This is a genomic window from Microbulbifer hydrolyticus (assembly GCF_009931115.1).
Lineage (GTDB): Bacteria > Pseudomonadota > Gammaproteobacteria > Pseudomonadales > Cellvibrionaceae > Microbulbifer > Microbulbifer hydrolyticus.
Genome location: NZ_CP047491.1, coordinates 1,549,792 through 1,665,134 on the forward strand (window position 1 = coordinate 1,549,792; position 115,343 = coordinate 1,665,134).

79 protein-coding genes (1 of these 79 running past the window's edge) are annotated in these 115,343 nt (G+C 58.0%); 44 read left to right on the forward strand and 35 right to left on the reverse strand.

From position 1 onward, the window contains the following. The first annotated feature begins 222 nt into the window (after positions 1–222). A complete protein-coding gene (locus GTQ55_RS06635) occupies positions 223–1,212 on the forward strand; it encodes a hypothetical protein (protein ID WP_161858024.1) in 990 nt (329 codons plus the stop codon). A 72-nt stretch (positions 1,213–1,284) separates the two neighbouring features. On the opposite strand, the gene GTQ55_RS06640 is transcribed toward GTQ55_RS06635, so the two are convergent. Next, the gene (locus GTQ55_RS06640) at positions 1,285–3,162 is read right to left on the reverse strand and encodes a DUF885 domain-containing protein (RefSeq protein WP_161858025.1); all 1,878 of its coding nucleotides are present in this window, start codon (positions 3,160–3,162) and stop codon (positions 1,285–1,287) included. A 204-nt stretch (positions 3,163–3,366) separates the two neighbouring features. On the opposite strand from GTQ55_RS06640, the gene GTQ55_RS06645 reads away from it, so the two are divergent. Both GTQ55_RS06645 and GTQ55_RS06650 read left to right on the forward strand, forming a co-directional pair. Then, a complete protein-coding gene (locus GTQ55_RS06645; protein ID WP_161858026.1) occupies positions 3,367–3,711 on the forward strand; it encodes a 4a-hydroxytetrahydrobiopterin dehydratase in 345 nt (114 codons plus the stop codon). 158 nt (positions 3,712–3,869) lie between these two features. Beyond that, positions 3,870–4,100, forward strand: a complete 231-nt coding sequence (locus tag GTQ55_RS06650; RefSeq protein ID WP_161858027.1) for a DUF1272 domain-containing protein — start codon at positions 3,870–3,872, stop codon at positions 4,098–4,100. A 45-nt stretch (positions 4,101–4,145) separates the two neighbouring features. Here the strand turns inward: GTQ55_RS06650 and GTQ55_RS06655 are convergent, their stop codons facing one another. After that, the gene (locus tag GTQ55_RS06655) at positions 4,146–4,904 is read right to left on the reverse strand and encodes a TlyA family RNA methyltransferase (RefSeq protein ID WP_161858028.1); all 759 of its coding nucleotides are present in this window, start codon (positions 4,902–4,904) and stop codon (positions 4,146–4,148) included. Between the two features lie 140 nt (positions 4,905–5,044). Between GTQ55_RS06655 and nhaA the strand changes: the two genes are divergently transcribed. The 3 genes from nhaA to GTQ55_RS06670 all read left to right on the forward strand — a co-directional run bounded on the left by nhaA (position 5,045) and on the right by GTQ55_RS06670 (position 8,862). Then, entirely contained in the window at positions 5,045–6,538 is a 1,494-nt protein-coding gene (gene nhaA, locus GTQ55_RS06660; protein WP_161858029.1) for a Na+/H+ antiporter NhaA, read from the forward strand. A gap of 92 nt (positions 6,539–6,630) precedes the next feature. Further along, a complete protein-coding gene (locus GTQ55_RS06665) occupies positions 6,631–7,674 on the forward strand; it encodes an alpha/beta hydrolase (protein WP_161858030.1) in 1,044 nt (347 codons plus the stop codon). A gap of 132 nt (positions 7,675–7,806) precedes the next feature. After that, a complete protein-coding gene (locus GTQ55_RS06670; protein ID WP_161858031.1) occupies positions 7,807–8,862 on the forward strand; it encodes a peptidase M42 in 1,056 nt (351 codons plus the stop codon). Here GTQ55_RS06670 and GTQ55_RS06675 read toward each other — a convergent pair. Next, positions 8,859–9,305, reverse strand: coding sequence for a hypothetical protein (locus tag GTQ55_RS06675; RefSeq protein WP_161858032.1), 447 nt, complete (start codon positions 9,303–9,305; stop codon positions 8,859–8,861). The genes GTQ55_RS06670 and GTQ55_RS06675 overlap by 4 nt on opposite strands. Positions 9,306–9,544: 239 nt before the next feature. Between GTQ55_RS06675 and GTQ55_RS06680 the strand changes: the two genes are divergently transcribed. Together GTQ55_RS06680 and GTQ55_RS06685 are read left to right on the forward strand one after the other, a co-directional pair. Beyond that, positions 9,545–11,908, forward strand: coding sequence for a M1 family metallopeptidase (locus GTQ55_RS06680; protein WP_161858033.1), 2,364 nt, complete (start codon positions 9,545–9,547; stop codon positions 11,906–11,908). 226 nt (positions 11,909–12,134) lie between these two features. Then, on the forward strand, positions 12,135–12,626 hold the full coding sequence (locus tag GTQ55_RS06685; protein ID WP_161860048.1) for a DUF6702 family protein: 492 nt from the start codon (positions 12,135–12,137) through the stop codon (positions 12,624–12,626). Here the strand turns inward: GTQ55_RS06685 and dld are convergent. The 4 genes from dld to mltF form a co-directional block, all read right to left on the reverse strand. After that, entirely contained in the window at positions 12,623–14,356 is a 1,734-nt protein-coding gene (gene dld, locus GTQ55_RS06690; protein ID WP_161858034.1) for a D-lactate dehydrogenase, read from the reverse strand. The genes GTQ55_RS06685 and dld overlap by 4 nt on opposite strands. Before the next feature lie 4 nt (positions 14,357–14,360). Then, positions 14,361–14,642, reverse strand: coding sequence for a PepSY domain-containing protein (locus tag GTQ55_RS06695; protein WP_161858035.1), 282 nt, complete (start codon positions 14,640–14,642; stop codon positions 14,361–14,363). A gap of 36 nt (positions 14,643–14,678) precedes the next feature. After that, complete coding sequence (locus GTQ55_RS06700) at positions 14,679–15,158, reverse strand: hypothetical protein (protein ID WP_161858036.1); 480 nt, start codon at positions 15,156–15,158, stop codon at positions 14,679–14,681. Positions 15,159–15,375: 217 nt separating this feature from the next. Beyond that, the gene (mltF, locus tag GTQ55_RS06705; protein WP_161858037.1) at positions 15,376–16,854 is read right to left on the reverse strand and encodes a membrane-bound lytic murein transglycosylase MltF; all 1,479 of its coding nucleotides are present in this window, start codon (positions 16,852–16,854) and stop codon (positions 15,376–15,378) included. A gap of 559 nt (positions 16,855–17,413) precedes the next feature. On the opposite strand from mltF, the gene purL reads away from it, so the two are divergent. The 5 genes from purL (at position 17,414) to GTQ55_RS06730 (ending at position 24,367) form a co-directional block, all read left to right on the forward strand. Continuing rightward, a complete protein-coding gene (gene purL / locus GTQ55_RS06710) occupies positions 17,414–21,292 on the forward strand; it encodes a phosphoribosylformylglycinamidine synthase (RefSeq protein WP_161858038.1) in 3,879 nt (1,292 codons plus the stop codon). 176 nt (positions 21,293–21,468) lie between these two features. Continuing rightward, on the forward strand, positions 21,469–22,458 hold the full coding sequence (locus GTQ55_RS06715; RefSeq protein ID WP_237567862.1) for an amidoligase family protein: 990 nt from the start codon (positions 21,469–21,471) through the stop codon (positions 22,456–22,458). Beyond that, the gene (locus GTQ55_RS06720) at positions 22,431–23,099 is read left to right on the forward strand and encodes a gamma-glutamyl-gamma-aminobutyrate hydrolase family protein (protein ID WP_161858039.1); all 669 of its coding nucleotides are present in this window, start codon (positions 22,431–22,433) and stop codon (positions 23,097–23,099) included. Before GTQ55_RS06715 ends, GTQ55_RS06720 begins: the two co-directional genes overlap by 28 nt. After that, positions 23,096–23,527, forward strand: a complete 432-nt coding sequence (locus GTQ55_RS06725; protein ID WP_161858040.1) for a YqaA family protein — start codon at positions 23,096–23,098, stop codon at positions 23,525–23,527. Before GTQ55_RS06720 ends, GTQ55_RS06725 begins: the two co-directional genes overlap by 4 nt. A gap of 516 nt (positions 23,528–24,043) precedes the next feature. Then, positions 24,044–24,367: a TfoX/Sxy family protein gene (locus GTQ55_RS06730; protein WP_161858041.1), complete on the forward strand. Its 324-nt coding sequence runs from the start codon at positions 24,044–24,046 to the stop codon at positions 24,365–24,367. A gap of 67 nt (positions 24,368–24,434) precedes the next feature. Here GTQ55_RS06730 and GTQ55_RS06735 read toward each other — a convergent pair whose 3' ends face one another. Beyond that, on the reverse strand, positions 24,435–25,568 hold the full coding sequence (locus GTQ55_RS06735; protein ID WP_161858042.1) for a cation diffusion facilitator family transporter: 1,134 nt from the start codon (positions 25,566–25,568) through the stop codon (positions 24,435–24,437). A 241-nt stretch (positions 25,569–25,809) separates the two neighbouring features. On the opposite strand from GTQ55_RS06735, the gene GTQ55_RS06740 reads away from it, so the two are divergent. Next, on the forward strand, positions 25,810–27,345 hold the full coding sequence (locus tag GTQ55_RS06740; protein ID WP_161858043.1) for an arylsulfatase: 1,536 nt from the start codon (positions 25,810–25,812) through the stop codon (positions 27,343–27,345). 40 nt (positions 27,346–27,385) lie between these two features. Then, on the forward strand, positions 27,386–29,401 hold the full coding sequence (locus tag GTQ55_RS06745; protein WP_161858044.1) for a DUF3604 domain-containing protein: 2,016 nt from the start codon (positions 27,386–27,388) through the stop codon (positions 29,399–29,401). Between the two features lie 72 nt (positions 29,402–29,473). Here the strand turns inward: GTQ55_RS06745 and GTQ55_RS06750 are convergent, their stop codons facing one another. From GTQ55_RS06750 to GTQ55_RS06785, 8 genes are all read right to left on the reverse strand, one after another. Further along, positions 29,474–31,042, reverse strand: a complete 1,569-nt coding sequence (locus GTQ55_RS06750; protein ID WP_161858045.1) for an arylsulfatase — start codon at positions 31,040–31,042, stop codon at positions 29,474–29,476. Between the two features lie 69 nt (positions 31,043–31,111). Further along, positions 31,112–32,077, reverse strand: a complete 966-nt coding sequence (locus tag GTQ55_RS06755) for an HAD family hydrolase (protein WP_161858046.1) — start codon at positions 32,075–32,077, stop codon at positions 31,112–31,114. 171 nt (positions 32,078–32,248) lie between these two features. Further along, positions 32,249–33,571 (reverse strand): BatD family protein, encoded by a 1,323-nt coding sequence (locus tag GTQ55_RS06760; protein WP_161858047.1) that lies wholly within the window; start codon positions 33,569–33,571, stop codon positions 32,249–32,251. Continuing rightward, positions 33,568–35,256 carry a VWA domain-containing protein gene (locus GTQ55_RS06765; protein ID WP_161858048.1) on the reverse strand — a complete coding sequence of 563 codons (1,689 nt, stop codon included), beginning with the start codon at positions 35,254–35,256 and terminating at the stop codon, positions 33,568–33,570. Before GTQ55_RS06765 ends, GTQ55_RS06760 begins: the two co-directional genes overlap by 4 nt. Then, positions 35,253–36,251, reverse strand: a complete 999-nt coding sequence (locus GTQ55_RS06770) for a vWA domain-containing protein (RefSeq protein WP_237567863.1) — start codon at positions 36,249–36,251, stop codon at positions 35,253–35,255. Before GTQ55_RS06770 ends, GTQ55_RS06765 begins: the two co-directional genes overlap by 4 nt. Continuing rightward, positions 36,248–36,787 (reverse strand): DUF4381 domain-containing protein, encoded by a 540-nt coding sequence (locus GTQ55_RS06775; RefSeq protein ID WP_161858049.1) that lies wholly within the window; start codon positions 36,785–36,787, stop codon positions 36,248–36,250. Before GTQ55_RS06775 ends, GTQ55_RS06770 begins: the two co-directional genes overlap by 4 nt. Further along, entirely contained in the window at positions 36,774–37,796 is a 1,023-nt protein-coding gene (locus GTQ55_RS06780) for a DUF58 domain-containing protein (protein WP_161858050.1), read from the reverse strand. The genes GTQ55_RS06775 and GTQ55_RS06780 overlap by 14 nt, the downstream gene beginning before the upstream one ends. A 23-nt stretch (positions 37,797–37,819) precedes the next feature. Continuing rightward, positions 37,820–38,827, reverse strand: a complete 1,008-nt coding sequence (locus GTQ55_RS06785) for an AAA family ATPase (protein ID WP_161858051.1) — start codon at positions 38,825–38,827, stop codon at positions 37,820–37,822. 109 nt (positions 38,828–38,936) lie between these two features. Between GTQ55_RS06785 and GTQ55_RS06790 the strand changes: the two genes are divergently transcribed. Continuing rightward, a complete protein-coding gene (locus GTQ55_RS06790) occupies positions 38,937–41,270 on the forward strand; it encodes a tetratricopeptide repeat protein (RefSeq protein WP_161858052.1) in 2,334 nt (777 codons plus the stop codon). Positions 41,271–41,395: 125 nt separating this feature from the next. Here GTQ55_RS06790 and GTQ55_RS06795 read toward each other — a convergent pair whose 3' ends face one another. Next, entirely contained in the window at positions 41,396–42,403 is a 1,008-nt protein-coding gene (locus GTQ55_RS06795) for an AraC family transcriptional regulator (protein WP_161858053.1), read from the reverse strand. Between the two features lie 604 nt (positions 42,404–43,007). Here GTQ55_RS06795 and GTQ55_RS06800 point away from each other — a divergent pair. From GTQ55_RS06800 to GTQ55_RS06820, 5 genes are all read left to right on the forward strand, one after another. Then, entirely contained in the window at positions 43,008–43,517 is a 510-nt protein-coding gene (locus GTQ55_RS06800; RefSeq protein ID WP_161858054.1) for a 2,4'-dihydroxyacetophenone dioxygenase family protein, read from the forward strand. 113 nt (positions 43,518–43,630) lie between these two features. Further along, on the forward strand, positions 43,631–44,692 hold the full coding sequence (locus GTQ55_RS06805) for a zinc-binding dehydrogenase (RefSeq protein ID WP_161858055.1): 1,062 nt from the start codon (positions 43,631–43,633) through the stop codon (positions 44,690–44,692). A gap of 251 nt (positions 44,693–44,943) precedes the next feature. Then, on the forward strand, positions 44,944–46,545 hold the full coding sequence (locus tag GTQ55_RS06810; protein ID WP_237567864.1) for an AMP-binding protein: 1,602 nt from the start codon (positions 44,944–44,946) through the stop codon (positions 46,543–46,545). 167 nt (positions 46,546–46,712) lie between these two features. Next, positions 46,713–48,212 carry a flavin-containing monooxygenase gene (locus tag GTQ55_RS06815; RefSeq protein ID WP_161858056.1) on the forward strand — a complete coding sequence of 500 codons (1,500 nt, stop codon included), beginning with the start codon at positions 46,713–46,715 and terminating at the stop codon, positions 48,210–48,212. A gap of 66 nt (positions 48,213–48,278) precedes the next feature. Beyond that, complete coding sequence (locus GTQ55_RS06820) at positions 48,279–49,784, forward strand: phospholipase D family protein (protein WP_161858057.1); 1,506 nt, start codon at positions 48,279–48,281, stop codon at positions 49,782–49,784. A 128-nt stretch (positions 49,785–49,912) separates the two neighbouring features. Here GTQ55_RS06820 and GTQ55_RS06825 read toward each other — a convergent pair whose 3' ends face one another. The 9 genes from GTQ55_RS06825 to GTQ55_RS06865 form a co-directional block, all read right to left on the reverse strand. Continuing rightward, complete coding sequence (locus GTQ55_RS06825; RefSeq protein ID WP_161858058.1) at positions 49,913–50,701, reverse strand: transporter; 789 nt, start codon at positions 50,699–50,701, stop codon at positions 49,913–49,915. A gap of 220 nt (positions 50,702–50,921) precedes the next feature. Beyond that, positions 50,922–51,812 carry a DegV family protein gene (locus tag GTQ55_RS06830; RefSeq protein ID WP_161858059.1) on the reverse strand — a complete coding sequence of 297 codons (891 nt, stop codon included), beginning with the start codon at positions 51,810–51,812 and terminating at the stop codon, positions 50,922–50,924. Positions 51,813–52,046: 234 nt separating this feature from the next. Next, positions 52,047–52,955, reverse strand: coding sequence for a DUF4380 domain-containing protein (locus GTQ55_RS06835; RefSeq protein ID WP_161858060.1), 909 nt, complete (start codon positions 52,953–52,955; stop codon positions 52,047–52,049). A 2-nt stretch (positions 52,956–52,957) separates the two neighbouring features. After that, positions 52,958–55,600: a glycoside hydrolase family 3 protein gene (locus tag GTQ55_RS06840; RefSeq protein WP_161858061.1), complete on the reverse strand. Its 2,643-nt coding sequence runs from the start codon at positions 55,598–55,600 to the stop codon at positions 52,958–52,960. A gap of 324 nt (positions 55,601–55,924) precedes the next feature. Next, entirely contained in the window at positions 55,925–57,382 is a 1,458-nt protein-coding gene (locus GTQ55_RS06845) for a sugar porter family MFS transporter (RefSeq protein WP_161858062.1), read from the reverse strand. Positions 57,383–57,598: 216 nt separating this feature from the next. Beyond that, positions 57,599–60,142 carry a cellulase family glycosylhydrolase gene (locus GTQ55_RS06850; RefSeq protein ID WP_161858063.1) on the reverse strand — a complete coding sequence of 848 codons (2,544 nt, stop codon included), beginning with the start codon at positions 60,140–60,142 and terminating at the stop codon, positions 57,599–57,601. A 94-nt stretch (positions 60,143–60,236) separates the two neighbouring features. Further along, a complete protein-coding gene (locus tag GTQ55_RS06855; RefSeq protein WP_237567865.1) occupies positions 60,237–62,552 on the reverse strand; it encodes a glycoside hydrolase family 3 N-terminal domain-containing protein in 2,316 nt (771 codons plus the stop codon). A gap of 150 nt (positions 62,553–62,702) precedes the next feature. Beyond that, positions 62,703–65,420: a TonB-dependent receptor gene (locus GTQ55_RS06860; RefSeq protein WP_161858064.1), complete on the reverse strand. Its 2,718-nt coding sequence runs from the start codon at positions 65,418–65,420 to the stop codon at positions 62,703–62,705. A gap of 275 nt (positions 65,421–65,695) precedes the next feature. Beyond that, positions 65,696–67,837, reverse strand: a complete 2,142-nt coding sequence (locus GTQ55_RS06865; protein ID WP_161858065.1) for a carbohydrate-binding protein — start codon at positions 67,835–67,837, stop codon at positions 65,696–65,698. A 195-nt stretch (positions 67,838–68,032) separates the two neighbouring features. Between GTQ55_RS06865 and GTQ55_RS06870 the strand changes: the two genes are divergently transcribed. Beyond that, entirely contained in the window at positions 68,033–69,205 is a 1,173-nt protein-coding gene (locus GTQ55_RS06870) for a helix-turn-helix domain-containing protein (RefSeq protein WP_161858066.1), read from the forward strand. A 14-nt stretch (positions 69,206–69,219) separates the two neighbouring features. On the opposite strand, the gene GTQ55_RS06875 is transcribed toward GTQ55_RS06870, so the two are convergent. Then, on the reverse strand, positions 69,220–70,755 hold the full coding sequence (locus GTQ55_RS06875) for an endo-1,4-beta-xylanase (protein WP_161860053.1): 1,536 nt from the start codon (positions 70,753–70,755) through the stop codon (positions 69,220–69,222). Positions 70,756–71,142: 387 nt separating this feature from the next. Here GTQ55_RS06875 and tilS point away from each other — a divergent pair, with 387 nt between their 5' ends. The 12 genes from tilS (at position 71,143) to rpoS (ending at position 83,341) form a co-directional block, all read left to right on the forward strand. Beyond that, a complete protein-coding gene (tilS, locus tag GTQ55_RS06880) occupies positions 71,143–72,441 on the forward strand; it encodes a tRNA lysidine(34) synthetase TilS (protein WP_161858067.1) in 1,299 nt (432 codons plus the stop codon). 125 nt (positions 72,442–72,566) lie between these two features. After that, positions 72,567–74,195 (forward strand): CTP synthase, encoded by a 1,629-nt coding sequence (locus GTQ55_RS06885; RefSeq protein WP_161858068.1) that lies wholly within the window; start codon positions 72,567–72,569, stop codon positions 74,193–74,195. Between the two features lie 108 nt (positions 74,196–74,303). After that, entirely contained in the window at positions 74,304–75,149 is an 846-nt protein-coding gene (kdsA, locus tag GTQ55_RS06890) for a 3-deoxy-8-phosphooctulonate synthase (RefSeq protein ID WP_161858069.1), read from the forward strand. A 125-nt stretch (positions 75,150–75,274) separates the two neighbouring features. Continuing rightward, positions 75,275–76,561: a phosphopyruvate hydratase gene (gene eno, locus GTQ55_RS06895; protein ID WP_161858070.1), complete on the forward strand. Its 1,287-nt coding sequence runs from the start codon at positions 75,275–75,277 to the stop codon at positions 76,559–76,561. A 96-nt stretch (positions 76,562–76,657) separates the two neighbouring features. Then, positions 76,658–76,972: a septum formation initiator family protein gene (locus GTQ55_RS06900; RefSeq protein WP_161858071.1), complete on the forward strand. Its 315-nt coding sequence runs from the start codon at positions 76,658–76,660 to the stop codon at positions 76,970–76,972. Beyond that, entirely contained in the window at positions 76,969–77,718 is a 750-nt protein-coding gene (ispD, locus tag GTQ55_RS06905; protein WP_161858072.1) for a 2-C-methyl-D-erythritol 4-phosphate cytidylyltransferase, read from the forward strand. The genes GTQ55_RS06900 and ispD overlap by 4 nt, the downstream gene beginning before the upstream one ends. Beyond that, positions 77,715–78,218 (forward strand): 2-C-methyl-D-erythritol 2,4-cyclodiphosphate synthase, encoded by a 504-nt coding sequence (gene ispF, locus GTQ55_RS06910; RefSeq protein ID WP_161858073.1) that lies wholly within the window; start codon positions 77,715–77,717, stop codon positions 78,216–78,218. The genes ispD and ispF overlap by 4 nt, the downstream gene beginning before the upstream one ends. After that, positions 78,215–79,207 carry a tRNA pseudouridine(13) synthase TruD gene (truD, locus tag GTQ55_RS06915; RefSeq protein WP_237567866.1) on the forward strand — a complete coding sequence of 331 codons (993 nt, stop codon included), beginning with the start codon at positions 78,215–78,217 and terminating at the stop codon, positions 79,205–79,207. The genes ispF and truD overlap by 4 nt, the downstream gene beginning before the upstream one ends. A gap of 174 nt (positions 79,208–79,381) precedes the next feature. Then, positions 79,382–80,023 carry a protein-L-isoaspartate(D-aspartate) O-methyltransferase gene (locus GTQ55_RS06920; RefSeq protein ID WP_161860055.1) on the forward strand — a complete coding sequence of 214 codons (642 nt, stop codon included), beginning with the start codon at positions 79,382–79,384 and terminating at the stop codon, positions 80,021–80,023. Continuing rightward, entirely contained in the window at positions 80,023–80,973 is a 951-nt protein-coding gene (locus tag GTQ55_RS06925; protein WP_161858074.1) for a DUF368 domain-containing protein, read from the forward strand. The genes GTQ55_RS06920 and GTQ55_RS06925 overlap by 1 nt, the downstream gene beginning before the upstream one ends. Positions 80,974–81,182: 209 nt before the next feature. Beyond that, the gene (locus tag GTQ55_RS06930) at positions 81,183–82,016 is read left to right on the forward strand and encodes a peptidoglycan DD-metalloendopeptidase family protein (protein WP_183946568.1); all 834 of its coding nucleotides are present in this window, start codon (positions 81,183–81,185) and stop codon (positions 82,014–82,016) included. A 242-nt stretch (positions 82,017–82,258) separates the two neighbouring features. Then, the gene (gene rpoS / locus GTQ55_RS06935) at positions 82,259–83,341 is read left to right on the forward strand and encodes an RNA polymerase sigma factor RpoS (protein ID WP_161858075.1); all 1,083 of its coding nucleotides are present in this window, start codon (positions 82,259–82,261) and stop codon (positions 83,339–83,341) included. Positions 83,342–83,457: 116 nt separating this feature from the next. On the opposite strand, the gene GTQ55_RS06940 is transcribed toward rpoS, so the two are convergent. The 3 genes from GTQ55_RS06940 to GTQ55_RS06950 all read right to left on the reverse strand — a co-directional run bounded on the left by GTQ55_RS06940 (position 83,458) and on the right by GTQ55_RS06950 (position 87,508). Beyond that, on the reverse strand, positions 83,458–83,796 hold the full coding sequence (locus GTQ55_RS06940) for a YdbL family probable chaperone protein (RefSeq protein ID WP_161858076.1): 339 nt from the start codon (positions 83,794–83,796) through the stop codon (positions 83,458–83,460). A gap of 97 nt (positions 83,797–83,893) precedes the next feature. Then, positions 83,894–84,106 carry a YnbE family lipoprotein gene (locus GTQ55_RS06945; RefSeq protein ID WP_161858077.1) on the reverse strand — a complete coding sequence of 71 codons (213 nt, stop codon included), beginning with the start codon at positions 84,104–84,106 and terminating at the stop codon, positions 83,894–83,896. Between the two features lie 174 nt (positions 84,107–84,280). After that, positions 84,281–87,508 carry an intermembrane phospholipid transport protein YdbH family protein gene (locus GTQ55_RS06950; protein WP_161858078.1) on the reverse strand — a complete coding sequence of 1,076 codons (3,228 nt, stop codon included), beginning with the start codon at positions 87,506–87,508 and terminating at the stop codon, positions 84,281–84,283. 89 nt (positions 87,509–87,597) lie between these two features. Here GTQ55_RS06950 and ggt point away from each other — a divergent pair, with 89 nt between their 5' ends. Both ggt and pepN read left to right on the forward strand, forming a co-directional pair. Further along, entirely contained in the window at positions 87,598–89,337 is a 1,740-nt protein-coding gene (gene ggt, locus GTQ55_RS06955) for a gamma-glutamyltransferase (protein WP_237567913.1), read from the forward strand. Between the two features lie 102 nt (positions 89,338–89,439). Next, entirely contained in the window at positions 89,440–92,082 is a 2,643-nt protein-coding gene (pepN, locus tag GTQ55_RS06960; protein WP_161860058.1) for an aminopeptidase N, read from the forward strand. Between the two features lie 41 nt (positions 92,083–92,123). On the opposite strand, the gene GTQ55_RS06965 is transcribed toward pepN, so the two are convergent. Together GTQ55_RS06965 and GTQ55_RS18105 are read right to left on the reverse strand one after the other, a co-directional pair. Continuing rightward, positions 92,124–92,720, reverse strand: a complete 597-nt coding sequence (locus tag GTQ55_RS06965; RefSeq protein WP_161858079.1) for a histidine phosphatase family protein — start codon at positions 92,718–92,720, stop codon at positions 92,124–92,126. Between the two features lie 169 nt (positions 92,721–92,889). Continuing rightward, positions 92,890–92,982 (reverse strand): carboxylesterase family protein, encoded by a 93-nt coding sequence (locus GTQ55_RS18105; protein ID WP_161858080.1) that lies wholly within the window; start codon positions 92,980–92,982, stop codon positions 92,890–92,892. A gap of 407 nt (positions 92,983–93,389) precedes the next feature. Here GTQ55_RS18105 and GTQ55_RS06975 point away from each other — a divergent pair, with 407 nt between their 5' ends. The 8 genes from GTQ55_RS06975 (at position 93,390) to GTQ55_RS07010 (ending at position 107,093) form a co-directional block, all read left to right on the forward strand. Further along, on the forward strand, positions 93,390–94,799 hold the full coding sequence (locus GTQ55_RS06975) for an MDR family MFS transporter (protein WP_237567867.1): 1,410 nt from the start codon (positions 93,390–93,392) through the stop codon (positions 94,797–94,799). 366 nt (positions 94,800–95,165) lie between these two features. Next, positions 95,166–98,096, forward strand: a complete 2,931-nt coding sequence (locus GTQ55_RS06980; RefSeq protein ID WP_161858082.1) for a BapA/Bap/LapF family prefix-like domain-containing protein — start codon at positions 95,166–95,168, stop codon at positions 98,094–98,096. Between the two features lie 179 nt (positions 98,097–98,275). Next, complete coding sequence (locus GTQ55_RS06985; RefSeq protein ID WP_161858083.1) at positions 98,276–99,718, forward strand: TolC family outer membrane protein; 1,443 nt, start codon at positions 98,276–98,278, stop codon at positions 99,716–99,718. A 61-nt stretch (positions 99,719–99,779) separates the two neighbouring features. Next, positions 99,780–101,963 (forward strand): type I secretion system permease/ATPase, encoded by a 2,184-nt coding sequence (locus GTQ55_RS06990; RefSeq protein WP_161858084.1) that lies wholly within the window; start codon positions 99,780–99,782, stop codon positions 101,961–101,963. Further along, positions 101,963–103,243 carry a beta-barrel domain-containing protein gene (locus GTQ55_RS06995; RefSeq protein ID WP_161858085.1) on the forward strand — a complete coding sequence of 427 codons (1,281 nt, stop codon included), beginning with the start codon at positions 101,963–101,965 and terminating at the stop codon, positions 103,241–103,243. Before GTQ55_RS06990 ends, GTQ55_RS06995 begins: the two co-directional genes overlap by 1 nt. Before the next feature lie 72 nt (positions 103,244–103,315). After that, complete coding sequence (locus tag GTQ55_RS07000; protein ID WP_161858086.1) at positions 103,316–104,266, forward strand: transglutaminase-like domain-containing protein; 951 nt, start codon at positions 103,316–103,318, stop codon at positions 104,264–104,266. A gap of 2 nt (positions 104,267–104,268) precedes the next feature. After that, complete coding sequence (locus GTQ55_RS07005) at positions 104,269–106,239, forward strand: acylphosphatase (RefSeq protein WP_161858087.1); 1,971 nt, start codon at positions 104,269–104,271, stop codon at positions 106,237–106,239. 77 nt (positions 106,240–106,316) lie between these two features. After that, positions 106,317–107,093: a TIGR02466 family protein gene (locus GTQ55_RS07010; RefSeq protein WP_161858088.1), complete on the forward strand. Its 777-nt coding sequence runs from the start codon at positions 106,317–106,319 to the stop codon at positions 107,091–107,093. A 114-nt stretch (positions 107,094–107,207) separates the two neighbouring features. Here GTQ55_RS07010 and GTQ55_RS07015 read toward each other — a convergent pair whose 3' ends face one another. From GTQ55_RS07015 to GTQ55_RS07025, 3 genes are all read right to left on the reverse strand, one after another. Then, entirely contained in the window at positions 107,208–112,043 is a 4,836-nt protein-coding gene (locus GTQ55_RS07015) for a CapA family protein (RefSeq protein WP_161858089.1), read from the reverse strand. Positions 112,044–112,302: 259 nt separating this feature from the next. Further along, positions 112,303–114,333: an NADPH-dependent 2,4-dienoyl-CoA reductase gene (locus GTQ55_RS07020; protein WP_161858090.1), complete on the reverse strand. Its 2,031-nt coding sequence runs from the start codon at positions 114,331–114,333 to the stop codon at positions 112,303–112,305. Between the two features lie 149 nt (positions 114,334–114,482). Next, on the reverse strand, positions 114,483–115,343 hold the 3' portion of the coding sequence (locus GTQ55_RS07025) for a LysR family transcriptional regulator (protein WP_161858091.1). It continues 36 nt past the right edge of the window; the window shows 861 of its 897 coding nt (coding positions 37–897); its start codon lies off the right edge, out of view — the gene reads right to left on this strand; its stop codon occupies positions 114,483–114,485.

The following is a 115,343-nucleotide window of genomic DNA, read 5'->3' on the forward strand; positions in this document are numbered from 1 at the left end:
GTTCAGACAATTTGATATTGCTGTCGCACTGGGTCTGCGTGGTTGCGGCCTTTTTGTTCGCTGAACGCTCTTCTGATCCAGTTTCTCCGATAGCTGTCTGACATTGTCCGCATTTGCGGGCTCGCTTTGATATTTTTTTACGCAGGCCCGCTGGGCAATGCGCGACCGCGTGTTGCCCGAATTTATCGGCTTGCTTGAAAGCGGGTAAAACCCGTAGTAATTATGAAAACGTTTGAACTGGATATGATACTGGAATGCCTCGGTGGTCAACGCCGTACGTTCCACTACTTTAAAGATAAATACTGCCTGGATCTTATTGGCAACGAACTTCAGGAGCTTCCAGGGCAGGCCATGTCACTGCGTGATTTACGTCAGGGACGCTGGGAGAAGTTTCTGCACAAGCCGCTATTGAAATCAATTTTGGCCGACTGTGGCGATGGTATGTTGCGCAGTGAGCAACTCAAGGCTGCGTGGATTCCGGAGCAGTATGCTTTCAATTTGACTCTTGGTACCTGGTACCGGGAATACCGCTGCTGTCAGCAGACGGCGCGCCCGGGTGGCAGTCTCGTACTTCAACTCAATTTTGATCAGCGCCACAATCGAGCTTACGAAAAACTGCTGAATTTTTCGGCTTTGAGCAAGTATGCGCGTTCAAATTTCGATGCCAAAGCGAGTGTGCGTGGTTTCAGCGGGCACCCGGTCAATTTCGTCCGGGGGTGCACCATGTCCTGGGTGCGAATGGATATGGACCTTGATCGTGGAGAGTGTCTGATCGAGGAGGTGCAGAACGATTGGTTGCGTAACAGCGAGTGGCTGGCAACGCACTTCGAGAAATGCCTTGCAAAAAACAAGGTGAAAGCAATCGAGAGGATCAGCCCGCAGTTCAAGGGGCATTACCGGGAGTTTATCGACTATGTGCGGAATGTGCTGAAGCCCTACCGGACACTTTGGGCCGAAGCCTCGTTAGCGGCAGCGATTGATTTTGTGCGTGCCGAAATTGGTAGCGTGGACATCTTTTACCACACCGCCGACACCGGCGCGCGACTCAAGGGGATTAAGGACGACCTGCCTCCCAAATCGCTGTATACGCGTTTGCCAGAGCGGTTCGGCTTCCAGCTGACGGATGAGGCACCGTCCTTTTTGCAGAGTGACAAGTTCACTCGTCGCTGCATGAAGGCGATAAAAGAGCCGGTAAGGTTTTACCGGCTGTGACAATAACAGAGTGCGGGCCATGTTGCCGATTAACCGGCAACGTGGCCACGGCCAGAATAAATCTTAGTAATCTTATTGGCCATTGCTGCTGTTGTTTATTTCCGCCAGCATCAACTCCCGGATTACTGGTACAGGTGAGTTTCCGTAGCTCAGGAACTTTTCGTGAAATTGCTTCAGGTCGAACTGGTCGCCAAGTTTCTCCTTTATTTCTTCACGCAGCGCCATGATGTCCATATAGCCGGCAAAATAGCTGGTCAGCTGTACCTGGCTCAGGGTGGCCCGGCGCCATTTGCCCATGGCTTCGGTCTTTTGCTGAAAGGCCTGTTTCATCATCAGGTCCATGGCCTGCTCTTCACTGATGCCTTTTACCTGGATGGAGTAGTCGAGGATTGTGTTGACGACAGTACGCAGGTTCCATTTGTAATACATCATCCACAGTTCCGGGGAAAAGTCTCCGTAGCCGGCCTCAAGCATCATGCGCTCGGTATAGACGGCCCAGCCCTCAATCATAGCTCCGTTACCGAGAATGTTTTTGATCAGGCTGGGCGACTTGTTGGCATAGATCAGCTGGGTGTAGTGGCCGGGGATGGCCTCATGGATATTCAGGATCTGCATCAGGTAGGTGTTGTACTCGCGCAGAAAGCTTTCGGCGCGGTCGTCGGGTAACTCCTCTACCGGCATTACGTTGTAATAGGTATTGGCGTCCTTGTCGTAGGGGCCGGGCGCATTGATCGAGGCTACCGAAAAACCACGCATATAGGGAGGTGTGGTGCGCACCACCAGAGGTTTTTCCGGGTCCAGCGTCAGCAGATTTTTGTCGTTGACGAACTCCACCAGTTCCGGAATCTGCTCTTCGACCGAGGCCTTGAAGTCTTCCTTGGTGGCGTGATGTTCAGAGAGCTTTTCCAGTACCTGGGATATCTTTTCGAGAATATCCTCGGGCGGCTTTTGTCCCTCGAAATATTTGGGCCACAGCTTGTCGGCGAGTTCATCCATCTTCAGGTGCAGGCGGTCCTTTTCCCGAAGGGCGCGCTCGTAAAGCTCCTTGCCTGTCATGCTGATCTGGATATCGTACCGGAATTTTTCTTCATATAGCTTTTCACCAATCCGGAAGTCGTGAAAGCTGTCGGCTTTCTCCATGGATGCGTGGAGTGTCTGCAAGTGCGCAACGTATTCGTTAATGGCGGTGCGAGTGGCCGCAAGGCGGGTGTTGAATAGTTCTTTTTCTTTGTCTGTGAGACCGCTCGCGGCTAGTGTCTCCTCCAGATCTTCTCCGAAGACCGATAATGCTCCCTCATTCTGTTGTATACCAAGCATAAGCTGCGGCGATGCGGGGTTTTGCAGGGACTGTTCTGCTGCGGAGTAGTACGAGGGTACCATTTGCATTCGGTTGCTGAACGTTCTCAGCCGGTCATCCAGCGGTGCATAGTCGGTGTTCAGAATCAGCGCGAAGCCGTGCGAGACGTTGTAATTGGCGGGGTCCCACTCATGGGGCTTGAATACCGTCAATTTCCAGATGGTCTCGTCGAGAAAGTTGTTGATCAGCGCCAGGTCAGTACGCGTGTTATCACTCAGTGCTTCGGGCCTGAAGCGCGAGAACTGATTGCGGTAGTCCCGGGCGAAGCTGAGGACTTTCTGACGGTAATTCTGATCGGGTGCCTGCAGCTGCTCGGCCACCTGGTAGTAGCCGTTGCTGATGGCCCAGGAGGGGAACAGACGCCACATACGCTCCACCATCTGGTTGCTGAGTTGCTGGAATTCCCGTTCTGTCCTTGAGCCCTTGTTGTCAGCGGCTTCCCGGTTGCTGGCTGCTTCGCCTGATGACGGGGTGCTGGCGTCGCCGCTTTCGGCAGCGTGTTTGCCGGTGGTGGTTGGCGCTGGCTGCGTATTTTTTTCCCCACACCCGGACAGGGCGCAGGCCGACAACAGGGCTATCATCAGGTGTCTCATAGTGGTTCTCGAACTTTTGACGGAATCTGCTCAAAAACTAGCACAGTCGACTTATAGTTATCCCTTGTTGCGGCATTTATTTTGTGTGATCCAGGTCGCCTTGTTTCACATTCGGGCGGGGGCTACAGTGGCAAAACCTGAATTTGTGGCCGAGTGCCGCGATTCGAACCGGTCAAATTTGTATTGTTATAAAAGGAGTCTGGTATGACAGAACTGGCAGCACAGGCGTGCGAGGCCTGCAGGGCTGATGCACCGCTGGTCTCGGATGAGGAACTGGCGGAATTGCTAAGGGAAATCCCGGATTGGACCCCGATTGCTCGGGATGGCGTGATGCAGCTTGAGCGGGTATTCAAGTTCCGCAATTTCAAGCAGGCCCTGGCGTTTACCAACCGGGTTGGCGAAATCGCTGAAGAAGTGGGCCATCACCCGGCGCTGCTCACAGAGTGGGGCAAGGTCACTGTAACCTGGTGGAGCCACGAGGCCGGCGGCCTGCACAAGAACGATTTCATTATGGCTGCACGTACGGACAAGCAGCTGGACGCGGAATAAGCGCCCAGTGCTTGTGGGCATGGCATTGCCCTGATCCCGGTGCAGCTTGAGTGGCTCCGGTGGTGCATTCCGCCGGGGGCACCAGTGGCCAGGTGTCTGTTTACGGCGTTCGCCGTATTGGCCGCTAGATGCACAACGAATGAGTAAGAAGGATCACAATGCTGAAGATGAAAGTCACCTGCGAGCGCTGCAGTGCAAAGCTCGGCCTTTCCGATCAGGCCTTTATCTGTTCCTATGAATGTACTTTCTGTGCCCAGTGCACGGAAGAGCTGAAGCAGGAGTGTCCGAACTGCCAGGGCAACCTGGTTGTTCGCCCTCTCCGCCGTACGTCTCCCACCGAAGTAGCGAAATCCGGCTTTAAAGCCAAGCTGGAAACCATTCTTCCCTGATGCCAGTGTATTCGGCTATCGCGGCATTGCAGTTGGAGATGCTGCTCAGGCGCGTTTCTGTGCCCACAGTAAAAATTCCCTGTTGCCATCGCCGCCAGTGATTGGGCTTTCCATATAGCCTTGGATCGCAAGATCCAATTCCCCGCACAGCGCGTAAATCTTTTCCTGTACACCCTGGTATAGAGAGGGGTCGCGCACCAGACCGCGTTTCCCGATGCCGCTCGGGCCCACTTCAAACTGGGGTTTGACCAGGCTGAGCAGGTGACCCCCGGACTTCATGAGCGGGGGTAGCTGCGGGAGTATGAGGGTCTGGGATATGAAAGATACGTCCATTACCACGGCATCGAAGCCCTGATCGCCAAAAGGGGCTATCTGGTCGGCGGTTAGGTGGCGGGCGTTGAGTCCCTCAAACAGGTGCATGCGCGGATTTTCTCGCAGCGGCTTGGCCAGCTGATCGTGGCCCACATCCACGCCCACCACCAGTTCGGCACCCCGCTGCAACAGGCAGTCGCTGAAGCCGCCTGTGGAGCAGCCGACGTCCAGTGCATGCCAGCCAGCTGGGTTGAGACCCGTGCGGTCGAGGATGCCGGCCAGCTTCAGTCCTGCACGGGACACATACTGGTCTTCGGGCAGGGCTTCAACACGGACCCGGGTATCCTCACTGAGTGTCTGGCTGGCCTTGGTGGCGGGGCGCCAGTCATGGCCGTCTGAAAGCTGTACACGTCCGGCATCAATCAGTTTGCGCGCATGGGTGCGCGAACTGGCAAGTTGCTGCTGAACCAGTAACAGGTCGAGACGGATCATGGATGGTACTCACTATATTATGGGGAGCATCGGGTTGGTGGTGGATTCGGCTGCCATGCTAACCTGTGCCCCGCGAACAGAGAAGTCTCTGGCAAAACCGCACTTTCATTTCGGAACGGAATAACAGGAGTTGGCGTTAGATGGCAAACAATGTGTTGAGCAAGTTCAGGGTGCGTAAGGGCAAGGTATTCGAGGCACCGCTGGAGAACGCACTCGGCCGTCTTGTCACGCCATTTGAAGAGTTTATCCACCGTCAGAGTAGCAGTGGTCTGTTACTGATGGCATGTGCGGTTATTGCACTGATTATCGCGAACTCGCCCTGGCAAGAGTGGTACAAGCACCTCCTGCATCTACCGGTCAGTTACAACTTTGGTGACTGGTCGCTGTCCATGAGCTTTCACCACTGGATCAACGATGGCCTGATGTCCATCTTCTTCCTGTTGGTGGGACTCGAATTGAAACGGGAGTTTCTGGTTGGCGAGCTTTCTGAATTGAAGCACGCGGTGTTGCCGGTGATGGCGGCCATTGGCGGGATGGTGGTGCCGGCGCTGATTTTTTACCTGTTGAATGGTGACACCCCCTCTGAGCGTGGCTGGGGGATTCCCATGGCGACGGATATTGCCTTTGCGGTGGGGTGCATCGCTCTTCTCGGCAACCGGGTGCCACGAGCGGTTGTGACCTTTCTGGTTGCACTGGCGATCGTGGATGACCTGGGTGCGATTCTGGTGATTGCGGTCTGGTATACCGAGAGCGTGAATACCACGGCGCTGATGGCCGCGTGTGCGTTGGTGGCAATGCTGTGGCTGCTCAAGTTTGCCGGCGTGCGCCGCTCACCAGCCTATATCTTCGTAGGCATTTTACTCTGGTATGCGCTGTATATCACTGGCGTGCATGCAACCCTGGCCGGCGTGATTACCGCGATGGCAATCCCTGCAAAACCCAAGTATGACCCGGTGGCTTTCAGTACTTTCGTGAAGGATATTATCCGCAGCTTTGACCGCTGCTTTCGCCCTGGCGACAAAATCATCGCCAACGATGCGCTGCGCGCGCGGGTAACCGCCCTGGATAATGGTATCCACCTGGTGCAGTCACCTCTGCAGCGTATGGAAACCCGCCTGCACATCCCGGTGGCGTTTATTGTGGTGCCGATTTTCGCCCTCGCAAACGCGGGTATCCCCGTCGACAGTTTTACCAGCTACGACGCGGTCTTCAACCCGCTCACCATGGGTGTGATCTGCGGCCTGGTGTTTGGCAAGCTGATCGGCATCGTGGGGGCCACATGGATCGGTTGGAAACTGGGGTGGGGTGAACTGCCCAAGTCCTCTACTTTCCGCCACATTATTGGCGTCGCCTTGCTGGGTGGGATCGGTTTTACCATGTCGATCTTTATTGCCGAACTGGCGTTTGCCGGTGAGAACGAGATGCTGGTTCAGGCCAAGGCGGGTGTGCTTCTGGCATCGGTGATCGCCGGTGTGGCAGGCTTTATCGTATTGCGCGGTGCGCCAATCGAGGAATCCACCCAGAGTGATCAGGCCTCCTATCAGGACTCATCGACGACGGGTGTGAAGGCGGGGGCGAGCGAAGGCGGCTCAGCCCAGCAGCTCGGCCAGGGAACGGATGAGCATCGAAAATAACATCGGTGGCGGGAGTGTCGGGGTCTATGGCGTATCCCGGCCAGGACCAGGCAAGAAAGCAATAACGAGAGCGATAGCGGGGAGGCGTAAACATGTCGAAACCCATCTATAGCCACCGGGTAGAAGCGGTACTGCGCTGGAAGCAGGTGCTGCCCCGGCTGGCGCTTCCGGTTATTTCACTGATGCTGGTGTTGCTGTTATTGCCTTCTGCGGTGCGCTCGTCGGCGCCGGGCTACCCGGTCGATGACTCCTTCAATGTCGATGCCGCGTTTGCAAAGGCGCGCAAGGCGTATGCAGACATCACCATTGCCCATGTGGCGCCGGCCGCGGGAACCGTGGTGGAGAGGGGGCTCGTGTATCGACAGGTTGGCGAGCGCCGCCTGCACCTGGACCTTTTCCGCCCGCAGTCCTCGGCGCCGGATATCCGGCGTCCGGTGGTATTGCTGGTGCACGGTGGCGGTTGGCGCTCGGGTAATCGTACTCTGCAGGAGCCCATGGCCACCTTTCTCGCCAACCGGGGCTTCGTGACGGCTACGGTGGAGTACCGGCTCTCGCTGGAAGCCCGTTATCCGGCGGGTGTACAGGACGTCAAAGCGGCGCTTGGGTGGCTGCGTGATCGCGCCGCTGAATTCGGCATAGATCCGCAGCGTATTGCCATTCTTGGGGCCTCTTCCGGTGCGCAGCTGGCGACCCTGGTTGGTGTTACACCGGGCCTGGAAGTGTTTGCGACGTCGGCCTCCGCGGGCAAGGATTCTATCCAGGCCATTGTGAATCTGGATGGCGTGGTGAGTTTCACCACACCCATGGCCCTGAAGCACGAGAATGCGCCGCATAAAAATCCATCTGCCGCAGGGGCCTGGTTTGGCGGGCGCTATCAGGATGTGCCGGAGCTCTGGCACCAGGCTTCGCCACTGGAATATGTGGGAGCGGATTCGCCGCCGACTTTGTTTATCAACAGCAGCCAGCCCCGTTTCCACGCCGGGCGCGATGCCTATATCGCGCGTCTCACCGCCGCCGGTATTGCCAGTGACGTGATGACCCACGACGACTCGCCACACCCGTACTGGCTGTTTGAACCCTGGTTTACCCCGTCCGCGAAAAAGGTGGCGGATTTTCTGCAGCAGAATATGAAATAGCGTTCGCGTACCGCTGCGGCGACTGGATATACTCGCGCAAATATTCAGGCTAAACCCGGTGGCGGTAAGGCTGAGGCGGCCATCGCCTCCGAGGTTTTTTTGGTTCCTCTCTTTGTGCGGAGTCCCAGGCTAATGCAGCAGGCCGAACAGTTTTTCGATCTTCTCAAACTACTGGTACGCAGCCCGAGCGTGGTGGGTGCGGAGCATTCATTCTTTCGCGTGTTGCAGCGGGAGCTGGAAGAGCGCGGGGCCCATGTAACCTGGTATGAAGGATTGCTGGTAGCTCAGGGGCCGCGCCCGCACAGCGCCAAGTTTTCTGCCCACATCGACCGCCACGGACTGATCTGCACTGGCCCCAACGAATTCCAGTACGCCGCCTTCGTCTCCGGCCGCCGCTCGGACCTGCTGGGCAACTCCGTATCTGAAAAGCTGATGACGAAAATCGTCGACCGTTTCCAGGGCGTCGCCGTCACCGCCTATGAACCCTGGTCCGGCTCCTATTTCGGTTCCGGTGAGATCCGTAGGGCCTATGTTTGCGGCTACCGCAACAACCTCATCTTTGAAGTGGCCGGGCTCGAGCATGTAGTGGCGGGAACACCGGTGGCGTTTACCGATCGCCTGAAGGTCAGCGACGGCATCCTGAGTGCACAGCTCGACAATGTGTTGACGGCGGCACATCTGGTGCACCTTTATAGCCTCGGCTTTCAGGGCACCGCTTTTTTTACCGCGCAGGAGGAGTCCGGCAGCAGCTGGCGTTATCTGCTGGAGTGGTTCCGCCGTTTTAATGGCGGTACTGAGAGGTTGATCGTGGTGGATACCAGCCCTTATCCCGACAGGGCGAGCGCCGATGCGCAGCAGGTGGTGTTGCGGCGGCGGGACGTCAACGCTGAATTCCATCCTGGCACTACCGAACGTCTTGCTGCCCTGTGTGAATCGCAGGGAATCACCTATGGCTACAAGGACGCGTACATCGAAGCACTGAACCGGAAGGCGGCCGCGGAAGGACAGGAGCCCCAGTCCCTCGGCAGTACCGAGTTGGGACGGATCGTTTCTGCGTCTTCCGGGTTTGTACAGGGCACGACCCTGCAGATTCCCACCACCGGCTACCACACCATGGAGGAGTCCGCCTCACTGAGCGCGAACAGTGCCTTCAGCGACCTGTTGTGGGCCCTCGCCAACGAGAGTTAGAACTCGTCAGCAATCTGATAGTGGTTGCACCGGTTGTTACAGTAGGGCCGGTCTGAACGCAACGCGCCGGTTTCCGGGTTCACCGTAAGCTGGCGTTTTTTCTGGCCGTGATAGGCCACCACGCTCCAGTAGCCGTTGCGGAACTGCATCTGTGAAAAGGAGTGGAAGCCCAGACGCTGCAACCGCAAGCGTACCGCACCGGCGCTCAGCGCAACTTCATCGGGCGTACTGCCATCCAGGTCGGGGCCATAGAGCTCTGGCGGGATGGCGCTTTGTGGCGGTCCCGAGAATTGAAAGTCATTGGCGCCAAACGGGCCCGGTTGCTGGGCGTATGTTGCAGTTGCCAGCAGTAGCAGGGTTAGTGCGAGGGCGCCCGCGGTTGCTGACTGTCTGGTCTTGCCCGACTGGGTGCCTGGTCGTTCGATGCGGGCGGCAAACAGCATGGTATTCCCCAAATTGCCTTTATCGGGGGATTTATAGGGTGGGAAAGCGCTGTCTCCAAGATGAATCAGGGTGTCCCGGTTGCTCTGCCGGCTGGCGCTCTATCCGGTGGGGCAAGGGAATGTGATGCGGTGAGTGGAGTGCAGAGTGCGGTGGTTTCGGCACCACGGCACTGCCTGCCGTGCATTGGCTGCTAAAATGGCGCGCTATTTATCATTATAAGTGAGAAATGGCGCCAATCATGACTTTGCATTCTCTTTTCCGTCGCCTCGGCGCGGTACTGCTCGGGTTCGCCGGCAGCACCGGGGCCTTCGCCGCCGATCCCCTCAATGTCACCGGAGACAAGTTCCGCCAGCTCGAGGAGCTCCTGCCGACCCCGAATACCTACCGCGCGGCCTCCGGCGCACCGGGTCATGCCTACTGGCAGCAGCAGGCCGACTACGACATCAAGGTGTCCCTGGACGACGACAAGCAGCGTATCAGCGCCTCTGAAACGATCACCTATACGAATAACTCCCCGGATACGCTGCGTTACCTGTGGCTGCAGCTGGACCAGAACCGCTTCAAGCCGGACTCCTCCGGCAACCTGGCGGCGCCGGTGGATGTCCAATCCATCGCACCTGACACCATCCCGTTCGGCAGCTTTCGCCGTGAGGTCGTATCCGCGGAGTTTGAGGGGGGCTACCAGATCACCAAGGTCGCGGATGCCAAAGGGCACGACCTGCGCCATACAATTGTCGATACCGGTATGCGTATCGACCTGCCACAGCCACTCAAATCTGGCGACAGTGTCAGCTTCCGGGTGGACTGGGAATACAACATCATCGAGCAGAAGGCCCTCGGTGGCCGCTCTGGCTACGAGTACTTCGAGCGCGACGGCAACTACCTGTACGAGATTGCCCAGTGGTTCCCGCGTATGGCCGCCTATAACGATGTGAGTGGCTGGCAGAACAAGCAGTTCCTCGGTCGTGGTGAGTTCGCGCTGGAGTTCGGCGACTACCGTGTGGCCATTGAGGTACCGGCGGATCATATCGTTGCCTCTACCGGCGTCCTGCAGAACCCCGACGATGTTCTGACCCGTGAGCAGCGCGCGCGCCTGAGGCAGGCCCGCACCGCGAAGAAGCCGGTAATGATCGTTACCAAGGACGAGGCCCTGGAAAACGAGAAAGACCGTGCACGTGGCCGCAAGACCTGGGTGTTTGAAGCGGAAAACGTACGCGACTTCGCGTGGGCATCGTCGCGCAAGTTCCTGTGGGACGCACAGGGCTACAAGAAAGGCGGCACCGACACCATGGCGATGTCTTTCTATCCGGAAGAGGGCACGCCTCTGTGGGACAAGTATTCCACCGAGGCCATCATCCACACCATGGATGTCTACAACCGTTACAGCTTCGATTACCCGTACCCCACATCCATTTCCGTGAATGGCCCGGTGGGGGGTATGGAATACCCGATGATCACTTTCAACGGCCCGCGTCCGGAGATCGACGAAGAGGATCGTGAAAAGCGCACCTATTCCCGTCGCACCAAGTACGGCCTGATTTCCGTGATCATTCATGAGGTGGGCCATAACTACTACCCGATGATCGTGAACTCCGATGAGCGCCAGTGGACCTGGATGGACGAGGGCCTGAACACCTACGTTCAGTTCCTGGCCGAGCAGGAGTGGGAAGAGAAATACCCCTCCCGACGCGGGGATGCACGCAAGATTGTGGAGTACATGAAGAGTGAGAATCAGGTTCCGATCATGACCAATTCGGAGTCTATTCTGCAGTTTGGTAACAACGCGTATGGCAAGCCGGCGACTGCACTGAATATTCTGCGTGAGTCGATCATGGGCCGCGAGCTGTTCGACTTTGCCTTCCGTGAATATGCCCAGCGCTGGAAGTTCAAGCGCCCGATGCCGGCGGATTTCTTCCGCACCATGGAAGATGCGTCCGGTATGGATCTGGACTGGTTCTGGCGCGGCTGGTTCTACACGACCGACCACGTGGATATCAGCCTGGACCAGGTAAAGCACTACACGGTGGGCACCAAGAACCCGGATGTCGAAGGCCCGTGGAAGCGTGAAAAGTTTGAGCAGGAGCCGGAGACGGTTACCAAGCAGAAAAACCGCGCGCAGCGTATGACCCGCATCGTGGACGGCAAGCCGGAGCTGGCCGACTTCTACAATGAGCATGATGAGTTCGATGTGTCCAACGAGGACCGAAACAGCTACCGGGGTATGCTGGAAGGTCTGGACGATTGGGAGAAGGACCTGCTGAACGTGGAGAGCAATGTCTACGTACTGGATTTCAGCAATATCGGTGGCCTGGTAATGCCGCTGTTCCTGAAGCTGGATTATGAAGATGGTTCCAGTGAGGAGTTGCGTATTCCGGCGGAGATCTGGACACGCAATGCCAAAAATACTTCAAAGATGCTGGTGCGTGGCAAGGACAAGATCCTGAAGTCTGTGGCCCTGGACCCGCACTGGGAAACCGCGGACACCAACGTGGAAAACAACTACTACCCGCGTCGTATCATCAAGTCCCGTCTGGAACTGTTCAAGGAGGAGGAGTCCCGGAACCTGATGAAAGACTGGGAAGTGGAGCTTAAGGAAGACTGAACGTTCTTTCGCACTTTTGGCACCTTACACTGAAGGGACTTCAGTGGCGGTGCCGATACCGGGTACAGACTTGTGAGACACGCCGTGAACCCATCCCTGGGGGTTCTGCAAAAACATCCTGTTTTTGAAGGTCTCACAAGTCTGTACCCGGTATCGTCACCTTCCCATAGGGCGGCAGCAGCCAATGAATTGTCTGGCTTTTCTGAATTTATCTGAGGTTTCCGCGATGCACTCGGCACGTATATACAGTTTCCTGCTTTTGGTGTTGCTGGCACTGTTAGGCTCTCAGGCCCACGCGCACCGCTATCATTTTGGCCTCACTGAACTCTCGGTGAATGAGCGTACCCAGTCCCTGGAGATCGCCCATCGGTTCTTTGTGGCAGATGTGGAGCGCGCGCTATCGCTGAGCGCTGGCGAGGAAATGCAGGATGCCCGAAAGCAGATGGAAGCCTACGTCAACCAGCACTTCCAGATGCGTTCGGAATCCGGTGCGCTGGTGAAGCCCAGGTGGGTGGGGATGGAGTCCGACGTGCACGATGTATGGATCTATCAGGAGGTTCCGCTGACGGCGGTGCAGGGGAAATCCTTCAAGGTGCGACAGACCATGCTGATGGAAGTGGAGCGGGATCAGGTGAATACCCTGAACCTCACGCGCGATGGCGATACGCAGAGTTATACCCTCAAGCCGGGCTCCAGTGTGGTGGAGATCGAACTTTAGCCGCAGCTACAGTGCCGCTGATGCCTGTCCGTCTTGCCAATACCCGGGTTGAAGGTGTTGGTGGGGTCGAGGGATTGGTAGAACTGTTTTAGTGGTTCGTCGGCCTGGTACAGGTGGCCGACATTGTGTTCGGCGGGGTAGCGCGCACCGCGCTGGTCCAGTGTTTTAAGCAGCGCTGCTTTCACCTTTTTCGGGTCTGCGTTTTTTTTCAGGATGTAGTCCTGATGGAAAACGTTGCACATAAAGTGGCCGTAATACAGCCGGCGCTCAAGCTGGCTTTCCATAGCATCGGGCAGCTGTTCCTGCCAGTCACCGTCATTGCGGCGCAGCGCAATATCCAGCGGCAGTAGCTCGCCCACTTCCTCACTGTGCACATTCTGGTAGCGCATGGCTGCGCCCGCGGCAACGAAGCGATGCAGCATGGCTTTTGCGGCTTCGGTCGGTGTGCAGGCGAAAAAATCCCCGGTGTTTTCGTCACGTTCGAAAAATGCGTTGAGCCATGTTTGCGCCGGCGCGATATTCGCGTCCGCGACCTTGACGATCAGGTGGTGCTCGAACTGTTTCCGGTAGTCCCGCATGCGCTGAGGCAGGTGCTCCGGCAGCAGGTGGCTGAGTTTCTGTAGCAGGCGGTCTGTGAGAAAACGCGGCAAAAACCGGCGTTTTTCCAGCCACGCATCCACGCGGCCCTTTATCGCAAAGAAACGCGGCATATTGCCGGTACCAAGCTTTTCGATGATATAGAAGCTGTCTTTGCCATATTCCGCGGCCATGTCGAACATGTCCCGGTGCAGGTATTCGCCGAGAATGGGGAGCTCCGGCAATTCGGTCAGCAGGCCGCGGCGCAGTCGTGCAAAAACGGTGGGGTCGTTGCTGCCGATATAGAACGTCTGGGTGCGCTCGGGGATTGGGAAGGTATCCAGGCGCACGGCAAATACCGCAACCTTTCCGGCACAGCCACTGGCCTCGAAAAGGCGGCGCGCGTCGGCGTTGAAACGTGCTGGTGTATCTGCGTCCACGTCCCGAATACGCTGGCTATATTCACGGTCCGAGGCCATGCGTGGTCTCGGCTCCTGCTCGGAATAGGGCAGGTCGTCAACGCGGGCGAAGGTCCCCTGTTCCAGGTTGGTGAGGATTTCTTCCGGCGTCTCTCCCAGGTCGATGCCCAGGTGGTTGACCAGTCTTAATTGACCGGAGGCATCTACCTGGGCAAAGAGTGCCAGCTCGGTGTATGCCGGGCCGCGCTGGCAAAGAGCGCCCCCAGAGTTATTGGCGATGCCGCCGATGATGGAGGCGCCGATGCAGGATGATCCGATCTCCGAGTGCGGCGATCGCTTGAGGGGGGTGAGCAGTCGTTCCAGATTGTGCAGGGTGGCTCCGGGCAGGGCGACGATCTGCCTGCCGTCGTCGAGCAGGTGGATGCCGCGCATCTGCAAGGTGTTGATGATTACCACAGGTCGGTCGTAATCCGAGCCGCTGGGGGTGGAGCCTTCGGTCAGTCCGGTGTTGGCGGCTTGCAGGATGATGATCGCACCGGCATCCACGCAGCAGTTGAGCACTCGCCAGAACGCAACGAGCTGGTGGGGGAATACCACCGCAAGCGCCGGACCATCACCGGAGCGGAAGCCCTTGCGATAGTGCTCATTGCGTTCCGGATCGGTGATGACCCGGCCGGGCCCGAGCAGTTGCTGCAGGTTGTGCAGCAGCTGCGATGCTGTGGCGGTCTTCTGCATGGATTCAATCCATGTCCTGTTTCACATCAATGATTTCACCGGTATTTGGGTCTACTTCGAGCTCCCATTTCTTCCCCTCTTTATACGCCTCCACTTCCCAGCGGCCGTTGCCCAGGGATACGTCGATAACCGGTACATAGCCCTGTTGCTCCAGCTTGGTGACGATGGCTGAAAGCGCCATCGCACCGGGTGGTGGCTTTTCATCTTTCGCGCTGGCTTGTGCAGCGGCGACCGCGGCAATACCTCCCAGGGTTACGGCAAGGAGTGAATTTTTTACATTCTTCATGTGGCGCTCCTGATCGTTACATGCGGCCAACCAGTTTCAGTCATTGTTGCCGAGACGCTGTTGCATCATAAAACACCATTCGTCACTGCCGCCGTCAGGCCCGTGGGCGCCATCACCGCCGGTCAGCTTGTCGGCGGCCATAAACCACTCCGGGCTACCAACCGATGGCATGCCGTCCGGATACTGTTCGGCGATGGCTTCACTGTACTTACTCATCAGCTGTTCATTGACCCACTCAAACCACTTGGCGTTGCAGATCAGCTGGCCTTCACTGTTGGGGCTCTCCGCGCTGTCATTGCCGGTTGCGGCGGAGTCATCGCTGCCAGAGCCTCCAGCGTCATCGCTATTTGGATCGCTGCTATCTGGTTCTGTGACGATCACTTCTTCGATTACTTCGGTTTCTGTTTGCGGTGTCTGGTCGGTCGGCTGGTCCGGGTCGTGGGTCTCGGATTTGCGACTGCAGCCGGTAATGGCAATGGAGGCCAACAAGCTGGCAAGCAACAGGTGACGAAACATACAGGCTCCTCGTGGCGATCGTAGTTGGCGCCGAATTGATTTGGCTTCAGGAAATAAGCATAGGAGGAATTCTGCGACTTGCACGTCTGGCGATGGTACTGCAGTGTGGGGAATCAATTCCGACGGATGTTTGGGAACTGGAAAGGAATACAAAAACAGGCGGCCTTGGCCGCCTGTTTTTGTTTGAAGCTTCTTGCCGTAAAGGCGCTAGGGAAAATCAGAGTGCGGGAGCGGATGCTGCAGCTTCTACAACCGGTGCATCGGCCAGCGCTTCACCATCGTCGTTGGCCGCGGCTGCTGCCAGGCGCTGCTCCTCAATGCGGCTGGTCCAGGTCAGCAGGGCCTGGTAGTGGCGGATATTCTGCACGTAGGTGACCGGCTCCCAGCCGCGCGCATAGCCATGCTTCAGGTGCTTGTAGTACTGGCGCTTGGCCAGCAGCGGCAGGTGCTCGCGCACATCAGACCAGCGATCCGGATTGCCACCCATCTGCTGGGTCAGCACACGCGCGTCCTCCAGGTGGCCATAACCGATGTTGTAGGCGGCCAGGGCCATCCAGGTGCGATCGGGTTCGCGGATACGCTCGGGGATCTTGTTTCGTGCCTGCACAAAGTAGCGGGCGCCGCCGTCGATGCTCTGGATCGGGTCGAGGCGGTTGACTCCCAGTTCGCGGGCAGTGGCACGAGTCAGCATCATCAGGCCGCGCACACCCGTGGGGGATTTGGCGCGGGGGTTCCAGTGGGACTCCTGATAACTGAGGGCCGCCAGCAGCTCCCAGTCGAGCTCGTATTTTTGCGCAGCGCTCTGCAGCTCGTCGCGCCACTTGGGCAGGCGGTCGCGGGTGAGCTGGGCGAACGTCTGTGCTCCGCCCACGTTCATTTTGCTTACGTGGCCGAAGTGCAGCTCCCGCAGCTCTGCAACCAGGCCGCCGGTATTTGCCCGCAGCATGAAGTTCCGTGCGGCGCGGTAGAGGGTGTCATCGTCGGCCCGGGGGAAGGCCCAGGATACCGGCTGGAACTGGGTCAGGTTGAACGCGATGTGGGTGTTGGGGTAGAGCCCGCGGTGCACGGCGTAGGCGTTGGAGTCCACCACGGCGTAGTGGTACTTGCCCTCATTGACGAGGTCCACCAGTTCCATGGCGTCCACATCCGATATCTCTTCCCAGGAAAGGCCTTCATAGCGGGAAGATAGCTTGCGTAGCTGTTCTGCGTGAGCGCTGCCGGCGATCACAGCAATATTCTTGCCTGCGAGGTCGGCGACACTGCGTGGGCGGGACTCGCCCAGACGGTAAATGAGTTGCTGGCGAATCTCAAAGTAAGAAGGGGCGAAGCGCACCTGTTCACGACGCTCCGGAGTGACGGTAAGGCCGGCCGCAGCGAGATGGGCACCGGATTCCGGGTCTTCCAGCTCGTTGAACAGGTGGCTCAGGTCGTGCACATCGCGGATTTCGAGTTTTACACCCAGTTCCCGGGCAAACGCCCGCAGCATGCCGTACTCAAAGCCGGTGTAATTGCCGTTGGCATCTTCGTAATAGGTGGTGGGCCCATTCTGGGACAGCACCACCAGCTTGCCGGAGGCTTTCACCTGCTCCAGCAGGCTCGGCGCCTTACTGGCCACCAGCAGCGAAGCACAGCAGGCCAGCGCCGCCCCCTTCAGCAGGCGGCGGCTGTATCGCAACAGTCGGCTTTTCATGATCATAGGTTGTTCCCTCGAATCCGTTCTCTGCTTTATTTTCAGCGCTCCCCGGTGAGGAAGTTCGGCGGGATAGCCCGCGCTGGAGCGCCATTTCCTGCGGGCGGCGGCTCCGTTGCCACCCGCGCGCAAAGCCTGCTGTCTATTATTTGGGCAGGCTTGGGTCAAAAGCGCGGCAATTTTACCCCAAATCCTGGTGCGCTGACCAATCGGCGTGAATTGGTGTGTTTCACTTTGTGACCGATCGGGTTGTTTTGACCCATCAAGTGTAGTACTTGGCGACGCCCGGGGAGCCATGTACGCCAGCCTGAACTACGGCTTGGGTAGATATTGGCGCCAAATGTTGTGCGTCATCGTCGATATGTTCCTTTCGCGCCCTCGAGGCCGGTTTTCCCGCGTAAGCTCATCTTTACTGCTTAAGATAGTTTCGGACAGTGTTGGAGCGGCGGTGCTTCGGGTACAATGCGCGCGCTCCGATTCCCGGTGTACCTGCGCGGCTCCTTCTTTTGACCCTGAAACTTCCGCCCGCAGGCGCTCAAATCCAGACAAGAGGCCAAATCCCGCGATGCTAGTTCTGCGTGGTGCTCCCGCACTGTCGAAATTTCGCCATCAAAAACTCCTCACCCAACTTCGCGCGTTGCAGCCCGCTATTGCTGACGTTTACGCCGAGTTTGTGCACTTTGCCGACAGCGAATCCCTGGGCAAAAAGGACCAGGCGCTGCTGGAGCGTCTGCTGCAGTACGGCCCCACCGAGGAAAAGCATCAGCCGGAAGGCGAGTTGCTGCTGGTGGTTCCGCGCCCGGGTACGATTTCGCCCTGGTCCTCCAAAGCGACGGATATTGCCCACAATGCGGGGCTGACCCAGATCCACCGCCTCGAGCGGGGTGTTGCCTACTACATTACCGGGGTCAAATTAACCGAAGCTGAACGGGGGGATCTTGTCGCCCTGTTGCACGACCGCATGGTTGAGAGCGTGTACTCCGAGATGGAGCAGGCCGAGCAACTGTTCCTGGTGGAAGACGCACGGCCGATGAACCGTGTGGATGTGCTCGACGGCGGCCGCGAGGCACTGGCGAGAGCCAATGTCAGCCTGGGCCTGGCGCTGGCGGACGACGAGATTGACTACCTGCTGACCAGTTTCGAAGAGCTGGAGCGGAACCCCACCGACGTGGAGCTGATGATGTTCGCGCAGGCGAACTCCGAGCACTGCCGCCACAAGATTTTCAATGCCAGCTGGACCATCGACGGCGAAGAGATGCCGCATTCCCTGTTCGGCATGATCAAGAACACCTACCGCCTGGGCGGTGAAAATGTCCTCTCGGCCTATGCGGACAACGCCGCTGTAGTGGTCGGGCACGAGGCCGGCCGCTTCTACCCGGACCCAGAGACCAAAGAATACGGCTTCAGCCAGGAAGCCATCCACCTGCTGATGAAGGTGGAAACCCACAATCACCCGACCGCCATCGCGCCGTTCTCCGGTGCCGGTACCGGTGCTGGCGGTGAGATTCGCGACGAGGGCGCGGTCGGCCGCGGCTCCAAGCCCAAAGTGGGCCTGACCGGCTTTACCGTGTCCAACCTGCAGATCCCGGGTGCCCTGCAGCCCTGGGAAGTGAACTACGGCAAGCCCGAGCGCATCGTCACTGCGCTCGACATCATGATTGAAGGTCCCATCGGTGGTGCCGCGTTCAACAACGAGTTCGGCCGCCCCAACATCTGCGGCTATTTCCGTACGTTTGAAGAAGACTTCAACGGCGAGCGTCGCGGCTACCACAAGCCGATCATGCTGGCGGGCGGCTACGGCAACATCCGTGAAGATCACGTCGACAAGCCGGAGTTCAAGCCCGGTGCCAAGCTGATCGTCCTCGGTGGCCCGGCCATGCTGATTGGCCTCGGCGGCGGTGCGGCTTCCAGTATGGCCAGTGGCTCCAGCTCCGAAGACCTGGACTTCGCCTCGGTGCAGCGCCAGAACCCGGAAATCGAGCGCCGTTGCCAGGAAGTTATCGACCAGTGCTGGCAGCTGGGTGCCCACAACCCGATCGCCTTTATCCACGATGTGGGCGCTGGCGGCCTGTCCAACGCCTTCCCTGAGCTGGTGAAAGACGGCGGCACCGGTGGCAACTTCGAGTTGCGCAACGTGCCTTCCGACGAGCCAGGTATGAGCCCGCTGGAAATCTGGTGTAACGAATCCCAGGAACGTTACGTTATGGCGGTAATGCCGGACGACCTGGAGCGTTTTGAAAAGATCTGCGAGCGCGAGCGCGCCCCCTACGCGGTGGTGGGCGAAGCCACCAGCGAGAAGCACCTGACCCTGAACGACAAGCAGTTCGACGCCAAGCCGGTAGACCTGCCCATGTCCGTGCTGTTCGGCAAGCCGCCGAAAATGCACCGTGAGGCGACCAAAGTCGAAGTCGAAACTACCGCCTTTGATACCAGCGGCATCGACCTGAATGAAGCCGCCGAGCGCGTATTGCGCCTGCCCACTGTGGCCAGCAAGAGCTTCCTGATCACCATCGGCGACCGCACCGTAACCGGCCAGGTGAGCCGCGATCAGATGGTCGGCCCGTGGCAGGTACCGGTAGCGGACTGCGCCGTGACCACCGTGGCCTACGACAGCACCAAGGGCGAAGCCATGTCCATGGGCGAGCGCACCCCGGTGGCGTTGCTGGACGCGCCGGCGTCCGGCCGTCTGGCGGTGGGCGAAGCGATCACCAACATCGCCGCGGCCCCCATCAAGCAGCTGTCGGATATCAAGCTCTCTGCCAACTGGATGTGTGCCGCTGGCCACCCGGGTGAGGAAGAGAAGCTGTACCGCACCGTGGAAGCGGTGGGTATGGAATTGTGCCCGGAATTGAACATCACCATCCCGGTGGGCAAGGACTCCATGTCCATGCGTACCGCCTGGAATGATGGCGGCATCGACAAAGCGGTGACGGCACCGCTGTCCCTGGTGATTTCTGCGTTCAGCCCGGTCACCGATGTACGCAAGGTGGTAACGCCGCAGCTGCGTAAAATGAGAAAGGGCGAGAGCGAGCTGATTCTGGTGGATCTCGGCGCAGGCAAAAACCGCCTCGGCGGCTCCTGCCTGGCACAGGTCTACAACCAGTTGGGTGACAAGCCTGCCGACCTGGACGACGCCAAGCGCCTCAAGGGGTTCTTTGAGGTGATGCAGGAACTGCTGGAAGAAGAGAAAGTCATCGCTTACCACGACCGGGCCGACGGTGGCCTGTTCGCCACCCTGGCGGAAATGTGCTTTGCCGGTCGCGTGGGGGTAGACGTAGAAATCTACGACCTCGGCGATGACACGATTGCCTCGCTGTTCAGCGAAGAACTGGGTGCGGTGCTGCAGGTGCCGGCTGCCGATGCGGACATGCTGGCAATGCGCTTCGCCTCCGTGGGCGTTCCCGCGCACCGAATCGGCGAGCTGAACGAAAACGAAACCCTGCGTATTACCCGTGAAGATCAAGAGATCTTCAAGCGCAGCCGCGCCGAGCTGCAGCAAATATGGTCCGAGACCAGCTACCGCATTCAGTCTCTGCGCGATAACGCCGATTGTGCCAAGCAGGAATTTGATGCCATCGCCAAGAGCGCCAAGGAAGATCCGGGTCTGTCGGTCAAATTGTCTTACGATATCAACGAAGACATCTCAGCCCCTTTCATCAAGAAAGGCGTGCGTCCGAAGGTTGCCATCCTGCGAGAGCAGGGCGTCAACAGCCAGGTGGAAATGGCGCACTCGTTCCACCGCGCGGGCTTCAATGCGGTTGACGTGCACATGAGCGATATTCTTTCCGGCCGCGTAAAACTGGACCAGTTCCAGGGCCTGGTGGGCTGTGGCGGCTTCTCCTACGGTGACGTACTCGGCGCCGGTGAGGGCTGGGCCAAGACCATCCTGTTCAATGACCGTGCCCGCGACCAGTTCGAAGGCTTCTTCAACCGCAAGGACACCTTTGGCCTTGGCGTGTGTAACGGTTGCCAGATGTTCTCGGTGATCAAGGAGCTGATCCCCGGCGCCGACCACTGGCCGCGCTTTGTGCGCAACCTGTCCGAGCAGTACGAGGCGCGCTTTGCGCTGGTGGGGGTGGAAGACTCCCCGTCGGTACTGTTCAAGGGCATGGCCGGTTCCTATATGCCGGTGGCAGTGGCCCACGGTGAAGGCCGCGTTGAATTCGCGGACCAGAAGGCGCTGGAAGCCTGTGAAAAATCCGGCACCATCGCCATGCGCTACCTGAACAATAACCAGCAGATCACCGAGACCTATCCGGCCAACCCCAATGGCTCGGTCAACGGTATCACCTCGCTGTGTTCCGAAGACGGCCGCGTGACCATCATGATGCCGCACCCGGAGCGCGTCGCCCGCGCGGTCAGCAACAGCTGGCACCCGGACGACTGGAAAGAGGACTCCGGCTGGATGCGCCTGTTCCGCAACGCACGGGTGTTTGTCGACTGATTGACTCGCCCCGACTGCCATAAAAAAGCCCCGCTTCGCCGGGGCTTTTTTGTGCATGCCGTGTTGCAGGAACCACCTGGTAGCCGGCGTGTGGCTGGGCTCCCTCTGCGACATCCCCCGCCTGCGCATGTTAGGGTGGTATTAAGTGCTAATCGCAATACTTCGCGGGAGGAGAAATGATGGATACTCGGGAGCCCGCTTTCAAAATGCCTCCGGTGCGGGAAACCGCTCGCGGCAGCCTGCGGCGGGTGGGGTTCGAGCTGGAGTTTTCCGGCCTGACCTTGCAGGCTGCCGCCGAAGCGGTAGCTGCGGCCCTCGGTGGCGAGTTGGAGCAGGACTCGGCCGCGGAAATGTCTCTGAATCACGAGCACGGCCGCTTCAATATTGAAATCGACTGGGATTTTCTGAAACGCCGCGCTGCCGAGACCGGGGCTAAAGAGGGCGGTGATGGGTGGCTGGACCTGTTGAGCCAGGTGGCCGTCCTGGTGGTGCCGGTTGAAGTGGTTTGCCCACCCCTGCCGCTGGATCAGCTGGCAACGCTACAGCCGCTGGTGCCGGCGCTGCGCGACGCCGGTGCCCGCGGCACCGAGGAGTCGCTGATCGCGGCCTACGGTGTACATATCAATGCTGAGATTCCCCGTCTGGATGCAACAACCCTGATCGCCTATCTGCGTGCTTTTGCCCTGCTGCAATGGTGGCTGGTAGATGCGCACAAGGTCGATATTGCCCGGCGTGCCAGCCCCTATATCGATCTTTATCCGGAGGCTTATGTGCGATTGCTGTGTGAGCACACGCACCCTTCCATGGATGATATTTTTACTGATTACCTACAGCACAATGCCAGTCGCAATCGCGCGCTCGATCTGTTGCCGTTGCTGGCGGAAATCGATGAGCAGCGGGTGCGCCGCACCATCGACGATCCGCGTATCAAGCCGCGTCCGGCATTTCATTATCGTTTGCCCAACTGCCAGATTGAAAAGAGTGACTGGTCTCTGGCCAGTGGCTGGAATACCTGGTGTGTCGTTGAGGCTCTGGCGGCGCAACCCGAGCTGCAGGCAGCGCTGGGCGAGGAATTTTTGTCGCGTAGCCAGCCGCTGCTGGGTGTCAATCGAAGTAAATGGATTGAATTTGTTGAACAATGGCTAAACGACCACGCATTGGTGTAACGGGTACCGCGCGGCGCTGGTCGCCGGGGTGGTGGTGCACTGCTGCCGCGTTGTGGCTTGCGGGCGCCATACCGGAGCGAATCAGCGTACTACACGAGCCCTCCGGCAAGCCTCTTCACGGCATGGTCATCGGTGGCGGCGATGACATTGGTCCCGAGCACTACGGCGGCGATCTGCATGAAAAAGTGAAGTCCGATCCCGAGCGTGACCGTCTGGAGATTCACTGGATCAACTATGCCCTGGAACAGGAGCTGCCACTGCTGGGGATCTGTCGCGGTGCACAACTGATCAACGTTGTGCTTGGCGGGAACCTGCATGGGGATATCCGCGCCCTGCGCCGGCAAACGTACAACCGTCCTGGTCTGTTACCTACCAAGCAGGTTTTTCTGCAGCCGGATTCCGCCGTGGCGCGGCTTACCCGGCGGCGCAAATTACGGGTTAACAGTCTCCATCATCAGGCGATCAACAACCTGGGAAGGGGCCTGCGGGTAGTGGGGCGTGACCTGGATGACTTTACCCAGGCTGTGGAAAGCGATCGCGGACGTCCCATCATCGGCGTGCAGTGGCATCCCGAGTACCTTTTCTATTTGCCTGCACAATTCGCCCTGTTTCGCTGGTTGAGAAACCAGGGGGCGAAGTGATCAGTTATCTGGTGCTGTTCGCATCTGCTTTTCTCGCCGCGACCATTCTGCCGTTTTATTCCGAGGTGGTGCTGTTTGCGCTGCTGCGCGATGGGGGGGATCCATGGCTGCTGGTTGCCGTCGCCACGCTAGGCAATACCCTGGGAGCGGTGGTGAACTGGTTGCTGGGGCGTTATCTGCTGCACTTTCAGGACCGGCGCTGGTTCTATTTTTCCCACAAGCAGATTGCCAGGGCACAGGAGTGGTTTCAGCGCTATGGCTTCTGGTGCCTGTTGCTGGCGTGGATGCCGGTAGGTGGCGATGCGTTGACCCTGATCGCTGGCATTATGCGGGTCCGCTTGTGGCTGTTCATTTTGCTGGTGGGGATTGGCAAGGGCTTGCGCTACATCTCCGTGGTTTTCCTGCAGCAGTCCTCTGTGTTTGGCTAACCCAGAGCACGTTGCCATGAGCCCGGATGATGTGATTCCGATGATGCAGAAGGGCGACGAGGGGTTCCGCAGCGGCAAGATGCAGTAACACGACTACCTCGCGCAAAAGCGCGCCAGCGCCAAGGGCCAGTTTCCAGCAGCGGCAATTCTGAATTATATCGATGCGCGAGGAGCTCTCGAGGGATGAAAACGCCGCTGTTCCGGGCGTTTTTTTATTTCTTTGCTACACTTAAAACAATAACCGCAATAACGTTTCACGTATGGCAGCCATACCGCAACCTCTGGCTGAGTACATCAGCCCGCTTCCCACCAGCCCCGTGAGCGACTACTACCGCTCCGTCGAATTATTTTCGGGGATTTTTCACCAGAGCCCCGTCGCGGAAATCAGCCCCAGTGGTATACCGCCCACCTGAACGTCGATGGTGGCCGGGCGGCGCCTGCCCGTCAGCGGCACGGCGGCAAGCGTGATCGTGAATTGCGTATCGAGTTCAGGGAACCTCAGAGAAGGAGTGCATCATGACGTATAACGAAGAACTGGTCGATAAGGTCCGCGACTTGCTGCCCAAGGAAGACGGGCTCAGTGAGAAGCAGATGTTCGGGGGCCTGGCATTTATGCTCAATGGAAATATGGCCTGTGGCGTAGTCGGCGAAGAGCTGATGGTGCGGGTGGGGCCGGACAACTATCAGGCCGCACTGGGTGAGCGCTATACACGCCCGATGGATTATACCGGGCGGCCGCTTAAGGGCATGGTCTATGTCGAAGAAGATGCGATTGCGGAAGACCTCGATGGTTGGGTCTCCCGTGGTGTGGAATTTGCCGGCTCTTTGCCGCCCAAATGAAACGTTAACAACAAAGATCACACGCAAAGCGGGCTGCTGCCCGCTATGGCATATTGCTTCCCTGTCATCACCTCTCTTTCGGTAGATCGCCGGTTTGGATCGCTTTGGGATCGTCCAGCTGTGAAGGATCGGCGATCCCCTCCACTTCAATGGTCAGGTGGAATACCTGCGGGCAGCGCCGTTTAAGCTCTGCTTCCAGCGAGTCGATCAGTTGCTCCGTCGCCTCCAGTGTCGCTTGGATCGTGGCACGGGTTTCCGCATAGTCCACCACTGCATCGGTGCGCCGGTGTTCCGGTACCCGCGCGAGCAGTTCCTGCGCGTGAGAGGCAATGCGCTCTCGCATATACAGCATCAGCACTTCCTCACGTACTTCGACCTCTGCCACCACCACCGTATGTGTATCGTCCACGATCACGGAGCGCAGGTCGTGATAGCGTTCAATCTCGCGGCGTTGCTTGAGAATATCCTGAAATATGCGCTCGGCATCGTGATCGCGGATACTGGTGAGGTAACGCATATTGATCTTGCCAAGGAAAATCGCCGTCAGGCCCAGCATCAAGGCAATCAACACGGAGAACCCGATATCCCAGATGGGATTGCCGGTAGTTTGAGTCAGGCCGATACCGGTGGCCGCGAGAATTACACCGGTGACGGCGATGCTATCTTCCAGCAAAACTGCGATCAGCGTCGGATCATCCGCCGATGCCAGATATTTGAAGGGATTCCGTTTTCCCTCCGCGCGCATACGGGATAAGAATTCTTTCCCCGCCACCATGAGCACATAGCCTTCCAGTACGAATGCAATCACCAGCACCACGGCTGAGATCCATACCGGCGCGATTTCAAAGCCGAGAATAGAAATGGCGTCGGGCCGCTCAAAGTGTTCGAGTTTGTGCCAGGCGTGCCAGGCGTGGGCCAGGCCGAGCCCGCAGCCAATGGAAAACAGGCCAATCGCACTCCACAGGTTCCACAGATACTTTTTTTGCCCGTGGCCAAAGGCGTACTGCCGGTCCGCAGGCTGCTCACCGCGTTTCAGGCCGATCAACAGAAAAATCTGATTGAGCGTATCCATCAGACTGTGAACCGCCTCATTCATCATTGCCGCGGAGTGGGTAACCAGCGCGGCGCCGGCCTTCAATACCGTGATGATGCCATTGACGCAGATCGCGTACAGCACGGCTTTCTTCGAGCCCTGAGCCATAAGTCCCTCATATGCCGGAAGGTGAAGTAGATCCTTAGCGAATCATCCTCGCGCCAGTCCGGAAGCTGACGCAGGGGAACACTAGATTATACGAAACGGTTTGGTTTACAACGCGCGGCAAATGATTGCAGTGCCAGCACAGTAGAGCAGAGCAGCGCAAGAAACGGCCGTGTCTATACTTGCTGCGACTATCTATCGATACACCTGTTTGCCGCAGGCATAGGAACCACCAGAGGCTTGAATGATGAAGATACAACGCGGACTATTCATGGCATTGGTTTTGTCACTGTTTGCGGTCGCGTCCCAGGCGGCGGAAAAACCCAATATTCTGATCATCTGGGGAGATGATGTCGGCATGTGGAATATCAGCGCCTATCACCGCGGCATGATGGGCGGATCCACGCCGAATATTGATCGTATCGCGGACGAGGGCATGATCTTTATGGATCACTACGGCCAGGCCTCTTGTACCGCAGGGCGCGCGGCCTTTATCACCGGCCAGTACCCGATGCGTATCGGCCTCAGCACCGTCGGATTACCCGGTGCCAAGCAGGGGCTGCAGGAAGAGGTACCGACGCTCGCGGAAATGCTCAAGGCGCAGGGCTACACCACCGGTCAGTTCGGAAAAAACCACCTCGGCGACCGCGATGAACACCTGCCGACGAATCATGGTTTTGACGAATTTTTTGGCATCCTTTACCACCTGAACGCCGGTGAGTACCCGGAGCAGTACGACTATCCAAAGGACCCGGAGGTACAGAAAAGGCTGGGATTGAAAATGCGCGGGGTTATCCATTCGAAAGCCCTCGCCGGCGGCAAACAGGAAATCAAAGACCTGGGGGCCTGGGGGCAGGAGCGCCAGCGCAACCTCGATCAGGAAGTGCTGGAGCAGTCCATGCGTTTCATCAGGGATGCCGTCAAGGCCGGCAAGCCGTTCTTTGTGTGGCACAACACCACCCGTATGCATTACCGGACCAACCTGAACAAGGAGTATGAAGGTAAAAGTGGTTATGGCGTTTACGCCGACGGGATGATGGAAATGGATGATGATGTGGGTGAGTTACTGGACCTGATCGAGGAGCTAGGCGTCGCCGACAACACCCTTGTCATGTTCTCTACCGATAACGGTGCCGCCTCCAACTCCTGGCCAGATGGTGGCAACCAGCCGTTCCACGGTGAAAAGGGTGCTGGTGGCTGGGAAGGTGGGTTCCGCGTACCCATGCTGGTCAAATGGAAAGGACATATCCCGGCGGGAGTTTCCACAGGTGAATTCATGACCATGGAAGACTGGGTGCCGACCATCATGTCGATCCTGGGAGAAAAGGATCTCAAAGAGAATCTGCTCTCAGGTACGAAAATCGGTGGCAGAAAGTATAAGGCGCACCTGGACGGCTACGACCAGACCGACCTGCTACTCAATAACGGCAAGTCCAAGCGTAAAGAATTCTACTACTTCACCGAAACCACTTTCCACGGCATGCGCTACGGTGACTGGAAATTACTGTTCATCGACCAGGAAGAATGGTTCCGGGGAACCCAGGAACCATTGTCAACTCCCTACATCATCAACCTGAAACTGGATCCATTTGAACGGTTTATTCATGCCCGCGGCTACGACGAATGGGCGGAAAACCGCAGCTGGATCCTGGGGCTGGCGGGCCCCAAGATCGCCGAGTTCGTGAGAAGCTTCGAGAAGTTTCCGCCAACGCAGAAGAGCATGTCGGTACAGGTTGGGGATGTCAGCAAAACGATTAACTCGCAGGCGGTGAGCCGATAATTACCGAATAGATCTTGTGCGGTTTAACAGGGAAGGCATCATGAATAAGTATGGGATTGCGCTATCGATTCTCGCCGCCGCCATTGCGCTGTCGGCGTGCAGCGGTGAGCGGGAAAATAGCGCCGCACAAGAGGCCGATATCACAAAGAGTGAGATGGCGGCGGAAGGTAAACCGCAGGTCGATGGCTCTGTGCAGACGGACACCGGCAACGCGGCGCATAACGAGCAGATCATCGGTGAGGAGTTCGGACGGGATACACAAATTGCTGCCAGCGATTCTGGCGCGAGTGCAATGAGTTACCCCACGGAAGCCTACTTTGGTGATACCCATGTTCACACCGGCTGGTCCGCCGATGCCGGTATGGACGGTGCCATCCTCACGCCGGAGGATGCGTATCGCTTTGCCCTGGGTGAGGAGGTGAAATCCAACTCGGGGCTCAACGCAAAATTGAGCCGTCCCTACGACTGGTTCATGATCACCGATCACTCCGATGGTATGGGCGTGATTAACGAGCTGGTCGCCGGCAATCCCGAGATGATGGCGGATGAGACGCTCAAACGCTGGAATGAGGCGCTCACCTCTGGTGACGAAAAGAAGGCGGCCGCGGCCAAGAGTGAACTGATTGTCATGCAGTCCCAGGGCAAGCTGCCCAAGGAAGTGATGGATCCCAAGTGGATGAAATCCGCGTGGGAAAAGACCGTGGATGCGGCGGAGAAATTCTACAAGCCCGGTGAGTTCTCCACCTTTATCGCTTACGAGTGGACGGTAAACGCGGACGGCGGTGACAACCTGCACCGCAATGTGATATTCCGTGATGACGCCAGTAAGACCCGCAGTCTGCTGCCCCTGACCACCTTCGAGACCCAGGACCCGGAAAAACTCTGGGCCTGGATGAAAGCCTACGAAGACAAGACCGGCGGGCGGGTACTGGCAATCCCCCACAATGGCAATATGTCCAACGGTCGCATGTTTGAGGAAAAGCGCTTCGACGGTTCGCCGATGACTAAGGAGTGGGCCGAAATGCGCGCGCGCTACGAGCCGCTGTACGAGGTAACCCAGATCAAGGGCCAGAGCGAATCCCACCCCAGCCTGTCACCGGAAGACGAATTCGCTAACTGGGACCTGTGGGACCGCGGCAACCTGATCCTGAAACCCAAGCCGCCAGGCTCTTTCCCTTACGAATACTGGCGCCCGGCGCTCAAGGCCGGTTTGCGCCTCGAAGCCGAGCTGGGCACCAATCCCTTCCAGTACGGCGCCAACGCCGGCACAGATACTCATACCGGCCTGTCCACCGCAGACGATGACAATTTCTTCGGCAAGTTCAAAACCCTTGAACCCAGCAACAAAACCCGCTGGGATTTCCCCCTGCTGACCGGACCCACCGACAATTATATGGGCTGGGAGCAGGCCGCTTCCGGTGTGACCGGCGTGTGGGCAGCGGAGAACACGCGTGAGGCCATCTGGGACGCGATGATGCGCAAGGAAACCTTTGCCACCACCGGCCCGCGTATGACGGTGCGCTTCTTCGGTGGCTTTGATTTCGAACAATCCGATGCTCAAGGAGACCTGGCCGCTGCGGGATATGCGAAAGGTGTTCCTATGGGCGGAAAGCTCAAGGGCGACAAGGGCGGCAAGCGAATCAAGTTTCTGGTCGCGGCGATGAAAGATCCGGAGGGTGCGAACCTGGATCGGGTGCAGATCATCAAGGGCTGGGTAGATGGCAATGGTGATACCCACGAAAAGGTCTACAACGTCAAATGGTCCGGCAATCGCAAGATGGATGGCCAGGGGCACATCCAGCATGTGGGCGATACCGTGAATCTCAAAAATGCCACCTACAACGAAGACATTGGCGACGCACAGCTGTATGGATATTTTGAGGACAAGGAATTTAACCCCGCGCACAAGGCGGTGTACTACGTGCGGGTGCTGCAGATTCCCACCCCGCGCTGGACCCTGTACGACAAGGTCCGTAACAAGATCCAAATGGACAAGAAGGTGCCGCTGGTACATCAGGAGCGCGCCTTCTCCAGCCCGATCTGGTACACCCCTTAGTACGTCATCTGGCATAACGAAAAGGGCCCGCAGCTTGCTGCGGGCCCTTTTTTCTTGCTCACTTATTGCCAATCAGTTGCTACCGCCGGCACCAGCTTTTAGCTGCTCCTCAATTTTCTTGAGGTTAAAAGAGCCGGGGGTCTGGCTGGGTGGATATTCCTCCATCGATTTGAGGAACTTGGCTGCCATCCCCTGCATGGGTACCAGCACGAATGCGCGGTCCAGGAACCAGTCATTGTACGTATTGGCATTGTGCTGGGCGCGCTCGAACGGGTCGCGGCGCAAGTTGAACAGCAGCGGCACTCGCAGTTCAGTAAACGGCTCGCGCCAGACTTCGAATGCCTTGCCGCGGTTTTCCAGGAATACGGCCTTCCAGGCATCGTAGCGCATGGCCACAATCTGGCCATCATCGTTCACATAGATGAACTCACGACGGGCTGATTCGTCTGTCTTGCCGGTGAAGTAGTCCAGCTGATTGTGTCCGTCGATATGGTTTTTGTAGCTGCGACCATTCAGGCGGACGCCTTTCAGCAGTTTTTCGGTGATATCCGGAGCACCGGCAACGGCGGCGAGGGTTGGCAGCCAGTCCTCGTGAGCGACGATGCCGTTCAGGGTTTTGCCCGCGGGGAATTTGCCAGGCCAGCGCACAAAGGCGGGTACCCGGTAGGCGCCTTCCCAGTTCGAGTTTTTCTCACTGCGGAAGATGGTGGTACCTGCGTCCGGCCAGGTATTGAAGTGTGGCCCGTTATCGGTGGAGTAGAACACGATGGTGTTGTCTGCGATCTTCAATTGATCCAGCAGATCCAGCAGCTTGCCCACGTGCTGGTCGTGTTCCACCATACCGTCCTGGTATTCATTGCCAGTAGGGCCAGAGAGACCTTTGTGCTCCTCCTTCACATGGGTGCGGAAGTGCATGCGCGTGGCATTCCACCAGACAAAGAAGGGTTTTCCGGCATCGACCTGCTGCTTGATGAAGTCCATGGCCGCGGCCAGTGTTTCCTCATCAATCGTTTCCATGCGCTTCTTGGTGAGCGGACCAGTATCTTCAATTTTGCCATCCGCGGTTGCCTTGATAACCCCGCGCGGACCGTATTTTTTACGGAATTCCGGATTTTTCGGGTAATCCCGGTTTTCCGGCTCTTCCTCGGCATTCAGGTGGTACAGGTTGCCGAAGAACACATCGAAGCCGTGATTGGTCGGCAGGTGTTCATCGCGGTCCCCCTGGTGGTTTTTACCAAACTGACCAGTGGCGTAGCCCTGACTTTTCATCACGGTAGCGATGGTCACGTCGCTTTCCTGCCAGCCCTCTTTGGCACCCGGCAGGCCGACCTTGGTCATGCCGGTGCGGACCGGCACACTGCCGCTGATAAAGGCGGCGCGCCCGGCGGTGCACGATTGCTGACCGTAGTAATCCGTAAAAGAAAGTCCTTCTTTGGCAATGCGGTCAATGTTGGGGGTCATATAGCCCATCATGCCCTTGCTGTTAGCGCTGATATTCCACACACCGATGTCGTCACCCCAGATCACCAGGATATTGGGTTTCTCCTGGGCCTGGGCGGCGGTGTTGCAAACGGCGAGCAGTGCCGCCGCGGTAAGCGAAATCGGCACTTTGAGCAGGCGCCGCAAGCTGAGTTGTTTCATGGTTTCCTCCGGGCTGTGGGTAGGTTTGTTTAACGGATGTATCAAGGGAGGGGGGACTGATGGTGTTTGCTACTGCTTGTCGAAAGGAAAGACGACTTTCCAGTCTTTTTGCATATCGATTACGGTCCAGCCTTTTTCTTTCGCGTCATCAAGGCCCTTGTTGAGCTGGCCAATGTGGGATTTGCGGTCGTAGGCCCACTCGCGCTTGGCATCGGTGTGATGCAGGATCAGGCCGAAGCGAGGACCATCGCCAGAGGTGGCCCACTCCAGCATTTGATAATCGCCATCGGAATTACCTGCCACAAAGATCGGGCGCTGGCCGATATACTGGTGAATACCCACCGGTTTGCCTTCCTTGTCGTCGATCAGGTTGATTTCCGGCAGCTTGATGATCGCGGGTTTGCCGTTGTGGACTTCGTATTTTGCCTTGAGGCTGGAGCCCACCACCTGATCCGGGGGAATACCGTAGGTCTCTTCGGCGAAAACTCGCATAAAGTCCACGCCGCCGCCGGAGACAATAAACGTCTTGAAGCCATTTGCGCGCAGGTAATCCATTAGCTCCAGCATGGGCTTGTAGACCATTTCATTGAAAGGCTTGTCGGTTTTCGGGTGGCGCGCGGTCTTGAGCCAGCTTGCCACATTCGCCTGGAATTCCTCCGCCGTCATATTGGCGTGGGTGGCGGCGATGATTTTCATCAACCCTTGCTTTCCGCTGGCAATGACGCTCTTCATGTCGCCTTTAATCACGGAGGCGAACGGCTCCTGGGATTTCCACTCCGGATGATCCGGAGCCATCTTTTTTACCTGGTCGATTGCATAGAGCAATTGGAAATATACGGGCTGTTCCGCCCACAGGGTGCCGTCATTGTCGAAGGTGGCGATACGTTCACCTTCCGCCACAAAGTCCGGAGAACCTTCGCGAGTGACGGATTCCACAAAGGTGGTAATCGCCTTTTTGGTGTCGCCATCGTTCCAGGAGGGGAGCGGGTCCGCCAGGGCGGTTGCCGGTATGGCCAGCACAACGAGCGCTGCCATTAAGGCCCGGCGGAGAGGATTCAGAATGCGCATATGACTTCCCAAGGTACTGCAGTGAAGTGTTTGCGTGATTTGTTGCTTCTTAAACTTTAGTTCGTGTTTTTCTACCGGACGGCAGAAGCACGATAATTTTTTTTCATAATATGGGCGGGGATAACTGAACTGGTCAGTTCAGCGTGCATCGCGCGGATTGAGCGGTGGCAGGGCGTTGCGGCCGCGGTGCACGCGGTTTTGGGTGGCGAATGCGTCGACCGCCTGTTCAAGCTGTTGCCACAGTGGGTCGGCAGACACAGAGGCGGCGGTGTCACCGTACTGAGCGCGCCCCAGGGCCAGTAAGGCTTTCGATATATCCGAGCCCCGGTAGTCGGGACGGGTTTCCAGTTCGATGGAGATGGCAAGGGCGGTCGGGTAGTCACGATCTTTCGCTGCGCGCTTGAGTTGCCGCAACACATCGGCGCCGCCGGCGCGCCGTCGGGCTTCGCGGCGCTTGTGCAGGCGGGCGACCAGTAACGGCAAGCAACGCCACGCCACCCACCCCAGCACGCCGAGCAGGGCAGCGGTCAATAATAGCTGGGTAGGGGAAAAGCGGCTGGCCAAGGGGGCGCCCTTGACCCTGACCTTGACCGCCTCCACCGTGCTGGTCTGGATACTGCCATCGTCCAGGTCGTACCACTGAAGTTCGATGGCTGGCAATTCCCCGCGAGTGGACGACTCGGCCACGTAGGTGATTTTTTCCTCGCGAACCCCGCCGTCCTCCCGTTCACCGGCCCCGTTATCAGAGGCTTTGGGTGTGTCCGCATAGGCCGCGATACCCGCTGGTGCACCGGTGTCGAGCAGCTGGGGCACGAACATAACGGTGGAGCCCTGGATCTTTGCGATGACCGTGCGGCTGAAACTGTCGCCCGGACGCAGCTGCTCGGGGTCGCCCTCGACCTGCTGCTCGAGTTGCAGCTCCCGTGCGGCGATATAGGGTTGCAGTTTCTCCGCGCCCTTTGGCGGGATGACCGTGAGTGTTTCCGCGGTAAGGGGGGCCTTGTGAACGATGTCATTGGCGCCATCCGGATTTCGGTAATGCACTTCCAGGGTGGTCGGTGGTAACACAAATGTTCCCGGCGTTAGCGGCACCAGCTGATAGTCGCGCACCACGCCTGACCAGGTGCTTCCATTGATGGTCGCACTGGTCGACACGGTGGATCTCTCGGGGAGCTTGACCGAGAGGTTGGGGCGGTCGAACGCCGGCAGGTCTACCGGCTTGGTCAGCCAGGTGGGTACCAGTATCGTGATACGCAAGGTGACCGACTGCCCCGGGACAATGTTGGTTTGCGACAGCTCGGTCCGCACGATGGGTTTGGCGGATGGCTCGGCCGCGGATTGTGCGGGCGGCTGTTGTCCGGGATTTGTCTGTGCAATAACCGTCGCAGCCGGTAACAGCCACGCCAGCAGAAAAGCCAAAAACAACGTCGGGTATATTGTTGGGGGCAGGGATGCGCTCACGGTGTGTCTCCCCGTTGTGGCGCTTGCTGTTGCGGCGCTTGCTCTCGCGCCTGCCCCTGTTTTTCTCCGCCCGCCGCTTCCAGCGCAAAACGCTGCTTCATAAATTCACTGGTGCTGGTATCCAGCGTCGACATCCACTGTTCGGGATTGACTTCGGTCTGGCTGGACGGTTTGTCCGGCGCTTCGACTTGTTTCTGCTGTTGCTTGTCGTAGCTCTCTTCGTCGCTCTGCGTCTGCTCGTCTTTCTCCTCCTCGTCGCCGCGGGATTTCTGCATATAGGTGAAAATCTCTCGTGCCAGTTGCAGGTTCTTCCCTGCGCCAGGGAAGTCCGCGTCCATCTGCAGCACCTGCTCGAATCCGGCGATGGCGTCCTGGTACTGGCCGCTTTTCACCTGCGCCATGGCGCGGGTGAATATCGCCTCGGGGCTGTCCAGCGTGGCGAGGGTATTGGCGGCGTCCTCGTAGTGGCCAGCTTGATACTGGGCATAGCCGCGTCTATAGGGTTCGCTAAACGCATTGGCGGCGCGGGCGTACTCCTTGCGCACCATCAGCCACTGGCCCAGCTGATCCGGTGTAAACAGCCGGGAGAGGAAGGCACTCTCCGGTGGTGCGGGGTTACTGGCGACACTCGACGTCGGGGACTGGGCAAGGGCGTCGGGCGCGGAAAGAGAGTTTGCGAAGCCGAGGACTCCCAGGATGAGGACCAGTGCTTTTCCCGTGTGCGTGACGGCCTGCTGGCGCAGCCCCGGCTGTGCCGGCAACACCCAGCCGCGGCGGAACCACAGCAGCATCAGTAGTGCCGCCGGCCAGGCCAGCCACCAGCCGCGATCGTCCCACTGCCGGTTATTATCCTTGGCGAGGGCCTGCTGGAAGCTGCTGTCGAAGTAACGCACAAGGTTGTCGACATCGTCACTGTCCGGTGTGACGCGGGTTACGCGTGCATCGCGCACTTGCGGCACGCCGGGGATGTCGGCATTTCCCGGAAGCAGCACCAGAAATCCCAGCCCATTATCGCGGTCCCGCTGATTGAAGGCGGCGATGTCACCGGTATCGAGTCCGTCGGTGAGAAACAGGATGCCACCGGGCGTCTCCTGTTTTTGCAGTATCTCCTCGGCGAGTTTCAATGCGGCGGCAGCGTTGTTCCCGTCGACCGGCATCACTTCTGACTGCAGTCCTTCTACATAGGGGCGCAGCAGGTTTTCGTCGGTGGTCAGCGGTACCACCCGGTGCGCGCTGCCGGCGTAGGCGACCAGTGCGGTAGGTGCGTCGTCCCGGCGCTCCAGCAGGTCGTAGACTTTTTGCCTGGCGCGCTCCAGTCGGCTGGGAGGAACATCCTTCTCGTCCATGCTCGGATTGACCTGCATCACCACTACTAGTGGCGCGGTGCGCGCCATCAGCGGATCGGGCAGGCGTGTCCAGGTGGGCCCTGCGGTCGCAAGGGCGAGTAACGCCAGCAGGGCGGCAAGGCCATCGACGGGGCGAAAGCGCGGCCAGCGGCGCGTGTGTTGTTCGCCAACGCTCAGAGCGCGGGCCAGATGCGGTGCGACCGCACCGGGCAGGCTGCTGCGTTTTTTTTCGCTGCTGACGCGCAGCCACCACCAGATCAGTAACACCATCGGCAACACCAGCAGCCACGCCGGGCGCAGAAAATGAAATGCGCTGATCCATACGCTGAGTTCGCTCACCGTGTCACCTCGCGCGGTGTGCGGGATTGGCCGAGCAGGTGTAAAGCAAAGCCCAGCAGTGACAGCACCAGGGCGATGCCCAGTGGCCAATGGGAAAGGTTGCGATGGGGGCGGTAGGTTTCGCTGTCGACTTTTTTCGGTGCCAGTGCGTCTATCTGCCGGTAAACACGGGCGAGCGCCTGCTGATCATTGGCGAAATAGAATTCGCCACCGGTGCGCTCGGCAATTGCCTTGAGCGTTTCTTCATCCAGCCGGTTTTCCGATTCACCCTGCGGGTCGCCCACACCGATGGTGAGAATCTTTACCTGGCGCTGGGCGGCGATGGCGGCGGCATTGATCGGGCTCATGCTGCTCGCGGTGTCGCTGCCATCGCTGAGCAGAATCAGCAGGCGCTGCTTGACCTCGCTGCTCTCAAACTGGCGGATGGCGAGGCCGATCGCGTCACCCAGCGCGGTGTGCGGCCCGGCCATGCCCACTTCGGTCTGTTGCAACAGTTCCAGTACGGTTTCCAGGTCGGTCGTGAGAGGGGCCTGCACAAACGCCTTGCTGCCAAATACGATGAGCGCCACGCGCTCGCCCTCGCGGCCCTTGAGGAATTCGGCCAGTACGCCTTTCACCCCCGCCAGTCGCTGCTGTCGGCTGCCGTCTGTGTCGATAAAGTCGGTCTGGTCCATCGAGCCGGAAATATCCACGGCGAGAATCAGGTCGCGTGCTGGCTTCTGGAGTGTCACCGCTTCGCCCTCCAGCTCCGGTCGCGCCAGCGCAGTGGCAATCAATAGCCAGGTCAACACGCCCAGAACCAGTTTCCACAGACTGCGGCCGCGCACGATGGACCCGGAGCCGGGAGTGAGGCTCAGATGCTCGCTGATACGCTGGAAAAAAGGCACCCGCAGGGCGTCAATTCTCTGGCGATACGGCGGTGCCAGTCGCCATACCAGAAGTGGCAGGGGTATCAGCAGAAATACCCAGGGTGCGGCGAAACTCAATCCGCTCACGGTGACACCTCCGGGGCGCCTTTTTGTGCTGCGGAGTCGTCCGCCGAAGGCTCGATAGTCGCTTTGTGGGTGCGGATCCAGTGGCGCGCGGCGGCGGCCAATGCGGCGTTTGGCGGGCAAGCGGTATAGGCGCCGCGCAATAGTGCTTCTCCCACGTCGCCGCGGAATTCGTCCCCCGGGTACTGCCGGTTCAGGAACGCCAGCCAGGCGGCGCCGGTGAGTCCCGCTACCTGTTGCCGGGGGTAGACCGCCAGCGCGGTGCGGCGTAACAGTTCGGCAATCGCGCCCGGATTATTTTCCACCGTGCGCAGGGTGTTCAGCGCGGCGCGTCGGTAGGCGTTTTTTCGGTAGTGGCGCCAGGTGCGCCAGGCGAGATAGATTGCCAGCAGGAGTACACCCGCCAGCAGGGATCTGGCGAGGGGAGTTTGCGGCCACAGGGAAATGGCCTCCGGTACAGGCGGTGGCACCAGCTGTGCAATCAGGTCCGGCAGTGTGGTTTCGGTATTTGCAGCGGTGCCCGGTTCAGTCTGTGCCACTGGCGTCCTCCCGCACGCTCGCCGCCAGCCCCAGCAGACGTCGCAGCTGCGGCAGCGTTTCTTCACCGGCGGACAGCGGGGCCAGCGGAATACCGTAGCGCTGGTGCCAGCGGTCTATGGCGGCGTGGCGCTCCCGACTGAACTGGTTCATGGCAGCGTGTATCTGTCTGTCCCGGGTATCCAGGGTCGCCTGGCGGTCGCCATCGGAAATGGCGCTGACAAAATCCGTCGGCATTTCATCCGCGCTGGGGTCTGACACTGGTACCAGTATCACATCGTTATGGCGGGCGAGCCCGGCGAGCAGGCGGTCGCTGGTGGGGCCGATCACATCGAAATCACTAATCAGCAGTATCAGGTGATCCCGCCGCGCCATATTGGCCACCGACTGCAGCACCGTGTCCAGTGATGTGGGGGCCTGCGCGGGGGCGTCTGCGTGCAGTGCTGCATTGGCGTCTGCCAGTTCGGTGAGAAAGCGGGTGAGCGCGCGACGGTTGCGTTTGGGGCGCTGGGCATAGAGACCGGCGTCGCGAACTACTATGCCGCCGACGCGGTCGTCCTGGTGGAGCACCGCAAAGGCGACCAGCGCTGCGGCTTCTGCGGCAGTGACGGATTTCATTGCGTGCTCGGTGCCAAAAAACATCGACATGCGCTGGTCCACCACAATCAATACGGGGCGATCGCGCTCCTCGGTGTACACCCGCACGTGGGGCTCGCCGGTGCGCGCAGTTACGTTCCAGTCGATCGCGCGCACATCATCCGACGGCCAGTACTCCCGCAGTTCCTCGAAGTTGAGACCGCGCCCGCGCAAGCGGGAACTGTGTCTGCCGGCGAGCACACTGCGCGCGGGCTGGCGGGGCAGCAGCTTGAGTGTCTGCGCCGGGCCCTCGAGAGCCTGCAGGTGGGTCAGGTCCACGTGAATACGCGGGTCTGTGCCAGGCTTCACGGTGGCGGCGGGGGTGGCCAACCCGGTGCGGCTTCGATTGCGGTTGCGAACGGAGAAATTGAACATGGCGTGTTGCTCGCTGCCGCCGGTCAGGGCAGGGCGACCTGCTCGAGCAACTGGTCGATCACCCGGTCGGTGCTGATGCCTTCCCCCTGAGCTTCGAAGCTCAGTCCCAGGCGATGGCGCAGGCAGTCGTGGATCACCGCATGAATGTCCTGCGGGTCCACGTAGTCGCGACCTTCGAGCCAGGCGTTGGTGCGCCCGCATTTGTCCAGTGCGATGGAGCCTCGCGGGCTGGCCCCAATCTCGATCCAGCGCGCCAGCTCGTCCGAATAATTTGCCGGGTGGCGGCTGGCCTCGACCAGGTCCGCCATATAGCGGCCCATGGCATCGGAGACATGGATCGCCGCAATCTCCCGGCGGGCGTCAAACACGGCCTGCTGTGGAATGACGGTGGAACCGGTGGCGGGCTCCGCTGGCATTGCGGTGGGTCCGGTTGCCGAGGCCCCGGCCGCGGCAATTTCCTCCCCGCGTACCAGCTCGATTACCGACACCTCATCTTTCACCGGCGGGTAGGTCATTAATACGTGCATCAGGAAGCGGTCCATCTGTGCTTCCGGCAGCGGATAGGTACCTTCCTGTTCGATAGGGTTCTGGGTGGCCATCACCATAAACAGTGGTGGCATTTTGTGGGTCTTGCCCGCAACGGTGACCTGACGCTCTTCCATCGCCTCCAGCAGGGCGGACTGCACCTTGGCTGGCGCGCGGTTAATTTCATCGGCGAGGACGATATTGGCGAAGATGGGGCCGGGGTGAAAACGAAATTCGGATTTGTGTTCATCCCGGTAGAGCATATCGGTACCAGTCACATCAGCGGGCAGGAGATCCGGGGTGAACTGGATGCGGCTGAAATCTGCTTCCAGATTTTTTGCCAGGGATTTGATGGCGCGGGTTTTTGCGAGACCCGGCAGCCCTTCGACCAGCAGGTTGCCGTTGGCCAGCAGACCGATAATCAGCCGCCGGATTACTTCCCGTTGGCCGATAATGGAGTGGCCTATGGCCACTTCCAACTGTTCTATCTGTTCTCTTGCGGCCATGTCCCTACCTAAAAACGACTCCTTTCTATACGCTAGCAGAGGCCCGTATTATGGGCGGTGTATGGCACGCTATACTTGCAGCCAATAACACCATAACACCGGAGATTTCATGCGTTTTCCCTGGTCGATTCTGTTGCTGCCTCTGTTGCTGTTGCTTGCTGCCTGTGACAAAAACAGCGACACGGAACAGGTTTCTGCGGACGCGTCCTACCGCCAGCAAGGGGCGAAAAAAAGCGCGATCGAACCTCCTTCCGGTGAACAACGCACGGCATCGGCGGCTTCCTCCGGCACCACAGCGGTTGACGCGGGTTATGTTGGTGCCGAGCAATGCGGAAGCTGCCACCAAGCGGAATTTGACGACTGGAAAAAATCCCACCACGACCTGGCGATGAAAGTGCCAAACGAAACTACCGTGGTCGGGGATTTCAACAACACCTCCTTCAAGTATTACGGCACCGAATCGCGGTTCTATAAAAAGGACGGTAAATACTTCGTGCGCACCGATGGCCCGGACGGAGAGCTGCACGATTACCCGGTGGCCTATACCTTCGGGATTCATCCCCTGCAGCAGTACCTGATTGCACTGCCCGGTGGGCGCCTGCAGGCGCTGTCGGTTTCCTGGGACTCGCGCAGCAAGGAGGAGGGCGGGCAGCGCTGGTTCCACCTGTACCCGGATGAGGAAATTAAACCCGGCGACCCGCTGCACTGGACCGGTATCAACCAGAACTGGAACTTCCAGTGTGCCGATTGTCATTCCACCAACCTGCACAAAAACTACAACGCGGACACCGAGAGCTTCGATACCCAGTGGGCGGAAATGAATGTGGGCTGTGAAGCCTGCCATGGTCCCGGGGAAAAACATGTCCAGTGGGCGGCATTACCGGAAGTGGAAAGGTCCGTGCTGAAGCACAGCGGTTTCGAGGTGAGCTACCGCGAACGTCTGAAAGCGCACTGGAACATGGACCCCAAAAGCGGTATTGCGCATCTCAAAAATGTGGACATCAACACCCAGCAGGAAATCTCGACCTGTGCCCAGTGCCACTCCCGCCGCGGTACCCAGTTCCCCGGTGCCAAGCCCCACGACAAATTTCTGGACTTCTTCCACCCGGCATTGCTGGATGAAAACCTTTACCACGCCGATGGCCAGATCGACGATGAGGTGTACGTGTGGGGATCCTTCCTGCAGAGCAAGATGCACGGTGCCGGCGTTACCTGCAGCAACTGTCACAACCCCCACAGTCTGAAAACCCGTGTGGAGGGTAACGGCCTGTGCGCCCAGTGCCACATGCCGACCAAGTTCGATACCGCAGAGCACCACTTTCATCCGCAGGGCAGTGAGGGTGCACAGTGTGTGAGCTGCCACATGCCCACCAAAACCTATATGCAGGTAGATGCGCGGCGGGATCACAGCTTCCGCGTGCCGCGTCCGGATCTGTCGGACAAGATTGGCAGTCCCAATGCCTGTATTGGTTGTCATGTCGACGAGAGCAATCAGTGGGCGGCGGATATCCTGCAAGAGAAATTTGGCGCACCCGATCCCCACTATGGTGAGGCTATCCACGCCGGTCGCACTGGCGCGCCGGATGCAGAAGGTCGGCTGTTGAAACTGGTGATGGACGACACACAACCGGAAATCGTGCGGGCCACGGCGGTCTCACTGCTGCCCAGCTACCTGTCTCAGACCAGCGCTCAGGTATTGCAGGTGATTGCCCAGGGCGATTCGGAATTGCAGCACCTGGGCATGGCGCGCGCTCTGGACCGGGTGCCGCAACAGGTGCGCCCGGCGCTGGCGATTCCACTGCTGTACGAGGATGAGCGGGTGACGGCCGCACTGGCCGGAGACGCCCTGGCCGGTGCTCCCATGGGCGGCTATCCGGAAGAGGTTGGCAAGCGTTTTAACGCGGCAATATCGGATTATGTAGCTGCGGCGGAATTCAATAGCGATCGCCCGGAAAGCCTGGCCAATCTCGCGGCGCTGCGCGCCCGCGAGGGCAACCAGGCTTCCGCGGAGCAGCTCCTCAGCCAGGCCATCGAGCTCGCCCCTTACTACACACCCGCGGTGATTAACCTGGCCGACCTGTATCGGGCCAGTGGCCGGGAGTCGGACAGTGAGACGCTGTTGCGCGAAGCCATGGACCACTCCTACGACAAGGCGCCACTGCAGCACACATTGGGGTTGAGCCTGGTGCGGCAGAAAAAAATGCCGCAGGCACTGGAGATGTTGCGCACTTCCGCCCATGCGGATTCCGCGACGCCGCGCTATGTGTATGTGTACGGGATAGCCCTTAACTCGCAGGGGAAGCCTCAAGAGGCTATTCGCGAGCTGGAACAGGGGCTGGAGCGCTTTCCCGGCGACCGTCAGATTTTATCGGCGCTGGTGTCGATTCACCATGAGCAGGGCAATGAAGAGGAAGCCAGGCGCTATCAGCAGCAGTTGCAATAATCTGCATAAGAGCAATAAAAAAGCGCGGCCACTGGCCGCGCTTTTTTATTTCGGGGGGATTGATATTGAGAGGGGTCGCCTGCCACTGCGGCGGTAATTCCCTGAAGGTTTCCGGGGGCTCGTCGCTAACCTTGCCGATTGCCCCTGATCTCCGAGGGCGAGCGCCCGAACCAGCGCCTGAAGCTGCGGCTGAAGACGGCGAGGTCGGCATAACCCAGATTGAGTGCGATATTGGTCAACGGCATACTGCTGTTCAATACCGCCGACTCAGCCACTTCCCTGCGGGTTTCTTCCAGGATTGCGCGAAAGCTTGTGTCGGTTGCTTCCAATATGCGCTGCAGCTTTTTGGGGTGCATGCCAAGACAGAGTGCCACGTTGGTTTTGTTGCAGTCCCCGGTGGGCAGCAGGCCGAGAATAGCGTGTTTTACCAGCGGGGTCAGGTCGCTCTCTGAATCGCTTTTCAGTTGTTCGAACTGGGTAAAAATGACCTGGTCTACCAGACCTTCCAGGGTGCGCGGTTTTCTTTTCAGGGTTTCCCGATCGATATAAAAACAATTGTATTGCGCATCGAATTCCACCGGGCACGAGAAGGTTTCGGTATAGAGATTCTTGCCATTTTCCGGCGTCGGGCGGCGTAGAAATACCCGGCTCGAATGCCACTGCGGCCCTGCCATATCCCGTACCAGCTGGTAGATCATACCAAGACTCAAGTCCTCGAGTTGCGGGTAGTGGCCGGTTTTCGAATTGACGATCTCCAGACGCAATTCTGCTTGACCGTTCGCCGCTGGGTTCATAGAGAGGATTGCGCCCTGCGCGTGCAGATGGGCGTACTTACCGCCAACGGTCATTGCACTGAGGATACTGTCTTGCCGAGAAAGGTAGGCCCCGAAAAGACCCAGAACATGCAGGCCCTGTTTCGTAGACAAATGCAGGCCGAAGGCGTCGTCACCCGTTTCCTCAGCCGCCAATTCCAGCAATTTCCCAAGACTCTCGTAGGGAATCAGGTTGTCCGGTTCGCGCACTTGGCTTGCGGGTAGCCCAGCGGCTTTCAATAATTTCACCGGGTTGGCACCGAGTTTACGCGCCAGCTCGTCAAATCCATACAGGGCTCCAGCCCTGACAAACTCTGTCATGCTCGTGTCTCGGGTCGCTCGATGGCCGCACTTTGCAGTGGCCGATTACTGGCGGTGGATCGTGATCGTTCCGTCGCAGCGTATCGTCCCTGTCCCATTTTGCAAAGTGCCTGTCCCAAAATATCAAACCGCAGCCCAGGGGATCAATTAATCTCAATACCACTCCTGTAGCGATCAAGGGCGGACCGGAATGACCGGACAAGGCCCAGAGTTCATAAAAATAAAGCGAAATACAGAAATACAGAATGAGGACATCGAGCGATGATCGAGTCACTTCTCAAATCCGGGTCAAGCCAGCGTGGCCCGCAGAATCCTTCACAGCGTAGACAGCGACTGCTGTTAGCCACTTATTCCCGGACCCGGTTTTGCCTGCAGCGGGTTTCCGGCTGAGCGCAGCTGCCGACTTTTGATGTACCCCTGCTTGGTGATCGATTGACCGGTATGAAAAGTGTGTGCGACGCGAGCAAAGCAAAATCTGTGCTCGGCTGGCCGCCGAGAATAACCTTGGGCGAGGCCATGCGGGAAATCCAGCAGGCTTACGCTCAGCCCTGAGAAAGACCATTCTCACTTAGAGTGGCGCAAGCAAGATGAGAGGAAACTCAAAATGACCATTCCATTCCCGATTCACGCGCAGGATGCTCTGCTTACCATCAATACGGATGAACAGCCGTTCGTGAAAAACGCTCTGCCAGGGGTTCACGTAATGCCGTGCTTCCTGGATACCGAAAACGGTGTGTGGGTGCTGCGTGTGCAGTTCGAGCCGGGTACCGTGTTACCCAGGCACTTCCACACCGGTTGTGTGCATCTCTACACCATTTCTGGCAGCTGGCACTACACAGAATACCCGGATCAGCCGCAGACAGCGGGAAGTTACCTTTACGAGCCGGGTGGCTCCGTGCATCAGTTCCAGGTGCCCGAGACAAATACCGAGGTCACCGATACATTCATGGCGGTATTTGGTGCGAACATCAATTTTGATGAAAACGATGAGTTTATGAATGTGATGGACGCTGGTTGGATCGAGACAATCATGCTTGAGGCCGCCAAGGCTCAGGGCATTGTCCCGCGGTATATCAAGCCGAAGTCTACTGCCGGATATTCCGACGAAGAATGATGACGCAGGTGGCTTTCAATATTTTGAAATAATTCCCGAAAACAGAGCAGCCACCTCCGAGTGCAGGAGACATTTACTGCGTACCGGACTCGGTGGTTAACTCGGAGAACTTTATGTCAACGATGCAATCCGTTGTATTGAGGGATGGCAAGGTACAACTGGAATCCCAGGAAATTCCCAAGCCTGGCCTGGGGCAGGTGTTGGTCAAGTCGCTTGCCTGTGGGATTTGCGGGTCCGATCTGCACCTTGCCCATCATACCGATGAGATTTTCGAACTGTACCAGCAGTTGGGTATGCTGCCCGCCGAGCTTGAGGTCAAGCCAGACATCATGCTGGGCCATGAATTTGCAGCCGAGGTCGTGGAATACGGCCCGGAGACGCAGGCCGAAGTCCCGGTCGGCACCCGCGTGACCAGCGTGCCGATTTTGATGTCCCAGAACGGGGCCGGTATCGGTGTGACACCCGGTATTCACGGCGCCTACTCGGAATATTTCCTGCTGGACGAGGCCCTGATGCTGCCTTTGCCGGAAGGCGTTACGCCACAGGCCGCAGCGATTACCGAGCCGCTGGCGGTGGGCCTGCACGCCGTCAATCGCTCCGATATTGGCAAAAACGATGTGGCGCTGGTAGCGGGCTGCGGACCCATTGGGCTCGCGGTAATTTCCGCTCTGTGCCTGCGCGGTATCAAACATATCGTCGCTTCCGATCCGCAGCCAAATGCCCAGGCACTGGCGAAGGAGTTCGGCGCCAGCGTCGCAGTCAATCCCATGGAGACGGATGAAGTCGCCAGGGCCGCGGAGCTCGCTGGCGAAGGCCGGGTGGTGATCTATGAGTGCGCCGGTATCCGTCAACTGCTGGACAGCTTTATCCGCCGCGCGCCGCAACACGCCAGCCTGATCGTAACCGGTGTGCATACCGAGCCTACCGCCGTGAACTTCGCTTTTGCGATGGTGAAGGAAATGGACATCAAATTTACCTACTACTACACGCCCGAGGAGTTTTCCGAGTGCCTGCAGACTATCGCCCGCGGCGAGGTAAACTGGAAAGCGCTGTGGACAGGGACTGTGGGTATTGATGGCGTACCCGCCGCGTTTGAGACGCTCACGCAACCGAACGATCATATCAAGGTGATCGTGGAACCGTGGCGCTCCGGCGGCCTGGAGAAGGCGGAATAGATTTTCCGCCTTCCGTCTTCACACGTTGAAAAGAACACAAAAAGCCATGGATGAAGCAGCCAGTACTGGATTGTGAACAAGAAAGTCGCAAAGGCACTGGCAGGTTATGGTGACGGCAGTCCGGAATAGCAATCGGACGCACACTGGCTAAACTGTCACCTACACGACAATGATTGAATGCGGCACTGGCGTAAAATGTTGGTGTCCAAATTACCTAAATGACGACCAAAATAATAAATGTCGGAGCACTTATGAGAGAACAAACCATGAATGCGAGTGTGCTGGTGCAGGATTCTGCAAACCTGGCGGACTATATCGGCCAATGCCTGCACAGGTTTCACGACAAGCCGGCTTACCACTGTCTCGGACAGACGCTGACCTTCGGCGAGATCGATGAAAAATCCCGGCACCTGGCCCAGTGGCTGCAGCACGAATGTGGCCTGAAAGCCGGTGACCGTATCGCCATCCAGCTGCCCAATATCACCCAGTACCCGATTGCCGCCTACGCCGCGCTGCGGGCCGGGCTGGTAGTAGTGAATACCAATCCGCTGTATACGCCGCGGGAAATGCAGCACCAGTTTTCCGATTCCGGTGCCAAGGCACTGGTGATTCTGGCGGACTTCATCGACAAATTCGAAGAGATCAAAGCGTCCACCCAGATCAAGCATGTTCTGGTGACCGGTCCCGCCGACCTGCTGGGCAAGGCGGTCGCGGCGCCGAACGGTTATCACGGATTTGTCGACGCGCTGGAACGCGGTGCCGCCTGCCCCGAGCTGGTGGAGAGCACAGCTACCCGTGACGATATCGCGGTGCTGCAATACACCGGCGGCACCACCGGCGTGGCCAAGGGCGCGAGCCTGACCCACGCCAATCTGCTGGCCAATACGGATCAGATGCTTGAGCGTATTCTGAAGCGTGGTAACGAGGGTGAAGAGATCTTTGTCTGCCCGCTGCCGCTGTATCACATCTATGCGTTCACCGTGAACATGCTGACCTTCTTCGGCATGGGCAGCATGAATGTACTGATTCCGAATCCGCGGGACATCGACGGCTTCGTGAAGATGATCGCCCCGTTCCGTTTTACCGGTATCGCAGGCCTCAATACCCTGTTTGTTGGGCTTTGCCGTCACCCGGAATTCAACAAACTGGATTTCAGCGCGCTGAAAATGACCTTCTCCGGCGGTACTGCACTCACCAGCAGTGCGGCGGCACTATGGCACCAGGTCACCGGATGCCCGGTGACCGAGGGTTGGGGCCTGTCGGAAACCTCGCCGGTGATTTGCCTGAACGAATTCGGTCGCGAGGAAATCGGCACCGTCGGTCCGGTACTGGCAGACACCGAAGTGCAGGTATGGGACGAACAGGGTAATCCGGTGGCCCAGGGCGAAAGCGGCGAACTGGTGGTGCGCGGCCCACAGGTGATGCAAGGCTACTGGAACCGTCCGGATGAAACCGCCAAGGTGATGCACAATGGTTTCTTCCGCACCGGCGACGTGGGCCTGATTCAGGACAATGGAAATATCCGTATTGTTGATCGCCTCAAAGACATGATCATCGTGTCTGGTTTCAACGTATATCCCAACGAAGTGGAAGATGTTCTCTGCCGTCACCCGCAGGTGGTCGAAGCGGCGGTGATTGGCGTGCCCAGCGAGCAGACTGGTGAGGCGGTATGCGCGCACCTGGTGGTGGATGGCGATATTGCTGAACAGCAAATTATCGAGTTCTGTCGCACCCAGCTGACGGCCTACAAAGTGCCCAAGCAAATCGTGGTGCAAAGTGAATTGCCGAAGTCCACCGTCGGCAAGATCCTGCGCAGGGAGTTGCGCGCGGTGCCAGTCTCCGAGCGCGCCTGATATCTGCAGGATTTAAAAAACGCAGCTTTTGGCTGCGTTTTTTGTTCTGTGCCCATTTCCTATCTCAACGGGGTTTGGCCGGCTTCTCGTCCGATATTGACTTCACAAGCCCGGAAAAAGTCGCGACACTGGAGGCACAAAAATAATAGCTGTGCAGTGAGCCCGCGATGCCCGTACAACATTTCGAGACCCTGATCATCGGCGCCGGCCTGTCCGGCATTGGTTCTGCCTGCCATCTCAGGCAGCACTGCCCAAACCGGGAATTCGCCATTCTCGAGCGTCGTGAACGCCTTGGCGGCACCTGGGACCTGTTCCGATACCCGGGCATCCGCTCCGATTCGGATATGTTTACCTTCGGTTTCAGCTTCCGCCCCTGGAACGGTGACCAGGTGCTGGCCGATGGTCCCTCCATTCGCAATTATTTGCAGGAAACCGCGGACCAGTTCCAGGTCAGCGAGCATATCCATTACGGGGTAGACCTCACCGCAGCAAGCTGGAGCAGTAACGATCAGCTCTGGACCCTCACGGGCACCCGCGATGGCGAAACTGCCACCTACACCTGTTCGGTATTGATCTCCTGTACCGGCTACTACGATTACGCCCGCGGGCACGAGCCGAAATTTGCCGGCACAGAGAATTTTCAGGGGCTGCTGGTACATCCCCAACACTGGCCACAGGAGCTGGATTACACCGACAAGAACATTGTGGTAATCGGCAGCGGCGCCACGGCGGTGACGCTGGTGCCGGCCCTGGCAGAGAAGGCCCGCCATGTGACCATGCTGCAGCGCTCGCCCACCTATATCCTGTCCATGCCCGGCCGTGACCGCCTGCTGGGGGCGCTGAAAAAGTTGATGCCGGAGGCGCTGGTTTATCGCTTCGCGCGCTGGCGGAACTTGCGCCTGCACCGGTTGATGTTCAAGGCGTCCAAACGCTGGCCGCGCTTTATGCGCAAGTTGATGTTGCGCGGGGTACGCAAGGCGCTGAGTGGCAGTGCGGATATGCGCCATTTCACCCCGGAATATCTTCCCTGGGACCAGCGCCTGTGCGCCGTGCCGGACGGTGATCTGTTCGAGGCGGTGAAGTCCGGCAAGGCTTCAGTGGTCACCGACGAGATTGATGCCTTCACCGAACGCGGTATCCGCCTGAAATCCGGTAGTGAGATTGAGGCCGATATCGCGGTAAGCGCGACAGGCCTCAAGTTACAGCTGCTGGGCGGTATGGCGCTGTCAGTGGACGGACAGCCGGTGGATATGCGCAACCGGCTGACCTACAAGGGAGTGCTGATGGAAGGCGTACCGAACATGGCCTGGGTATTCGGCTACACCAACGCGGCCTGGACGCTGAAGTCGGACCTGTCTGCGGGTTATATCTGTCGTCTGCTGAACCATCTGGACAAACACGGGCTGGGCGTGTTCCTGCCGGTCGACCGTGAGGGCTGTGTCGCGGAAGAGTCGGTGATGGCTGCCCTCCAGTCCGGCTATGTGCAGCGGGCCGACGGGATATTGCCGCGTCAGGGAACCCGTTACCCGTGGCGGTTGCTGAATGATTACGAGCGCGACAAGAAAATTTTGCTGACCGGACCGCTGGAAGACGGCGTGCTCAATTTCTACCCATCGGTCCGCGGTGCAAAGCGGAAAGATATCCCTACGGAGACTGAAACCGTGTGATGCCGGTGGGCGTTGCGGTGGGTTGCTAGAATAGTCGAGTAACCCCGCAACAGTCCGTTACCGGATATGACAGCCACCAAAGATACCGATTACGACCCCGGCCGGGATTCCTCCGCCCTGGATCCGGCTGAGGACTCAGCGCTCGCGCTTGCCTTGCGCCCCGAAATTGATTCCAGGGATAAATCCCAATCCGGCTTCCATCTTGTGCACGATGGCCTTTCCGCCTTCGTCGCGCGCGCGGTGCTGGTGGAGGAAGCCACCGTTTCCCTCGACCTCAAATACTACATCTACAGCGACGATACCTCCGGGAGAATTCTCACCGGCCTGTTATTGCAGGCCGCAGACCGGGGGGTGCGTGTACGGCTGTTGGTGGACGACCTGGGAACCCGCATAACCAACCCCTGGGTGCTCGCCCTGGACAGCCACCCGAAGATACAGCTCCGGGTATTCAATCCGGTGGAAGGGCGCAGCGGGCTGCGCCGTGGCTTCGAACAGCTGCTGAATTTTGGCCGTATCAATCACCGCATGCACAACAAACTATTGGTGTGTGATGGCAACGTCGCCATAACCGGGGGCCGCAACATTGCCGATGGCTACTTTTCCAAAGCGGAAACCGAGTTTCTCGACGTGGATGTATTGGCCATTGGTGCCGTGGTGCAAGACGCCTCCGATATTTTCGATGAGTACTGGAACAGTGAGGTGGCCATTCCGGTAACCGAACTGGCGTTCGCCGACGACAATACCTGCACCCTGAAGGAGTTGCGGGAGCGGGTAGAGAAATACCTGAAAGGTGAGCGCGAGTCGGAGTTCAGTCGCGCGCTGGAGAAATCTGATCTTGCGGAGAATCTGAAGGAAGGCGAGGTGGCATTCCATTGGGGGCGTGCGACACTATTCAGCGATCCGCCGCGCAAGGTGATCGACCGGGCCAGTGTGCCGGTGAGCGAATACCCCGGCTACAAACTGGAAAAAATAATCCAGCAGTGCAAGCAGCAGGTCCGTATTACCAATGCCTACCTGATTCCCGGGGTGCCGGGAGTGGATCTGTTTTCCACCCTGCAGGGAATGGATGTGCAGGTGGATATTCTGACCAATGGACTGGCCACCAACGATGTGGCTGCGGTGCACGGCGCCTATTCACGCTATCGTAAGCCGCTGCTACAGGCCGGAGTCCAGCTCTATGAACTGCGGCCGGTGGCAGAGCAAAAACAACGCCTGCACTGGTTTAAGGGAAGTTCGCGGGCAAGCCTGCACGCCAAGACCTTTGTACTGGACGACGATCGCGCCTTTGTGGGTTCCATCAATCTCGACAGCCGCTCGATTATCCAGAATACCGAAATCGGTATGCTGATCGAAAATCCGGAAATCAATCGGGCGCTGAACGAGTTGTTTGAGACCTGGATAGCGCCGGACGCCGCCTGGCAGTTGTCACTGGACGACCGGGACCATATTCACTGGACCGCGCAGGATGACGATGGAAACAGTCTGGAGGAAACGAAGGAGCCCGAGACCCATTGGTGGCAGCGTCTGCAGGCCCGTTTGTTGTCCAGGTTGCCGATCGAGACGCAAATCTGATCGTCAACGTACGCGAAACTTTCCTATCCAGTTGCGTCCCGTTGCCAGGTAAGGTTGTTGAGCGCCTGGGTAGGTTTAATTAGCGGTCGGAAATACTCCCGCTTACTTGTTCCGCTCATTTGTCCCGTTTACTTGGGGAAGAGCATTACCCAGGTCATCCGAAAGCCCAGGTCCTGAGGCCCGCTCTGTGGGCTCTCGGCGTAATAGCGCGGACCGGCCGATATCTGGTAGGTCTGCTTGCCAACCTTGAACACCTTGCCAACAAAAAAACCGACCGGCACTGTCCACTGGGAGGCATCCCAGTTGTAAGTTGAGTCTGCGGTCAGTGTGAAGCTCCATGCGGTGGGAGTGGTGTAGGTAAAGAATGGCTGTACGAAAGACTGGTTTACATCGGCACGGTTATCGTCACCGGCAACATCCCAGATATGGTTGACGAGTGCGCCGGATGTCCACGGGCCGGCCTGCTTCAGTACGACACCGGTAGGCCCAAGGCCCCACTTTTCGGTACCCAATTCCTGCTCACTGGCCGTCGGCAAGAGAAATACGGGCCCTACGCCCCAGGTGATTCCATTCACAGGCTTGGAGGGCGAGAAGAACAGGCTCTGCACCGTATCACCGGTACCTGTGCGCTCTGGTGATCCCGGAAAGACATCTTCCTGATTGATGACTGGCAGGATGGTACGGCTGATGAGGTTCCAGTCTTCATTGAGCGTGATGGGCACCACTGGTTGGATGTTCATGGTAAAGCGCCTTCCCGCATCCTCCGGCCCTACCTGACGATCAAAGTTGTTTTGCAGTGGCACACTGATCAGGCTGGCGATGGGGTTCGCAAGTTGTTTGGCCAGGTCAGAACCGCTCTCGGCGGAGACCAGCCCGGAAAGTGAAAAAAGAAACAAAACGACTGCGGCTCTGAACATACTGCGATCTCCCAACTTCCTGCTCAGGAAAATTTAGCGTTGAGAAAAGTCTAGATAGGAAATTAGTCCAGTACGGGATTCATCCGCCAAAGGACGGATGTGGGCGCATTAGCGTTCGCCGTGTGTACTGAATTGCGCCAGTTTGAATACTCGGGACGCTCAGGTGGCAGGAGCGGGAGGGGAGCCGGCAGCGTCCGCGGGGGTGCTGCCGGCAGGCGGATTACTTGGTGGCGACGGCGAGAGCCACGGTACCCGGTCCGAGGTTGATACCGCCAGAGAGACTCATTACTGAGCGGTAAATCTTTACTTTGTGCTCTGCGGCGAGCGCCTCGAGCTCTTTGAAACCGGGTACCTTTTCCAGGTCTTTCAGCGGCCCGGCAATGCTCACCACGATAGCGGGCATCAGCAGCTGCCCAGCGCGAATTTTTTCCGCGGCGAGTTCAAACAGGCGCTGGGTGCAGCCGTCGTAGGTTTTTACCGTGTCGGCAACGGCAGAGCCCTGGTAGGTCATGGAAACAATGGGGTGCAGATTCAGAGATCTGGCCATGAATGCTTTCAGCCAGCTTACGCTTTTTTCGTTTTTCTGGCGGCCGCGTTCACGCAGGTAATACACATCCTTAATAGCCGCATAGCCGACAACCTTGCGGCCGAATTCCTCCGCGCGGGACTTTATTTGCGCGCCGTTCAACCCCCGCTGGATCAGCGACAGGGTATACAGTGCCAGCAGGCCCTGACCGGAAAACAGGGCGTGCGAGTCGACAACGTGGATCTTTGATGCCTCACTCCCCAACTTTTGCGCGACGTTCTGTGCATTGGCGAATGTCGGGCTGTTGGTGGAATTGATAGTCTGCACCACAATGTCTTTGTGGCCTTGTGCCTGTAGCTTGCTCAACACCTGCTCGATCACGTCTTCGTCCGCGGGGCCGGAGGTCACATGGCGTGAGCGGTCCACCAGGCTGAGCGAGTAGAAGTGGGCCATCTGGGCGGGGTTGCGCTGATCGCCAAAGGCATCTTTGCCCACGCTGACGTGGTGGGGAAGTACCGGGATCTGGTACTTGCGCAGAAACTCATCGGGAAGGTCACAGCCGGAATCGACGACTAACTGAACCATGGTCTTTCCTCTTATTTATTCTGCGGTTCAATTTATAAACAGTTCAATGTCGGAGTAGATGGCGCTAAATTTAGCATTTTGCACCAACATCGCACAGTTTTTATCGGCCAAGGGCGGTGAGGTTGCCAGAAAATCCGGTGACTTTTTGGTCAAGCCCGGCGCAAGGTCTTGTTGGAGATATAAAAAAGCCGCAGCAAGGCGGCTGCGGCATCAAGTCCCGGAAAAACTCGGTGATTAAGGCGCGGATGCCAGTTCGACCTGATCGCGCACGAACTGCAGCAGGGTGGGGGACCCGCTGCGCACCTCCAGGTTTTCGGGTATCGGTAGTACCAGCCAGTCGACGGACCAGCTCATGGATTCGCCGCTCGCCAGGCTCCGGGCGGCGCTCTGTACCTCAAGTTCCAGATAGGGTTTCTCGCCGCTCAGGTAAAGCTCGATGTCGCCTTCTCCCGTGGCCATTTCGCGCAGCGGAACCTCGGGGTAGATCTTCAGGTACAGGAGCCCATCCAGTGCGTACGCCAGCCAGCCCTCGGTGCCGTTGGCAACAACCTTGCCTTCCACCAGCGGTGCGCCAATGTCCATGGGCAGCCACAAGGTGTCGTTGTTCAACTCGTAGGCCACCTTGCCGCGCACGGTCTTGACGCTGTCGGTGGTGACCGGAGCAAACGCCAGCCCCTGGTTGGGTACCCGGGTGATTTCCCAGGCTGCAATCTCGGGGAAGGCCTTGTCGGTATCAATGCGATAGTGGACGGTAGCGCTTTGCCCGCTGTTGAGAGTGATGGTTTTGCTCACGCGAGCGCCGGCACCGTAGGCGCTGGTGACGGTAGCGGAGTCCATGTCCTTGCTTGCCACGGTGTAGGGCGCAATGTCGTGCTCGGGAATTGGCGGCCAGTCCCAAAGGGCCTGGGGACTCAGCCAGAAGGTGGAGCCAAAGCTGTTTTCCCCCGGGTCCGGCACTGCCAGCAGATCGCGGTCGCCATACCAGAATTCGGTGATGCGGCCACCGTAGCTGGGGTCCAGTGCCAGCTTGAGGGAGTCCTTGCTCAGGCGAATGGTTTGATCTTCCGCAGCGCTGGCGGAAGCCGCCAGCAACGCAGAGAGGCCGATGGTGACGGTCGACTTCTTCAATCGTTCAAGCAACATGCTCAGCCCCCGCAGCGGATCTGTGCGTGATCGCCGGCGCCGGGAACGAACTTGATATTCGCCACTGCCATCGCCAGCTTGCCTTCGCTGTGCAATGACAGGCCCTGGGACACCTTCGAGAAGTCAGCGCCGGCCTTGGCAAAGCACTGCAGGTCAATAGAGATTTCTGACCAGTCTCCCTGCGGCAGCGCCGCCAGGGCCTGTTGCAGTGGCAGCGAACCGTTGCAGTTGTCGCCGTCACAGGCAATACGGGCAAACACTGCCGCCTGCGGTGCCTGGTCCACCCGTACATCCATGGTCAGAGCAGCGCCCTCTTCGAGGTAGCGGCTCAGGTCCTGCGGCTTCTGGGTCTGCAGCAGTACGCTGCCGGCGCGCAGGCCCTTCCAGGTCAATGCGCGGGCATCTTCCTGGGACAGCATATCGATGGACGCGACGGTGATATTGTCATCCGCACTGCTGGCCAGGTTGCCGCTGACCCACAGTGGGTCCTGTTCACTGTCGGCGATAAACAGCTTCCACGGGGCGCGCGGGCGGGACACCATCAACCAGGCATCCTCGAGCTTGCCATCCACATAGGTTTCGCCGTTTTCACTCAGGTTGTTGGCAATGAGGCGCTCACTGCCAGCGTTGCCGCTGGTGTAGTCGAGGCCGTAGCCGTAGGTAAACAGCGGTGCGTAGTTCTCGTCGCCGAGATTGATGACGGTCTGGTGTACCAGTTCCGGCCAGCTGAACGAGAGGCGCCCGGTAAAGTCGTAGCGCTTTTTACCTTCGCTATCGGTAAGGATCACGTCGGCAACGCCGGCACCCTCGGAGCCCGGCAGCCACGCGGCCACAAAGGCATCCGACAGGTTCATTTCCTTGTTCACCCACAGTGGGCGACCAGACAGGAATACGCTTACCACGGGGATATCCTGTGCCTTCAGTTTTTGCAGCAGTTCCTGGTCTTCCTTGCTGCCCAGCTGGAATTCGATACTGGCCAGGTCGCCGTGCCATTCTGCGTAGGGGTCTTCACCGAATACCACGATGGCGACATCGGGCTTCTCGCCGTTGAAGGCGGTGCTGTCGAGATTGCCATCTTCGCTCAACACAACTTCACCACCGGCAGCGTCCACTGCCTGTTTGATTCCGGTATAGATGGACGTGGCGCCGGGGAAGTCCTCGGCAGTGTTGCCGGTGCCCTGCCAGGAAATGGTCCAGCCACCACTCTGCTTGGAAATATTGTCGGCGCCGTCACCGGCGACGAGGATATTTTTACGTGCGTCGACTGGCAGCAGCTGGTCGTTGTTTTTCAGCAGGACCAGGGATTTACGTACCGCCTCGCGCGCAAGGGCGCGGTGCTCCGGGCTGCCGAGGATACCGGTCTTGCCCGCCAGCGGACGATCGCGCTCGAACAGGCCGGCGCGGATCTTTACTCGCAGGATACGGCTCACGGCGTCGTCGATCCGGCTCATGGGAATCTCGCCGCTGCGCACCTGGGCAATGGTGTTCTTGAGTAGCGCTTTCCACTCGGCGGTGATCATAAACATGTCGAGGCCGGCATTGACGGCCTGGGCGCAGCTGTCGACGGTGCAGCCTTCCACAAAGCGGTGACCGTTCCAGTCGCCGACCACAAAGCCGTCAAAACCCAGGCGGTCTTTCAGGACATCGGTGAGCAGGTATTTGTGGCCGTGCAGGCGCTTGCCGTTCCAGCTGTTGAACGAGGCCATGACTGACTGCACACCGGATTCCAGTGCTGTGAAATAGCCTGCGGCGTGAATCTCTGCCAGCTCCTTTTCACTGACCTGGGTATCGCCGCGGTCGATACCGCGCGTGGTGCCGCCGTCGCCGACAAAGTGCTTGGCGGCAGACACCAGGTGGCGGCCATCCAGGAACTCTTCGCCGCTCTTTTCACCCTGTATGCCTTTGATCATCTCGCGGGCATAGGCGGCAACGATTTCCGGGTCTTCGGAATAGCTCTCAAAGGTGCGGCCCCAGCGGTCGTCTCGTACTACCGCGATGGTGGGGGCGAAGGTCCAGTCCACACCGGTTACCGCGACTTCCCGAGCCGTGGCCTCACCGATGCGGCGGATCAGTTCCGGGTCGCGCGCGGCACCGAGACCGATATTGTGTGGGAACAGGGTAGCGCCGATTACATTGTTGTGGCCATGCACGGCGTCGCTGCCCCAGATGATCGGGATGGCCACACCACCGTCGGAGGTGTCCATGGATGCGGCAAAATAGTCGTCCGCGAGCTGGCGCCAGTCGTCGGGGGTGGCGAACTTGTCGTTGTTGGGGAAGGTGCCGCCGCCGTTGAGGATGGAGCCAATGTGGTACTGCTTCACTTCCTCTGGAGTGATGTATTTGATCTCTGCCTGCATCATCTGCCCGACTTTTTCTTCCAGCGTCATCTGCGCGAGCAGGTCGCTGATACGGCCTTCGAGTTTTTCATCCCGGGGCAGGGCAGGTTTCAGGGCTGGCCAGTTTTCCAGTGAGCGCTGTTCAACCGTGCTGCCAGCCTCCGCGCTCGTTACTGGATCTACCTGGGCACTGGCGCCTGTGGATGATTTGTCGGGGTCGCTGCAGGCGCTAAGCCCGACGATCAGTGCGATGGCTCCGGCGAGGCGCGCGGTGGAAGTTCTGGCAAGGCTACCGGTTGGGTGAATCATGGTCGCTCCGGGTAGATTTATTGTTGATCTGTCGAAAAAAACAGGGCGCTCCTGAGAAAGGGTGAGAACAGGAGCGCCCTCAAGGATTGGGACCACAAGTCCCTCAGGAGACGGTAGGTGAAGTACAGCTGGCGCATAGCTTGAGCAAATTCACGTCCCCGCTGTTAAGACGCGCAAACCTCGGTAAAAGGCCCCGCCAGTTGCTTCGGAATCTGGAAAAAAAGATGCTTCCCTGCAAGTTGGGCGCCATCCGCTGGCGGACAAGGTGTGCCTGAGAGTGATGAAAGGGGGGAGGCCCCCCTTTCGAGGTAAAAAGCCGATGGATCAGCCGCGCATTTGTTCCAGTTCCAGCCCTTTGGTCTCGTGCACCATGTAGATCACAAAGGCGATGGAGAGCAGGGCGAACAGGGTATAAATGCCGTAGGCGCCGGCCAGGCCGATGCCCGTCAGCATGATTGGGAAGGTCATGGTGATGCCAAAATTGGAAACCCATTGGGCCAGTCCGGATACCGCCAGGCCCGAACCACGGATCTGGTTGGGGAACATTTCACCGAGCATGGTCCACATGGCCGGCCCCCAGGAGCCGTTAAAGAAGAATACATAGGCGTTAGCCGCCACCAGCGCCAGAAGGCCCATCCCCTGGGACAGCTGTAGGCCACCGTCGGCACCGATGGTGGCGGTGGTGAAGGCAAAGGCCACCAGTCCCAGGGTCACCGCCATACCGATGGAGCCGACCAGCAGCAATGGTCTGCGGCCAATCTTGTCGATCAGGGCCATGGTGATCAGGCAGGCGCCGATGCTTACACCGCCGGAAATGATGTTGATCAGCAGTGCATCAGACTCGGAGAAGCCCACCGCCTGCCACAATACGGCGCCGTAGTAGAACACCACGTTGATACCCACCAGCTGCTGGAAGGTGGCGAGGCCGATACCGACCCAGACGATCTTGCGCACCTTGCCGACACGGCGTCCGCTAGCCTCAAGCAGATCGCGCATCCGGGGGCGGTGATCACTCGCCACAGACGCGCGGATGCTGTCGAGCTTGCCCGCCACCGCCGCTTCCCCATAAAGCTTGCGCAGTACATCGGTGGCGCGGGAGGTCTGTCGGGAAAGCACCAAGTAGCGGGGGCTTTCCGGAATGAACAGCAGCGCGAGGAAGAACAGGGCGGCCGGCGCAATCTCAATCCAGAACATCCAGCGCCAGGCGTTGTAACCCATCCACCACTCGTTGACCGCGGAGCCCGCGGTTTTTGCCAGCCAGTAGTTGCTGACAAAGGCCATGAACAGGCCGGAGATAATCGCGATCTGGTTAATGGTGATCAGGCGGCCGCGGATTGCCGCGGGGGCGATCTCGCTGATATAGGCCGGCGACATCACACTGGCTGCGCCCACCGCGAGGCCGCCGAGGATGCGATAGAACACGAACTCCGGGGAACTGGTGGCGATACCGGAGCCCCAGGCACTGATCACGAACAGTACCGCGGAAATTAGCAGCAGCGTCTTGCGCCCCCACAGGTCCGCGAGACGGCCGGCGAAGAAAGCGCCCACGGCGCAGCCGAGCAACATGGAAGCCACATTGAACCCGGTGCCGGCGGTATTCGAGTTGAACGCCTGTTGCAGCCCGGTCACGGTGCCGTTGATGACGCCGCTGTCGAATCCGAACAGGAAGCCGCCGATCGTGGCGACACCGCAGATCAGGATAATGAACGGAAGTGGTGGAGCGTCTTGACGGCCCAGGGCTGCGCCCTGAATACCGTCGATGGAATTCTCAATCGCCTGCATGTGTGACTACCTGCATTTTTATTTTGGCTTGGGCGAGTTGTTGGTACCCACCCGTATTTGTCTGCTTCTTTGAGCGAATTACCCGCAAAAAGTCAGTTCTATAATGACGTTTGTCGTCGGTGAAAGCGTCCTACTTTGCGAAAAAACTTAAAGTTGGACCTCGAATCCGGCCCACTTTGCCATTTTCCGCGGGATCAAATGAGACAGATGGCCGAATTATGGCTCTGCGGCAACCTCCAGCCAGTTCAGGTTCCAGCTGCCGGCGATGGCGTCGAGCCGCAGTATCGATTCTCCGGCGGGAAGGTCTACCGTTGCCGCAACGGTAGTCCAGGACTGCCAGTCTCCGGTATCCGGCACCGCCAGGGAGTGCGCCGTTGCGCCCTCGACAGAGGTGGCGAATCCGTCACTGCCGCCATTGCTCGCCAGTCGGTAACGGATGGTGTAGGTGCCGGCCGCGGGTGCGGATACGCGGTATTCCAGCCAGTCACCCGGGTCCAGCCAGGCCACATTCAGGCCGCCGTCGGTGTCCGAGCAGTTTTCGAGCTGGATACCGGACATGGCGCTGAAGGATTCCGCCTGGATTCGACCGGGTAGCGGCACGGCTACCGCCGCGGTGGCGACTTCGTTGCCCGGGTAGCTCTCGGCATAACCCCGCGTTGCCGTTACCCGGTAATACAGTGTCTGGTTGCCGATATCGGTATCCAGATAATTTGTGGTTGCGATCGGCCCCGCGATGGGGATGAAGCCGGCCCCGGAGCTGGCAGACCGATAGACCTTATAACCGCTGGCCCCTTCGCTGGCTTGCCAGCTGAGCTGGTTGCCTTCGCTGGTTTCTGCCAGTATCAGTTGTGCGGGGCTATCCGGCAGGTCCAACACGTCGGACCCGCGGTCGGCGGTCAATGCCTCCCGGGCGGTCTCGTGGACGTCGTAGGGCGTGCTGCCGAAGGCGCGGAACAGGGTTTCGATTTCTTCTTTACTGGCGGCGTTGAAGTCCAGTGCGCTAAATGGACCTTCCGCAAGCACATCGGCGCCGTCCATGGGTTGGCTTGCCACCAGATAGATTTCCGCCCAGGCGCTGGTGCTGCCGTTATCCTTGAACACGCCGGAAAGGCGATAATTCCTGCCGCCCTCCAGAGTCACGGGCTGGTAGATGCCACCGTTTATGTCTGCCGTGCCGCTCATGCGCAATGTCGGACCTTCGCTTCCACTGGGGGCTTTGGCGGCGTCGGTATTGTTGAACTCCAGTGTCGGCGGCATATTCTGGTGCCAACGTGTCCAGCCGCTCTCTTCGCCGAAACCGCCGTTGACCAACAGTTCGCTGCCGGTGCCCTCGTCCACAATACTGAGGCTGTCGAGGGAGACATCCAGTGCGCCATCACAGCAGCTGCCGAATTTCACCACCAGAAAGTAGGTCTGCGAGCCAGCCCGATCCGCGGTAAACCGACTGCGTGCGCTGCTGCAGGCGTTCTCCAGGGCGCTGTCCCAGCCGGGGCAGGCCCAGGTATCGGCTTTTGCCAGCAGGCCTAGCCCCTGCTCGTTGGTGACCAGCCCCCAGGTACCATTTCCCTCTCCGCCCTGATTGGTAATCAGCTTGTAGGACCAGGCAGTAGAGGCCCAGCCGAAGCTGGCGTAGGTGTCGTATGTAGCGCGGGTGATCTCGGCTCCCAGTTCGGGGCCGAGACCGCTCCAGGGCTGAAATTCGCCCACCAGAAAGGGGGCGTCCAGTTGTTGCAGTTTTTCATCCCATTCGCACACACCGCCGCGGCCATTTTCGCCGCAGGTCAGCCAGTCCCGGTGTACCGGATAACCAATTTCCCCCCAGCCGAAAATGCCGGGGTAAAAATGCATCTCGAAGGCGACGTTGCTCAGCCCGGCATCGGCGGGTCTGGGATAGGCGTCCAGTCCGGCGGAGTGACCCGGCAGAATGACGATGGTGCTGTCGTCGACCTGGCGAATGGCGTCGTAAAGTTCGATGGCTTCCACCGCGAGGTTTTCCGGGGTGGTACCCCAGGGTTCATTCAGAACGCCGTAGGCGGCTACAGCGGGGCGGTCGGCGTAGCGGCCGGCAATCTGTTGCCACAGCCACTCGGTACGCGCCTGGTATTCCGGTGTCTCCCAGTAGAGGTTGTGTCCGGCGCAGCCGCTGTGGTGCTCCCATCCCTGGGCGCCGACCGCGCCGTGCAGGTCGAGGATCACGTAGATTCCGCGGGCTTCCGCTTCGGCGATGGCGGCGTCGAGATACTGCCAGGCATCGTCGTGCAGGGTCATGGGGTTCTGCTCGTCTTCCAGCAGATTCCAGATAAACGGCAGGCGTATGGCGTTGAAACCAAAGGACTGGATAAGATCCCAGTCTCTCTGAGTAATCCAGTTGTCCCGGAACAGGTCCATCAATCGCTCGCGCTCGGCGAAGCCGAAGCGGGTATCGAAGATGCCTTCCAGGGTGCACTGGTCGTTCACCGCCTCCGTGCTCTGGCCCATCATCCAGAATTCCTGCAGCAGCCAGTTGCCGAGATTGACCCCCTTCAACAGTACCTGCTGGCCATCGGCATTGACCCACTGGGTGCCGTCGGTGTGCAGGCGGGTGAGGCTAGGGCTCACGGGCGGCTCGGGCGTATTTCCAGGTGGCTGTTGGGGCGGAGGGGTATCGCTACCGCCACCGCCGCAGGCAACCAGCAGCAGAGCGCAAAGCAATGCGCCCACCCAAACCGTCGGCAATTGTCGAGCGCGCGTCAGCCGCGCGCGTTGTGAATGCGCTCGCATGGTGATCTCTCCTTGTCGGTGCGCACTCCGCAAACTGCGCGGAGTGGCACTGCAGGTCCCTTAGGTTATTGTTTGGATTTTTTCGAAATTTGGGTCAGTGCAAGGTAAATACACCCTCGAGACCGGACGCCGCGTCGGGGGCTATCCATACGCGGTACTCGCCGGGTTCGACCACCGCCTGCATCTGCGCATTGTGGAACGCCAATTGGTCGGCATTCAGGGTGAAGTTCACCCTGCGGGATTCACCGGGGGCGAGGGTGACACGTTCGAAGCCTTTCAGTTCGCGCACTGGCCGCGACACACTGCCCACCAGGTCGCGCACATACAGCTGTGCGGTTTCGGTGGCGGTCGCCTTGCCGGTATTGGCGATGGTGGCGGAGATGGTCAGCTGGCCATTGCCGTCCAGATTGGTGTTGCTGAGCACCAGGTCGCGGTACTCGAACTGGCTGTAGGTCAGGCCGTAACCGAACGGAAACTGCGGTTTGTGGCCGTAGTCCAGCTGGTTGGAGGAGTTGCCCGGCTGGTGCTGAAATACTTCGCGCCCGATCTTGTCGATGCGCGTGTAGTTGTCGTCCGTAGCGGGGCGGCCGGTGGCGAGATGGTTGTAGTAGATCGGGATTTGACCTGCGCCCACCGGCCACGACAGCGGCAGGCGCCCGGAGGGCGAGGTCTCGCCGTACAGCACCTCGGCCAGTGCCGGCCCCGCCATGGTACCGGGGTGCCAGGCCATCATCACCGCGTCCGCCTGTTGCAGGGTCTTGTCCAGCTGCAGCGGGCGGCCAGCCAGCAGCACCATCGCCAGAGGCTTGTCGGTTTTTGATAGCGCCGCAATCAGCTCAGCCTGGGCGCCGGGCAAGCGGATGTCGCCACGGCTGTGCCCTTCACCGGAAAGAATGGCTTCTTCGCCGCCCACGTACAGAATTACATCGGCTTTTTTCGCCGCTTTTAGCGCGGCTTTGAAGCCATCGGTGCTGGTATCGCGGCTGTATGTCAGGCCTTCGGCGAAAATAATCTTGCCCTGGTCGCCGACCATTTCGCGCAGTGCCGGCAACAGCGTGCGGGAGTGTTTTTTGTCACCGTTGTAAATCCAGGTGCCGAGCTGGTCGTGGGCGGCTTCCGCCAGCGGGCCGATGACGGCAACGGTCTGGTCTTTCTTCAGGGGCAGCAGTTGCCGGTCATTTTTCAGCAGCACAAAGGTTTCCTTGGCGGCCTCTTTGGCAGCGTTCAGGAACTGGTCGTTGCGGATGATCTGCTCGCGCTCGGCTTCGGATTTGGCGCGGGGGTAGGGGTGGTTCCACAGATCCAGACGCAGTTTTACCCGCAGAATATTCGCCACCGCAGTATCCAGCTGGGCCTCGGAGAATTTGCCCTCGTCCATCAGCTGCGGCAAGTACTGGTCGTAGGTATCGGTATGCATTTCCATATCGATGCCGGCGTTGGCGGCGAGGGTGGCCGCGTGCTTGGCGTCGCGGGCGAATCCGTGGGGAATCATTTCCATCACCGCGTTCCAGTCGCTCACCACGAAACCGTCGAAGCCCCACTCGTCCCGCAGGATCTGTTTGAACAGGAACGGGCTGCCGGTGCCTGGCACATCGTTGAGGGTACTGTAGGTGCTCATGATGCTCTGCATGCCAGCGTCGATTCCGGCCTTGAACGGCGGCAGGTAGATATCGCGCAGCAGGCGCTCGGGAATATAGGCGCTGTTGTAATCGCGCCCGCCTTCGGCGGCGCCGTAGCCGGCGAAGTGTTTACCACAGGCGGCGAGACTGGTGGGGTCGGCGAGGTTGTCGGTCTGGAAGCCCTCGACCATGGCGACGCCCAGGGTGGAGGTGAGATACGGGTCTTCGCCCAGAGTCTCGGCGATGCGGCCCCAGCGCGGGTCGCGGCTGATATCGATCATCGGCGCGAACGTCCAGCGGATACCGTCGGCGCTGGCCTCCTGGGCGGCGACGCGTGCGCCCTGACGGATCAGGTCCGGGTTCCAGCTGGCGGCCTGGCCAAGGGGGATCGGAAAGATGGTTTCGTAGCCATGAATCACATCCTGGCCAAACAGCAGCGGGATACCGAGCGGGCTTTCTTCTACCGCGATGCGCTGCAGCTCCTCAAAGGCATTTTTGTCGACGGAGCTGAAGTTCACGTTCAGGAAACCACCCACACGCCCCTCGCGCACGGCCTGCTTGATGGCCTTCATATCCGCGGCCTGGAATGTGCCCCAGTCGCGTAACGCCAGCTGGCCAATTTTTTCCCGGGTCGACATCTGCGCGAGCAGGTTTTGGATTCGGGTTTCTATCGTGTCCTGTTGCTGCAGTGAGACGGATGCAGCAGTTTCATTGGCGGCGTGAAGTGGCAGATTGACCGCGAGCGATAGAAGCCCGGCCATAACGCCAATACAGATTGGATGCTTTTTCATGGTAATCACTCTCGTGTACTACTGACGATCGGCTCGCTTGTGCACCTGAACGCATAACGAGGCGCAGGGAAAAAAGGCCCCCAACCGAGCGCGGTGGGGGCATGAGACAAGCGAAGATGACGATCGTTTTTGGGTTAGTCCGGCAACGAATTAAAAGTTGTAGTTGCCGCGGATGCCGTAGAAGCGCGGCATGGAAACCGGGCCCTTGATGACGCCATCGCCACCACCGGCCCAGTAGGTTTCCTTCTGGTCGGTGAGGTTGTAGACGAAGGCCTCCACGTTCCACTGATTGTCCGGTGCTTCCAGTTTCAGGGTGCTGTTCACACTGTGGAATGCCGGGCGCACATCGCTGAAGGCGTCGGGGGTTTCCGTGGCGAACACGTCGTAGTGTTTATCCACGTTCTGGAAGGAGTGGTACGACTTGTCACGCCAGTAGTAGCTGAGGTGAGGAATAATCGCGAAGCCGTTGTTGAAGCGGAAGGTATGGGTGTAGTTCAGCTTGGCGCTGAGCTTCGGCGAAGCGGCCAGTTCGTTACCCTTTAGATTGACCTTCATGGCATCGTTGTCGGGATTGGTGGCCGCACCGTGGTCCACTTCAAACAGGTCGGTAGCCGCAAAATCCCAGTGGTAAATGAAGTCACTGGTGATTTCCGTGTCGAGCCAGGTGAGGTAACCGTCAAAGCGGCCATTCTCAATGGGCGCCCAGTCAAACTCGACCTCCAGCCCCTTGATGGCGGCATTGCCAATATTGGCGGTCTGGAACACGGTCTGGGTTTCAGTGGTGATTTCACCAGTCAGCTCACCGGTCTGTTCATCCCGCTCTTCCACATAGTAGGGGAAGATGCCCTTGGCGGAGGCCGCCTGCATATCCTCATAGTCGCTGTAGAAGAGGGTGGCCATCAGGTTCAGGCTGCCATCAAAGAAGGTGCCTTTGGTACCCAGCTCGTAAGTAGTGACCACCTCTGGATCATAAGTGTTCTGGTGGCGCTGCTTGACGATGCGATCGCCGTTGCCGTCCAGGGGATATTCCGCGGTGAGGGGATCCTGCTCGTATTCCACAAACACATCGCCGATACCGCCGGACTTGAAGCCGTTGGCCACGTAGCCGAACACCATCAGGTCGTCATTGACGATGTAATCCAGGCCCACCCGGTAGTTGGTGAAGTCCCAGCTGCCTTTGGTCTGGTTGTTGCTGACGATGGTGTAGATGGAGGAATCGTCGAAGTAGTCTGTCGGCAACTGGTTGAACGCATCGCGATCCCATGCCGGGAAGCAGCGTTCGCCGGTCTGCGGGTTAATGGTGTCGCCATTGCAGGTCATGTTGTGGCCGCCCACATCCTGCTTGGTGTCTTCGGTGTAGCGCGCACCGAGGGTCAGGTTGAGCTGGTCGGTAACCGCATAGGTGCCCTGGGTGAAGAAGGCCTGGGATTTAAGCGTGCGCGCGGGCTGGTTCCAGTAGTCCGCGTTCTGGCCGCTGTTGATCCAGCCACCCTGCATGTTGTTGTCTTCTTCAAAATAGAAGGCGCCGGCGATCCACTGCAGCGGGCCGGAGCCGGTGGACTGCAGCTGCACCTCGTGAGACTGGGAAGTGAAGGTGGCATCGCGGAAGAAGATCGACATATCCCAGCCGGTGATACCACGATCCTGGTCGGAGTGCTGCGAGCGCACCTGTTCCGCCCAGCCCGCGTTGTACACCAGGGCGATCTCGTCAGACAGATCCCAGCTCAGGTTGGAGCGCACCGAGTCGATACTGAGATCGAGGAAGCCGGGCACGCTGACGTTGACAGTGAAGTCGTCGGCGCCAGGGCCGTAAACACTTTCACAGCCCAACTGCCCGGGTACCGGGACGGCGGAGATGTTGCCGTCGGCGTCGAGATAGTTGCCGTCGCCATCTTTGCGAATGCGCTTGGCTGCCATGTCACAGTTGAGGGTATCGGCACCGCCGGCGCTGTTGTCCTGGAACTGTTCGTAGGCCAGCATCCAGGAGAGTGCTTCAGAAGGTTCCCACAGGGCGCTCACGCGGAAGGCGTACTGGTCGGAGTTGTTATAGAAATCCGATGGGTCGGCCTTGACCAGTTCCTGCACTTCGCCGTCACCCCAGCGCTCGCGCTGGCGCAGGCTGCGGTCTTCATCGGCGCCGGTGTAGACCGGAGCATTCTGAATTTCTTCCGGCAGATAACGCACGTCCCACTGGTTGGGGTCGTAGTAGCCATTGAGGTAGGAATCGCGGGTTTCCTGCATAAAGGAAGCGCGCAGGGCGAGGGTTTCACTCACCGGGATATTGATCATGCCGCGGGTCTGCTGGTGGTTCCAGCGGCCGGCCTCAATGCCGATGGATGCGTCGAACTCGTTGAAGTCCGGGCGCTTGGAAATGATATTCACGTTGCCCACGGTGGAGTTGCGCCCGAACAGGGTGCCCTGGGGGCCGCGCATGGCTTCCACCCGCTCCACGTCAAACATCAGTGCCATGGCGCCCTGGGGCCGCGGCGAGTAGATGCCGTCCAGGTGCAGGCCTACTGAAGGATCGCCGAGTTCGGTGATGTTGGTGGAGCGCACGCCGCGCATGGCCACCACCGGCGCCGTCTGCGAGGAGTCCATGGAGATTTCCATGTTGGGCACCATCTGTGCCATGTCCTTGATGTTGGTCAGGCCTTCGCGGTCGAGTTTTTCCTGGCTGAAGGCGGTGATGGAAATCGGGGTTTCCATCAGGTTGGTTTCGCGCTTGGTGGCGGTAACGGTGACTTCTTCCAGTGCATTGGTCGCAAGGTAGTTGGTGTCTTGCGAATCTTCAGGGGCTTCCTGGGCCAGTGCCCAACCGGAGTTCACCAGCGCAATGGAGAGCGCCAGAGGCTTGTGTAATCTCTTCATCGGTATTCCTCTCATGTGCTTATTGTTTTCAGCCGCCCTGTTTGGCGACAGAGGAAATTTGCCAATTGTGTCTGGCGGCGGCGTCCGGATGCAGTTATTCGAACGCAAATTTATGGTTTTTTTCGCGTTCGACTATCCTACGCGCAGTCGAACGGCAGGTAAATTATTGTAAATCAATAGGTTAGGTGACTCTTCGGTGGCGGGTCGGATGCGGAAAGAAGGGCCGCCGAAGTGCCTCCGGCGACCCGCATGGGGGTGACTAAAACCCCTGCTGGTTAGTTTTCAAACAGCCATAGCTGGTTGTCGCCACCGTGGTAGCTCCACTGCTGGATGTTGCCGCCGGCACTGGTGGAGCCGTCCTGCACATCCAGCGACTTGCCGCTCAGTACGGAAAGAATGCGGAACTGGCTGCCGTTCACCGGTTCAATGATCCAGTGCTGGTTGTCGCCGCCGCCGTACTCCCACTGCTGGATATTGGCACCGTTGCTGTTAGAGACATCCTGCACATCCAGAGCGAGGCCGCTGTAACTGTTCTCCAGCCGGTAGGTGCCATCTGCCAATACGGTAACCTGCCAGGACTGGCTGCCGCCCTGAATGACATTGCCGCCATTGCTGGTGGAGTTGTCTACTACCCCGAGCAGCAGGCCGCTGGCCAGGTTGCGAATCTGGTATTCGCCATTGGCAATGTCACCTGTCGTTGGCTCATTCGGATCGACCGGTTCTTCAGTGCGCATCTCCAGTTCAAACCAGTTGAGGTTGAAGCCGGGGCCGGCCACTTCCAGCCGCAGAATCTGGTTGCCCGCGCTCAGGTTGAGCGAGGTATTGATGGACTGCCAGCTCTGCCAGCCGCCGGTATTGGGCAGACTGGTAGTGGCCAGGGTAGCGCCGTCGCTCTGGAAGCGGATCTCACCCGTGTTGGCGGTGCTGGCGATGCGGTAGGTAAGCGTGTATTCACCGCTTGCTGGTACGTCGACCCGGTACTCCATCCAGTCGCCGGAATCGGTCCAGCCTACATTCTGGCCACCGCCGTTGTCGCTGGTGTCCTCCAGTTGGATGCCGGACATGGCGCAGTAGCTTTCCCCTTCGATACGACCAGCCACCTGTGAGTTGGCACTATCACAGCCCGTCTGTGGCGGCGGGGTATTGCCACCGCTGGTTTTGATCGCATCGTAGAAGCCCTGATGCCAGCTCACATTACTGGCGCCGTTACCGATGTTGTTCTTGGCGAAGTCGATCATGCCGGCGTAGGCATTGGCCGGCGGGGTACCGCCGTGGTTGATATAGTTCACCACCTGGCTGTAGATGCTGTTGGGTGCGATGGTCCACAGGGTGCGGTCGTGACTCATCTTTTTGAACGACCAGGGGAACTGGCCGGCGATGTTGCCCGTGGACCAGTCCGTGAGCTGGCGGATAATGTCGTTGTTGTCTTCCCCATACTCGCCAAGGATCAGCGGCACACCCATGGCATTGGTGCGGTCCGCGCGCGGGTAGAGGTCGGCGATCCATCCGGCGTTGCCGAACACATAGTGGTGGGTCTGGTACACGAGGTTGTGGTCCCAGCGCGCGCTGATGCCGGTATTGGTCTGGGTATCGCTGTCAGTCCAGTCGATCTTCTGCATGTCTGACGCCCACCAGCTACCCTCGGCGATAATTGCGTGGTTGTTGTCGACCTCGCGAATGGCGTTGCGCATGGCGATCAGTGAGGGCAGCAGCTCATATTCTCGCCCTGCCTGTGGCACGGGTTCGTTGATCAGATCGTAGCCCCAGATTACCGGCTCGTTTTTGTAGCGATCGGCGATATGGCGCCACACCTGGCTGGCGATCTGGACGTTGTTGCCGTCCCAGAACTTGACCGAGTCCCGGGGCTGGCCGGCGTTGGAATCGACGTTATCACTGTGGTCGCCGGGGTTCTGGTAACCAGGGGCCGCGTGCATATCCAGCAATACGTAGACGCCATGGGTACGGCAGTAGTCGATCAGCCGGTCAAAATACTGAAAGCCATGATCGGACAGCTGGCCGTTCTCCCAGAACAGGTTGTAGTGGAAAGGCACCCGTACCGTATTAAAGCCGAGACTTTTCAGGTCGGCGATCTCCCGCTCGGTCACATAGTTCAGCCGCCACTGGTGCTCGAACTCCTTCGCCTGTGCCATGCTGCCGAAGGTATCCGCGAGGCTGTTGAGGAACTGGGTATGGGTGCGGTAGTTGAAGTCCCCCATCATCAGGTAGCCCTCCCACAGCAGCCAGTTGCCGAGGTTGATACCGTTGAGTTGGACCGGGTCACCATTGCCATCGACGATTTCGGTACCGTCGGTGTGCAGATACTGGGCCTGGGCCTTTTCCACGGAGGATAGTGGGGACAGAAACACGAGCAGCGTCAATAGACTGCCCAGCCCGCGCAGGGTGTTATATCTCATCATGCTTTCCTTTATTATGCGTTTGATGTTGAGAATGACTGGCGACTGAATCGCCAGTCGCACCCTAAGCGGCCATACACTGAAATGTCGTTCGAACGGCGTCAAAAAAATGGTCTGTGCAAAGTCGAACCCGTTCGACTAACCGGGGGCATTCGAACTTGCCTGTGTCTGAAGTAATACCTACAAAAAAACATAAAAATGAATCAGGTCCTGTTTAACTTCCACGATGTCGTGCTGTTGATGACGGCGATGCAATGCCTGTTCTTTGCGGCGCTGCTGTTAGCGACAAATACCAAAAGACAGCCGAGCACCTACTTTCTCGCGGCCTTTCTGTTCGCCCATGCGTTTATTCCGGTACACGAGCTGGTGCTGTGGGGTGCGGAGTTCAAGTTCAAGGTGCGGGAGATGCTGCCACAAGTGTATTTCCTCGGTGGCTTTGCTTATTACCTGGATGGGATGCTGCTGTTCTTCTGTGTGAAGTCCCTGATCTTCCGCGACTTCAAGTTGCGCCCGAGAGACGGCGTGCACCTGCTGCCGTTTGTATTTGCGCTTGTCTATATGAGCGCGGTGTTCTTCCGACTGCCACTTGAACAGCGTCTGGAATTGATCAACAGCGAAAGCCTGGTCTACGGCTGGCATTACGTGCTGGTGGAATTCCTGTGCAAAGGGCTGCGGGTGGCCTATTGCCTGTGGTCGCTGCTATTGATCGTGAATTACACCCACCGCCTGAAAAGTACCCACTCCAACGTGGAAAAGGTGGATGTGGCGTGGATCAAGTTCCTGGTTGCCGGATTTATGCTAGTGATGCTGATGGAAGTGGTGCTGAGTATTGCCAAGATGTTTAGCCTGTATCAGCACTACGATCTGGGTGTGTTCGAGAAAATCGGACTTACCGGTTATTACACGGTGTTCATGTTGGTGAACCTGCTGGTATTTACCGGCGTGCGTTACTTTGCCAGTTTCGAGTCGGTGCGGGCGCCGGAGAAGGCGCGCAAGATCGCCAGTGAGCAGGTGTGCAATCCCGCATTGGCGGAAGAGATCGATCGCAAGATGCGTGCGGGCAAGTGGTATCTGCAGCCGGATGTCACCATCGATGTCCTTGCCGATAGCCTGGGAATCCCCACCCGTGACCTGTCGATGATGATCAACCGGCACTTTCAAGTGAACTTTTATGAGTTCATCAACCGCTACCGGATTGAAGAGGCGATGCGCCTGTTGCGCAGCGTCGAAGCGGAAGGGAAGACAATTACCGATATTTATCTGGAGGTAGGCTTCAATAGTAAGTCGGTGTTCAATACCTTCTTCAAGAAAGCGGCGGGAATGACGCCCTCCCAGTACCGCAGGGCAGACGCCATTCCTGAAACAGCGTAGTAGCAGAGCTGAGGTTACTGCCCCAGCAGAGCCTCGGCTACGCCGTCAAAGGCTGCCTTCTCTTCGTAAGGGCCATTGGCCGGACCACCGAACAGCAGCGGCCAGTCGTCCACACCCTGGCGGTTGTCGAAATCGAGCAGCCAGCTGTCGCCATCCCATAGCCCCCACACGGAAATCCCGCCACGTTGCTGCGGTGGAACCACATCCATGTACGTTTCCACGATGGACTTGTAGCGGGCCTTTTGCAGCGCGGCCACTTCCGGGGTGTAGCTGGTGTACTGCGGGAAGGGGGTGGAGGCGTAGGGGTTGTTCACCGGTACATCCAGTTCGGTGATTTTCACCTTCAGCCCGCGGTCCACGATGGCCTGGAAGGCGCTGCGCATCTGCGAGGTTGAGGGCCAGTCGATCTGCACATGCATCTGGAAGCCGACGCCGTCGATGGGCACATTGTTTGCCTGCAGGTCATCCACGATTTGCAGCAGGCAGTTCAGCTTGTTGCTGTTACCACCCTCGGTGTCATAGTCGTTGTAGTAGAGGTCGGCCTGCGGGTCTGCCGCGTCCGCCGCGCGGAAGGCGTTGGCGATATAGCTGCTGCCGAGGCGCTGGTAGAACAGGGAGTTGCGGTAGCAGTTGGACTGGTTCTCGTCGATGGCCTCATTCACTACATCCCAGCTTTCCACCCGCCCGGCGAAATGCTCGGCAATGGTGGTGACATGGTCATCCATCATGCTCTCGAAGTCGCCGCTGTAGCTGTTCATCCACGAGGGTATCTGGTAGTCCGAGTGCCAGATAAAGGTATGTCCGTGCACCCCGAGGCCATTGGTTTCTGCCCAGTTGACCATCTGATCCGCATTGGCGAAATCATAGGTATTCTCCTGGGGGTGCAGATAGCTCATCTTCATGATGTTGCCAGCGGTGAGCTGATTAAAGTGCTGGGCAATTGAGCTTTGCTTTTCAGCGATGCTCAGGAAGCTCCGGTTTTCATTGCCCGCCGATACGGCGACCCCGACAGGGAAAGACGCCAGGCTGTACAGATGCTCGGCTGAACCGCCGGAAGAACTGCCAGACGAACTGCCAGAAGAGCTGCTGCTCGATGAGCTGCCGGAGCTGGAAGATGATCCGCTGGATGAGCTACTTGAGGATGAACTGCTCGACGAGGAGCTGCTTGAGGATGAGCTGCTGGAGCTTGAGGAGCCACCGGAAGAGGAGCCGCCGTCACACAGGCTGCCGGTGACCTGTGGGATCTCGACGTTGCCATTGGCGGTGCCCTGGAAACCAAACACCGCGGTCTGGCCCGGTTGCAGGGTGCCATTCCATGCAGCATTACTGGCGGTATAGGGGTTGCTACCGCTGAGTTCAGCACTCCAGTGATGCACAATGCGGTTGTCGCCACTGTACTGCCACTGTACCTGCCAGTTGTCGACGCTCTGCGTCGAGTCATTGGTGACGTGCACGCTGGCAACGAAGCCGGAGCCCCAGCTGTTCTCCAGCGTGTACTCGCAGGCGGCAAGGGCGCCCTTGGCGCCGCCGCCGAACAGTGTAATGGCCATAAGACTGGCGAGGCGTACTCGCCTCGCCCTGGCCGACAGGGCCAGGTTGGTAAAAGTTTTCATTATTATCTCTCTGTCTTCGCGTTATTGGAAAAGCGGCATCTCCGCGCCGCTGTTCCAGCGGACTGCTTTTTGTTGGAACATTGGTGTGTCAGATATGCCATTAATAGTCATATTGACTATTAATGGCATATTATCGCCGTTGGGGCTCCCGGCAACCGCGTCGAACGGCAAATGGGGAAATCTGTGAGCGGTCTTTGGAGTAGGGTGTGACCGGATTTCCCAAACTGTCGCAGCCGTCTACATCGGCAGGCGCGGTATACTCCGTCCCCAGGTATCTTCCGCGGATAAAACTTTGGATAACGCCCCTGAACTCTCGGCCCTCGTATGTCTGACCTCTCATCAAACCTGACCGAAACACTGCGCACAGCCCTGTTGAGGCACCCATCGAGGGAATGTCTATGGCTCGGTTTTTCCGGGGGGCTGGATTCCAGTGTGTTGTTGCACCTGGTGGTGAGCGCCGGCTTACCAGTAAAGGCACTGCATATCCATCATGGGTTGAGTGCTCGGGCCGACAGCTGGCAGGCCCATTGCCAGGCCCTGGCAAGTCGGCTGGGGGTGCCTTTCCAGACAGTGCAGGTAACTGTGGATTCCCGCGCTGGCGGTCTCGAGCAGGGGGCGCGCGAGGCTCGCTACCAGGCGTTTGCGGAGGCCATGGCGCCGGGCGATCAGATTCTGCTGGCGCACCACGGAGACGACCAGGTCGAGACACTGCTCCTGCGCCTGATGCGCGGCGCGGGTCCGCGCGGCCTGGCGGGGATGGAAGAGTGCCGGGGGCTCGGCGAGGGCAAGACCGTACTGCGTCCTTTATTAGGGACTGCGCGCGCCGATCTGGAGCGCTATGCGAAAGCGCATGGGTTAGATTGGATTGAGGACGACAGCAATGCCGACCTGTCACTAGACCGAAACTACATTCGCAGTCAGGTCCTGCCATCGCTGGCGGCACGCTGGCCAGTGGTAAACCGGGTGTCACGGGCGGTGGAAAACCTGCGGGAATCGGCGGATATGCTCGAGGCGCTTGCAGGGGAGGATCGCCGAGCCTGCGGGGAGCGCAAAGAGCGGTTTGGCGAAAGCATTGGCCTGGATGATTTTCGTGCACTGTCCGTTGCGCGGCAAAAAAACCTGTTGCGGGGTTGGATTGGTGCCTGCGGAGGCGAGATGCCGGAGTCCGCGCAGCTGACCCAAGCCCTGGCCCAGTCCAGTGCAGCGGCAGATGCACAGCCAGCCGTTTCAGTGGGCGGCCTGGTGATGCGCCGCTATCGTGATCGGCTCTATCTCACACCACAATTAGCGCCTGATGCCGAGTCGGCGGAAGAGGAGCCGGTGTGGAGATGGAATGGTGTTGGCAATCTGGTACTCCCCGGTGGCTGGACGCTGTCGCCGGCAAGTGCGTGGCCGGAGGCAGACTATATTATCCGTTACCGGGTTGGAGGCGAGCGTGCGCAGCCGTCAGGTCGCGACCGTTCCCAGACGCTGAAAAAGCTGCTGCAGGAATACGCGTTGGAGCCCTGGCTGCGCGGCAGAGTGCCGCTGGTGTATCGGGGAGACCAGCTGGTGGCGGTTGGGGACCTCTTCGTCACCACCGGGGGCCCACCCGAACCGCCAAATTGGCGGTTTTTAGATTGAGCGGAATCCGGCTTTCTGGTAGTCTGGCGTCCCATCTCAAAGGCATCGGGTTGCGCGAGATCGCGCCCCCAGAGCCAGTCCCGCACGCCCGAACTCGTCGGGCATTCAACTGACCAAGGTTTTGCATGACGCGCTATATTTTTGTCACTGGCGGCGTGGTTTCCTCATTGGGGAAAGGTATCGCTTCCGCTTCTCTGGCTGCCATTCTTGAAGCCCGTGGCCTCAAGGTCACCATCCTGAAGCTTGACCCTTATATCAACGTTGACCCGGGTACCATGAGCCCGTTCCAGCACGGCGAGGTCTACGTGACCGAAGATGGCGCCGAGACCGATCTGGATCTGGGCCACTACGAGCGATTCATCCGCACGCGCATGTCCAAGCGCAACAACTTCACCACCGGCCGGGTATACGAAACCGTGCTGCGCAAAGAGCGCCGCGGCGATTACCTGGGCGGCACCGTGCAGGTGATCCCGCACATCACCGACGAGATCAAGCGCCGCGTGATCGAAGGCGGCCGCGACGTGGATGTCGCCATCGTCGAGATCGGCGGTACGGTGGGTGATATCGAATCCCAGCCGTTCCTGGAATCCGTGCGCCAGCTGCGCGTAGAGATGGGCGCGCACCGCGCCCTGCTGATGCACCTGAGCTATGTGCCTTACATTGCCACCGCCGGTGAAACCAAGACCAAACCTACCCAGCACTCGGTAAAAGAGCTGCGCTCCATTGGCCTGCAGCCGGATATCCTGCTGTGTCGCTCCGAGCGCGCCATCGACGACGACTCGCGCCGCAAGATCGCCCTGTTCACCAATGTGGAAGAGCGCGCGGTGGTTCCGCTGCCCGATGCCAAGACCATTTACGGCGTGCCGCGCATGTTGCATGAATATGGTCTCGACGAAATCGTGGTGGAAAAACTGCAGCTGGAATGCGATGCCCCGGACCTGTCCGAATGGGACGCCGTGGTTGACGGCAAGCTGAATCCGCAGCACGAAGTCAAGATTGCCATGGTCGGCAAGTACATGGAGCTGTTGGATGCGTACAAATCCCTGATTGAGTCTTTGGTACATGCTGGTATCAAAAACCGGGTCAAGGTGAATATTGATTTCATCAACGCGGAAGACGTGGAAGGCGAGAATGGCCTCGATCTGATCAAAGACGCTGACGCAATACTCGTACCGGGTGGTTTCGGCGAGCGCGGCCTGGAAGGCAAGCTGGAGTCGGTGCGCTATGCCCGCGAAAACAATGTGCCTTTCCTGGGTATCTGTCTCGGCCTGCAATCCGTTGTGATTGAATATGCGCGCAACGTACTGGGTCTTGAGGGTGCCAACAGCACCGAGTTTGATACCAAGTCTCCGCACCCGGTAATCGGCCTGATTACCGAGTGGATAGACAGTGAAGGCAAGGTCGAGAAGCGTGATGAGAAGTCGGATCTCGGCGGCACCATGCGTCTCGGTGGTCAGGAATGTCGCCTGGCCAAAGATTCCAAAGCCCGGGAAATTTACGGCAAAGACGTGATTGTCGAGCGCCACCGTCACCGCTACGAAGTGAACAACAATTATGTTGATCGCCTGCAGAAAGCCGGCCTGAAAATTGGCGGCTGGTCGGCGGATGACACGCTGGTGGAAATGGTCGAGCTGCCAGAGCACGACTGGTTCCTGGCCTGTCAGTTCCACCCGGAATTCACTTCCACGCCGCGTGATGGTCACCCGCTGTTCGAGAGTTTTGTTGCCGCAGCGCTGAAGCACAAACAAGGGTAACTATATGCGAGCGGAGTAGCGAACGGGCCGCGGCCTGCTCGCTACTCTGTGCGCGCGTGAAATAATAGACAGCGATGACCAGAGTTTATCTGGCTCAGGAAGAGAAAAATGAAAAGCATTGAAGTCGGCAGCCTGCAGGTCGCCAACGATAGGCCGTTCACCCTGTTCGGCGGTATGAACGTTCTGGAGTCCCGTGATATGGCCATGAAAGTGGCCGAGCACTATGTCAACGTGACAGACAAGTTGGGTATCCCCTACGTATTCAAGGCGTCCTTCGACAAGGCCAACCGCTCTTCCATCCACTCCTACCGCGGTCCCGGTATGGAGGAGGGTCTGAAGATTTTTGAGGAAATCAAAAAGACCTTCGGCGTGCCGCTGATTACCGATGTGCACGAGCCGCATCAGGCCGCTCCGGTAGCGGAAGTGGTTGACGTTATCCAGCTGCCGGCATTCCTTGCCCGCCAGACCGACCTGGTCGCCGCGATGGCGGCAACCGGTGCGGTGATCAACGTGAAAAAGCCGCAATTCATGAGTCCGCCACAGGTAAAGAATGTGGTGGAAAAGTTCGCCGAGGGTGGGAACGAAAAAATCATCCTGTGCGAGCGCGGTGCCTGCTTCGGTTACGATAACCTGGTGGTCGACATGCTCGGCTTCCGCACCATGATCGACGCTTCCGGCGGTGCGCCGCTGATCTTCGACGTTACCCACTCGCTGCAGATGCGCGCCCCGGGCGGTGCCGCCTCCGGTGGCCGCCGTGGTCAGGTGACCGAACTCGGTCGCGCCGGGCTTGCCATCGGCATTGCCGGCCTGTTCCTGGAAGCCCATCCCAATCCCGAAAAAGCCCTGTGTGACGGTCCCAGCGCACTGCCGCTGGAGAAGCTGGAACCCTTCCTCGCGCAAATGAAGGCGGTGGATGACCTGGTGAAAGGCTTTGAGCCGCTTGATACCAAGTAAAGGGGCCGCAAATAAAGGGATAGTAAAACCCAATAACTAAAACGAGTGGCGCGTACAAAGCCGCCACCAACTCCAAACCTCACAGAAGACGATTTTTTCCGACTAACAAGGAGCCCGTTAAAACAATGAGCAAGATTGTTGCTGTTAAAGCTTTTGAAGTACTGGATTCGCGCGGTAACCCCACCGTTAACGCCGATGTTATTCTCGAGTGCGGCGCGGTAGGTTCTGCCTGCGCACCGTCTGGCGCTTCCACCGGCTCGCGCGAAGCCCTCGAGCTGCGCGACGGCGACAAAAGCCGTTACCTGGGCAAAGGCGTACTGAAAGCCGTAGAGAACATTAACGGTGAAATCGCCAAGCTGCTGGTAGGTATGGATGCAACCGATCAGCGTGCCCTCGACCAGGCCATGATCGATGCCGATGGCACTGAGAACAAATCCAAACTGGGCGCCAACGCCATCCTGGCCGTGTCCCTGGCTGCCGCCAAAGCCGCAGCTATTTCCAAGGGCGTCCCGCTGTACCAGCACATTGCCGAAATCAACGGCACCGCTGGCGAGTACACCCTGCCGGTACCGATGATGAATATCATTAACGGTGGTGAGCACGCGGACAACAACGTCGACATCCAGGAATTCATGATCCAGCCGGTGAAAGCGAAAACCTTCGCTGAAGCGCTGCGTCAGGGTGCTGAGATCTTCCACGCCCTGAAAAAAGTCCTGTCCGCCCAGGGCCTCAACACCGCGGTTGGTGATGAAGGTGGCTTTGCGCCGAACCTGCCGTCCAACGAAGGTGCCCTGAAAGTGATCGCCGAAGCAGTAGAAGCCGCAGGCTACAAACTGGGCGACGACATCACCCTGGCCCTCGACTGCGCCTCCTCCGAATTCTACAAAGACGGCAAGTACAACCTGTCTGGCGAAGGTAAGGAATTCGACAGCGAAGGCTTTGCTTCCTACCTGCAGGAACTGTCCGAAAACTACCCGATCATCTCCATCGAAGACGGCATGGACGAGAGCGACTGGGACGGCTGGAAAATCCTCACGGACAAAATTGGCAAGAAAGTCCAGTTGGTGGGCGACGACCTGTTTGTCACCAACACCAAGATCCTCAAAGAGGGCATCGAAAAGGGCGTTGGTAACTCCATCCTGATCAAGTTCAACCAGATCGGCTCTCTGTCCGAAACGCTGGACGCGATCAAAATGGCCAAAGACGCCGGCTTTACGGCTGTCATCTCCCACCGCTCCGGTGAGACCGAAGACACCACCATTGCCGACCTGGCCGTTGCCACCGCTGCTGGCCAGATCAAGACCGGATCCCTGTGCCGCTCTGACCGCGTAGCCAAGTACAATCGCCTGCTGCGCATCGAAGCCGAGCTGGAGGGCAAGGCGCCTTACCGCGGCATTGCCGAGTTCAAGTAAGAACTGAAGCCCGGTAAACTGGCTAAATCTCGTGGCGGCGGAGCCGCCACGAGATCCGAAACAATCGGACCACTATAGCCAGAAGAGAACACAAGAATGAAATGGCTGCTGGTAATCCTGAGCGTACTGTTGCTGATGACCCAATACCGATTGTGGGTGGGGGAAGGCAGCTTTGCGGAAGTGACACGCCTTGAGCGCCAGCTCGGCGAACAGCAGCAAAAGAATGCTGCACTCGAGCGGGAAAACCGTCAGCTACTGCGGGAAGTCCGCAGCCTCAAAGAAGGCACCGACGGTGTCGAGGCCAAAGCCCGCTACGACCTAGGCCTTATCAAAGAAGGCGAAACCCTGTTTATTTTTCTCGATCAGGACAAGCGTAAAGCGCCTGGGCAGTCACCGCGGGAAAAGCAATGAGTGGCCCACCCAACCCGATTGAAAACGCCTACTGGGTCATCGTCCCCGCCGCCGGATCCGGCAAGCGTATGGGCGCGGACAAACCCAAGCAGTACCTGCCACTCGCCGGCACTCCCCTGATCGCCCACACCCTGGATAACATTCTGCAGTGGCCTGGCCTTGCCGGCATCGTTGTCGCCATCGCGGCTGACGACCAGGAGTTTGAAGCCCTCACTGCCGCACAGGACCCAAGAGTTCATCGTGTCACCGGCGGCGCCGAGCGGGCAGACTCTGTCCTCGCCGCCCTCGACTACCTCAGCCAGCTGGCAGATCCCGAGACGAGCGTTCTCGTCCACGACGCTGCTCGTCCGCTGGTCAGTCGCAGCGATATACAAAGTCTCCTTAACGCCAGTGCCATCGCCCTGCTGGCCCAGCCCGCCAGCGACACCATCAAGCAATCCCGGTGCAGTAACGGGAAAACGCTGGTCAACCAGACCCTCCCACGGCAGCAGATCTGGCTCGCCCAGACTCCGCAGAAAGCGCCCCTGCAGCTGTTGCGGCGGGCGCTGCAACGCGGGCTGGAGCAGTGCCCGGAATCCATTACCGATGAAGCCAGCGCGCTGGAATTGGCGGGGCATGCTCCCGAGCTGGTTTCCGCCTGCCGCAGCAACTTCAAGATTACCCATCCCGCCGACCTGATGCTGGCGGAGGCACTGTTGCAACATCGCCAGGCGCTCGAACAAATTCAGTCAGGAACAGAATCATGAGTTTCAGAATCGGCCAGGGCATTGATGTGCACGCCTTCGGTCCCGGCGACCACGTCGTTCTTGGCGGCGTTCGTATCCCCTTCGAGCGTGGCCTCGTCGCGCACTCCGACGGCGACGTTCTGTTGCACGCACTGGCCGACGCACTACTCGGCGCGCTGGCGTTGGGCGATATTGGCAAGCATTTTCCGGATACTGACGACAACTATTCCGGTGCCGATAGCCGTGAATTGTTGCGCCACGTTGTTGGCCTGATACACCAGCGTGGCTACCGAGTGGTCAATGCCGACACCACGCTCATCGCGCAGGCCCCGAAAATGGCGCCGCACATTGACGCCATGCGGGAACATATAGCGGCAGATTGTCGGGTCAGTGCCGGCGACGTCAGTGTAAAGGCCACCACCAGTGAAAAGCTCGGGTTTACCGGGCGCAAGGAAGGGATCGCTGCACAGGCTGTGGTACTGCTGGAACAGGCCGACAAACCGTCAGGAAGCATTTCGTGACCGAACAGAATATTCAGCCCTGGGACCTCGACTGGCCGCGTGCTCTTGGTGGCGCAGCCATCCGGGCAGACTTCCGGTCCGTTCCGGAAGATTTTGTGGTGGACGAGCTCGCTGCACCGGAACCCGGTGAGGGAGAGCATGTGCTCCTGCAGATTAAAAAGCGGGGCGCCAACACCGCTTATGTGGCTCAGCAGCTGGCGCAACTTGCGGGTGTGCAGAGTAGGGATGTCGGCTATTTCGGGCTTAAGGATCGCCACGCGGTCACCACCCAGTGGTTCAGCGTGTGGCTGGCGCAAAAGCCGGAGCCGCAATGGCGCCAGTTGGACAGTGATGAAATTACCGTTTTGCAGCACTTTCGCGGTCCGCGAAAGCTGCGTCGCGGCGAGCACCTGGGTAACCGCTTTCAGATCCGCCTGCGCAACGTCAGTGGTGATCGCGATGCGGCCGAGGGCGTGTTGCGTCGGGTCCCGGAGGGGGTACCGAATTATTTTGGCGAGCAGCGTTTCGGGCTTGGCGGCGGTAACCTGGATTTGGTAAATCAACTTGCTGGGGAGCAGGAATCTGGCAAGCGCCGCCGAACTCCTCGCAATCAGAAAGCCTTTGCCATGTCCGCGGCACGCAGCTGGCTGTTCAACCAGGTCCTTGCCAGCCGTGTGTCGCAAGGCAACTGGCAGCAGATACTGGAAGGGGAGCCGGAGGACTCTGGCAGTGGGCCGCTGTGGGGGCGAGGGCGCAACCCGGCCGCCGATGCGCAGTTGGCTCTGGAAGAGGCCGCTATGGCACCGTGGAAGGACTGGCGTGACTGGCTGGAACACTGCGGCCTCAGTCAGGAGCGGCGCATGCTGGTACTTAAGCCGCAGGGCTTCCAGGCGGATTGGGAGGGCGAGGACCTTACGCTATCGTTCGCCTTACCGCCGGGTACCTTTGCCACGGCGGTACTACGGGAAGTGGCCGAGCTGGCCAATGTGTCCACTAGCGCAATAAAATAAACGACAACAAAATGTGACCGGTGGCACAATTGTGACCCCGGTGAATCGCCGGGTGACGATGTGCACCTCCCCGGGGTGCTCCATTGGCTCACCGGAACGGAAAGTGGCAGCCGGCGATGTCTTGCAGGGAGACTGTGCATCCTTATGGATCGATTTAGACATGAAGGCCTGGGAATGACTTCCCAGCGCACCCGCAACCGCCTGATTCAGCGATTGCGTGAAGAAGGTATCAGTAGCGAAGAGGTGCTGGACGTTATGGCGTCGACACCTCGCCACCTGTTCCTCGACGAGGCGCTGGCGATTCGCGCCTATGAGGATACCGCGCTACCGATCGGTTACGGCCAGACAATCTCCCAACCCTATATCGTCGCGCGCATGACGGAACTCCTGGTAAGCAGGGCGCGCTCCCGTGCGCGGGTGCTGGAAGTTGGTGCTGGTTCTGGTTACCAGACTGCGATTCTTGCTCGCCTGGTGGAAAAACTGTACTCGGTCGAGCGGGTTGAGCCGCTTTTGATCAAGGCCCGCCAGCGTATGCGCGAACTGGGTATTTACAATGTAGAGATGCGTCTCAGCAATGGCGGATTTGGCTGGCCGGAGCAGGCGCCTTTCGATGCGATCTTGTGCGCCGCGGCACCCGCCAGTGTCCCCGATGAGTTGCGTGAACAGCTGGCTCCTGGTGGCGTGCTGGTGATACCGGTAGGCAGTGACAGGCAGTACCTGACGATCGTCACCCGCAGCGAAGACGGGACCCGATTTGATGTCGAGAAGGCCGAGCCCGTGCGCTTTGTTCCGCTGCTGAGCGGAGTGGTGCGTTGATGGCGAGTCTGTGGCAAAGCCGCTATCTGGGTGTGGCCGCTCGCGGCCTGGCCATGGGGGCGGCAGACGTGGTACCCGGAGTTTCCGGAGGCACCATCGCATTCATTACCGGTATCTACCAGGAGTTACTGGACTCCCTCAGCCGGATAGGGCCACACACGGTCTCCACGCTGTTTAAAGAGGGGGTGGCGGTGGCCTGGCGCCAGATTAATGGCACCTTCCTGCTGGCGCTGTTTTCCGGCATCCTCACCAGTATATTCAGCCTTGCCAGGCTGATCAGCTATTTGCTGGAGCATTACCCCATTGTGGTCTGGGGGTTCTTTTTCGGACTGATCCTGGCTTCTGTGGTGCCTATTGTCCGGCGGATACCGCGTTGGTCCTGGCAGTGCTGGCTGGCGCTGCTGCTTGGTGGGTTACTGGCGGTGCTGGTCAGTGAAATGCGGCCAACGGAAATTGCCGCCACCCCCTACACGCTGTTTTTCTCCGGAGCCCTGGCTATTTGCGCCATGATACTGCCGGGGATTTCCGGCTCATTCATCTTGCTGATGATCGGCATTTACCCGCAGGTCATCGCCGCGGTGCATCAGTTTCAATTGAGTGCGCTCACCTGGTTTGGTGCCGGTGCAGTGACCGGGCTGCTGTTGTTCAGTCGCCTGCTTTCCTGGCTGATGCACCGGTTCCCATCGGTCACCCTTTCCTTTCTGGTTGGTATTCTGCTCGGCAGCCTGAAAATCGTTTGGCCGTGGAAGCTGGCGGTCGGCGAAGCGATTGGCTCGACTGAGAAACTGGCCCCGATGATGTCCAACGTATTTCCCGGTGAATTTTCCGCAGTCTCCGGCGAGCCTTCCTATATCGTTGGCGCTACGATGGCATCCGTGGTCGCGGTGTTGCTGGTGCTCGCCATTGAATGGTTTCACTGGCGCCATGTGGGAAATGTCGCACAAGGTTAGCGGGAGAATGCTCACAGTCTTTGTGTGCATTATCTCGTGGGGAATTGTCGGGTGACTTACAGGTCTGAACTGACTCAAGTCGTTGAGAAAAGCTTTCTACCAAGGGGACTGGAAGCGCCAGTTTTTTTGGCCGCCGGCAAGGGGAAAATCAGCACTTTTCTTTAGACACTTTTTCCATAAATGCATACCTTTGATGTAAAAAGAGAATAATGAAACGGCGTAAAATTCTACATAAAAACACCGCTGTAATCCGTGTCTCTGGGTGTTTTCTCCGCCAGCTTGGGTTATGCCTGTTAAAAATATTTAGCGTTTTTGTTCTGATCATTGCGGCCGGTGGTTGCGCCAGCAACCTGGCCCCAACCTCCTCCCTACAGCAACCACCGAGCCAGAGAATCAAGCACCATACGGTGAGCAGGGGGGAAACGCTGTACTCGATAGCTTGGAGATATGGTAAGGATTTCAAAGAGTTAGCATCAATTAATGGAATCCCCTCACCCTACAGGATCTTTCCCGGTCAGCGTCTCCAGCTTGCGGGCAGGGCACCTGTACAGGCGGTAACAACGGCTCCAGTGACGCCGGTTAAACCCGGTCGGGTACCCTCAAGTAGACCCGCGCCTGCTATCAAATCTTTACCAAAGCCTGCTAGCAAGAGGTCAAAAACGGTCAGTAACAAAACGGACATAAATTGGCGGTGGCCTGCTAAGGGCAGGGTGATCTCCCGCTTCCAGGCGAATAACCCATTGCGAAAGGGTGTTGATATCGCCGGGAAAAAGGGGGAATCTGTTCAGGCAGCAGCGGATGGCACAGTGATTTACGCCGGAAGCGCACTGAGAGGTTACGGTAAGCTTTTGATCATCAAGCACAGCGAGGAGTTCCTCAGTGCTTATGCCCACAACCACAAGTTACTTGTCGGGGAGGGCGCGAAGGTGAAAGCGGGGCAACGGATAGCGGATCTGGGTTCGAGTGGTACCGACCGCGATATGCTCCACTTTGAAATTCGTCGGAATGGTCAGCCGGTAGACCCTATGGGCTATCTGCCATAGTCAACTTTACCTCGTCGGAGCAAACTCCTGCCTGTGTTAATGCTGTTGTGCAATAAAAAAGGACTTTTATTTATAACCACTTGAGGTAGTCACCGGGATCGGCAGTAACTGCCCTGCAGTGACACAACTCACCAGCGAGGTGAGGTGCCGGGAACGGAGACTGTCGCATATGACAGCGACCGATTCAGCGATCGCGAACTGTCAAAGCGGCTGATACAGGCAAAGTACAAGGAGTTGGGGAAATGGAAGCACAACGACATGATCACCTGGAGCTCAACGCCAGAGCAGATCTTTCTCCCGAGCCAGTGGATCGGGACGGACCCATAGCAGAAACCAAGAAAAGCCGTGGTCGGAGCAAAACGGCAAAAAAAAGCTCCGAAACTATCTCTCACAAAACGAGCCCTTCAAAGGCAGCCTCGAAAGAAACACCCAAAACAACCTCCCAGAAAACCCCCATCCGAAAACTGGATGATGCCCACGGGCAAAAAAATCTCGACGCTACCCAGCTTTATCTCAACGAAATCGGTTTTTCTCCACTTCTGACCGCAGAAGAAGAAGTTTATTACGCACGCAAAGCCCTGCGAGGCGACGCGGCCGCGCGTAAGCGCATGATAGAGAGCAACCTTCGACTGGTTGTAAAAATCGCCCGCCGTTATGTCAGCCGTGGCCTGGCTTTGCTGGATCTGATTGAGGAAGGAAACCTCGGCCTGATTCGTGCGGTAGAAAAGTTTGATCCGGAACGCGGTTTCCGGTTCTCAACCTACGCGACCTGGTGGATTCGCCAGACCATCGAACGTGCCATCATGAACCAGACGCGCACCATCCGCCTGCCGATTCATGTGGTGAAAGAGCTCAATGTATATCTGCGCGCATCCCGTGAACTGGCGCAGAAGCTGGATCACGAACCCAGTGCGGAAGAAATCGCCAACCTGTTAGAAAAACCGGTAGAAGATGTAGAGCGGATGCTCGGCCTCAACGAGCGCGTTACTTCGGTTGATACCCCCATTGGACCGTCGTCCGAGAAGACCCTGGTCGATACCATTCCTGACCAGCAAGAATCAGATCCGGCAGAATTGCTGCAGGACAAGGATCTGTTCGATAGCATCAACCGCTGGCTCAGCGAGCTTCCGGACAAGCAGTGTGAAGTCGTTTCCCGTCGCTTTGGTCTGCGCGGGTACGAGGCCAGCACGCTGGAAGAAGTAGGGCGTGAAATTGGACTGACGCGTGAGCGAGTGCGTCAGATTCAGGTAGATGCACTCAAGCGTCTGCGCGAAGTGATGGAGAGCCAAGGTCTGGACGGGATGTCGCTCTTTGCCAATCTCTGATCCGATGCGTTATCGGGGCGTTTGAGAATTTGCAACGATAACCGGCTTCCATTCCCCTCTAAAACCCGCAACCTGTGTTGCGGGTTTTTTCTTTGGCGCCGGGGTTAGTTGCTATCTTACTTCTGCTTCCAGCGCCCGAGGTTGTCCTGGTAGTACTCGCCCTTGGATAGCCGGGCTTCCAGCTTTTCCGCAGCCCGCGCTGCGACCTGGCTGATATCAATATTATTGCGTTTGGCGATGGACGCATATTCCCGCTTGCGCTTGGCATTGACCTCTGCCACCAGCGCGTCCACTTCTGGCGAGCTCTCCTGTACTACGGCGATATAGCCACTATTCGCTTCACCGACCATTCCCTTGCTTTGCGCCTCTTTCAGCGAAATGGCGCTGGCGGGGAGGGCGATCAGCAGCGTGAGTGAGAAAAGTCCTGCAATGAGTTTTTTTGCTGATAATTTCATGGCTGTATTCGATTTCCTTGTCTCGTTCAATTTGGCTGTTTGAGGCTTGCGTGTTCCGGTTCAGGCATGCTCTGCGTTCCCCTGTGGAAATCGTGAATCAGAAAATGCCTTCTTTGTCTTCAAACAGATCGTCCAGTTCCTTGTCGACCTTGACGCGAATTTCGTGCTCAATCTTCACGTTCAGATTGACGGTTATCGGCTCACTGGGTGCCTGGACCGCTACTGTGGGCGTACAAGCCGTGGTAACGGTGACGCCGAGCGCGAGCAGCAGGCTGAGTGCCGAGCGCTTGAGGATTCCTGTCTGATTCACTGAATACTCCCGTTTCTCTCAGGTATTGCAGATTGCCAGGGCTCTGTAAAGCAGTTGACCGGCCCGACGGAGGCACCTGGGAGCTGTTGATGATTACTATAGATACTGCCGGATTAACCGTAACTGAACAGTGTACAGAAAACGGTGTTATCCCGCGCAAACCTTCTAAATGCCTTACTGTACCTGCTGTTCGAGCACATCCGTCAGGTCCCGGCTGGCCTGTAGCGAGCGCAGCATGGTGGGGATATTGTTCTCGAGGTTGAGGTTGATGATCAGGTCGCGGTTGGCGTCAATCGCATCACTGCGTCCGGTCAGCTTCAGGTTCAGTTTCAGGTCCCCACTCAGTGGGTAGGTAATGGTGCCACGTATGTCCCGGTAGTTGTAATCCTCCAGTGCACCGGCGAGTAGCTTTAGCTGGGGATTACTGCCTAGCATGGCGGGAGAGAAAGCGCCGTAGTATCGCAGGCGACCGCCCGGCGCACGGGACTGCAGTGACCCATTCTCAACCGTAATACCCTGCTGGTCCGTGACAAGGGGAATACTGGCGTCAAGCAGGCCACTGGCGGCGAAATTCTGTGATTCCATTTCCCGGGCAAGGGCGCCAATTGATATCCCGGTGAACTGGAGAAGGGAGTGGTGCTCGTCTCCGTTCAGGTTCCAGGTGAGTGCCTCCGAGGTCAGGGCGCCCTCCAATAGCTCGGCGGCGAAATTTTTCAGAGTGAGATCGCCGTCTGCCGCCAAGGTAAGATCGAAGTGGAGATTGCTGATTTTCACCCCGGTATCCACTGTGTCGATGGATACCCGAGCTGGCTTTTGGGTGACCCAGTTGTCACCATTTTGCTCAAGTTTCAGTGTTCCGGTTACGCCCACCGCAAAGCTGTCATTGTACTGAAACCCGGTGTTTTGCATCGAAAGTAATATTTTATCCCGTCCTCTTTCCGGCCAGTGCAGCTGCAGGTTGGCACTCACACTTCCGTCGACGATATCGACAGGCAGGCCCTGAATGGCTTGAGTCAGCGCTTTGTCCGGTGAAAATGCGCTCTCTGCCAAATTAAGCTGAAGGTTGCCCTGTCCGGTATCCAGGCTGTGTTTCCATACGCTGTTCATGTTGAGGGGGCCGCTCGATATCTCTCCATCGCCCGTCAGAAGACCATCGGTCAGCGCTACTTTCCCATCGGTGGCGATCGTCGCTTTGAACTGAGAGAGAAGCTGTACATTCAGGTTTTGACCTTGAAAATCGGCCCGGGCACGCAAGCCATTTTTTTTCCCGGTTTGGTTTTCGAGGGTTAGGTTGCGAAGAAACACGGCGCCGCTGACCCGGCTTTCGTCAATAGAAAGTGGCGCGATACTCAGTGCCAGTTGGGGCGATTCGCACAGGGCTTTCTCAGTGTCTATCCGGCATGAGGCCTTTTGCGTAAACAATTCTGGTGTCGACACCGATGCTGCACCTGAGATCAGTTTTTCCGCCAAAAGATTGAGTTCAGAAAAGACGATCTCGATACCTTCGGTACCGTCCGATTTTCTGACCGTGGTAGACAGGGCGATTTCCAGGTTTTCTGTCGCCAATGTAGCATCTTCCAGTTCCAGCTTATTCAGGCTTGCAGTCAGCGACAATGTGCAATCAATAGCTGGTAGCTTTCGGCACACCGTGTTAGCTAATGATCCTGACAGCACCGGATTACCTGAGGGGCGCTGCGCTTTTTCTCCACTCTGCTCGGATAGCTCGAACTCAAGTGCGGGAATACTCAATAGAACATCACCCGGGATTTTCTGTGCTGATACGGTCACAGGTTGGCTTGGTGTCACCTTCACTTTTGCGCGCTGCCAATTTACTGCCGCCAGTGGGTTGTCTTCGGCTGGCATGGTAAGGGCAAACCGTATAGGGCTCTCCGCTTCAACTTTTATAGACAGTTCCTTGGCGATTGAAGAGCCCTTTTTTTTGCCGATATCTTCGAGCGAAGGCAGTGTTGCTTCCCCACTGAAGCTTTGCACGCCACTGAGTTTGCTCACCGTATAGTTTCCAAACATGGCCTGCCACTTCGGATGGGAAAGCAGGGGTGCTGCGCGGTCGAGATAATAGCGGCCTTTGAATCGAACAGTGGGAATAGCGCTATCGGTAGCGAGGGTGACATCCGTTCCCAGTAACGCATCTGCAGCGACTGGCCCCGGAACCGGCTTGTTCTTTACTTCTACCTGTATGTCCTTTGGTGCTTTTGCCTTACTTTTATTCAGGGAGCCCACCTGCAGGTGAAACTGCCCCTGCACTGACGTTACCGCAAGCGGGTACACCGTCTGTAGGCCAAGTGACAATGGACCGCTGGCAGAATACTCGAGTGCAAGTGGAATACCGGCCAGGTTTGTCGGGAGTATTGCCGAGACAGAGGGCGCGTTGAGCGTTGCGGAAACTTTACTTAGGTCTTTTGCATTCAACAGAGCGTCGGGCATTTCTCCGGCGAGATTCAATTCAACCTCCCCGCTCAACGATTGGACAAACTCGGACCAGTCAATCGCTTCAGTGGTATGAACATTGCCTACTTTGGGCATCAGTGAAATATCCAGTTGTCTGAGCAGTGGCCCGAGGCGATCGGTTTCTACAATCAACCGGCTTTCCAGAGCCCAGTCTGCCCGGCTTTTCTGGTTGGAAGCGTTTCCTTGTTTCGTTAGTTTTCCCTGAAGCTCGCATACCTGGTGATTTTCGTGCGATAGCTTTGCCTGCACGGTGGCCTGACGATCGGGAAGATTCTGTAGTCTCACACCGATACCGCAGTTGGGACAGGCGGTGCTGAGGATTTGTGCTGAGATTTCTTGCCCCGGATTGTTCTCTGCGGACAGCGACAGGGACCCCTTGAATCTCTCTGGCCAGGAAAGTTGTGTGATCTCTACTGCCTGCACAGGCAGGCTTTGCAGCGTGCGTAAGGTCTCGCTTATCACAAAGGGTGAAGGTTCCGCAGGCCGTGTCTGTCCTCGGCCCTTTTCTCCTTCGGTGCTCGCGGAAGTGGCACCGGAAGGGAGTGCTGGGCGTTCTGGTGAATCCGGTGGCAGACTGGCGGCTGAGGACAACACGACCTTTTTCACATATAGCTGGCCCGTGGGAGTGGCACCTGTGCCTGTACCAAGCGCGTTGCTTAGCACCGAGTACAGCTCTGTCAAACGCACACCTTCGATATCGATGACAAGCCCATCACCACTGACCAGCCTGCTGTATGCAATGTGCGCGCTAAGGCTGCCTTGTGTGCGGGAAAGGGCCAGACCCCGGAGCTCGACCAGTGTGAGGTCCTCCAGCTGGTGATTGACGACGGCAGGTACCCAGGAATGTCGCGTCAACCAGCCGGAAACACCCACCAGCAGGAAAAAAAGCAGTGCACCTGCAATAAATAGGGAAAGGCGGGGGGCAAAACGCACGAAAACCTCGGTTGACTGGCTTGAGAATCAGCGACTAAATGTAGAGACTTGTTCAGAGAATAACGACAGGGGCAGTGATTGTGAAATATATGGCGGCAGTTTTACGTGCGGGGTATCGCAAAGGCCGGGTTGGCCTGGTAACAGTGATTCTGGCACTTGCGGGAACCTTGTCTCTGGTCAGCAGCGTCAGTGCCTATGACCGCGTCAATGGCGAAGGGTTCGCCAGCCGTTCTCCGGTACTGGCGACACAGGGCATGGCGGCAACCAGCCAACCCCTGGCTACCCAGGTGGCACTGGATATACTGAAGCAGGGTGGCAGTGCGGTCGATGCGGCCATTGCCGCCAATGCGGTACAGGGCTTGATGGAGCCCACGGGTAATGGCATCGGCGGGGACCTGTTCGCGATTGTCTGGAGCGCTTCGGACGGAAAACTGCATGGCCTGAATGCCAGTGGACGATCGCCCAAATCCCTGCTATTCAGCTATTTCGCCGACAATAACCTCGACAAGATTCCCTCTCACGGCCCACTGCCGGTGTCCGTACCCGGCGCGGTCGACGGCTGGTTTGAGCTGCATGAGAAGTTCGGCAAGCTGCCCATGAAGGAGCTTCTTGCGCCGGCAATCACCTACGCCAATGAAGGTTTTCCGGTAACTCAGCTGGTGGCCTATTACTGGAATCGCTCGGTGCCGATCCTTGAAAAATTTCCCGGATTCCGTGAGACCTACATGCCGAATGGGCGCGCACCGAAGGACGGGGAAATTTTCCGCAATCCACGCCTGGCCGGTACCCTACAGAAGATCGCGGATGGTGGCCGGGATGCCTTTTACAAAGGTGACATTGCCCGGGAAATTGACCGATATATGAAAGCCAATAATGGTTTTCTCTCCTACGATGACCTGGCCAGCCACAAATCTGACTGGATTGAGCCTGTTTCGACCAACTACCGTGGGTATGATGTCTGGGAGCTGCCGCCAAACGGGCAGGGCATTGCTGCACTACAGATTCTGAATATCCTCGAAGGGTACGATCTGAAAAGGCTCGGGCGCCAGAGCGCGGAGTATGTGCACCTGTTTGCGGAGGCCAAAAAGCTCGCATTTGAGGATCGTGCGAAGTATTACGCGGACCCGGAATTTAACCAGCTGCCTGTGGAGGAGCTGATTTCCAAGCCCTATGCGGACAAGCGCCGTAAGCTGATCAACCCGGATAGAGCGGCAAAACGTTACGATGCGGGCAATGTGGCCCTGCGGCATGGCGACACGATCTACCTCACTACCGCGGACAAGGACGGCAACATGGTGTCGCTGATCCAGAGTAACTACCGCGGTATGGGATCGGGTATGACGCCGGGCGACCTCGGTTTTATTCTTCAGGACCGAGGAGAGATGTTCAGCCTGAAAGAGGGCCATTTCAACCAGTACGAACCTGGCAAGCGGCCCTTCCATACCATTATTCCTGCATTTGTTACCAAAAACGGCAAGCCGTGGCTGAGCTTCGGTGTAATGGGGGGCGCAACCCAGCCACAGATGCACGCGCAGATAGTGATCAATATGGTCGACTTTGGCCTGAACGTGCAGGAAGCGGGCGATGCGCCACGCATTTTGCACAGCGGTTCCAGTCAGCCCACCGATGAAATGATGGAAGATGGCGGCTACTTGAGCCTTGAGGACAGCTTCCCCATGGAAACCCGACGTAAACTGGTTCAGATGGGTCATCAGGTTCGCTTTGAGAGCGGCCCCTACGGTGGCTACCAGGCCATCTTGAAGTCGGATGAGGGGGTGTATCACGGCGCATCGGAAAGCCGAAAGGACGGACAGGCCGCAGGCTATTAAACCGATAAATCAGCGCCGCCCGATTGGGCAGTGCACAGAAAGTCGGGTGGGCCACAGGGTCCCCTCGGAAGTGTTAAAAAACGGTAACGAATGACGACGCAAATGAAAGACGCCAAGCCCCAAACAGTTTACCTCAATGACTATCAGGCACCGGAATACCTGGTGGATCGTACCGAACTGACGTTCGACCTCGATCCGCAGTCGACGCTGGTCAAGTCGCACCTGAAGATCCGCCGTAATCCGGTTGCGGCGGATAGTGGAGGGCGCAGCCTGCCACCCCTGTGGCTCGACGGGGTTGACCTCGAGTTGCTTTCCATCGCTGAAGATGGCGAATTACTTCCGGCGCAGCGCTATCAGGAAGAGCCCGGCGGGCTTTCGCTGACAGTGACCAAACCTGAGTTCGAGCTGGAAATTCAAACCCGTATCGCACCGGAATCGAACACGTCGCTGGAGGGGTTGTATCTTTCCAATGGGATGTACTGCACCCAGTGTGAGGCGGAAGGCTTCCGGAAAATCACTTTTTATCCGGATCGCCCCGACGTGATGTCTGTGTTTACCACCACTATCGTCGCCCCGGCGAAATACCCCGTATTGCTTTCGAATGGCAACAAAGTGGATAGCGGTACTACCGATGACGGTCGCCTACGTGTCACCTGGGAAGATCCTTTTGCGAAGCCCTCCTATCTGTTCGCGCTGGTGGCAGGCGATCTGCAGTATGTGGAGGATTCTTTTACTACTTCCACAGGCCGGGCGGTAACACTGCAGCTCTTCACCGAGGCGCGTAATATCGGGAAGTGCGAGCATGCCATGGTCTCCCTCAAGCACGCCATGCGCTGGGACGAAGTGGTATACGGGCGAGAGTACGATCTGGATATTTTCATGATCGTGGCCGTAGACCATTTCAACATGGGTGCGATGGAGAACAAGGGGTTGAACATTTTCAACTCCGCCTGCGTGCTGGCCAGCCCGGAGACAGCCACGGACGCGGCTTTTCAGCGTATCGAATCCATCGTCGCCCATGAGTACTTTCACAACTGGTCCGGCAACCGGGTGACCTGTCGCGACTGGTTTCAGCTGAGCCTGAAAGAGGGCTTCACGGTATTCCGGGATGCGGAGTTTTCCGCAGATATGAACTCCCGTGCGGTAAAACGTATTGAGGATGTCACGCTATTGCGCACCGCCCAGTTTGCGGAAGATGCGGGCCCCATGTCCCACCCGGTCCGACCGGACTCCTACATGGAGATATCCAATTTCTACACGTTGACCATCTATGAGAAGGGCGCAGAAATTGTGCGGATGATACACACCATCCTGGGAGCTGATGCTTTTCGTCGCGGCAGCGACCTGTATTTTCAGCGCCACGACGGCTGTGCCGTTACCTGCGAGGACTTTGTCGTCGCGATGGAAGATGCCAATGGTGCGGACCTGAAGCAGTTTCGCCGTTGGTACAGTCAGGCGGGGACACCCATAATCGAGGTGGAAGACGAGTACGACGCGGAGCGCGCACAATACTCGCTGACTCTCCGCCAACGGACACCGGCGACGCCGGGCCAGGAAGAAAAGTTGCCCTTGCATATTCCGGTGGCGATCGGCCTCCTGGGGGCGGATGGTAAAGCATTGGTACTGGATAAGTTCGGTAGTACAGATACCGTGCTGCACCTCACTGAAGAGAGCCAGACTTTTACTTTCCAGGATATCGACGAGCGGCCTCTGCCTTCGTTGCTGCGCGGTTTTTCCGCTCCGGTGAAACTTCGCTATGGGTACACTGGTGAACAGTTGCAGTTCTTGATGCAGCACGACGCCGATGCGTTCAATCGCTGGGATGCCTGCCAGCGCCTGGCGCTGAATACCCTGTCGTCCCTGCAGGGGCAGTATCGAGCCGGTGAAACACTGGATACACCGAGTGCATTGATCGACGGGTTTTCGGTACTCCTGCAGAATTCGGAGCTCGATCCCGCACTGGTTGCAAAGATGCTCGCCTTGCCGAGCGCCCAGGAACTCGCGGAGCAGGGTGATGAAATTGACGCAGCGGCAATTGTCGCGGCCCGCGATTTTGCCCGGCAGTCCATCGCCGTCGCCCTGAAGCCACTCTTTCTGGCGCGTTACCAGGCATTGGACCAGCGCAAGCCCTATCGGCCGACGGCAGATGATATTGCACGGCGCGGCCTCAAAAACACCTGTCTCGCTTACTTATGTATGACGCAGGATCAAGACGCACTGGCTCTGGCAAGAACCCAATTTGAGCGGGATGAAAACATGACCGATGTGTCGGCCGCTCTCGCCGCGATGGTCGAATACGGTCCCAAGGATGCTGCAGAACAAACACTGGAATCGTTTTACCGACAATGGCAGCAGGACACCCAGGTGGTGGAAACCTGGTTTGGCCTGCAAAGCAGCAGTGCGGGCTTTGGCACCCTGGACCGGGTACGCGAGCTGATGGCGCATCCGGCCTTCGAAATGAAGAACCCCAACAAGGTGCGCGCCGTGGTGGGCGGATTTGCCATGCGTAATTTCAATCAGTTCCACCATGAAGATGGAAGTGGCTATGAGTTCCTTGCGGATCAGGTGATCGCCCTGGACAAACTGAATCCGCAGATTGCCTCGCGTCTGGTCACCCCGCTTACGCGCTGGAAAAAATATCGCAAGCATGAAGCCGGGCAGATTCATAGCGCACTAAAGCGGATATCCGATAGTGGTGAGTTGTCTGCCGACCTCTATGAGATGGTCAGTAAAAGTCTGGCGTAATACATGCTAGAGACGGTTAAAAGGGGCCCCAGGCCCCTTTTTTATTGGATCCGATGCTCTCCTTTTCCATTCCGCTCGCGCCCCAGCTCGACAAGTGTCAGTGTCTTTGCATGCAGGTTTAGGTGGGTCAGCGAGGTATAGTCCGGAAAGAACTGGGCGACTTTTGCATCGTTGCGCAATGTGGCAACTACGGAGTTGATCACCATAAAGTGGCAAAATATGAGCGTCGTATGTGTTGAGGCTGCTGCGGCTCCCGAGTCCAGCGTTAGAAGGTAGCGCATCAGCCGGTCGCGCCATTGGTCTTGTGCGGGGCTGAGGCTGTCCCAGCTGTTGTGCAGCAGTTGACGAATCCAGGCTCCGCGCTCTTCCAGTGGCATTCCCTGGGGGGAAGGGATCTCGATCACGTCAGCGGTCTCATGGATTTCCTTTCCCCAATGGGTCGCAATCGGTATTGCCGTCTGCATTGCGCGAGATTTCGGGCTACTGACCAGTCGAACCCCTGTACCGCCGGGAAATCGTTTGTCGAGCTCGGGAATCAGGGCCTCGGCCTCTTGTTGCCCCTGTTCGGTCAAGCCCGGATCGGCATCGGCCCCGGATTTTGCGGCCTCTCCGTGGCGGACAAGTATTATCTGATGCAAAACGCTGGTTCTCCCTGGATTTCAATCGTCGCTGACCATGATAACCGACTTGCACGGCGGCAGGCTGTCGAGGTTAAAGCACCGTTACAGGAAACCGTGCATTTGCGTATCCTCCAGTCCACTCCAGAGATCGTGTAATCCATCGAGGTCCAGAGGATTTTTGTGCGGGCTACCGAAGTGGTGGCAATGGCCCTCTCCACGCGGGGAGTGGCAGGGGAGAGTGCCAGCGCAAATCGTTCAGTGGGGGCTGCGCGTAGGGCACACCGAGAAACTGCCAAATTAGAGAAGGTCGACTGGGTTATGAACAAATGGTTACTGGAGAGAAAAATAAAAATTGCCCAGAAATACGGTTGCATTGGATGGGAAGTCCGATATGATTAAAAATTCCTGTCAACATTTGGTACATCCTGGCAGCCACATCCGAACCGAAACTGAAGGCTCAACGCGAGAACTACTGTGAATCCTATCTCCACCCTCAATACCAATGCCCGTCGTTGCGGAATGATCCCAGCGCACGCGATTGGTATGTATGTGGTGTGTGAGGGGGTGTGTATGTCGTGTTTTGTGTGGCTATCCAAAACCCTGCGTAAACACCTGGTCACTTCTGCGGTCCGTACTGCTGTGGCGATCCGAGTGCGTAGACTGATTACCTGACAGTTAACTAATTTTGTGCTGGAGGGTTTGAACAAAACCCTTCAGGAAAAAACCCGGAGGGTTCTGCCCTCCGGGTTTTTTTATGCCGAAAATTTGGGAGATACGGCAATGGACAGGCAATGGTGGCAATCACTGTACGGCTTACCGCCCCTGATATGGATCGTTTTACTCGGTAGTTTCTTTGGCCGCGGCACCTATTTTATGGTGTGGCCGTTTCTGGCAATTCTGCTACATGACAAGTTTGCACTTGGCCCCGGTGCCATCGGTGTGATTCTCAGTGTTTCGGCAATGGCCTCGGCTCTATTGGGGTTTTACGTCGGCGCGCTTTCCGATCGCTATGGCAGGCGCCGGGTGTTGATTCTGGGGACTGCAATCAATGCATTTGCATTTCTGGTTTTGTCGATGGCCGAAAGCCTTGCCGCCTTTGTGGTGTCGATCACACTATGTTCGGTCGGCCGGGCTATATGGGAGCCGCCGGCAAGCGCGCTGTTCGGTGACTTGATCCACGAAAAAAAGAGCCGTGAACTTGCACTGCAGTTCCGATATTTTCTGGTCAATGTGGGTGCGGCTCTGGGGCCAGTGATCGGCGTCTGGGCAGGTATCAGCGCACAGCAATCGACCTTCGGGCTGACAGCCCTGAGTTACTTGTTGTTGTGTCTGGGGTTTGTATGGGCCTTCCGGTATTCGGTTGCGGGCAAGCAGTCTGTGGCGCAGAGGCATACCGTGACGGACTTTTCCGGGACGCTGCGTGTATTGCGTCAGGACCGGGTGTTTTTGGTCGTCGTGCTGGCGAATATTCTCACCCTGTTTATCTACGCCCACTTTGACACAAGTCTTGTCCAGCACCTGACACAGTTACAGGCCCCGGCCCTTGTTGGTTTGATCTCCAGTATGATCCTGATAAACGCCTTGACCATCGTGGTGTTGCAGTTTCCATTGTTGCGAGTGATGCGGGGTTTTTGCGTCAATAACCGGATGCTGACCGGCGTTATTATCCTGGCGATGGGGCAGGTCTGGTTTGCGCTGAACCCAGCGGACTTTACGTATGGATGGTTGGGCGCAACGTTCGTGGTCAGTGTTGCCGAAGCTATCCTGTTTCCCACAATGAGTATCCAGATAGACCGAATGGCTCCCCACCACCTTCGCGGCAGTTATTTTGGTGCGGCTTCCTTCTATACGTTTGGCTGGTCGAGTGCGCCCCTCGTTGGCGGTTTTATCATCGAGTGGCTGGGCGGAAGCTTCCTGTACTGGAGCATGTTCGTCCTTTGTGGGCTTGTGGCGATTCTGTATCGTCACAGCCGCCGGATAAGTGAAGGTACCTCTCAGGTGCGCAGTGCTAGCAGCAAGGATTATGACGACAGGCCTGACGGGGAAGTCGAAAACCCGGATGGGGCAGTGGAGTCAAAAACGTCAGCTATGGCATAAAAATTAGAGACAAACAAAATGGCCCCGCTCGCGGGGTCTTTTTGTAAGTGGCGCAAAATGATCTCTACCGGAATTTTCTCCCTTTTCAGTGCAGTCTCCCTGCTAAGTTTGCAAACCTGATCATATTCACGTCGTGAGGTTTTCTATTTTGGCGTCACGCGACTTTTCTGGGCATATATTCATTTTCTCAATTTGGGCCCCTGTGCTTGAAAAAAACTAATAACTCATCCATACCAAAAACATGCCTGGTTAAAAATTGGGCATTTAGGGTGAATATTGTACTCTGACGCTGTTAGGCTCGGGTGCTGGTTCATCAATTTTGGTCAGGGCCTCATCAGCGGATGGTGAGAAGAGTAGGTAGGCAGGATGCAAACCCAGGTAGTTGATAAGTCGAGTGGCGTCCTGAGTTCGTTTGATTCCACCAATGTGGTTTTGAACTCGCCAGGCTTCGTCAAACTTGCCCTAGCGCAAGAAGACATAGTGTCTTTTTCCAGGGCCGGAGATGATCTGATTATTCAGCTGGAAAACGGCGAAGTAGTCACGATCGAAAACTTTTACTTAGCGGATTCCGCCAGCGCACAGAGTGATCTTTTTATCGAAGATCCGGAGTCGGGTGCAGTATTACTCGCTCAGAAGGGTGCGGATGGCTCCATTTTTTCTATGGCGCAAGTCAGCAGTAGTGCCGACGTTGCAGGCGTAATTCCCCCCACGGGTGAGTATGTCTGTCCGTGGGTATGGGCCGGGCTGGCAGCGCTGGGGATTGTGGGCATCGCGGCGTCCCTGGACGATGATGATCCCAGATCTCCGAGATTTGAGCCGTATGAGCCTCCTGCGGAACCGCCAGAGCCGCCCGGGGGAGGTGAAGAACCGCCCGGAGGTAAACCACCGCCCGGAGGTGAAGAGCCACCGGATGGTGATGCGGATGCGGACTCTGACGCGGACGCCGATGCAGACACCGATGCTGACGCGGACGCCGACGCGGATACGGATGCCGACGCGGATACGGATGCCGACGCGGACGCCGATGCGGATACGGATGCCGACGCGGATGCCGACGCGGATGCCGATGCGGATACGGACGCCGACGCAGACGCCGATGCGGATACGGATGCCGACGCAGATGCCGATGCGGATACGGATGCCGACGCAGACGCCGATGCGGATACGGATGCCGACGCAGACGCCGATGCGGATACCGACGCAGACGCGGACGCCGATGCGGATACGGATGCAGACGCGGACGCCGATGCGGACACGGATGCCGACGCAGACGCCGATGCGGATGCCGATGCGGACGCCGATGCGGATACCGACGCGGATGCCGATGCGGATGCCGACGCAGATGCGGATGCCGATGCGGATGCCGATGCGGATGCCGATGCGGATGCGGATGCCGATGCCGATGCGGATGCCGATGCGGATGCTGACGCGGATGCCGATGCCGATGCCGATGCCGACGCGGATGCCGACGCAGATGCCGATGCGGATGCCGACGCCGATGCGGATGCCGATGCGGATGCCGACGCGGATGCCGATGCCGATGCCGATGCGGATGCCGACGCAGATGCCGATGCCGACGCCGACGCCGACGCCGATGCGGATGCCGACGCCGATGCGGATGCCGATGCGGATGCCGATGCCGACGCTGACGCCGATGCGGATGCCGACTGCGATATCAATATCGATATCGACATTGATATTGACATCGACTGTGAGTGTGACGCCGATGCTGATTCAGACGCAGACGCAGACGCAGACGCAGACGCAGACGCAGACGCAGACGCAGACGCAGACGCGGATTCGGATGCCGACTACAACTTCAGCTACGAGCTTGATCTCCACGGATATGACGTGGACATTGATATCGATGTTGATATTGATAAAACGGGCAGTCACAAAGATGGTGATTGTGAAATAGATATTGATATCGACATAGATATCGACATCGAGTGTGATGCCGACGCAGACTCGGATGCGGATGCGGATGCGGATGCGGATGCGGATGCGGATGCGGATGCGGATGCGGATGCGGATGCGGATGCGGATGCGGATGCGGATGCGGATGCGGATGCGGATGCTGACGCCGATGCCGATGCCGATGCCGATGCTGATGCCGATGCCGATGCCGATGCTGACGCCGATGCCGATGCCGATGCCGATGCTGATGCCGATGCCGATGCCGATGCGGATGCGGATGCTGACGCCGATGCCGACGCTGACTGTGACGCCGACGCCGACGCCGACGCCGACGCCGACGCCGACGCCGATGCCGATGCCGATGCCGACGCGGACGCCGATGCGGATGCAGATGCGGATACGGATGCTGACGCAGACGCCGATGCGGATACGGATGCCGACGCGGATGCTGACGCAGATACGGATGCCGACGCGGATGCTGACGCAGATACGGATGCTGACGCGGACGCGGACGCTGACGCTGACGCGGATGCTGACGCAGATACGGATGCTGACGCGGATGCTGATGCAGATACGGATGCTGACGCCGATGCCGATGCCGATGCTGACGCAGATACGGATGCCGATGCTGACGCTGATGCCGATGCCGACTCAGACTCGGATCGAGACTTGCCGAATGGTATCTCTTACGTCGCCTTCAGGCTGGAAGATGGGCAGATCATCAAGGTCGAGTATGGAGACGAGGATGACATCAAGGATCCGAGTCAACCGCAAAGCCTGATCGACTGTATCGAAGAGGAATACGGCTCCGAAGTTGTCGAGTACATCATCAAGGCGGGTAACTCCCACTACGATGAAGAAGGCAACGTCACCACCACCGATGGCTGGCCAACCAACCCGGCTGGCAATGTCGGAGGGCCCGGAGTCGAAACCGTCCAGCTGGATGAACTCTGTGACGACGATGAGATGATGCAGACGGAAAATGAATCATCGAATCTGATGTTCGCGGAGCTGGGTGCTGACTTGGATCAGCTCGGTGAAGCAGAAGGTCTTGATCAACATGAGCTCCAGGCAGTCAAAGAGGCCATCCAGGCCCAGCTGGAAGAGGCTCTGGGCGATGTGATCAGTCTGGGTGATGTCTTCGCGGACAATGACTCGGATTCACCACAGCTGGAGGCCAGTGAACAGCCGCCGACGCTTGAGGATCTTCTGCTAGACGTCGTCGACGAACTCACGTTGCCGGGATTCGGCTCCAGTATCTCTCTTACAGAGGGCCTGGGAGGCGCTGTAGACCTTGGCGAACCGTGTGACACATTACCTCAGGATATGGATGACCCGATGAGGGACCTCTGGTCTCAAAACGGTAACCACGATCTCTAGGTAAACGTCTACTGATTGGCCCAGTATTTTGGGCGCCATAAGCACCGGGCCACAAGCCCGGTGCTTTTTTATTGAACTAGAATTAATGCGGCATTAGGTATAACTGCCCGCATGAAACTGTTCGATGGACACTTCTATTGCGGAATAACAAGTGAATAAATGTGAGCCAACGGTACACGATGTTCAGGTCAAGGAAGGCTGCGCGTTGTATAGCCTGCCATATTGTCGGTGTCTCAGCTCTGCTGACACTGCCTCTCGCGCTGGCGGATGAGGCTGAAAGCGAATTTCAGACCATCAGCCCCAGCCGCTTGCAGAACGATACGGACAGTCCGTTCCTCACTGCGCAGCCACTCAATCCTTCGGTCACTGCCAGCTCCAATACATGGAAGCTCGACATTACAGAGGCTGTTCAGAAAGCGGTGGAATGGCACCCGGCGATCGGCGAATCGGTTGGTGCGCTTCACCGGCAGCAGGAAAATATCCGTAGCGCCCGCGCTGGCTACTTTCCACAAGTGAGTGTGGGAGTGATCGGCGGGTACGATAGTGAAACCAATGGCGATGGGGACGGGCATGCAGTACAGCTCTATCTTTCCCAGGTCTTGTACGACTTCGGGAAAATTTCCGGTAGCGTCGATTCCGCAACAGCGAGTGCACGGGCCGCGCAAGCCCTGGTTTTGCAGCAGATTGATGCCATCGCACGCGATACCGCCCAGGCGGCCATTGAAGTGCAGCGTTATCAGGCATTACTCGAATCCGCAGATGCGCAGATCGAGGGAGTATCTGCAATTTCCCGCCTGGTTAAAATCCGCAGTGACCGCGGGGCGAGTACGCGATCTGATGTTTTACAGGCGCAGTCGCGCATGGAATCCGCGCGCGCTGACCGACAGCAATTGCAGGCGCAGCTGAATCGCTGGCGCAGTGTCCTGCAAAACCTGATGGGTGTGCAGCAAAGTGTTGCGCTCGCGATGGGGTTACCTGATCCGGTATTGAACGGTTGTATGGTTGACCCGATGCAGGCGAACTATGCCCCAGCGGTTCTGCTCGCTGAAGCGCAGCGAGCGGAAGCAATGGCACAACTGAAGGAGGCGCGGGCGCAATCCTGGCCGACTTTGTCTCTGGATGGCAGTGTCAACAGCTATCTGGACCAGGAATACGTGGATTCGAATGCGCTGAATGATCACGAAAGCGCTGTTTTCCTGAATCTTTCCATGCCGATTTATCAGGGCGGGCGACTCTCTGCCAACAAAGAGGCAGCGAGCTTTGCCATGCGTTCAGCGGACGCAGCAAAAGACAATGCCCGGCTTTCCGTTGCCCGCGACCTGCGCATTGCCCAGAGCCAGAGTGAGGGGCTGCACCGGAGTGTTTCCATTCTTGAAGCCCGTTTGCGGGCAATTTCTGAAACACGAGACCTGTATCGCAAACAGTACTCCTCTCTGGGAAGTCGAACGCTGATAGAGCTTCTTAACTCCGAAGAAGAGCTGCATCAGGCGCGCATAGAAAAGAACAATACGGTGTACGATCTGCACAAGCTGCAGGTGGACTGCCTCTATACCGTTGGTGAAATCAGAGCTGCATTTGATCTTCAGGGGCGTCCCATTCAGGGGGTTGAGGTGCTGCCGTAGCAACGTTTACGGCAGAGGTTTTCAGGAAGTGCCAGACGCAGGCTAGCGCCAGGAGAGGGATATGGAAGACCCCCGAAGTGAGAAAGCGGAATATACGTCCTGGGTGCATGCCATCCTGACCGTTGCGCAGCACTATCGGCTGGAATTTTCTGAGGAAAATATTCGAATCGCCTCCCGTTGGGGGCAGCAGGAATCGGCCGAAAGTGTTGTGCGGAGTATGGCGCGGCAGGCGGGCCTGGTGGCGAGGTTTACAGAGTTCGACCGGACGATGCTGAGCCCGTGGCGCTTGCCCCTGGTTGTACAGCTGCGGGATGGCCAGGTCGGGGTGATTGAAACCACGGATGGAAAAGGGCACCTCTCGGTGTCGTTTAGTGGTGACCGCGGTGCCCCAACACGTCTCAATGTAGAGTCACTTGTTTCCCATATCATCTCGGTAGTGGTTCTGCGGCCCGCACACAATGTGGCCGATGCGCGGGTTGACGATTATGTAAAGCCGCCGCAAAAACACTGGTTCCGGTCAATTATCCTGAGAGACCTGAAGCCCTACGGGCATGTCATGATTGCCACGACTGTGGCCAATATCCTGGCTCTCGCCGGGATACTCTTTTCCAAGCAGGTATACGACCGGGTAATACCTGCTGAATCCACACCGACCCTCTATGTTCTTTTCAGTGGTGTGCTTGTTGCCGTTCTCTTCGATTTCCTGATGCGAATAAACCGCATACGGGTAACCGATCTCCTCGGGAAGCGTGCGGATATCCGCGTGTCTGACCTCGTATACGGGCACGCGGTACGGCTGCGCAATAGCGCCAAGCCAAAATCAACCGGCGCATTTATTTCCCAGATTCGCGAGTTGGATAGGGTTCGCGAGATGGTGACGTCCACCACCATCCTGGCAATGGCGGATATGCCATTCTTTTTCCTGTTTTTCGCCTTTTTATGGTATGTGGCGGGGCCACTTGCACTAATCCCGCTGGCAGCACTGGTATTACTGATAGTACCGGGGTTGTTGGCGCAGAGAAAGCTGGCGCAGCTAGCGGGTGAGTCCATCCGCGAATCCTCCCTGCGCAATGCGATGCTGGTGGAAACCGTACAGGGCATGGAGGATATCAAGTCCATGCAGGCAGAGCAGAGATTTCAGCAGCAGTGGAATCACTACAATGCGGTAACGGCCGAGTCCAATCTTCGGCTTCGGGGTTTGATCGGGAGGCTGGTTACATGGACACACAATGTCCAGTCCAGTGTATTTGCGTTTATCGTGCTGTTCGGCGCACCGATGGTGATGGCCGGGGATATGACAACCGGCTCGCTTGTGGCCGCATCTATTCTCGGCTCCCGTATGATGGCACCGATGTCTCAGATTACCCAGGTATTGAGCCGTTGGCAGCAGGCCAAATATGCGCTTAAAGGCCTCGACAACATCATGCAGCTCCCGGTGGACCACGCCGAGGGCAGCAAGCGGGTACACCTTTCTTCCATATCCGGCAACTACCAGCTGCGCCAGGCATCGTTCAAGTATGGTGCGGACTGCGAAATTCCAGCACTTTCCGTAGAGAAACTGGAAATACACGCTGGGGAAAAGATTGCGATTCTTGGCCGAAACGGTGCAGGAAAGTCCACTTTGCTGCAGGCTCTGTCTGGAATGCTTGAGCCCGCCTCTGGAGAAGTGATCCTCGATGGCGTAAGCCTTGCACATATTGACCCTGCCGATGTCCGCCGCGATATCGGCTTGCTGACCCAAAATGCGAACCTTTTTCATGGGACCTTGCGTGAGAACGTTACCCTGGGTGCACCCGGGGCAACAGACAAGGAAATCATCGCGGCCCTGGACATGTCTGGCGCACTTGAGTTTATACGCAAACTACCGAAGGGTATGGATCACGTGGTACTGGAAGGTGGTTTGGGACTTTCCGGTGGCCAACGGCAGTCTTTGCTGCTTGCACGGCTGTTTATCCGCAACCCCAGTATTGTACTGCTGGATGAGCCGACCGCATCTCTGGATGACCTGACCGAAAAGCGCTTCATCAGCAAGCTGGAACAGTGGCTGGTTGGACGAACACTCATCATTGCGACCCATCGCACCAGCACTCTGAAACTCGCTGACCGAATTTTGGTAATTGATAGCGGCAAGCTGCTCCTTGATGAGCCGAAGGAGGCTGCGCTGCAGACGCTGTCACGGGGAACCGCGCAGCAGAGCCAGGAGCAAGGTGTGGAAAAGCTGGCGGATAGCGAGCAGGTGAGCTGATGGAAAGAGAAGTTTCTACCACGGATACCCAGGAATCGGCGATCAGCCGACGCCCGGATCAGTCTTCCCAGGCCGCCAATGTAGCCATTCTGGAAGCTGACTTTCACAATGCCGGCGCCCACTACAGCGAAGACTCTGACGATGCTGAGCTTTCCCGCTCTGGTCGGGTAGTCTGGATCTTCTTTCTGTTGCTGGTCAGCCTCGTGACCTGGTCCTACTTCGCTAAGGTCGATGAGGTCTCCAAGGGCGCGGGCAAGGTAATCCCGACCTCGCGTGCCCAGATTGTCCAGTCACTTGAGGGCGGAATCCTGGCGCAATTGAATGTGACGGAAGGGGATATCGTGACGCCCGGCCAGGTGCTCGCACAACTGGACCCGACAAAAGTACGCTCGAATGTACAGGAAAGTGAGGCACGCTACCGTGCGGCTCTGGCAAGCGCCGCGCGGCTCAGTGCCGAAGTTAACGGCACGCCGCTACGCTTCCCGGAAGAATTGACCAAGTATGAGGACCTTATTGCCAAAGAGCGGAGATTGTTCCAGACGCGGCAAAAAAGTCTACGAGATTCCCTGATTAGCCTGGAGGAGTCGCGGGACCTGATTGAAAGCGAGTTGTCGATAACACGCGACCTGGTTAAGTCGGGTGCCGCAAGTAACGTTGAAGTATTGCGACTTAGCCGGCAGAAATCCGAGCTGGATCTGAAAATAAAGGATGTGCGTTCAGAATACATGGTGCGCGCACGGGAAGAGCTGGCCGGTGTCAGTGCGGAGGTTTCAGCACTGACTTCCGTGATAGAAGGACGTGCAGATTCTCTAACCCGGCTTACCCTAAAGTCACCGGTACGTGGAATCGTGAAAGATATCGAAGTTACCACGATCGGTGGTGTGATTCCTCCGAACGGCCGCTTGATGGAGATAGTCCCGCTGGATGACCGGCTCCTTATCGAGGCAAAGATTTCTCCGCGGGACATTGCATTCATTCACCCAGGGCAGGAAGCCAAAGTCAAGATTACCGCATACGACTACTCCGTATACGGAGGACTGGATGGCAAAGTCACCACGATTTCTCCTGACACGATCCAGGACGAAACCCGACCCGGGGAATATTTTTACCATGTGCTCATCCTGACGGAGTCACATGCGCTGATAAATCGTGCGGGCAAGGAGTTTCCGATTGTCCCCGGTATGGTGGCTAGTGTGGACGTTAAAACCGGTTCAAAAACGGTGTTTGATTATCTGGTTAAGCCATTCAATCAGGCTGGGGAGGCGTTGCGAGAGCGCTGATCTGGTCCACTTTGGAGGGATGAAAAGGGGGACATAGAAGGGACGAAGTGAAAAGAGGCGAAGGGATATGCCATGGTTCGACAATGTATAGCGTTCCTGATGCTAATGGCAGGACTCGCAGGTGACACTTTTGCCGATTCCAGTGGAAAAGGCACCACCGTGACACTCGAGGCAGAAATCACGGTAAACAATGATACGGACACACCTATCGAGGGATACGTGCATCGGGTAGCTGTGCCCGTCGAAGGCCATATGCAGCAGAAGCTGTTGGGTATCCGTCACGACGACGTTGCCCGGTTTGAACGAAAGTCGTTCAAACACGAAGCCGGCGACTACGTAGAGCTGGAATGGGATATCCCTGCCAACACCACCTCGACGAAGATCGTGTATTTCGATCTACTGGTCAAATCGTATCAATTTTCACAAGGCGCACGGAATACGGAGCGGGGCCTGCAGGGTGCGCGAGCTAGACAAGCCCCGGATTCGATTTATGTGAAACCCGCGAAGTATATCGAATCGGAGGACGACGAGATCGTCAGGCTGGCTCATCATATCCAGCGCAGTTTTTCTGATCCGGAGGCGCAGCTTCGCGCGGCTTTTCTTACTCCCCAGCAAATGATTCAATACCGTCGTCAGTCCACCCGTGGGGCCCTTTACGCAGTTTCAGCCCGTCAGGGCGACTGTACCGAGTATGCAGCGCTATTTGTCGCGCTTGCCCGCGCCATGGGGTTCCCGGCCCGCATGACATCGGAATTCCTGTTTACCGAGCACCGCGAATTCTCCCAGCCTAATCATCACGCGGCAGAAGTCTACCTGAATGGACGCTGGATACCTGTGGATGCCAACTTGGCACTGGATCCGAAGTTCGGCTACGGATTTGGCTCGGGTGCGCATAGCAAGATTGTCCTGAACCGAAATTCGGTCTGGGTGTGGTCCAATCTTTGGCCTCGCGGGGTAAGTAAGCGTCCAGGTAAGGTTGATGTAGATATGCAATGGACTATCCGCGACGTGCGGAGGAAATAGATATGCCTGAAAAATTGCCAGTAGATCGTGTCATACGGGAGTCGGAAGAAAATGATTACTCTGATTCCAAATTCCTGAATAGCCGGGATGACATCGGTACTCAGTTGCTGTGTGATGCGGCGGCGCGTCAAGGACTTGAGGTCCACTATCACAGGCGCCTGATCTTTGAGGTATTCAATGACAAGCAGCGTGTCGTTTTTCGACAGAATTCACCCGGGAACTCCGCGGTTTATACCTACTGCGCGCGCCAGAAGCAGATTGCCAAGAACATTTTGGCAAGAGGCGGGGTGCCAGTACCGACCGGCGGGATGTTTGAACGCTACGGTAGCGCGTTACGTTATTTCAAGGAAGCGGATACAGCGGTTACCGTAAAGCCGAATGACGGTTCTTCTGGTTCAGGCGTCAGTAGCAGTGTGACCAATGAAACTGAATTCGAAAAGGCATGGGAGTTCGCCAGAAAATATAGCCGCAATATTATCGTTGAGCAGAATATCTATGGTGAAGATATTCGGGTGATCGTGATAGGGGGAAAGGCGGAGGCAGCCTATGTGCGAATTCCTGCTCACGTTGTTGGAGATGGCAAAAGCAGTATTCGGGAACTTGTCGAATATAAAAATTCGTTGAGAATGAAAAATCCCAGTTTGCGTCTGGACTTGATTCGTCGGTTCGATTTACTGGAAAGAAACCAGACTTCCCTCGACTTAGTGCCCGCCGTTGGCGAGAAGGTGCAACTCACCACTGTGGCTAATGCATCTGCGGGTGGCGAGACGGTACAGATCTTTGATTATTTAAGCCAGGATATTCTTGCCGTGGCCGAGAAGGCTGCACTGTGCTTTCCGGGCCTTGTACAGGTCGGTGTTGACCTGATCTATACGGGTACATCTAATCTCGATACGGAAACAATAGCGCCTGCTTACGTGATCGAAGTGAATTCCAATCCCGGAATCTGTGATGCGGTATTTCCCTGCTATGGGAGGGCGATCGATATCCCGGAAAAACTCCTTTCCCATGTATTTGCTTCCGGCACGGTAAACCAGCAGGTTCAGTCTCCCCTGGCAATCGACCTTGCCAGTCCTTATCGATATCAGGAATTCGATCGGGCCTTCCGGCGCGGTATTCACCGGCAGGTAGATTTGATCGTGCAGGCGGCCTACGCCAGGAATCTTGAGCTGGAATCCTTTTCAGACACAGTGTTTACACTCCGTTCTGCTCGGTCGCGATGTATGTTTCACGGCGGTATTCCGGAAGGCGTGCGCATGGTAAGCCGAAAGATTACCCGCAATCGCAGCTGGATGGCGGATATCCTGCCCCGTAGCGATGGCTTTGACCCGAAAACAACGCCAAGCCTCAGGAAGTTTCGGCTGCTGGTCGTGGGGCGGAAGCTGGTCTCGGCTCTGCATATTCAGCCGGGTGAGCCGGGAAAGGGGGCCGTACGCGCGGAAGTGAGTGACCTGGTCAGCCCCAGCGTATTGCCGATCCTGGAAAGGACTCTCTCGGCAATATTTGACCCGCCGCTGGCGGGAATAGAGATACTCGCAGAAGACATCTCCGCGGATATGCAAAGCCAAAATTGGTCAGTTCAGGATGCGGTGTGCAACCCATTTCTGGGCTGGCACCAGTTTCCCGAGCGCGGAGTGGGCAGAGATGTTTCTTCGGCATTGATCCAGGAATTGTTTCCCGATGTGACCGATAGTGAGGTGCCTGTCGAGGGGGTAAGGCTTGTTATTAAAGGCAACGTTCAGGGCGTTGGATTCCGAGGCTGGCTCAAGCTCATGGCAATCCGTCACAGTGTCAGCGGTTGGGTCAAGAACCTGCCCGATGGCTCTGTCGAGGCGGTGCTGGAGGGTAGCCCGGCGGGAATTTCTGCGCTGGAGAAACTGTGTCACAAAGGGCCCGACGCAGCCACGGTAGAGTCTGTCGCCAGGGAGGCGGGCAGTTGCACCGGCCGTCTCGCGTTTACCGCGATGGCGTGAAGGACACTGTAGACACCCGTTGGCGGTGTGACAGTAATTCTTGGTGCGAGTCATTATATGGATATTGAGGTGAATTAATGCATACCGTACGAGCAGCCTTCAGTACCCCGATTTTTATCCGGGACATGGAAGACTCCGAGGCATTCAACGAGCGACTGGCCGGCATCATCCTTGATATGGAAGCCAGTACACCCGGCATGAAACGCTCGAATATCGGCAGCTGGGATTCCAAAAAGGACTTCCTGGAATGGCCGTTTGAGGAGATTCGGACGCTCAAGAAATGGATTGCATCGGGGGTCAAGGAAGTGACTCTGAAAGCGACCAAGAACAAGTTCAACCCGCATACTCAGGATATGCTGGCGCATGCCTGGGCGAATGTTTCCCGGGCGGACAGCTATCGAAAAATTCATAATCACGAAGCATGTACCTGGTCGGGTGTCTACTATGTCAAGTCGGATCTGGTCAAGGAGAGAAGTGTCAGCAGTGGCAATATCGAGTTTCTCGATCCGCGCATGTTGTGCATTTCGGCAGAATTACCCAACAGCAGCTTCGGAAGCCGCGTGCGTGTGGTGCCGAGGGCCGGCCGGCTGGTAATTTTTCCAAACTGGTTACTGCACTATGTCAATCCTGTCGAGGATGACTCTCTGCGTATATGTGTTGCGTTCAACGTAAAGCTGGAAACCAAAACCGTAAGGCGCAGGGCCGGAACCATGCTGCCGATGTTCCGGCAGCAGGAAAATGTGCGGTCCCAGACAGTAGAGAGTGCGGTGGAGCACACGGACGACCAGATCTACGAGCGTATCACGGGGTTAGAGGCTGCGCAGAAGCCGCGTGTCCCGAGTAATTCTGACTGACTGATGGGCTTGGCGTTATGTTGCTGTAATCGTATTGGTTACTGACCGCGTGTGCCGCGAACCGGATACAGCCTTGGTAAAACTCTTCTCTCTGCCGGAATCAGGGTAACCACCTCAGGCGGTTACCCTGTTTTCTGTCAATTTTTTCAGTAGCTTTGGCAATGTGCCAAAATCAGAATCTCTTCTGGAGCCCTTGATCAGAATAAGGTCGTCTTTCTGGGCGGTGACCAGTAAATAGTTGGCCATTTCCTCAATGGACGAAAAGTGGGGGCCGAGGATACGCTCCGGTAGTCGTTTTCGCAGGAAGTGCATCTCTTCCCCATGGGTGACAATCAGATCGACGTCCGCGTCCATCAGTGGTTGCGCGAGACTGCCATGCAAAGATTCAGCTTCATCTCCCAGTTCTACCATCCGGCCCAGAGCGGCGATTCTACGGCCATCGCCAGCGACCGGGGTCTGCTTAAGCACTGAAAAGGCATTCAGCATGGAGCTGACGGTGGCATTCCAACTGTCGTCAATAATCTGAACCTTACCGTGAGGAAAGTGGAGCCGCGTTTGATCCAGGTGTCCCTCATCCAGTTGCAGCTGCTGTAGTGCGACGGCAGCTTCACCGATCGAGCGACCCATTGCATAGATTGCGCACAGCGACGCCACGGCGTTGTGCACCATACCGATACTGGGTGCCGGGATCGAGAGCTTGTGTACCTCACCCGCCACCACAATTTCGACCTGGCTACCCAGGCTGTCACCCTGGACATCCAGGATGCGCACCTCGGCCTGTTCGCTGGTGCCAAAGGTAATCACGCGCTTGGCGTGTTGCCGTGCCTTTTCCAGGATGTAATCAAAATGCTGCAGGTGCTCTCCCACAATCGCCACCGAGCGTCCAATCAGGCCATCGAAAATACGGGATTTCCAGAGTGCTGTATCGCGGGTGCTTTTTACCCGGCTGGTGGTTTGCGAGACCCCGATTTCGGTAATCATCGCGATCGTGGGGTGAATCCGCCGGGTAATGGGGCCCTGTTTCATCCACAGAGCACTCTGCGCCACTTCGATGACCGCGGCGTTATGATCCGCGCTCAGGCTCGCCAGCATGGATGGTGCTCCCACCCGCGAATTGTAATTTCCGAGGCTGGTCAGGACTTTCTCCCTGCCGCCGAGCATACAGCCCAACATTTTCACGGTAGAAGATTTGCCTGCGGTCCCGGTTACCGCAATCACGTCGCCACGATAGCGATATCGTGCGGCAAGCCCCAGTTCGATGATGGCCTGGATGGGATCTGTAACCTGTAATACCGGGAGGTGTTCCGGTAAGCCGGCAACCGGTTGCTGGACAATGACACCGGCCAGGTTGCTGCCTGCGCGACGCACGATTTCCGGCAACTTGTCGTGCAGGTCCCATTGCTTATATTTTTCCGCAGAGCTGCGCTCATGGTAGGCGCGGTCGTCAGATTTATGCGCTACAAACATGGCCGGGGTAAGTGACTGTTGGATAAAGCTCTGCCCGGAAACCACGCTGCGAGTAAACCAGTCTTGCGGCGGCGGCATCAACCAGTGGCCGCCAGTGACTGCGGCAAGCTGTTCTGCGTCCCATGTCTGGCCCGCTACTTCCCTGAAAATACAGGGTGGAAATTCCGTCCTGTATACCGGCGGCTTACGCCCGTCGATGGTGTTGTAGGTTTTTTGGGCGCTAGGCGTTTGAGTGCTCTGCCTATCGGGGGTTGCCGCCTCGCGGCCCTGAATTCTCAGGCTTATAAGTTCGTCGTTAACACGGGTCGGTTCAATATGGGTGGCTGGCCCCTTTAGTCCAACCTCCAGCCGCAGGTCCACGTTGTGCAATTGTCTGCTGGGCGGCGGACGCAGACCGTAATAGTCCCGGTAGATGATGCCTGTTTTCCAGCGGCTGGTAGGGAGTTGCCAATCGCAGGGATCATGATCCATGGACTTGCCCCAGTAGGGCATGGGTGTCTGTTCAACCGGTACGGCACGAATATCCAGCCGCAGGTTTTCAGTGACCGGAGTCGTGAGTGTCCAGAAGGTTTCCACGAAAATCAGTCGGCGCTGCTCGATAATTTGTGGTGTGCTGCGTACTCCTAACAGTCGCAGTGGCCCGATGTCCGTTGGGGTAATCCGGGCCTCGGGCGGTACTTCCGGTACTACCCAGTTGGGGGACGGCGGCCGTTGGACCTGGTCGAGCAGGGGCAGGTTGTACCGGGTCTTTTGACTCTTCGACAGGGCCAGGTGTGGGCGGTCCGGGGGTGCCAGCTGGTATTGTGCACTGCCATCTTGTAGCAGCACCATCTGCGTCCCGAGCCTGTTGCACTTATCCAGATACCGCTCGGTAACCGCACGCCCTTTGCGGCCACTCAGCTGGCGACTAAACCCGAAGCCACTGCCAACCGGGAAGAACCGGATCGATTCCACCCCGCGATGACTCAGGAAAAGCTGGAATATACCGCTGTCTTTCAGACTGCGACGTACAGAGTCAAATAGCAGGTCTCCCGCATCGTGGATGATGGGCCGGTCGCGGTAGATCTCGATTCCCTGGAGCAGGTGTGCGCTGGTGCCCAGTACCGCATCGGCGCCGGCGTCGATGATAGCGTGCCCAATAGTGATCTCTGCCTGTGAGGGCTCTTCCTCCAGGTTTGCACCCCAGTGCACGGCGACCATCACCACCGGGGCATGCCTGCGCGCGGCTTCGATACGAGGCTTTAGCAGCGCCGCCCAGGCCTGTGGATCGCGTAGTGGCAGGTAGGCGCATCCCGGCTGGCGGGCTCCCGCGGCAAACTGTTTCTGGGTGGCGTCGAGGGAGAAAATCGCTACGTTCAGATCGCCTGCCGGCCGGATCACCGGGGTTAGCGCGGCCGTCAGGTTGGCACCGGATCCGGTGTGCCCAATCCCCAGTCCGTCCAGCCAGAATCCCTGTTCCAGTAGTGCCTGGTTGCCATAGTCGCCACTGTGGTTGTTGGCCGTGGTGACCACATCGATACCGGCATGGCACAGGAGCTTGAGCATTTCCGGGCGCGCGCGATAGTAGTAAGGTGACCTTTCCCCTTTATCCACGCCCTGTTCACCGGTGGTGGCAACCACGCATTCGAGATTGATCACACTCAGGTCCGCCTGGCTGAGCGCCGGAATCCGACCGAGCACTTCCTTCTCGCCAAGCTCCTCCAGCCGATAATGTTGGCGGCGGGCAAGGTTTACGTCGCCGCCCCAGGCGAGGACGGGCAATTGATTCTCTTCTGGTATGGGCAATGCGGCATTGGCATTCGCTGGAGTAAATTCGACCGGGCATCCTCCCTGCAGAAGGTATTTCCGGAAAGCCACGAACCCGGACAGGTAGTGCTCGACGTCATCAATACGAACCCGAAATGCGTGATGACGGATATAAAAGCTGCCGGTGATTTTCCCCGGGTTTTTAAAGAACATCGCGTATTCTGGCCAGAAATATCCGTTCAGAAGATACATTGCGCGGGTGTGCAGCGCGCGATAGAACTTGCGCAGATCCATTTGCTGCAGCAAATAGGTGAATTCTTTCTCCTGGCGCAGGCGAGTGACCATGCGCTCTGCCGCCATCATCAGCTCCAGCAACGTGGGGAAGGTGGTGATGCGCTCGATAATAAAGTCCAGATGCCCGACCACATTCTGGATGCCGAATTGATAGTAGCGGGCTTCCGGCCGATACAGGGTAAGTTCGTTGACGCAGTAACTGAGCCAGTGGTCGTGAGCCTGCCAATGATCGTTGGCAATAAAAAATTCAAATGCTTTTTCAACAATATCGAGCCAGCGAGAATCTTTTGTGAGACCGTACAATCGCATCAGGCCAAAGGCCGCTTCGCCATCGTAATAGATGATGCGGAATTCTTCCTTGACGGAAAGGTCCGGATAATTCAGGACGTGCACAAACTTCCCGCTCGCGGGGTCCTGCATAAACTGGATACCGAGTGCCAGTTGATCCATTAATCCGTGGTGATCCTCGCTGCCGGTCAGTTCGGCATATTTCACCAGTGCAAGCAGGCACACGGCGTTGCCGCCGAGCTTGATCTCACCGTTGGCTTCCACCAGAAACGCCGCCTGCTCGCCGCTGGGAAGCGTAGCTTGCCTGATCAATTTGGTGGTCAGGTAGTGGAGCGCGCGGTCGATCGATTGCTTGACTCGATCATCACCGGTGACTTCCCAGCCCTCGGTCATGGCATAGGTAGAGCTGGCGTGGCGAAGTGTGTTGTAGGTGCCGATGGCACGGTCGAAGCAACAGTGCCAGCCATATTCAAAGCGCCCGCTGTTGTGTACTTGGCTGGCGAGGTAGCGGCTGCTGGTGTTAATCACGTTGTAGCTGGTCGGCTCATCCAGCTCGTCGATTACACGTCGACCGGCATTGCGCCCCGGTCCGTAGAGCAGTTGCGGTGGTGTATTGCTGTCGACAAAGAGTCCCTCGGTACTGAGCAAGGTGACCTCGGTCTGGTCTTCAAAGTCGAGTGGTGTGCTTTTTCCAAAGCGCAGTGCGGTGTAGTTGCGGAATTTTTCCCGGTTGACCACCACATGGGCAATTTTATTGCCGCCGTAGAGCATGGCGTTGCCATTCAGTTCCTGCTCAAGAAAGGCCGTTTTCCACTCGCGGTCCAGCGCCAGGCCATGGCGAAAGTAGCCCCGTTTGGTCACCCGGAAGCGTTCCCGAAGGGTCTTCCAGTCCAGACGCTCGCTGTCGGTTACCCAATCGATACGCAGCCAGCGGGCATCCAGCTTCGCGCTCTTGAGCAGTTTGCGTACCTGGGAGGCCAGCTTCAGCCACAGCGCATTCAGGTCTTCGGAGCGGCCATGGCAGACTCGGGCCCGCTGCTTGCCATCACTCACAGAAAAAAACAGGGTGTAAGGCGGCGGAAGCTCGGCCAGTTCCCGCTCAACGGCTGGACGCGCGCGCAGAAGGAGGTCGGAGAGGGTATTGGATTTAGCCATGGCGCAGAATCTTTCCTGAAACTCGTTATCGTTCGAGGCAGGGAAGGCTGCAGTTAGGGCACAACAAGTGTGTTGCCGGTATCCGGTGGCAGGTGGACTGGGAGCACTTCCCTGGCAACGCAATCCGTAACCCAGAGTATAGTTATGCGACCAGCGAGCGCCGGGAATGAGGCGACAGAAAACCGGCTATTGCGGAGTGAGCCGAAGGCGGCGCCGAGTGTTCGGGCGGCCCAGGGGCCGCCCGTCAGGCGTGGGAGGATTACAGTTCGGCGGCGAGGCGTGAACCCTGATCGATGGCCCGTTTGGCATCCAGTTCCGCCGCTTCGAAAGCGCCACCGATCAGGTGGCTGGACTGGCCGCGAGCCTGCAGTTCTTCGTGCAGTTCACGCAGCGGCTCCTGCCCGGCGCAGACAATGATGTTGTCCACTTCCAGCAGCCTTGCTTCGTCGCCTACGCGGATATGCAGGCCGCGATCGTCGACTTTCTCGTAGCTGACACCTGCCAGATTCTGCACCTGACGGTGCTTGAGACTGGTGCGGTGAATCCAGCCGGTGGTCTTGCCGAGACCGGCACCCACCTTGGAGGTTTTCCGCTGTAGCAGGAATATTTCCCGCGGGCTGGTCACCGGTTCCTGCGGTTTCAGCCCGGCGCGGTGTTCGAGCTGGATATCCACACCCCATTCATCGAAGAATTCCTGCTTGTTACTGGCAATCAGCTCCTTGGCGTGGTCTTCGCTGTGCGTTAGGTATTCGGCTACATCGAAGCCGATGCCGCCAGCCCCGATAATCGCGACGCGTTTGCCAACTGGCTTTTTCGCCTTCAACACATCCAGGTAGCTGAGTACCTTGGGATGCGCGATACCTTCGATGGGGGGGGTGCGCGGTGCGATACCCGTAGCGATCAACACCTCATCGAAGCCCGCCAGGCTGTCTGCCGTAGCGCGCGTATTCAGTCGCACCTGAACACCGGTAAGCTCGAGCTTGCGCTTGAAGTAACGCAGGGTCTCTTCAAATTCCGCTTTGCCGGGGATCTGTTTGGCGATATTGAACTGGCCGCCCACCTTGTCGTCTGCTTCAAACAGGGTGACCTGATGCCCGCGTTCTGCGGCGACGGTTGCCGCCGCGAGACCGGCAGGACCGGCCCCGACAACGGCGATTTTCTTCGCGCTGCTGGTCGGCAGATAGTTCAATTCGGTTTCGTGGCAGGCGCGCGGGTTTACCAGGCAGGAAGTAAGCTTTAGCTCGAAGGTGTGGTCCAGACAGGCCTGGTTGCAGCCGATGCAGGTATTGATTTCATCCGCGCGGTTTTCTGCCGCCTTGTTGACGAACTCCGCATCCGCGAGGAAGGGCCGCGCCATGGAGATCATGTCGGCATCGCCATTGGCGAGTACGTCTTCGCCTACCTGTGGCATGTTGATACGGTTGCTGGTGACCACGGGTACGGTCAGATGCTTTTTCACCTTGGCGGTGATCCCGCTGAACGCCGCACGCGGTACGCTGGTGGCGATGGTGGGGACGCGCGCTTCGTGCCAGCCGATACCGGTATTGATGATGTTGGCGCCGGCCTTCTCAATGGCCTGGCCAAGTTGTACCACTTCGTCAAAGTCACTGCCGCCCTCTACCAGGTCCAGCATGGACAGTCGGTAGATGATGATGAAATCCTCGCCCACCGCCGCGCGGATACGGCGCACGATTTCAATGGGGAGGCGGGTGCGGTTGTCGAAGCTTCCGCCCCAACGGTCCTGCCGGTGGTTGGTGCGGGCGACGATAAACTGATTGATGAAGTAGCCTTCAGAGCCCATCACTTCCACGCCATCGTAACCGGCTTCGCGGGCGAGGGTGGCACAGCGGACATAGTCTTCGATCTGTTGTTCGACCTCTTCGTCACTCAGCTCCTTGGGTGTGAAGGGGTTGATGGGCGCCTGAACCGCCGAGGGGGCGACCAGATCTGGATTGTAGGCGTAGCGGCCGGCGTGGAGGATCTGCATGCAGATTTTTCCACCTTCACGATGTACGGCGTCGGTGATGGTGCGGTGTTCGATGGCTTCTTCAGCGGTGGTCATCTTGGATGACCCCTGAAACACGCCCCCCTCTTCATTGGGTGCGATACCGCCGGTGACAATCAGGCCGACACCACCGCGGGCGCGCTCTCCATAAAACGCGGCGAGGCGATCAAAACCGCCCGGATGCTCTTCCAGGTTGGTGTGCATGGAGCCCATCAGGACACGGTTCTTCAGAGTGGTGAACCCGAGGTCCAGTGGTGCGAGCAGGTGCGGGTAGGCGTGGGTCATGGTAATCGTTCTCTTTCTGTCTACGGCGGGCCTGATAATGAATCTTATATGCAAAAAGTTGCATAGTATGATCCAAGAATAGCAAGCCGTGGGAAACAGGGGCAGTGACCAATTCGATCGAATCCTCTGACCCGTAGCGCTGTTTCATGCTAGCCGAACAGTGAAATGATCTGTTCCCGCAGCCATTTGTGCGCCCCATCCTCGTCCTGACTGCGGTGCCACAACAGGTGCCAGTCCATTTGCGGGATCTGGAAGGGCAGCTCGAAGCAGCGCGCGGGGTACTGGCGGGCAAGGCTGACCGGGACCGTGAGCGCTAGGTCGGTTTTCAGGACCACCAATGGTGCCACCCGGTAATGTTGTACCCGCAGACGGATCTTGCGCCGCCGACCCAACTTGTTAAGCGCGATATCGGCAAGCCCGGGGCCGCTGCGGCGGCTGGACACGTGGATATGTTCCAGTTCCAGGTACTGGTCCAGGGTAAGGCTGGGTTCGCCGGCCAGTGGGTGATCCGGTCGCACCATGCACTGGTAGCGGTCCGCCACCAGGCGTTGCTGGTTCAATTGGGTCGCGGACACCATGGGCACGTCGAGTGCGAAGTCCAGGCTGTTTGCGGCCAGCTCCTTGGCGAGCTGGTCCCGCGGCACGTAGAAGGATTCCACACTGATCCCCGGCGCCACTTGCTGCAGGTGTTCGAGCAACTGCGGTAGCACCAGGGTCTCCGCCATGTCGTTCATGGACACGCGCAGGGTCTTCTGCGCACTGGCCGGTTCAAACCGGTGATGTTCGGTCACGCTGCTCCCCAACAGGGTCAGCGCCTGCTGCACCCGGGGCATGATGTTTTCTGTCAGTGGGGTAGGGCTCATGCCGCTGGGAGTGCGGATGAACAGCTGGTCATCCAGCGCCCGGCGTAGCCTCGCAAGCGCATTGCTCACCGCCGGCTGGGTGATATGTAGCCGTTCTGCCGCGCGCGTCAGGTTGCGTGTGGCATAAATCGCATCCAGTACCGGAAA

Excerpts from the sequence above, each read along its gene's own strand:
- GTQ55_RS06675 (WP_161858032.1), bottom strand. The coding sequence starts at position 9,305 with ATGCTGTTTGCCGCCCGCATCGAACGACCAGGCACCCAGTCGGGCAAG.
- GTQ55_RS06650 (WP_161858027.1), top strand. The coding sequence starts at position 3,870 with ATGCTGAAGATGAAAGTCACCTGCGAGCGCTGCAGTGCAAAGCTCGGC.
- GTQ55_RS06985 (WP_161858083.1), top strand. The coding sequence starts at position 98,276 with ATGTTCAGGTCAAGGAAGGCTGCGCGTTGTATAGCCTGCCATATTGTC.
- GTQ55_RS06755 (WP_161858046.1), bottom strand. The coding sequence starts at position 32,077 with ATGGCAGCGCTCGTTGTGCTGGCCATACCGGCAACCGCCCTGGCGGAC.
- GTQ55_RS06695 (WP_161858035.1), bottom strand. The coding sequence starts at position 14,642 with ATGAAGAATGTAAAAAATTCACTCCTTGCCGTAACCCTGGGAGGTATT.
- GTQ55_RS06820 (WP_161858057.1), top strand. The coding sequence starts at position 48,279 with ATGACAGCCACCAAAGATACCGATTACGACCCCGGCCGGGATTCCTCC.
- GTQ55_RS07010 (WP_161858088.1), top strand. The coding sequence starts at position 106,317 with ATGCATACCGTACGAGCAGCCTTCAGTACCCCGATTTTTATCCGGGAC.
- GTQ55_RS06645 (WP_161858026.1), top strand. The coding sequence starts at position 3,367 with ATGACAGAACTGGCAGCACAGGCGTGCGAGGCCTGCAGGGCTGATGCA.
- GTQ55_RS06685 (WP_161860048.1), top strand. The coding sequence starts at position 12,135 with ATGCACTCGGCACGTATATACAGTTTCCTGCTTTTGGTGTTGCTGGCA.
- purL (WP_161858038.1), top strand. The coding sequence starts at position 17,414 with ATGCTAGTTCTGCGTGGTGCTCCCGCACTGTCGAAATTTCGCCATCAA.
- GTQ55_RS07020 (WP_161858090.1), bottom strand. The coding sequence starts at position 114,333 with ATGACCCACGCCTACCCGCACCTGCTCGCACCACTGGACCTCGGGTTC.
- eno (WP_161858070.1), top strand. The coding sequence starts at position 75,275 with ATGAGCAAGATTGTTGCTGTTAAAGCTTTTGAAGTACTGGATTCGCGC.
- GTQ55_RS06785 (WP_161858051.1), bottom strand. The coding sequence starts at position 38,827 with ATGGCCGCAAGAGAACAGATAGAACAGTTGGAAGTGGCCATAGGCCAC.
- GTQ55_RS06735 (WP_161858042.1), bottom strand. The coding sequence starts at position 25,568 with ATGGCTCAGGGCTCGAAGAAAGCCGTGCTGTACGCGATCTGCGTCAAT.
- GTQ55_RS06925 (WP_161858074.1), top strand. The coding sequence starts at position 80,023 with ATGGCGAGTCTGTGGCAAAGCCGCTATCTGGGTGTGGCCGCTCGCGGC.
- tilS (WP_161858067.1), top strand. The coding sequence starts at position 71,143 with ATGTCTGACCTCTCATCAAACCTGACCGAAACACTGCGCACAGCCCTG.
- GTQ55_RS06830 (WP_161858059.1), bottom strand. The coding sequence starts at position 51,812 with ATGGTTCAGTTAGTCGTCGATTCCGGCTGTGACCTTCCCGATGAGTTT.
- ispD (WP_161858072.1), top strand. The coding sequence starts at position 76,969 with ATGAGTGGCCCACCCAACCCGATTGAAAACGCCTACTGGGTCATCGTC.
- GTQ55_RS06930 (WP_183946568.1), top strand. The coding sequence starts at position 81,183 with ATGAAACGGCGTAAAATTCTACATAAAAACACCGCTGTAATCCGTGTC.
- GTQ55_RS07015 (WP_161858089.1), bottom strand. The coding sequence starts at position 112,043 with ATGGCTAAATCCAATACCCTCTCCGACCTCCTTCTGCGCGCGCGTCCA.
- GTQ55_RS06730 (WP_161858041.1), top strand. The coding sequence starts at position 24,044 with ATGACGTATAACGAAGAACTGGTCGATAAGGTCCGCGACTTGCTGCCC.
- GTQ55_RS06750 (WP_161858045.1), bottom strand. The coding sequence starts at position 31,042 with ATGAAACAACTCAGCTTGCGGCGCCTGCTCAAAGTGCCGATTTCGCTT.
- GTQ55_RS06845 (WP_161858062.1), bottom strand. The coding sequence starts at position 57,382 with ATGCAGGCGATTGAGAATTCCATCGACGGTATTCAGGGCGCAGCCCTG.
- GTQ55_RS06885 (WP_161858068.1), top strand. The coding sequence starts at position 72,567 with ATGACGCGCTATATTTTTGTCACTGGCGGCGTGGTTTCCTCATTGGGG.
- GTQ55_RS06900 (WP_161858071.1), top strand. The coding sequence starts at position 76,658 with ATGAAATGGCTGCTGGTAATCCTGAGCGTACTGTTGCTGATGACCCAA.
- pepN (WP_161860058.1), top strand. The coding sequence starts at position 89,440 with ATGAAAGACGCCAAGCCCCAAACAGTTTACCTCAATGACTATCAGGCA.
- ispF (WP_161858073.1), top strand. The coding sequence starts at position 77,715 with ATGAGTTTCAGAATCGGCCAGGGCATTGATGTGCACGCCTTCGGTCCC.
- GTQ55_RS06855 (WP_237567865.1), bottom strand. The coding sequence starts at position 62,552 with ATGAAAAAGCATCCAATCTGTATTGGCGTTATGGCCGGGCTTCTATCG.
- GTQ55_RS06670 (WP_161858031.1), top strand. The coding sequence starts at position 7,807 with ATGCAGCAGGCCGAACAGTTTTTCGATCTTCTCAAACTACTGGTACGC.
- GTQ55_RS06990 (WP_161858084.1), top strand. The coding sequence starts at position 99,780 with ATGGAAGACCCCCGAAGTGAGAAAGCGGAATATACGTCCTGGGTGCAT.
- GTQ55_RS06790 (WP_161858052.1), top strand. The coding sequence starts at position 38,937 with ATGCGTTTTCCCTGGTCGATTCTGTTGCTGCCTCTGTTGCTGTTGCTT.
- GTQ55_RS06720 (WP_161858039.1), top strand. The coding sequence starts at position 22,431 with ATGGCTAAACGACCACGCATTGGTGTAACGGGTACCGCGCGGCGCTGG.
- GTQ55_RS06840 (WP_161858061.1), bottom strand. The coding sequence starts at position 55,600 with ATGATTCACCCAACCGGTAGCCTTGCCAGAACTTCCACCGCGCGCCTC.
- GTQ55_RS06940 (WP_161858076.1), bottom strand. The coding sequence starts at position 83,796 with ATGAAATTATCAGCAAAAAAACTCATTGCAGGACTTTTCTCACTCACG.
- kdsA (WP_161858069.1), top strand. The coding sequence starts at position 74,304 with ATGAAAAGCATTGAAGTCGGCAGCCTGCAGGTCGCCAACGATAGGCCG.
- GTQ55_RS06780 (WP_161858050.1), bottom strand. The coding sequence starts at position 37,796 with ATGTTCAATTTCTCCGTTCGCAACCGCAATCGAAGCCGCACCGGGTTG.
- GTQ55_RS07000 (WP_161858086.1), top strand. The coding sequence starts at position 103,316 with ATGGTTCGACAATGTATAGCGTTCCTGATGCTAATGGCAGGACTCGCA.
- GTQ55_RS06980 (WP_161858082.1), top strand. The coding sequence starts at position 95,166 with ATGCAAACCCAGGTAGTTGATAAGTCGAGTGGCGTCCTGAGTTCGTTT.
- GTQ55_RS06740 (WP_161858043.1), top strand. The coding sequence starts at position 25,810 with ATGATGAAGATACAACGCGGACTATTCATGGCATTGGTTTTGTCACTG.
- GTQ55_RS06860 (WP_161858064.1), bottom strand. The coding sequence starts at position 65,420 with ATGAAGAGATTACACAAGCCTCTGGCGCTCTCCATTGCGCTGGTGAAC.
- GTQ55_RS06795 (WP_161858053.1), bottom strand. The coding sequence starts at position 42,403 with ATGACAGAGTTTGTCAGGGCTGGAGCCCTGTATGGATTTGACGAGCTG.
- GTQ55_RS06815 (WP_161858056.1), top strand. The coding sequence starts at position 46,713 with ATGCCCGTACAACATTTCGAGACCCTGATCATCGGCGCCGGCCTGTCC.
- GTQ55_RS06800 (WP_161858054.1), top strand. The coding sequence starts at position 43,008 with ATGACCATTCCATTCCCGATTCACGCGCAGGATGCTCTGCTTACCATC.
- GTQ55_RS06850 (WP_161858063.1), bottom strand. The coding sequence starts at position 60,142 with ATGCGAGCGCATTCACAACGCGCGCGGCTGACGCGCGCTCGACAATTG.
- GTQ55_RS06745 (WP_161858044.1), top strand. The coding sequence starts at position 27,386 with ATGAATAAGTATGGGATTGCGCTATCGATTCTCGCCGCCGCCATTGCG.
- GTQ55_RS06665 (WP_161858030.1), top strand. The coding sequence starts at position 6,631 with ATGTCGAAACCCATCTATAGCCACCGGGTAGAAGCGGTACTGCGCTGG.
- GTQ55_RS06635 (WP_161858024.1), top strand. The coding sequence starts at position 223 with ATGAAAACGTTTGAACTGGATATGATACTGGAATGCCTCGGTGGTCAA.
- GTQ55_RS06640 (WP_161858025.1), bottom strand. The coding sequence starts at position 3,162 with ATGAGACACCTGATGATAGCCCTGTTGTCGGCCTGCGCCCTGTCCGGG.
- rpoS (WP_161858075.1), top strand. The coding sequence starts at position 82,259 with ATGGAAGCACAACGACATGATCACCTGGAGCTCAACGCCAGAGCAGAT.
- GTQ55_RS06700 (WP_161858036.1), bottom strand. The coding sequence starts at position 15,158 with ATGTTTCGTCACCTGTTGCTTGCCAGCTTGTTGGCCTCCATTGCCATT.
- GTQ55_RS07005 (WP_161858087.1), top strand. The coding sequence starts at position 104,269 with ATGCCTGAAAAATTGCCAGTAGATCGTGTCATACGGGAGTCGGAAGAA.
- GTQ55_RS06995 (WP_161858085.1), top strand. The coding sequence starts at position 101,963 with ATGGAAAGAGAAGTTTCTACCACGGATACCCAGGAATCGGCGATCAGC.
- GTQ55_RS06825 (WP_161858058.1), bottom strand. The coding sequence starts at position 50,701 with ATGTTCAGAGCCGCAGTCGTTTTGTTTCTTTTTTCACTTTCCGGGCTG.
- GTQ55_RS06835 (WP_161858060.1), bottom strand. The coding sequence starts at position 52,955 with ATGTTGCTTGAACGATTGAAGAAGTCGACCGTCACCATCGGCCTCTCT.
- GTQ55_RS06875 (WP_161860053.1), bottom strand. The coding sequence starts at position 70,755 with ATGGCCATTACACTGTTCGGCGGCGGCGCCAAGGGCGCCCTTGCCGCC.
- nhaA (WP_161858029.1), top strand. The coding sequence starts at position 5,045 with ATGGCAAACAATGTGTTGAGCAAGTTCAGGGTGCGTAAGGGCAAGGTA.
- GTQ55_RS06680 (WP_161858033.1), top strand. The coding sequence starts at position 9,545 with ATGACTTTGCATTCTCTTTTCCGTCGCCTCGGCGCGGTACTGCTCGGG.
- GTQ55_RS06655 (WP_161858028.1), bottom strand. The coding sequence starts at position 4,904 with ATGATCCGTCTCGACCTGTTACTGGTTCAGCAGCAACTTGCCAGTTCG.
- GTQ55_RS06715 (WP_237567862.1), top strand. The coding sequence starts at position 21,469 with ATGATGGATACTCGGGAGCCCGCTTTCAAAATGCCTCCGGTGCGGGAA.
- GTQ55_RS06865 (WP_161858065.1), bottom strand. The coding sequence starts at position 67,837 with ATGATGAGATATAACACCCTGCGCGGGCTGGGCAGTCTATTGACGCTG.
- GTQ55_RS06870 (WP_161858066.1), top strand. The coding sequence starts at position 68,033 with ATGAATCAGGTCCTGTTTAACTTCCACGATGTCGTGCTGTTGATGACG.
- GTQ55_RS06810 (WP_237567864.1), top strand. The coding sequence starts at position 44,944 with ATGAGAGAACAAACCATGAATGCGAGTGTGCTGGTGCAGGATTCTGCA.
- dld (WP_161858034.1), bottom strand. The coding sequence starts at position 14,356 with ATGCAGAAGACCGCCACAGCATCGCAGCTGCTGCACAACCTGCAGCAA.
- mltF (WP_161858037.1), bottom strand. The coding sequence starts at position 16,854 with ATGATCATGAAAAGCCGACTGTTGCGATACAGCCGCCGCCTGCTGAAG.
- ggt (WP_237567913.1), top strand. The coding sequence starts at position 87,598 with ATGGCGGCAGTTTTACGTGCGGGGTATCGCAAAGGCCGGGTTGGCCTG.
- GTQ55_RS06920 (WP_161860055.1), top strand. The coding sequence starts at position 79,382 with ATGACTTCCCAGCGCACCCGCAACCGCCTGATTCAGCGATTGCGTGAA.
- GTQ55_RS06805 (WP_161858055.1), top strand. The coding sequence starts at position 43,631 with ATGTCAACGATGCAATCCGTTGTATTGAGGGATGGCAAGGTACAACTG.